The 113,244-nt window shown below is 69.0% G+C and carries 100 protein-coding genes and 2 pseudogenes (2 of these 102 only partly in view); 50 read left to right on the plus strand and 52 right to left on the minus strand.

Features of this window, described 5'->3' with window-relative positions:
* From ACIBK4_RS42170 to ACIBK4_RS42180, 3 genes are all read left to right on the plus strand, one after another.
* Nucleotides 1-863 carry the 3' portion of an FGGY family carbohydrate kinase gene (locus ACIBK4_RS42170; RefSeq protein ID WP_366434722.1) on the plus strand. Its footprint begins 595 nt before the window's first position, so only the last 863 of its 1,458 coding nucleotides appear in the window; its start codon lies beyond the left edge, outside the window; it ends in the stop codon at nt 861-863.
* A gap of 163 nt (nt 864-1,026) precedes the next feature.
* On the plus strand, nt 1,027-2,760 hold the full coding sequence (locus ACIBK4_RS42175; protein ID WP_399004006.1) for an ABC transporter ATP-binding protein: 1,734 nt from the start codon (nt 1,027-1,029) through the stop codon (nt 2,758-2,760).
* Nucleotides 2,760-4,688: an ABC transporter ATP-binding protein gene (locus tag ACIBK4_RS42180; RefSeq protein ID WP_399004008.1), complete on the plus strand. Its 1,929-nt coding sequence runs from the start codon at nt 2,760-2,762 to the stop codon at nt 4,686-4,688. Before ACIBK4_RS42175 ends, ACIBK4_RS42180 begins: the two co-directional genes overlap by 1 nt.
* A gap of 157 nt (nt 4,689-4,845) precedes the next feature.
* Here the strand turns inward: ACIBK4_RS42180 and ACIBK4_RS42185 are convergent, their stop codons facing one another.
* From ACIBK4_RS42185 to ACIBK4_RS42205, 5 genes are all read right to left on the minus strand, one after another.
* Nucleotides 4,846-6,156 (minus strand): RNA polymerase sigma factor, encoded by a 1,311-nt coding sequence (locus ACIBK4_RS42185; RefSeq protein WP_399004010.1) that lies wholly within the window; start codon nt 6,154-6,156, stop codon nt 4,846-4,848.
* Nucleotides 6,157-6,237: 81 nt separating this feature from the next.
* Nucleotides 6,238-8,142, minus strand: coding sequence for a DNA primase (gene dnaG, locus ACIBK4_RS42190; RefSeq protein WP_399004012.1), 1,905 nt, complete (start codon nt 8,140-8,142; stop codon nt 6,238-6,240).
* Between the two features lie 47 nt (nt 8,143-8,189).
* Nucleotides 8,190-9,455 (minus strand): NAD(P)/FAD-dependent oxidoreductase, encoded by a 1,266-nt coding sequence (locus tag ACIBK4_RS42195; RefSeq protein ID WP_399004014.1) that lies wholly within the window; start codon nt 9,453-9,455, stop codon nt 8,190-8,192.
* Between the two features lie 93 nt (nt 9,456-9,548).
* Complete coding sequence (locus ACIBK4_RS42200; protein WP_399004016.1) at nt 9,549-10,892, minus strand: deoxyguanosinetriphosphate triphosphohydrolase; 1,344 nt, start codon at nt 10,890-10,892, stop codon at nt 9,549-9,551.
* A gap of 148 nt (nt 10,893-11,040) precedes the next feature.
* Nucleotides 11,041-11,808, minus strand: a complete 768-nt coding sequence (locus ACIBK4_RS42205; protein WP_399004018.1) for a sirohydrochlorin chelatase — start codon at nt 11,806-11,808, stop codon at nt 11,041-11,043.
* 226 nt (nt 11,809-12,034) lie between these two features.
* Here ACIBK4_RS42205 and ACIBK4_RS42210 point away from each other — a divergent pair, with 226 nt between their 5' ends.
* On the plus strand, nt 12,035-12,658 hold the full coding sequence (locus tag ACIBK4_RS42210) for a vancomycin high temperature exclusion protein (RefSeq protein ID WP_399004020.1): 624 nt from the start codon (nt 12,035-12,037) through the stop codon (nt 12,656-12,658).
* A 7-nt stretch (nt 12,659-12,665) separates the two neighbouring features.
* Here the strand turns inward: ACIBK4_RS42210 and ACIBK4_RS42215 are convergent, their stop codons facing one another.
* Nucleotides 12,666-13,094, minus strand: coding sequence for a gamma-glutamylcyclotransferase family protein (locus tag ACIBK4_RS42215; protein ID WP_399004022.1), 429 nt, complete (start codon nt 13,092-13,094; stop codon nt 12,666-12,668).
* Between the two features lie 122 nt (nt 13,095-13,216).
* Here ACIBK4_RS42215 and ACIBK4_RS42220 point away from each other — a divergent pair, with 122 nt between their 5' ends.
* Together ACIBK4_RS42220 and ACIBK4_RS42225 are read left to right on the plus strand one after the other, a co-directional pair.
* Nucleotides 13,217-14,860, plus strand: a complete 1,644-nt coding sequence (locus tag ACIBK4_RS42220) for a M4 family metallopeptidase (RefSeq protein ID WP_399004024.1) — start codon at nt 13,217-13,219, stop codon at nt 14,858-14,860.
* Nucleotides 14,861-14,964: 104 nt separating this feature from the next.
* Nucleotides 14,965-15,885, plus strand: coding sequence for an aminoglycoside phosphotransferase family protein (locus tag ACIBK4_RS42225; protein WP_399004026.1), 921 nt, complete (start codon nt 14,965-14,967; stop codon nt 15,883-15,885).
* Nucleotides 15,886-15,894: 9 nt separating this feature from the next.
* On the opposite strand, the gene ACIBK4_RS42230 is transcribed toward ACIBK4_RS42225, so the two are convergent.
* From ACIBK4_RS42230 to ACIBK4_RS42270, 9 genes are all read right to left on the minus strand, one after another.
* Entirely contained in the window at nt 15,895-16,218 is a 324-nt protein-coding gene (locus ACIBK4_RS42230; RefSeq protein WP_399004028.1) for a hypothetical protein, read from the minus strand.
* An 8-nt stretch (nt 16,219-16,226) separates the two neighbouring features.
* On the minus strand, nt 16,227-16,412 hold the full coding sequence (locus ACIBK4_RS42235) for a hypothetical protein (RefSeq protein ID WP_399004030.1): 186 nt from the start codon (nt 16,410-16,412) through the stop codon (nt 16,227-16,229).
* A 74-nt stretch (nt 16,413-16,486) separates the two neighbouring features.
* The gene (locus tag ACIBK4_RS42240; RefSeq protein WP_399004032.1) at nt 16,487-20,911 is read right to left on the minus strand and encodes a hypothetical protein; all 4,425 of its coding nucleotides are present in this window, start codon (nt 20,909-20,911) and stop codon (nt 16,487-16,489) included.
* Nucleotides 20,912-21,244: 333 nt separating this feature from the next.
* The gene (locus ACIBK4_RS42245) at nt 21,245-21,862 is read right to left on the minus strand and encodes a hypothetical protein (RefSeq protein ID WP_399004034.1); all 618 of its coding nucleotides are present in this window, start codon (nt 21,860-21,862) and stop codon (nt 21,245-21,247) included.
* Nucleotides 21,855-22,370: a hypothetical protein gene (locus ACIBK4_RS42250; RefSeq protein WP_399004036.1), complete on the minus strand. Its 516-nt coding sequence runs from the start codon at nt 22,368-22,370 to the stop codon at nt 21,855-21,857. The genes ACIBK4_RS42245 and ACIBK4_RS42250 overlap by 8 nt, the downstream gene beginning before the upstream one ends.
* A 318-nt stretch (nt 22,371-22,688) precedes the next feature.
* Nucleotides 22,689-23,354, minus strand: coding sequence for a hypothetical protein (locus ACIBK4_RS42255; RefSeq protein WP_399004038.1), 666 nt, complete (start codon nt 23,352-23,354; stop codon nt 22,689-22,691).
* A complete protein-coding gene (locus tag ACIBK4_RS42260; RefSeq protein ID WP_399004040.1) occupies nt 23,348-24,916 on the minus strand; it encodes a hypothetical protein in 1,569 nt (522 codons plus the stop codon). The genes ACIBK4_RS42255 and ACIBK4_RS42260 overlap by 7 nt, the downstream gene beginning before the upstream one ends.
* A 14-nt stretch (nt 24,917-24,930) precedes the next feature.
* Nucleotides 24,931-26,394, minus strand: coding sequence for a hypothetical protein (locus tag ACIBK4_RS42265; protein WP_399004042.1), 1,464 nt, complete (start codon nt 26,392-26,394; stop codon nt 24,931-24,933).
* Nucleotides 26,395-26,493: 99 nt separating this feature from the next.
* A complete protein-coding gene (locus ACIBK4_RS42270) occupies nt 26,494-27,636 on the minus strand; it encodes a hemopexin repeat-containing protein (RefSeq protein ID WP_399004044.1) in 1,143 nt (380 codons plus the stop codon).
* A 185-nt stretch (nt 27,637-27,821) separates the two neighbouring features.
* Between ACIBK4_RS42270 and ACIBK4_RS42275 the strand changes: the two genes are divergently transcribed.
* A complete protein-coding gene (locus ACIBK4_RS42275) occupies nt 27,822-28,070 on the plus strand; it encodes a hypothetical protein (RefSeq protein WP_399004046.1) in 249 nt (82 codons plus the stop codon).
* A 100-nt stretch (nt 28,071-28,170) separates the two neighbouring features.
* Here ACIBK4_RS42275 and ACIBK4_RS42280 read toward each other — a convergent pair whose 3' ends face one another.
* The gene (locus ACIBK4_RS42280; RefSeq protein WP_399004048.1) at nt 28,171-28,764 is read right to left on the minus strand and encodes an NADPH-dependent FMN reductase; all 594 of its coding nucleotides are present in this window, start codon (nt 28,762-28,764) and stop codon (nt 28,171-28,173) included.
* A 297-nt stretch (nt 28,765-29,061) separates the two neighbouring features.
* Here ACIBK4_RS42280 and ACIBK4_RS42285 point away from each other — a divergent pair, with 297 nt between their 5' ends.
* Together ACIBK4_RS42285 and ACIBK4_RS42290 are read left to right on the plus strand one after the other, a co-directional pair.
* Nucleotides 29,062-29,580: a hypothetical protein gene (locus ACIBK4_RS42285; RefSeq protein WP_399004050.1), complete on the plus strand. Its 519-nt coding sequence runs from the start codon at nt 29,062-29,064 to the stop codon at nt 29,578-29,580.
* Between the two features lie 116 nt (nt 29,581-29,696).
* A complete protein-coding gene (locus ACIBK4_RS42290) occupies nt 29,697-30,314 on the plus strand; it encodes a class F sortase (protein ID WP_399004052.1) in 618 nt (205 codons plus the stop codon).
* An 81-nt stretch (nt 30,315-30,395) separates the two neighbouring features.
* On the opposite strand, the gene ACIBK4_RS42295 is transcribed toward ACIBK4_RS42290, so the two are convergent.
* The 4 genes from ACIBK4_RS42295 to ACIBK4_RS42310 all read right to left on the minus strand — a co-directional run bounded on the left by ACIBK4_RS42295 (nt 30,396) and on the right by ACIBK4_RS42310 (nt 33,826).
* The gene (locus tag ACIBK4_RS42295; RefSeq protein WP_399004054.1) at nt 30,396-31,178 is read right to left on the minus strand and encodes a sulfite exporter TauE/SafE family protein; all 783 of its coding nucleotides are present in this window, start codon (nt 31,176-31,178) and stop codon (nt 30,396-30,398) included.
* Between the two features lie 90 nt (nt 31,179-31,268).
* A complete protein-coding gene (locus ACIBK4_RS42300) occupies nt 31,269-31,916 on the minus strand; it encodes a LuxR C-terminal-related transcriptional regulator (RefSeq protein ID WP_399004056.1) in 648 nt (215 codons plus the stop codon).
* Between the two features lie 53 nt (nt 31,917-31,969).
* Nucleotides 31,970-33,319 carry a sensor histidine kinase gene (locus tag ACIBK4_RS42305; RefSeq protein WP_399004058.1) on the minus strand — a complete coding sequence of 450 codons (1,350 nt, stop codon included), beginning with the start codon at nt 33,317-33,319 and terminating at the stop codon, nt 31,970-31,972.
* Nucleotides 33,320-33,328: 9 nt separating this feature from the next.
* A complete protein-coding gene (locus ACIBK4_RS42310; RefSeq protein WP_399004060.1) occupies nt 33,329-33,826 on the minus strand; it encodes a hypothetical protein in 498 nt (165 codons plus the stop codon).
* A 277-nt stretch (nt 33,827-34,103) separates the two neighbouring features.
* On the opposite strand from ACIBK4_RS42310, the gene nirB reads away from it, so the two are divergent.
* A complete protein-coding gene (nirB, locus tag ACIBK4_RS42315) occupies nt 34,104-36,719 on the plus strand; it encodes a nitrite reductase large subunit NirB (protein WP_399004062.1) in 2,616 nt (871 codons plus the stop codon).
* On the plus strand, nt 36,716-37,066 hold the full coding sequence (gene nirD, locus ACIBK4_RS42320; protein ID WP_399004064.1) for a nitrite reductase small subunit NirD: 351 nt from the start codon (nt 36,716-36,718) through the stop codon (nt 37,064-37,066). Before nirB ends, nirD begins: the two co-directional genes overlap by 4 nt.
* A gap of 25 nt (nt 37,067-37,091) precedes the next feature.
* Here nirD and ACIBK4_RS42325 read toward each other — a convergent pair whose 3' ends face one another.
* Both ACIBK4_RS42325 and ACIBK4_RS42330 read right to left on the minus strand, forming a co-directional pair.
* Nucleotides 37,092-38,408 carry an MFS transporter gene (locus ACIBK4_RS42325; RefSeq protein ID WP_399004066.1) on the minus strand — a complete coding sequence of 439 codons (1,317 nt, stop codon included), beginning with the start codon at nt 38,406-38,408 and terminating at the stop codon, nt 37,092-37,094.
* Nucleotides 38,409-38,490: 82 nt separating this feature from the next.
* On the minus strand, nt 38,491-39,894 hold the full coding sequence (locus tag ACIBK4_RS42330) for a M20 family metallopeptidase (protein ID WP_399004068.1): 1,404 nt from the start codon (nt 39,892-39,894) through the stop codon (nt 38,491-38,493).
* Between the two features lie 152 nt (nt 39,895-40,046).
* Between ACIBK4_RS42330 and ACIBK4_RS42335 the strand changes: the two genes are divergently transcribed.
* The 4 genes from ACIBK4_RS42335 (at nt 40,047) to ACIBK4_RS42350 (ending at nt 43,807) form a co-directional block, all read left to right on the plus strand.
* Nucleotides 40,047-40,958: a LysR family transcriptional regulator gene (locus ACIBK4_RS42335; protein WP_399004070.1), complete on the plus strand. Its 912-nt coding sequence runs from the start codon at nt 40,047-40,049 to the stop codon at nt 40,956-40,958.
* Nucleotides 40,959-41,134: 176 nt separating this feature from the next.
* Nucleotides 41,135-42,274, plus strand: coding sequence for an LLM class flavin-dependent oxidoreductase (locus tag ACIBK4_RS42340; RefSeq protein WP_399004073.1), 1,140 nt, complete (start codon nt 41,135-41,137; stop codon nt 42,272-42,274).
* A gap of 71 nt (nt 42,275-42,345) precedes the next feature.
* Nucleotides 42,346-42,930: a TetR/AcrR family transcriptional regulator gene (locus tag ACIBK4_RS42345; protein WP_399004075.1), complete on the plus strand. Its 585-nt coding sequence runs from the start codon at nt 42,346-42,348 to the stop codon at nt 42,928-42,930.
* A gap of 91 nt (nt 42,931-43,021) precedes the next feature.
* Nucleotides 43,022-43,807 (plus strand): SDR family NAD(P)-dependent oxidoreductase, encoded by a 786-nt coding sequence (locus tag ACIBK4_RS42350; protein WP_399004077.1) that lies wholly within the window; start codon nt 43,022-43,024, stop codon nt 43,805-43,807.
* 33 nt (nt 43,808-43,840) lie between these two features.
* Here ACIBK4_RS42350 and ACIBK4_RS42355 read toward each other — a convergent pair whose 3' ends face one another.
* On the minus strand, nt 43,841-44,767 hold the full coding sequence (locus ACIBK4_RS42355; RefSeq protein WP_399004079.1) for an oxidoreductase: 927 nt from the start codon (nt 44,765-44,767) through the stop codon (nt 43,841-43,843).
* Nucleotides 44,768-44,962: 195 nt separating this feature from the next.
* Between ACIBK4_RS42355 and ACIBK4_RS42360 the strand changes: the two genes are divergently transcribed.
* Together ACIBK4_RS42360 and ACIBK4_RS42365 are read left to right on the plus strand one after the other, a co-directional pair.
* Nucleotides 44,963-45,472: an excalibur calcium-binding domain-containing protein gene (locus ACIBK4_RS42360; RefSeq protein ID WP_399004246.1), complete on the plus strand. Its 510-nt coding sequence runs from the start codon at nt 44,963-44,965 to the stop codon at nt 45,470-45,472.
* 275 nt (nt 45,473-45,747) lie between these two features.
* Nucleotides 45,748-46,176, plus strand: a pseudogene (locus ACIBK4_RS42365) (VOC family protein).
* Nucleotides 46,177-46,872: 696 nt separating this feature from the next.
* On the opposite strand, the gene ACIBK4_RS42370 reads toward ACIBK4_RS42365, so the two are convergent.
* The gene (locus ACIBK4_RS42370) at nt 46,873-47,262 is read right to left on the minus strand and encodes a DUF6415 family natural product biosynthesis protein (RefSeq protein WP_399004081.1); all 390 of its coding nucleotides are present in this window, start codon (nt 47,260-47,262) and stop codon (nt 46,873-46,875) included.
* A gap of 214 nt (nt 47,263-47,476) precedes the next feature.
* On the opposite strand from ACIBK4_RS42370, the gene ACIBK4_RS42375 reads away from it, so the two are divergent.
* The 3 genes from ACIBK4_RS42375 to ACIBK4_RS42385 are packed head-to-tail and all read left to right on the plus strand — an operon-like array spanning nt 47,477 to nt 49,124.
* Nucleotides 47,477-47,749, plus strand: a complete 273-nt coding sequence (locus tag ACIBK4_RS42375; protein WP_399004083.1) for a hypothetical protein — start codon at nt 47,477-47,479, stop codon at nt 47,747-47,749.
* Nucleotides 47,721-48,248, plus strand: a complete 528-nt coding sequence (locus ACIBK4_RS42380) for a DUF6879 family protein (RefSeq protein ID WP_399004085.1) — start codon at nt 47,721-47,723, stop codon at nt 48,246-48,248. The genes ACIBK4_RS42375 and ACIBK4_RS42380 overlap by 29 nt, the downstream gene beginning before the upstream one ends.
* 24 nt (nt 48,249-48,272) lie before the next feature.
* Nucleotides 48,273-49,124, plus strand: coding sequence for a helix-turn-helix domain-containing protein (locus ACIBK4_RS42385; RefSeq protein ID WP_399004087.1), 852 nt, complete (start codon nt 48,273-48,275; stop codon nt 49,122-49,124).
* A 355-nt stretch (nt 49,125-49,479) separates the two neighbouring features.
* On the opposite strand, the gene ACIBK4_RS42390 is transcribed toward ACIBK4_RS42385, so the two are convergent.
* Nucleotides 49,480-50,457, minus strand: coding sequence for a DUF5937 family protein (locus ACIBK4_RS42390; protein WP_399004089.1), 978 nt, complete (start codon nt 50,455-50,457; stop codon nt 49,480-49,482).
* A gap of 69 nt (nt 50,458-50,526) precedes the next feature.
* Here ACIBK4_RS42390 and ACIBK4_RS42395 point away from each other — a divergent pair, with 69 nt between their 5' ends.
* The 3 genes from ACIBK4_RS42395 (at nt 50,527) to ACIBK4_RS42405 (ending at nt 54,522) form a co-directional block, all read left to right on the plus strand.
* A complete protein-coding gene (locus tag ACIBK4_RS42395; protein WP_399004091.1) occupies nt 50,527-51,750 on the plus strand; it encodes an MFS transporter in 1,224 nt (407 codons plus the stop codon).
* Between the two features lie 648 nt (nt 51,751-52,398).
* Entirely contained in the window at nt 52,399-53,547 is a 1,149-nt protein-coding gene (locus ACIBK4_RS42400) for a cytochrome P450 (RefSeq protein WP_399004093.1), read from the plus strand.
* Nucleotides 53,548-53,886: 339 nt separating this feature from the next.
* Entirely contained in the window at nt 53,887-54,522 is a 636-nt protein-coding gene (locus ACIBK4_RS42405) for a methyltransferase domain-containing protein (protein WP_399004248.1), read from the plus strand.
* A gap of 978 nt (nt 54,523-55,500) precedes the next feature.
* Here the strand turns inward: ACIBK4_RS42405 and ppdK are convergent.
* Together ppdK and ACIBK4_RS42415 are read right to left on the minus strand one after the other, a co-directional pair.
* Nucleotides 55,501-58,221, minus strand: a complete 2,721-nt coding sequence (ppdK, locus tag ACIBK4_RS42410; RefSeq protein ID WP_399004095.1) for a pyruvate, phosphate dikinase — start codon at nt 58,219-58,221, stop codon at nt 55,501-55,503.
* 441 nt (nt 58,222-58,662) lie between these two features.
* Nucleotides 58,663-59,865 (minus strand): ROK family protein, encoded by a 1,203-nt coding sequence (locus tag ACIBK4_RS42415; protein WP_399004097.1) that lies wholly within the window; start codon nt 59,863-59,865, stop codon nt 58,663-58,665.
* Nucleotides 59,866-59,985: 120 nt separating this feature from the next.
* On the opposite strand from ACIBK4_RS42415, the gene ACIBK4_RS42420 reads away from it, so the two are divergent.
* From ACIBK4_RS42420 to ACIBK4_RS42430, 3 genes are all read left to right on the plus strand, one after another.
* Nucleotides 59,986-61,407, plus strand: coding sequence for an MGH1-like glycoside hydrolase domain-containing protein (locus ACIBK4_RS42420; RefSeq protein WP_399004099.1), 1,422 nt, complete (start codon nt 59,986-59,988; stop codon nt 61,405-61,407).
* 60 nt (nt 61,408-61,467) lie between these two features.
* Entirely contained in the window at nt 61,468-63,405 is a 1,938-nt protein-coding gene (locus ACIBK4_RS42425; protein ID WP_399004101.1) for a glycogen debranching N-terminal domain-containing protein, read from the plus strand.
* A gap of 1,031 nt (nt 63,406-64,436) precedes the next feature.
* Nucleotides 64,437-66,101 (plus strand): sulfatase-like hydrolase/transferase, encoded by a 1,665-nt coding sequence (locus ACIBK4_RS42430; RefSeq protein WP_399004250.1) that lies wholly within the window; start codon nt 64,437-64,439, stop codon nt 66,099-66,101.
* 34 nt (nt 66,102-66,135) lie between these two features.
* Here the strand turns inward: ACIBK4_RS42430 and dusB are convergent, their stop codons facing one another.
* Complete coding sequence (gene dusB / locus ACIBK4_RS42435) at nt 66,136-67,326, minus strand: tRNA dihydrouridine synthase DusB (RefSeq protein WP_399004103.1); 1,191 nt, start codon at nt 67,324-67,326, stop codon at nt 66,136-66,138.
* A 98-nt stretch (nt 67,327-67,424) separates the two neighbouring features.
* On the opposite strand from dusB, the gene ACIBK4_RS42440 reads away from it, so the two are divergent.
* Nucleotides 67,425-68,870, plus strand: a complete 1,446-nt coding sequence (locus ACIBK4_RS42440; protein WP_399004106.1) for an MFS transporter — start codon at nt 67,425-67,427, stop codon at nt 68,868-68,870.
* Between the two features lie 59 nt (nt 68,871-68,929).
* Here the strand turns inward: ACIBK4_RS42440 and ACIBK4_RS42445 are convergent, their stop codons facing one another.
* Nucleotides 68,930-69,826, minus strand: coding sequence for a helix-turn-helix transcriptional regulator (locus ACIBK4_RS42445; protein WP_399004108.1), 897 nt, complete (start codon nt 69,824-69,826; stop codon nt 68,930-68,932).
* Between the two features lie 101 nt (nt 69,827-69,927).
* Here ACIBK4_RS42445 and ACIBK4_RS42450 point away from each other — a divergent pair, with 101 nt between their 5' ends.
* The 3 genes from ACIBK4_RS42450 (at nt 69,928) to ACIBK4_RS42460 (ending at nt 72,918) form a co-directional block, all read left to right on the plus strand.
* Nucleotides 69,928-71,355: an MFS transporter gene (locus tag ACIBK4_RS42450; protein ID WP_399004110.1), complete on the plus strand. Its 1,428-nt coding sequence runs from the start codon at nt 69,928-69,930 to the stop codon at nt 71,353-71,355.
* A gap of 135 nt (nt 71,356-71,490) precedes the next feature.
* Entirely contained in the window at nt 71,491-71,697 is a 207-nt protein-coding gene (locus ACIBK4_RS42455) for a hypothetical protein (protein ID WP_399004112.1), read from the plus strand.
* A gap of 72 nt (nt 71,698-71,769) precedes the next feature.
* Complete coding sequence (locus ACIBK4_RS42460) at nt 71,770-72,918, plus strand: serine hydrolase domain-containing protein (protein ID WP_399004114.1); 1,149 nt, start codon at nt 71,770-71,772, stop codon at nt 72,916-72,918.
* A 355-nt stretch (nt 72,919-73,273) separates the two neighbouring features.
* On the opposite strand, the gene ACIBK4_RS42465 is transcribed toward ACIBK4_RS42460, so the two are convergent.
* Together ACIBK4_RS42465 and ACIBK4_RS42470 are read right to left on the minus strand one after the other, a co-directional pair.
* Nucleotides 73,274-73,870, minus strand: a complete 597-nt coding sequence (locus ACIBK4_RS42465; RefSeq protein ID WP_399004116.1) for a TetR family transcriptional regulator — start codon at nt 73,868-73,870, stop codon at nt 73,274-73,276.
* A gap of 26 nt (nt 73,871-73,896) precedes the next feature.
* A complete protein-coding gene (locus tag ACIBK4_RS42470; protein ID WP_399004118.1) occupies nt 73,897-74,907 on the minus strand; it encodes an aldo/keto reductase in 1,011 nt (336 codons plus the stop codon).
* Nucleotides 74,908-75,085: 178 nt separating this feature from the next.
* Between ACIBK4_RS42470 and ACIBK4_RS42475 the strand changes: the two genes are divergently transcribed.
* The gene (locus tag ACIBK4_RS42475; protein WP_399004120.1) at nt 75,086-76,132 is read left to right on the plus strand and encodes a chitinase; all 1,047 of its coding nucleotides are present in this window, start codon (nt 75,086-75,088) and stop codon (nt 76,130-76,132) included.
* A 65-nt stretch (nt 76,133-76,197) separates the two neighbouring features.
* Here the strand turns inward: ACIBK4_RS42475 and ACIBK4_RS42480 are convergent, their stop codons facing one another.
* On the minus strand, nt 76,198-77,580 hold the full coding sequence (locus ACIBK4_RS42480) for a glycine--tRNA ligase (RefSeq protein WP_399004122.1): 1,383 nt from the start codon (nt 77,578-77,580) through the stop codon (nt 76,198-76,200).
* Nucleotides 77,581-77,712: 132 nt separating this feature from the next.
* Between ACIBK4_RS42480 and ACIBK4_RS42485 the strand changes: the two genes are divergently transcribed.
* From ACIBK4_RS42485 to ACIBK4_RS42500, 4 genes are read left to right on the plus strand one after another with little or no spacing between them, the layout of a single operon-like run.
* A complete protein-coding gene (locus ACIBK4_RS42485) occupies nt 77,713-78,669 on the plus strand; it encodes a metal ABC transporter substrate-binding protein (RefSeq protein WP_399004124.1) in 957 nt (318 codons plus the stop codon).
* Between the two features lie 32 nt (nt 78,670-78,701).
* Entirely contained in the window at nt 78,702-79,466 is a 765-nt protein-coding gene (locus ACIBK4_RS42490) for a metal ABC transporter ATP-binding protein (RefSeq protein ID WP_399004252.1), read from the plus strand.
* Nucleotides 79,466-80,368 (plus strand): metal ABC transporter permease, encoded by a 903-nt coding sequence (locus ACIBK4_RS42495; RefSeq protein WP_399004126.1) that lies wholly within the window; start codon nt 79,466-79,468, stop codon nt 80,366-80,368. Before ACIBK4_RS42490 ends, ACIBK4_RS42495 begins: the two co-directional genes overlap by 1 nt.
* A gap of 59 nt (nt 80,369-80,427) precedes the next feature.
* Entirely contained in the window at nt 80,428-80,847 is a 420-nt protein-coding gene (locus ACIBK4_RS42500) for a Fur family transcriptional regulator (protein ID WP_399004128.1), read from the plus strand.
* Here ACIBK4_RS42500 and ACIBK4_RS42505 read toward each other — a convergent pair.
* The 10 genes from ACIBK4_RS42505 to ACIBK4_RS42550 form a co-directional block, all read right to left on the minus strand.
* The gene (locus tag ACIBK4_RS42505) at nt 80,844-81,383 is read right to left on the minus strand and encodes a YcxB family protein (protein ID WP_399004130.1); all 540 of its coding nucleotides are present in this window, start codon (nt 81,381-81,383) and stop codon (nt 80,844-80,846) included. The two genes, ACIBK4_RS42500 and ACIBK4_RS42505, sit on opposite strands and share 4 nt — an antisense overlap.
* Nucleotides 81,384-81,407: 24 nt before the next feature.
* Complete coding sequence (locus ACIBK4_RS42510) at nt 81,408-82,259, minus strand: isoprenyl transferase (RefSeq protein ID WP_033284651.1); 852 nt, start codon at nt 82,257-82,259, stop codon at nt 81,408-81,410.
* Nucleotides 82,260-82,310: 51 nt separating this feature from the next.
* Entirely contained in the window at nt 82,311-83,060 is a 750-nt protein-coding gene (gene recO / locus ACIBK4_RS42515) for a DNA repair protein RecO (RefSeq protein ID WP_399004132.1), read from the minus strand.
* 41 nt (nt 83,061-83,101) lie between these two features.
* Nucleotides 83,102-83,317, minus strand: coding sequence for a hypothetical protein (locus tag ACIBK4_RS42520; RefSeq protein WP_043676597.1), 216 nt, complete (start codon nt 83,315-83,317; stop codon nt 83,102-83,104).
* A gap of 592 nt (nt 83,318-83,909) precedes the next feature.
* Nucleotides 83,910-84,299, minus strand: a complete 390-nt coding sequence (locus ACIBK4_RS42525) for a VOC family protein (RefSeq protein ID WP_399004134.1) — start codon at nt 84,297-84,299, stop codon at nt 83,910-83,912.
* Nucleotides 84,300-84,588: 289 nt separating this feature from the next.
* Nucleotides 84,589-85,491 carry a hypothetical protein gene (locus ACIBK4_RS42530; protein ID WP_399004136.1) on the minus strand — a complete coding sequence of 301 codons (903 nt, stop codon included), beginning with the start codon at nt 85,489-85,491 and terminating at the stop codon, nt 84,589-84,591.
* The gene (locus ACIBK4_RS42535) at nt 85,488-86,405 is read right to left on the minus strand and encodes an SCO2523 family variant P-loop protein (protein WP_399004138.1); all 918 of its coding nucleotides are present in this window, start codon (nt 86,403-86,405) and stop codon (nt 85,488-85,490) included. The genes ACIBK4_RS42530 and ACIBK4_RS42535 overlap by 4 nt, the downstream gene beginning before the upstream one ends.
* Before the next feature lie 3 nt (nt 86,406-86,408).
* Entirely contained in the window at nt 86,409-88,250 is a 1,842-nt protein-coding gene (locus ACIBK4_RS42540) for an SCO2524 family protein (RefSeq protein ID WP_399004140.1), read from the minus strand.
* A 19-nt stretch (nt 88,251-88,269) separates the two neighbouring features.
* Entirely contained in the window at nt 88,270-89,022 is a 753-nt protein-coding gene (locus ACIBK4_RS42545; protein ID WP_399004142.1) for an SCO2525 family SAM-dependent methyltransferase, read from the minus strand.
* A gap of 64 nt (nt 89,023-89,086) precedes the next feature.
* Nucleotides 89,087-89,329 carry a hypothetical protein gene (locus ACIBK4_RS42550; protein WP_399004264.1) on the minus strand — a complete coding sequence of 81 codons (243 nt, stop codon included), beginning with the start codon at nt 89,327-89,329 and terminating at the stop codon, nt 89,087-89,089.
* On the opposite strand from ACIBK4_RS42550, the gene ACIBK4_RS42555 reads away from it, so the two are divergent.
* Nucleotides 89,252-89,656: a GNAT family N-acetyltransferase gene (locus ACIBK4_RS42555; protein WP_399004254.1), complete on the plus strand. Its 405-nt coding sequence runs from the start codon at nt 89,252-89,254 to the stop codon at nt 89,654-89,656. The two genes, ACIBK4_RS42550 and ACIBK4_RS42555, sit on opposite strands and share 78 nt — an antisense overlap.
* On the opposite strand, the gene ACIBK4_RS42560 is transcribed toward ACIBK4_RS42555, so the two are convergent.
* A complete protein-coding gene (locus ACIBK4_RS42560) occupies nt 89,608-90,807 on the minus strand; it encodes an abortive phage infection protein (protein ID WP_399004144.1) in 1,200 nt (399 codons plus the stop codon). The two genes, ACIBK4_RS42555 and ACIBK4_RS42560, sit on opposite strands and share 49 nt — an antisense overlap.
* A gap of 237 nt (nt 90,808-91,044) precedes the next feature.
* On the opposite strand from ACIBK4_RS42560, the gene bla reads away from it, so the two are divergent.
* Nucleotides 91,045-91,908, plus strand: a complete 864-nt coding sequence (bla, locus tag ACIBK4_RS42565; protein WP_399004256.1) for a class A beta-lactamase — start codon at nt 91,045-91,047, stop codon at nt 91,906-91,908.
* Between the two features lie 17 nt (nt 91,909-91,925).
* On the opposite strand, the gene ACIBK4_RS42570 is transcribed toward bla, so the two are convergent.
* Together ACIBK4_RS42570 and ACIBK4_RS42575 are read right to left on the minus strand one after the other, a co-directional pair.
* Nucleotides 91,926-92,132: a helix-turn-helix transcriptional regulator gene (locus ACIBK4_RS42570; protein ID WP_399004146.1), complete on the minus strand. Its 207-nt coding sequence runs from the start codon at nt 92,130-92,132 to the stop codon at nt 91,926-91,928.
* A 167-nt stretch (nt 92,133-92,299) separates the two neighbouring features.
* Nucleotides 92,300-92,473, minus strand: a pseudogene (locus ACIBK4_RS42575) (AraC family transcriptional regulator); the annotation flags it as partial.
* 116 nt (nt 92,474-92,589) lie between these two features.
* Here ACIBK4_RS42575 and ACIBK4_RS42580 point away from each other — a divergent pair.
* On the plus strand, nt 92,590-93,162 hold the full coding sequence (locus ACIBK4_RS42580) for a class I SAM-dependent methyltransferase (RefSeq protein WP_399004148.1): 573 nt from the start codon (nt 92,590-92,592) through the stop codon (nt 93,160-93,162).
* On the opposite strand, the gene ACIBK4_RS42585 is transcribed toward ACIBK4_RS42580, so the two are convergent.
* Nucleotides 93,136-93,609, minus strand: a complete 474-nt coding sequence (locus ACIBK4_RS42585) for a protein-tyrosine phosphatase family protein (RefSeq protein WP_399004150.1) — start codon at nt 93,607-93,609, stop codon at nt 93,136-93,138. The two genes, ACIBK4_RS42580 and ACIBK4_RS42585, sit on opposite strands and share 27 nt — an antisense overlap.
* Nucleotides 93,602-94,216 carry a TetR/AcrR family transcriptional regulator gene (locus tag ACIBK4_RS42590; protein WP_399004153.1) on the minus strand — a complete coding sequence of 205 codons (615 nt, stop codon included), beginning with the start codon at nt 94,214-94,216 and terminating at the stop codon, nt 93,602-93,604. The genes ACIBK4_RS42585 and ACIBK4_RS42590 overlap by 8 nt, the downstream gene beginning before the upstream one ends.
* Nucleotides 94,217-94,323: 107 nt before the next feature.
* On the opposite strand from ACIBK4_RS42590, the gene ACIBK4_RS42595 reads away from it, so the two are divergent.
* The gene (locus tag ACIBK4_RS42595) at nt 94,324-94,746 is read left to right on the plus strand and encodes an ester cyclase (protein WP_399004155.1); all 423 of its coding nucleotides are present in this window, start codon (nt 94,324-94,326) and stop codon (nt 94,744-94,746) included.
* A 48-nt stretch (nt 94,747-94,794) separates the two neighbouring features.
* Here the strand turns inward: ACIBK4_RS42595 and ACIBK4_RS42600 are convergent, their stop codons facing one another.
* Nucleotides 94,795-95,508: a FadR/GntR family transcriptional regulator gene (locus ACIBK4_RS42600; protein WP_399004157.1), complete on the minus strand. Its 714-nt coding sequence runs from the start codon at nt 95,506-95,508 to the stop codon at nt 94,795-94,797.
* A 212-nt stretch (nt 95,509-95,720) separates the two neighbouring features.
* Between ACIBK4_RS42600 and ACIBK4_RS42605 the strand changes: the two genes are divergently transcribed.
* The 5 genes from ACIBK4_RS42605 to ACIBK4_RS42625 all read left to right on the plus strand — a co-directional run bounded on the left by ACIBK4_RS42605 (nt 95,721) and on the right by ACIBK4_RS42625 (nt 102,526).
* Nucleotides 95,721-97,355 (plus strand): ABC transporter substrate-binding protein, encoded by a 1,635-nt coding sequence (locus ACIBK4_RS42605; protein ID WP_399004159.1) that lies wholly within the window; start codon nt 95,721-95,723, stop codon nt 97,353-97,355.
* A gap of 18 nt (nt 97,356-97,373) precedes the next feature.
* Nucleotides 97,374-98,333, plus strand: coding sequence for an ABC transporter permease (locus ACIBK4_RS42610; RefSeq protein ID WP_399004161.1), 960 nt, complete (start codon nt 97,374-97,376; stop codon nt 98,331-98,333).
* Nucleotides 98,333-100,339, plus strand: a complete 2,007-nt coding sequence (locus tag ACIBK4_RS42615) for a dipeptide/oligopeptide/nickel ABC transporter permease/ATP-binding protein (protein WP_399004163.1) — start codon at nt 98,333-98,335, stop codon at nt 100,337-100,339. The genes ACIBK4_RS42610 and ACIBK4_RS42615 overlap by 1 nt, the downstream gene beginning before the upstream one ends.
* Nucleotides 100,340-100,535: 196 nt before the next feature.
* Entirely contained in the window at nt 100,536-101,594 is a 1,059-nt protein-coding gene (locus tag ACIBK4_RS42620; protein ID WP_399004165.1) for an oligopeptide/dipeptide ABC transporter ATP-binding protein, read from the plus strand.
* Nucleotides 101,591-102,526: a dihydrodipicolinate synthase family protein gene (locus tag ACIBK4_RS42625; RefSeq protein WP_399004167.1), complete on the plus strand. Its 936-nt coding sequence runs from the start codon at nt 101,591-101,593 to the stop codon at nt 102,524-102,526. The genes ACIBK4_RS42620 and ACIBK4_RS42625 overlap by 4 nt, the downstream gene beginning before the upstream one ends.
* 70 nt (nt 102,527-102,596) lie before the next feature.
* Here ACIBK4_RS42625 and ACIBK4_RS42630 read toward each other — a convergent pair whose 3' ends face one another.
* Nucleotides 102,597-103,499: a LysR family transcriptional regulator gene (locus tag ACIBK4_RS42630; RefSeq protein WP_399004258.1), complete on the minus strand. Its 903-nt coding sequence runs from the start codon at nt 103,497-103,499 to the stop codon at nt 102,597-102,599.
* 237 nt (nt 103,500-103,736) lie between these two features.
* On the opposite strand from ACIBK4_RS42630, the gene ACIBK4_RS42635 reads away from it, so the two are divergent.
* On the plus strand, nt 103,737-104,366 hold the full coding sequence (locus ACIBK4_RS42635) for an NADPH-dependent F420 reductase (RefSeq protein ID WP_399004169.1): 630 nt from the start codon (nt 103,737-103,739) through the stop codon (nt 104,364-104,366).
* 56 nt (nt 104,367-104,422) lie between these two features.
* Nucleotides 104,423-105,358: an SDR family oxidoreductase gene (locus ACIBK4_RS42640; protein ID WP_399004171.1), complete on the plus strand. Its 936-nt coding sequence runs from the start codon at nt 104,423-104,425 to the stop codon at nt 105,356-105,358.
* A gap of 27 nt (nt 105,359-105,385) precedes the next feature.
* Here ACIBK4_RS42640 and ACIBK4_RS42645 read toward each other — a convergent pair whose 3' ends face one another.
* The 3 genes from ACIBK4_RS42645 to leuA all read right to left on the minus strand — a co-directional run bounded on the left by ACIBK4_RS42645 (nt 105,386) and on the right by leuA (nt 109,493).
* Nucleotides 105,386-106,579: an exo-alpha-sialidase gene (locus tag ACIBK4_RS42645; protein WP_399004173.1), complete on the minus strand. Its 1,194-nt coding sequence runs from the start codon at nt 106,577-106,579 to the stop codon at nt 105,386-105,388.
* A 279-nt stretch (nt 106,580-106,858) separates the two neighbouring features.
* The gene (locus tag ACIBK4_RS42650; RefSeq protein ID WP_366434811.1) at nt 106,859-107,563 is read right to left on the minus strand and encodes a TerB family tellurite resistance protein; all 705 of its coding nucleotides are present in this window, start codon (nt 107,561-107,563) and stop codon (nt 106,859-106,861) included.
* 196 nt (nt 107,564-107,759) lie between these two features.
* Entirely contained in the window at nt 107,760-109,493 is a 1,734-nt protein-coding gene (gene leuA / locus ACIBK4_RS42655; protein ID WP_399004176.1) for a 2-isopropylmalate synthase, read from the minus strand.
* 302 nt (nt 109,494-109,795) lie between these two features.
* Between leuA and ACIBK4_RS42660 the strand changes: the two genes are divergently transcribed.
* From ACIBK4_RS42660 to ACIBK4_RS42675, 4 genes are all read left to right on the plus strand, one after another.
* Nucleotides 109,796-110,863 (plus strand): M4 family metallopeptidase, encoded by a 1,068-nt coding sequence (locus ACIBK4_RS42660; RefSeq protein WP_399004178.1) that lies wholly within the window; start codon nt 109,796-109,798, stop codon nt 110,861-110,863.
* A gap of 44 nt (nt 110,864-110,907) precedes the next feature.
* The gene (locus tag ACIBK4_RS42665) at nt 110,908-111,174 is read left to right on the plus strand and encodes a protealysin inhibitor emfourin (protein ID WP_033285972.1); all 267 of its coding nucleotides are present in this window, start codon (nt 110,908-110,910) and stop codon (nt 111,172-111,174) included.
* Nucleotides 111,175-111,245: 71 nt separating this feature from the next.
* The gene (locus ACIBK4_RS42670; protein ID WP_399004180.1) at nt 111,246-112,571 is read left to right on the plus strand and encodes a GH1 family beta-glucosidase; all 1,326 of its coding nucleotides are present in this window, start codon (nt 111,246-111,248) and stop codon (nt 112,569-112,571) included.
* On the plus strand, nt 112,568-113,244 hold the 5' portion of the coding sequence (locus ACIBK4_RS42675; protein ID WP_399004182.1) for an MFS transporter. 619 nt of this gene lie beyond the right edge of the window; 677 of the gene's 1,296 nt are visible here — the first part of the coding sequence; the start codon lies at nt 112,568-112,570; its stop codon lies beyond the right edge, outside the window. The genes ACIBK4_RS42670 and ACIBK4_RS42675 overlap by 4 nt, the downstream gene beginning before the upstream one ends.

Consider the following 113,244-nt stretch of genomic DNA (forward strand, 5'->3'; position numbering starts at 1 on the left):
TCGCCCTCGGGCACCAGGCCATGCTCCCCGAGGTGATCGGTCCCTCCGACGCGGCCGGTACGACTCCGGAGGGGCTGCTGATCTCCGCCGGCACCGGCGAGACGATGGCCGCCGCGTTCGGGCTCGGAATCGGGTTCGGGGATGCGGTCGTGTCGCTCGGCGCCTCCGGGTCCGTGATGGCCGTGCACCATGAGGCGCTCGTCGATCAGAGCGGGATGATCACCTCGCTGGCCGACGCGACCGGGATGCATCTGCCGGTCGTCACCACGCTCAACGCCGTACGGACCCTGCGCGGGGCCGCCGAGTTGCTCGGGCTGCCCGATCTGGAGAGTCTGTCCGAGCTGGCGATGAAGTCGACGCCCGGGGCGCACGGGCTGGTGTTCCTGCCGTATCTGGAGGGTGAGCGGACGCCCAATCTGCCGCACACCGCCGGGACGTTGGCCGGGCTGCGGCGGGAGTCGATGAAGGCGGAGCATCTGGCGCGGGCCGCGTTCGAGGGCATGCTGTGCGGGCTCGCGGACGCGCTGGACGTGCTGCGCGGGCGGGGTGTGGCCGTACGGCGGCTCTTCCTGCTCGGGTCGGCCGCCGAGCTGCCCGCCGTGCAGGCCGCGGCGCCCGCGCTCTTCGGGACGCAGGTCGTCGTACCGCAGCCCGCCGACTACGCCGCGATCGGCGCCGCCCGGCAGGCCGCGTGGGCGCTCGGCGTCTCCCAGGGCACCCTCGACCCGCGCAACCCGCCGCCGTGGCAGGGACCGGTCGCCCAGGTCTTCGAACCGGGCGACGAACTGGCCGTAGGGCAGGCCGTTCGGCAGCAGTACGTGTCCGTACGGGAACAGACGCATCCGGGCGCGTTCCGCTCGTAGGTACGCACCAATGTCGGCGTGAATAAGGCACTGAAGGGTGCATAAGGGGACGTGGCGCACTGCTGTTGGCTTAATCGGTTGAGGTAACGCGGGTGGAGTGTCCGACGATAGGGGCGAGGGGCACACCGCCCGCCCTCCACCCGCCGACTCCGAGAGACCCAGCGTGCTCATACGACTTCTGCGGACCTATCTCAGGCCCTACAGGAAACCCATCCTCCTGCTGGTGCTGCTGCAGTTTCTGCAGACCTGCGCCACTCTCTACCTGCCCACCCTGAACGCGCACATCATCGACAACGGTGTGGTGAAGGGGGACACCGGATACATCCTGTCGTTCGGCGCCCTGATGATCGGGATCTCGCTGGTCCAGGTCGTGTGCAACACGGGTGCCGTCTACTTCGGCGCGCGCACCGCGTCGGCCGTCGGCCGGGACATCCGGGGTGCCATCTTCGACCGGGTGCAGTCGTTCTCGGCCCGCGAGGTCGGCCAGTTCGGCGCGCCCTCGCTGATCACCCGTACGACCAACGACGTCCAGCAGGTCCAGATGCTGGCCCTGATGACGTTCACCCTGCTGGTGTCGGCGCCGATCATGTGCGTCGGCGGGATCATCCTGGCGCTCGGTCTGGACGTACCGCTGTCCGGGGTGCTGATCGCGGTGGTGCCGACGCTGACCATCTGCGTGACGATCATCGTGCGGCGGCTGCGGCCGCTGTTCCGGTCGATGCAGGTGCGCCTGGACGCGGTGAACCGGGTGCTGCGCGAGCAGATCACCGGCAACCGTGTCATTCGTGCCTTCGTGCGGGACGAGTACGAGAAGGACCGGTTCCGCAAGGCCAACAGCGATCTCACCGAGATGCAGCTGAAGACCGGCAACCTGCTCGCGCTGATGTTCCCGGTGGTCATGACGACCGTGAACCTGTCGTCGATCGCCGTCGTGTGGTTCGGCGCGCACCGGATCGCGAGCGGCGGGATGCAGATCGGTGATCTGACCGCGTTCCTCGCCTATCTGATGCAGATCGTGATGTCCGTGATGATGGCCACCTTCATGTTCATGATGGTGCCGCGCGCGGAGGTCTGTGCCGAGCGCATCGAGGAGGTCCTCGACACGGAGTCCAGTGTCGTACCGCCGCTCGCGCCCGTCACCGAGCTGCGCCGGCACGGCCACCTGGAGGTCCGCGGGGTCGGCTTCTGTTACCCGGGTGCCGAGGAACCCGTACTGAAGTCCATCGACCTGGTGGCCCGCCCGGGCGAGACGACGGCCGTGATCGGCTCGACCGGCAGCGGAAAGTCCACCCTTCTGAGTCTGGTCCCGCGCCTGGTTGACGCGACCGACGGCGAGGTCCTCGTCGACGGTGTCGACGTGTCGACCATCGACCCGGTGCTGCTCGCCAAGACGGTCGGCCTGGTCCCGCAGAAGCCGTACCTCTTCGCGGGGACGGTCGCGACCAACCTTCGCTACGGCAATCCCGACGCGACGGACGAGGAGTTGTGGCACGCGCTGGAGGTGGCGCAGGCCAAGGGCTTCGTCGAGGGGCTGGAGAACGGACTGGACTCCCCCATCGCACAGGGCGGCACGAACGTCTCCGGCGGTCAGCGGCAGCGGCTCGCGATCGCCCGGACACTCGTGCAACGGCCGGAGATCTACCTCTTCGACGACTCCTTCTCCGCCCTCGACTACGCGACGGACGCGGCGCTGCGGGCGGCGCTCTCGCAGGAGACCGCCGAGGCGACCGTGGTGATCGTGGCGCAGCGGGTGGCGACGATCAGGGACGCGGACCGGATCGTCGTACTCGACGAAGGTCGGGTCGTGGGGACGGGCCGCCATCACGAACTGATGGCGGACAACGAGACGTACCGGGAGATCGTTCTCTCCCAGCTCACGGAAGCGGAGGCTGCCTGATGGCCGGGCCCATGGGGCGGATGATGGCCGGGACGGGCCCCGACGCCCGTTCGATGGACTTCAAGGTGTCCGGCAAGCGGCTGATCAGTCAGTTCAAGCCGGAGCGGCTGACCATCGGCATCCTGCTGGTGTGCGTGGTAATCAGCGTGGGGCTGAACGTGGTGGGGCCGAAGATCCTCGGCAACGCCACCGACCTGGTCTTCGCGGGCATCATCGGGCGGCAGATGCCGGCCGGGACGACCAAGGCACAGGCCCTCCAGGCGATGCGCGACCGGGGCCAGGGTTCGGTCGCGGACATGCTCAAGAGCACGGACTTCACGCCGGGCAAGGGCATCGACTTCACGTCGGTCGGGCATGTGCTGCTGCTCGCGCTGGGCACGTTCATGGTGGCCGGGCTGCTGATGGCGGTGGCGACCCGAATGGTCAACCGGGCGGTCAACCGGACCATGTTCCGGCTGCGCGAGAGCGTGCAGACGAAGATGTCGCGCCTCCCGCTGTCGTACTTCGACAAGCGCCAGCGCGGTGAAGTCCTGTCCCGCGCGACCAACGACATCGACAACATCGGCCAGACGCTGCAACAGTCGATGGGCCAGCTGATCAACTCCCTGCTCACGATCATCGGCGTCCTCGCGATGATGTTCTGGGTGTCCTGGCTGCTGGCGCTCGTCGCGCTGGTGACCGTGCCGCTGTCGTTCCTCGTCGCCACGCGCATCGGCAAGCGCTCGCAGCCGCACTTCGTGCAGCAGTGGCGCTCGACGGGCAAGCTCAACGCGCACGTCGAGGAGATGTACACCGGCCACACCCTGGTGAAGGTGTTCGGCCGCCAGGACGAGTCGGCGCAGCTCTTCGCGGAGCAGAACGACGCGCTCTACGAGGCGGGCTTCAAGGCGCAGTTCAACAGCGGGGTCATGCAGCCGCTGATGATGTTCGTGTCGAACCTCAACTACGTGCTGGTGGCGGTGGTCGGCGGCCTGCGGGTCGCGTCCGGCTCCCTCTCGATCGGTGACGTGCAGGCCTTCGTCCAGTACTCGCGCCAGTTCTCGATGCCGCTGACGCAGGTGGCGTCGATGGCGAACCTGGTCCAGTCGGGCGTCGCCTCGGCGGAACGGATCTTCGAACTCCTCGACGCCGAGGAGCAGGCGCCGGACCCCATGCCGGCCGAACGCCCCGCCGAACTGCGCGGCCTGGTCGCCCTGGAGCACGTCTCCTTCCGCTACGACCCCGACAAGCCGCTCATCGAGGACCTCTCCCTGACGGTGGAACCGGGCCACACGGTCGCGATCGTCGGCCCGACGGGTGCCGGCAAGACGACTCTCGTGAACCTCCTCATGCGGTTCTACGAGGTCTCCGGCGGGCGCATCACCCTCGACGGCGTCGACATCGCGCGGATGTCCCGGGACGAACTCCGGTCCGGGATCGGCATGGTGCTCCAGGACACGTGGCTGTTCGGCGGTTCGATCGCCGAGAACATCGCCTACGGGGCCTCGCGCGAGGTCACCCGGGGCGAGATCGAGGAGGCGGCGCGGGCGGCGCACGCCGACCGGTTCGTCCGTACGCTGCCCGACGGCTACGACACGGTGATCGACGACGAGGGTACGGGCGTCAGCGCGGGTGAGAAGCAGCTCATCACCATCGCGCGGGCGTTCCTGTCCGACCCGACGATCCTGGTCCTGGACGAGGCGACGTCCTCCGTCGACACCCGCACGGAGGTCTTGATCCAGAAGGCCATGGCCAAGCTCGCGCATGGCCGCACCTCGTTCGTGATCGCGCACCGTCTCTCGACGATCCGGGACGCGGACACGATCCTCGTCATGGAGAACGGCTCCATCGTCGAACAGGGCGCGCACGCGGACCTGTTGGCGGCGGACGGGGCGTATGCGCGGCTGTACAAGGCGCAGTTCGCGCAGGCGGTGGCCGAGGTCGACTAAAAGATCCATAGAGAGTGCCACGGGGGGCCGTCGTGTGGGTGACGGCCCGTCGTGGCTGGTCGCGCAGTTCCCCGCGCCCCTAAAAAGACCCCAGCCGAGGTGCCTTTAGGGGCGCGGGGAACTGCGCGACCAGCCCCCACCGGGCCCGCACCCGGCATCAGTCCAGGTAACCCCTCAGCTGATCCGCAAAGGCATGGTCCCGCAGCTTGTTGAGCGTCTTCGACTCGATCTGGCGTATCCGTTCACGCGTCACGCCGAAGATCCGCCCGATCTCCTCCAACGTGCGCGGACGGCCGTCCGCCAGCCCATACCTCAGCTGTACGACCTTCCGCTCCCGCTCCCCCAGCGTCGACAGCACAGCTTCCAGGTGCTGCCGCAGCAGCAGGAACGCCGCCGACTCCACAGGACTCGTCGCGTCGCCGTCCTCGATCAGGTCACCGAGCGCAACGTCGTCCTCCTCCCCCACCGGCGCGTGCAACGACACCGGCTCCTGGGCAAGGCGGAGCACCTCGCTGACCCGCTCGGGCGCGAGGTCCAGGTGGTCGGCGACTTCCTCCGGCGTCGGCTCGTAGCCGCGCTCCTGGAGCATCCGGCGCTGGACGCGGACGACCCGGTTGATGAGTTCGACGACGTGCACCGGGACGCGGATCGTGCGGGCCTGGTCGGCGAGGGCGCGGGACATGGCCTGCCGGATCCACCAGGTCGCGTACGTCGAGAACTTGTACCCGCGGGCGTAGTCGAATTTCTCAACTGCCCTGATCAGCCCGAGGTTTCCCTCCTGGACGAGGTCGAGCATGGTCAGCCCGCGCCCCACGTACCGCTTGGCGACGGACACGACCAGCCGCAGGTTCGCCTCGATCAGGCGGCGCTTGGCCATCCGGCCCATGACGACCAACTTGTCCAGGTCGAGGGCGAGTTGGCTGTCCAGATCGGTCGCGCCGCCGAGCTTCTCCTCGGCGAACAGGCCGGCCTCCACGCGGCGGGCGAGGTCTACCTCCTCGGCCGCGGTGAGGAGCGGGATGCGGCCGATCTCACGCAGGTACTGGCGGAACAGGTCCGAGGAGGGTGCGCCGTTGTCGGCGGCGACCCGGCCCCGGGGCCGTACGTCGGGCTCGGGGGCCTCGGCGGTCTCCACCGCTTCGGCCGTCGGTTCTTCGAGCTCCGGCGGGCTCTCCGGGTCCGCGGTCTCGGGGTGGTGCGCGGCACGGCTCTGCGGAGGGACGGTCGCGAGGACATCGGTCTCCGCTTCCGGTTCCGCGCCGTCCGTCGTGCTGGTCTCGGTCTGGTCGAGGGTCTGGGTCTGCACGGGGGCGACCTCCAGGATGATCGCTGCCAGGGGGTACGGCAGCGGCACTTCAGGGGCGGAGTGGGCGGCCTCGCCGCAATCCGTCCCGTACTCGATGAGCGGAACCGCGGGGGTGAAGGACCCGCTGGGGACGGATCGGCCGCGCTCCGAGGACTCAGGCACCGGAACCCAGTGTGGAGTACGACACATCGCCGCCACGAGGGGCGTGCGGTGACTTTTTGAGTCCGTTCCGTGACTACGTGCTCAGAGCGCTGTGGCGCCGTGCACCTGGAGTGCCTGGTCGTACTGCTGAAGTACCCACAACTCGTTCTGTACGGCGGCCAGTTCGGCGGAGTCGCCGTGGCTGCCGAGGCGGGTGAGCGTGCCCTGGATGTCGCCGATGCGGCGCACGACGGCTCTTCGGCGGACGGTGACCAGCTGCTCGCCCGCGTAGTTCTCGTCGACCGTGCGGCGCATGATCGCCTCGACGGCCAGCTCGGTGACCATCGCGCGGACCGCGTCGTCCGGTGCCGCCTCGCGGACCCGGACCAGATAGTCCTGCGCGTCCTGAAGCCCGTACTCGGCGCCGCCCGCCTCGATGATCGCCTCGCGTACGGCGGCGTAGGGCGGGGCGGTGAACTCGTCGACGCCGTACGCGTCGAAGGCCGGGGAGACCAAGTCGGGGCGCTGGAGGGCGAGTTTGAGGAGTTCGCGCTCGGTGGCGAAGACCGGGTTGCGGAGGGTGAGGGCGGGGCCGCCGGTGGGAGGGCGGGGGGTGGTGTCGTACTGCTGCTGGGCGGTGCCCCTCGCGGGTGCCGGGCCCTTGCCGCCCCGGTCGCGGGCCCAACGGGCCAGCTGGGCAACGCGCTTGACCACGAACTGGGTGTCGAGGATGCCGAGCATGCCGGCGAGCTGGACGGCGACCTCGTGCTGCGCGCCGCTGTTCTTGATGCGGGCGACGATCGGGGCGGCCTCGTCCAGGGCGGCGGCTCGGCCGGCGGGGGTGTCGAGGTCGTAGCGGACGACGATCTGGCGGAGCGCGAACTCGAAGAGCGGGGTGCGGGGTTCGACGAGGTCGGCGACCGCCTGGTCGCCCTTGGCGAGGCGCAGTTCGCAGGGGTCCATGTTGTCGGGGGCGATCGCGATGTACGTCTCGGCGGCGAACTTCTGGTCGTCCTCGAAGGCTCGCAGGGCCGCCTTCTGGCCGGCCGCGTCGCCGTCGAAGGTGAAGATCACGCGCGCCGATCCGTTGTCCATCAGGAGCCTGCGGAGGATCTTGATGTGGTCGCCGCCGAAGGCCGTGCCGCAGGTGGCGATCGCCGTCGTCACCCCGGCCAGGTGGCAGGCCATGACGTCCGTGTAGCCCTCGACGACGACCGCGCGGGAGGACTTGGCGATGTCCTTCTTGGCGAGGTCGATGCCGTAGAGGACCTGCGACTTCTTGTAGATCGCGGTGTCGGGCGTGTTGAGGTACTTCGGGCCGTTGTCCGACTCGTAGAGCTTTCTCGCGCCGAAGCCGACGACCTCGCCGCCGATGTCGCGGATCGGCCACATCAGGCGGCCGCGGAAGCGGTCGATGGGGCCGCGGCGGCCCTCCTGGGCGAGGCCGGAGAGGAGGATCTCCTTGTCGGTGAAGCCCTTGCCGCGCAGGAAGCGGGTGAGGTGGTCCCAGCCCTGCGGGCTGTAGCCGACGGAGAAGTGCTCGGCGGCGGACTGGTCGAAGCCGCGCTCGGCGAGGAACTTGCGGCCGGTGTCCGCCTCGGGGCTGACGGCGAGCTGCTCCACGTAGTAGTCGGCGGCGACCTTGTGGGCCTCGACCAGGCGGATGCGCTCGCCGCGCTGGTGGGCGGGGTTGTACCCGCCCTCCTCGTACCGCAGCGTGATGCCGGCCTGGGCGGCCAGGCGCTCGACCGACTCGGAGAACGTGAGGTGGTCGACCTTCATCACGAACGTGATGGTGTCGCCGCCCTCCTGGCAGCCGAAGCAGTGGAAGAGACCCTTGCTGGGGCTGACCTGGAAGGACGGCGACTTCTCGTCGTGGAAGGGGCAGAGACCCTTGAGGTTGCCTCCGCCCGCGTTCCGCAGCTGGAGGTACTCGGACACCACGGCGTCGATCGGGACCGCGTCCCGAACCGCCTTCACGTCCTCGTCGTTGATCCGTCCAGCCACGCGTGAATTCTACGGGGCCCGACTGACACCAGTGACGACGAGGACCGCTAGACGCCCAGGCTGTCCAGTGGAACGTGTGGGTCCGCGAGGGCCTCGGTGTCCACGCGCGCGCGGGAGCGGATGAGCTGCTGGATGGGCTCTGTGACGTCCCACACATTCACGTTCATCCCGGCCAGCACGCGGCCCTCCTTCAGCCAGAAGGCGATGAACTCCCGCTTGCCCGCGTCTCCCCGGATCACCACTTCGTCGTAGGAGCCCGGGGGCGCCCAGCCGGAGTACTCCATACCCAAGTCGTACTGGTCGGAGAAGAAATAGGGCACGCGGTCGTAGGTGACGTCCTTGCCGAGCATCGCGCGGGCCGCCGCCGGGCCGCCGTTGAGGGCGTTCGCCCAGTGCTCCACCCGGAGGCGGGTGTCGAACAGGGCGTGGTGGAAGGCGGCGACGTCGCCGGCCGCGTAGATGTCGGGGTCGGAGGTGCGCAGCCGTTCGTCGACCGCGATGCCGCCGCCGTGCGCGCGGTCGGCCAGCTCCAGTCCCGCCGCCTCGGCGAGCGCGGTGCGCGGGGCCGCGCCGATCGCCGCGAGGACGTCGTGCGCCGGGTGCTCCTCGCCGTCGTCGGTACGCGCGGCCAGCACCATGCCGTCCTGGCCGACGATCTCGGTGAGCTTGGCGCCGAAGTGGAAGCGCACCCCGTGCTCGGCGTGCAGGTCGGCGAAGATCTGGCCGAGTTCGGGGCCGAGAACGCCGTGCAGCGGCGTCTGGGACGGTTCCACGACGGTGACCTCGGCGCCGTACTCCCGGGCCGCCGCGGCGACTTCCAGGCCGATCCAGCCGCCGCCGGCGATCACCAGATGGCCGTTGTCCCGGCCCAGGGACGTCAGCACGTTCTTCAGGCGCTCCGCGTGGGAGAGGCGGCGCAGGTGGTGGACGCCCGCGAGGTCCGTGCCCGGGATGTCGAGGCGCCGGGGCTCGGAGCCGGTGGCGATGAGCAACTTGTCGTAGCGGACCAGAGTGCCGTCGTCTCCGAAGCGCACCGTCTTCGCCGTACGGTCGATGGCGTCGACGGTCTGGCCGAGGTGCAGCTCGATGTCGTTCTGCGCGTACCAGGCGGGTTCGTGTACGAAGACGCTGTCGCGCTCCTCCTTGCCGAGGAGGTAGCCCTTGGACAGCGGCGGCCGCTCATAAGGGTGGTCGCGTTCGTCGCAGATCAGTATCACGCGGCCGGTGAAGCCCTCCGCCCGGAGCGTCTCGGCCGCCTTGGCGCCGGCCAGGCCTCCTCCGATGATGACGAACGTCTGATCCGCGTCGACCACTTGATGCCTCCTCGTAATGGTGCCGCCATATGCGAGCGTCCCGCACGCAGTGTGATGGGGGAAGGGGGTGTGGCCCGATCAGGCCACGGAGGGTCACATTCGGGCTTGTTTCGCGTCACTGTGCCCCAGCGATGTGAGATACGCGTGAAGAGAACGCGCCGACGCGTCGGTCAGCGAGGCGATCTGATCCACGATCACCCGCTTGCGGGCGCGGTCGTCGGGCGCCTCGTCGAACTGCGCGCGGAACTGCGGCTCCAGACCGTCGGGCGCGCGCGTCGTGAGCACCTCGGCGAGTTCGGCGACCACGATCCGCTCGTCGGCGCGGATGCGCTCCTGCTCCGCGCGCTGCATCACGTACCGGTCGGCGACCGCCTTGAGGACCGCGCACTCCAGCCGTGCCTCGTGCGGTACGACGAGTTCGGCGTCGTAGCGGGTGAGGCGGCCGGTGCCGTACGCCGCGCGCGTGGCGGTCTCGGCGGCCAGGCAGAAGCGGCCGATGAGCTGGCTGGTGGCGTCCTTGAGGCGGGCCTGGGCGACGGCGGAGCCGTCGTAGCCGTGCGGCCACCAGGGCTCGTTCTGCAACCGGTCCAAGGCTTCGGCGAGTTCGGCGGGGTCGGTGTCCGCCGGGACGTAGCGGCCGATGGCCACCTTGAAGACTTCGTGGCGCTCCGGCTCCGCGTGCAGGCAGTTGGGGTCGATGTGGCCGGCGTGCAGGCCGTCCTCGACGTCGTGCACCGAGTACGCCACGTCGTCCGACCAGTCCATCACCTGGGCCTCGAAGCACGTGCGCGTGCCGGGGGCGCCCTTGCGGACCCAGTCGAAGACGGGCCTGTCGTCGTCGTAGACACCGAACTTGGGGGACGCGGGGTCGGTGGGGTGCGCTCCGCGCGGCCAGGGGTACTTGGTGGCCGCGTCGAGGGTGGCGCGGGTGAGGTTCAAGCCGACGCTCACCATCTCGCCTGTCGTGTCACTTCTTACGAAGCGCTTCGGTTCGATGCGGGTGAGGAGTCTCAGGGATTGTGCGTTGCCCTCGAAACCGCCGCAGTCGTCGGCGAATTCGTTCAGTGCCTGTTCGCCGTTGTGGCCGAAAGGGGGATGGCCCAGGTCGTGGGAGAGGCAGGACGCTTCGACCAGGTCCGGGTCACAGCCGAGGGCCGCGCCCAGCTCTCGGCCCACCTGGGCGCACTCCAGGGAGTGGGTCAGGCGGGTGCGGGGGCTGGCGTCCCAGGCCTGACTGCGGGTTCCTGGGGTGACTACCTGGGTTTTGCCCGCGAGGCGGCGTAGGGCGGCGGAGTGGAGGATGCGGGCGCGGTCGCGTTGGAAGGCGGTGCGGCCGGGGCGTTTGTCGGGCTCCGGTGCCCAGCGGGCGACTGACGTCGGGTCGTAGGGGTGGGGGGCTGCTGTGCGTGTACCTGCGGTGCCTGCTGTGCCTTCCATGCTTCGACAGTAAGCGGCGGTAGTGACAATTCGGGAGTTGCGGGGCGCCTATGGGGTTGGTGGGTGCGGTTTGGTGGGCGGGTGCGGGTGCGTGGGGGCTGGTCGCGCAGTTCCCCGCGCCCCTTGGGGGGTGACCTCGCCCCTCGTTTCAAGCCCACGCCAACTCCGGTTTCGTCGCCACCGGAGTCGCGAGTGTCTGGTCGTAGCGCTGTAGGACCAGCCTCGCCATCGCTGGGTGGGCTCCCAGAGGGGCCGATGCGATCCACGGAGCCGCCTCGGCGCATTGTGTCGCGAAGCGGCCCGGCGCTGTGAAGCAGGACGCCACCGCCACCCTGTTGTGGCCTCGGTTCGTCAGCGTGCGGATTGCCTCGGGGACCATGGGAGTCGCCGCTGAGGCGTAGGCCGGGATCACCGGGACGCCCAGGCGGGCGGACAGGAGGTCGGCCGTAGCGCGGGTGTCTCGTCGTGAGTCCGGGTCCCGGGAGCCTGCCGATGCCAGGACTACGGCGCTTGAACGGCTGGTCCCCGTGCGCCAACCCGCCTCCACCAAGCGGTCGTAGAGGGTCTCTACGAGGAGAGGGTGTGGACCCAAAGGGGGTGCCACGCGCGTGTGTGCCTGGGCCTTCGCTGCCAGGTCCGGGATGTCCTGCTTCACGTGGTAGCCGCGGGACAGGAGGAGGGGGACCAAGACCGCTTCCGGGGTGGGGAGTCGGGCGAGGGTGTCCGGGAGGCGGGGCTCGTTCAGTTCGATGTGGCCCAGGTGGACGGGGACGTCGGGGCGCAGGGCGCGGACGCGGGCCTGGAGGGCTCGTACGGTGTGCAGGGCTCTTGGGTCGCGGCTGCCGTGGGCCACGAGGACCAGGGCGGGTGTACTGCCGAGGGTGGGCTCCTCGCGGGGTGGGATCGACGCCGTCATGGAGTGATCGTGGCAGGGGGAGGTTGCCACCCCGTTGCGCTGGGGACACGGGTCTTTTCCGGGGGTTCACGGTGGGGTGCCGGGGTGTGTGAGAACCGGAGCGGGTCACGGCGCGTCTGTGACTGTCGGAACCGAACGTGGAGGGGCCCCGTTGATACGTCTGACGCACCGCCTGAGACTTCGCCGGCCGCGGCTGCCACGCACGCGTGCGGGATGGCGGCAGCTCGTGCAGGTGGTGGCTGTCGGGTGTGTCCTCGCGCTGCTACCGGCGACCTGGCTGTGGGTGTCCACGGCCCACCGGCTGCGGACCCTCCAGGACGCGCCGCGCACCGATGTCGCCGTGGTGTTCGGCGCCGGGCTGTGGGACGGCGAGCCGTCGCCGTATCTCGCGCACCGGCTGGACGCGGCGGCGACGCTGTACCGGGAGGGGCGGGTGAAGGTCGTCCTGGTGACCGGTGACAACAGCCGCAAGGACTACGACGAGCCGGACGCGATGCGCGTCTACCTGGCGAAGCACGGGGTGCCCCGCGCGCGCGTGGTGACCGATTACGCCGGGTTCGACACCTGGGACTCCTGCGTCCGCGCCAAGAAGATCTTCGGCGTCGACAAGGCCGTACTCATCAGCCAGAACTTCCACATCCGGCGGGCGGTCGCCCTCTGCGACGCGGCGGGCGTCGACTCGTACGGCGTCGGTGTCGACGACACGCACGACGCGACCTGGTACTACGGCGGCACCCGCGAGGTGTTCGCGGCGGGCAAGGCGGCGCTGGACGTCGTGTTCCACCCCGATCCGCAGTTCCTCGGGCACAAGGAGACCGGCGTCACGCGGGCGCTGGCCTCCGGCAACTGAAGCCCGTTCAGTCGAGGTTGAGCCAGTCGCCGCCCTCGATCAGCTTGCCGTGGGTGCGGAGGCGGGCGGTGACGGCGGGGGCGGCGAGGTACACCCAGGCGCGTACGGCCGTGCCGTCGGCCTCGCGGACGACTCGGCGTTCGACGCGCTCGTAGAGGTTGTGCGGGTCGCCGGGGGCGTAGTCCTCAAGTCGGTCCAGTTCCCTGAGGAGTTGGGGGTAGGCCTCGGGGCGGGCGGTGACGAGTTCACCGACGATCACCGAGCCGGGGGCCTCGACGGCGTACGGGTAGCCGGGGCCGTCGTAGAGAGCCGCGCCGTGGAGGCGACCCCGCTCCTCCGACTCCGTACGGCCGCGCAGGAACCGGTCGTGGTTGGGCTCGCCGGGGCGGAGGGTGCCGTAGACGAAGAAGGGGCGGGGCGGCGGGGGTGTCGTCATCGCTCTCCTTTGCCCCGGAAGTCTTTGCACGCGCTATGGACATGACATGTCCCGGACCCTTTAAATCTCATTCAACATCAACGCAGCCCCCACGCCCCCCACTTGCGTTCTTGAGGAGACCCATGAGTCGGACACGGCGCATCCGAGGTTCCCGTCTCGCCACAGCCGGTGTCGCCGCCGGTGCCGCGAGCCTGTTGGCCGCCACCCTCGCCCCCACCGCCCACGCGGCCGACCGGCCGACCCGGGCCGGCGCGATCGCGAACGCCGCGTCGGCGTTGGTGACCCATGCCGCGGGCTTGGGGCTGACAGCCGCTGAGGACACGTCCGTTCGTGACGTGATCGTCGACGCGGACGGCACCCAGCATGTCCGCTACGACCGGACCTACCGTCAACTGCCCGTCCTCGGCGGTGACTTCGTGGTCCACCTGACCCCGAACGGCAGTTACCGGAGCGCCGACCGCGCGACCCGGAGCTCCATATCCCTGGCGTCCGTGACGCCGAAGGTGGCCGCACCGAGAGCGGCGGACCTGGCCGTCAACGCGCTGCGGGCGGCCAACCTGGGTGAGGCCCTCAAGGGGGTAACCGCCAAGCCTCAGCTGATAGTTGACGCCCTGCACGGCGCCCCGAGGCTCGCCTGGCGGACGAACGTGGTCGCCAAGGACTCGCTCGGCAATCCGGTCGCCCGCACGGTGCTGACCGACGCCCGTACCGGCGGCCAGATCGACGCCTGGGACAGCGTGGAGACGGCGACGGGAGACGGGAAGTCGCTGTACAGCGGGACCGTGCCGTTGGAGACGACGCTGTCGGGGTCGACGTATCAGCTCAAGGACGCCACGCGCGGCGGGACTTACACCGGTGACGCGGCGAACAAGACCGATCTGTGCATCCTCGGCATCTGCATCAGCCGCGCCCCGTCCACGGTGTTCACGGACGCCGACAACCACTGGGGAACCGGGGCGAGTTCGGACCGTTCCACGGCGGCAGTGGACGCGCAGTACGGCACGGACGAGACCTGGGACTACTACAAGAACGTGCACGGCCGCAGCGGCATCGCGGGCGACGGCAAGGGCTCGTACAACCGCGTCCACTACGGCAACAGCTACAACAACGCGTTCTGGGACGACAGTTGCTTCTGCATGACGTACGGCGACGGTGACGGGACGCAGCTCGGTCCACTGGTGGCGCTGGATGTCGCCGGGCACGAGATGACGCACGGCGTGACGTCCAAGACGGCGGCGCTGACGTACTCGGGCGAGTCCGGCGGGCTCAACGAGGCGACCTCGGACATCATGGGCACGCTGGTGGAGTGGTACGCCAACAACTCGTCCGACCTGGGGGATTACCTCATCGGCGAGAAGATCGTGCGGTCGGGCTTCGGCAAGGCGGCGCTGCGGTTCATGGACCAGCCGTCCAAGGACGGGAATTCGGCGGACTGTTGGAGCTCGTCGGTCGGGAATCTCGATGTGCACTACTCGTCCGGTGTCGCCAACCACTTCGCGTATCTCCTCGCGGAGGGCAGCGGCGCGAAGACCATCAACGGTGTCAGCTACAACTCGCCCACATGCAACGGCTCTTCGGTGAGCGGCATCGGCCGGGACAAGCTCGGGGCCATCTGGTACCGGGCGTTGACGGTCTACATGACGTCCTCGACGAACTACGCGGGGGCGCGGACGGCGACGCTCAGTGCGGCCAAGGACCTGTACGGGGTGGGGAGTTCGGAGTACGCCGCGGTGGGGGCGGCGTGGAGTGCGGTGAGCGTGGGGTGAGGTGAGGCCGAGGCCCGGAGTCGGCTGTTCGGCGGAGTTATGCCGTGGCGACGGCGGGGCGGCGACGGCTAGGCTCCGGTGCCGCCTCACAGACTCGGAGCCCCATGCCGTCCAGCACCAAGATGCACGCCGACGAACTCGACATCGACGCGGAACTGGTGGGCCGACTGGTCGCCGAACAGTTCCCGGAATGGGCGCAGTTGGCCGTCACCCGGGTCGCCTCGGCCGGCACCGACAACGCGATGTACCGGCTCGGCGAGGACATGGTCGTACGCCTGCCCCGACTGCCCGGCGGGGCACGGCAGATCGAGACCGAGCAGCACTGGCTGCCGCGGCTGGCACCGCGGTTGCCGCTCACCGTTCCGGTGCCGCTGGCGATGGGTGAGCCGGGGTGGGGGTACGGGCTGCGGTGGGGTGTGTACGGCTGGCTGGACGGGGACAACGCTTACGACTCGCCGCTGACCGAACGCGAACTCGCCGACGCGGCAGTGGAGTTGGGGCGTTTCGTGGCCGCGCTGCGGCGGGTGGACGCGACGGGCGGGCCCTCTTCGTTCCGGGGCGGGCCGGCCGGTGCGCAGGACGCGGACGTCCGTAAGGCGATCGAGGACCTGGGTGCGGACGGCATCCATGACGCGGCCCTCGCGACGGCGGCCTGGGAATACGCCCTCGCCCTCCCCCAGTGGGAGGCCGCCCCCGTCTGGCTCCACGGCGACCTCCTCCCCGGCAATCTGCTCACCGCCTCCGGCCGGCTCAGCGCGGTCATCGACTTCGGCTGCCTCGGAGTCGGCGACCCGGCGGCGGACGCGCTGCCCGCGTGGGCCTTGTTCTCGTCCGGGACGCGTGAAGTCTTCCGCGAGGCGGGCGAGTTCGAGGACGCGGTGTGGGCTCGCGGGCTGGGGTGGGCGCTGCGCTTCGGGTTCGGGGCGGAGCACTACTACCGGGGCGGGCGGAACCCCGTGCTGGCCGCCGTGGGGCATCGGGCCGTGGAGGAAGCGCTGGCGGACTTCGGGGCCATGAGCTCGTAACAGGTCGCGTTACGAGCTCTGATCCGCGCTCACTTCACCGGTGCCTCGTGCTGCGTGCCGCTTCCGCCATGCGTCACGAGGTTTCTCCAACAGGCCTGCGGCTTCGGCGACCGCCCGAACGACCGAGGTGAAGACGGCCGCTTCGAAGAATGCTCCGATGTTGTAGTGCGAGAAGCCCGACCCCATCCCGAAGAACACCCCGGCGGCGCAACAATAGAGGGCCGCCCACAAGCCAAGCCACCGGTTCATCGGGTAGACGACAAGCGGAACGAACGGCCACACGTAGGCCGCGCACAGGAATGCCACGGACAGCGTGATGATGAGGATTTTCATTTATCCCCCTACAGTGCGCCAAATTCGTTCATGCCGACCAAAGTAAAGAAGCCGACCGGCAGGAAGACAAGAGCCACCGCGAACAGCAACCCCATTTTCCAGGAGTTTTTCATCGCGATTTTCACACACAGCAGCACGGCCAGCGGCACATAGAAGAACAGCGGAACGAATATGAAGGTGATGCCCGACCCCATGCGGTTTCTCCATTGCTGTACCCCAGGGGCCGACCCTGTACAGGATCGGCCCCCGGACATTCGTCGACCCGTTGTCAGGGCGTCAGATTATCAGTGAACTCGGTGTACGGCTGGTCGCAGTGAACGACGCTCGTGGGACGGTAGCCGGGGCCGTCCCCGGTGACGGGAACCGGCGGATCGACGCTCCAGGGATTCCCGCCGCTTCCTCGTTCAAAATTGTTGCACGAACCGAAGGCATGGCCCTTCGTGAGCGGGATGGGAAGGTTCGAGAAGTTTCTCCAGTCTCCCCCGCTGATTCTGGTGCTCGACGGATTGCCCAGGTTGTCGGTCATTTTGTCGTCGATGTAGAGGTACAGATCGGGCATGTAGCTCTGGAAGACGATGCCGTCGGAAGGCGTGGCGTCCCGGTCCTCCTCCAGGTGCATCGGATAGACCTTGCCGTCCGCGCAGAATTCGGCCGCGATGTCCTGCCAGATCGGCGGGGCGTTGCCGATCATGGTGCCCCACATGTTGTTGTTCCAGTCACCCGAGTTCTTGAAGAACATCGAGTAGACGTCTCCGGCGAAGTTGCGCACGGAGACGTTGGTGTCGGGGCTGTTGTCGATCTTGTCGACCCACGCCTTGACGTTGTCGTTGATGGAATGGTTGCTGATCATGGACCGGTAGCCGTGCACACCGCCGCCGACAGCCCGGAAATCCACGCACATCTGGGTCGAATCCACGCGCCCGCCGCGGAAGTTCGGGAAGTAGGCCTGTCCCGGGGTGTCCCCGTCCGTATAGGGGTGGGACGTGACGACGTTGCCGAATTCGAGAGCGTCCTGAGTGGTGTAGTCGAGGTCCGGCTTCGGAATGCCGTAGTCGGCTTCGATGCCCTCCATGATGCTGGTCACGAAGGTGGGGAGATGGGCGTTGCCGACCCGGACCTTGTAGTTCGCCCCTTCACTGCCCGGGATGATCTTTCCGCTGCCGTCGGTGATGAACGTGACGACGACATCGCTCTTGATCTTGTAGCTGTTGTCCCCCTTGAACGCCTCGCTCGCCGGCAGTGAGGGATCGGGGCGCGGGTTGGACATGCCCATCCACACCGGGATCGACATGGCCGGTGCCGAGCCGTCGGCGTTCGGTGTGTAGCCGCCCGCCTTGATGTCGTCGGCCCACTTCTTGGCCGCGTCGTACGTCTGGGGGCCGGTGCAGTCCTCGTGTCCTATGGGGTTGCACCGGCTCCACTCGGTGAGACCTGTGGTCATCACCGACGGGTCGGCGCCCCACAGGTGGCCTCCCTGGGCAAGGCCCAGGGCCCACTCGTAGAGGTCCTTCATCGAGCGCAGAGGGGTGCTGAAGTCGGTGTTGTTCTGGTTGAGCTCCTGGTTCGGGTCGAAGATCGAGGCCGCGGTCAGGGTTCGGTGGACGAACGTGCCGGAGATGGGCTGGAAGGCGATCGCGCCGAAGGCGATGTCCTTGTCGGCCGTTCCGTCGGGCGTGTAGTTCGTCAGGCTGACGCTGGGGGTGTCGGTGAACTTGTAGCCGCCCAGGGACACCCACTTGCCGCTGTTGGCGTTCTGGTCGACGTACCGGTCGTAGGGTCCGCCGACCGCTCCGCGGACCACGTAGTGCGCCCGGGTGGTCTGCGCCCCCGTGTCGGGTACGTGCACCCACACCTGGGCCAGATCCATCTTCTCGCCGAGCGTCCACGTGCCGTCGATGTCCATCAGGCCGCCCGGGCCGCCGAGATGGTCCTCGTTGCGGGTGTGGGTGTACCAGAAGTGACCGCCGTAGCCGCCGCCGACCTGGTGCAGGTCGGCCTTCGCCTCGTAGTGGGTGCCCGTCGTGGACGGGTAGAACGTGAACTGGAAACTGCCGGAGGACGTGGCCTGTCCGCAATCCCCCCATGTTTCCGTGCCGTTGGGCACGGAGGCGATCACGTGCGCGCCGGTGGGCTGGCCGGTGCAGACGGGCGTGCCGTTCTTGAGGCGGTAGCCACGTCCCGGTTCCGGGATCAGCGTCTGGTATTTGATGAGTTCGTGCCCGCACTGGGTGGAACAGTCCGTCTTCCACGAGGCGTTGGGCTTGTTGAACCAGTACTTCGCGTAGCAGGCTTCCGTGCCGCAGTCCGGCGGTGCCGCCGAGTTGCAGTTGTTGTCGGGGTTGCAGAAGGTGACGAGCGGCGGCGAGACCTGGCTGCGCGCGGCCGTGGTGTTCCACCAGGCCGGCCGGAAGCCAGCCGAGGAGAAGCCGGACTCGCCCTTCCAGTCCTGGCGGCCGCTGGTGGCGTAGGAGTATCCGGTGTCGATGGACCAGGCGGCCCAGCCCATCACCTTCTCCTCGTAGGGCCAGTCCTGCGGGTGCGCGGCGTCGTGGTTGGCTTCGCTGCCGTCCACGTCCGTGTCCATGAACGGGTGGTTCCAGCTGTTCTTGTAGATGGGGTTGGCCGGGTTGTTGTACCAGCCGAGCCCCCAGTACCCGTCGTGCTGCGAGGCGTCGGAGGGCGGGTTGAAACCGAGGTTGTAGTTCCAGACCGCGGTGAACCAGTTCTCCACGTACGAGGGGTCGTCGTTGTTGACGGTGACCTTCTGGCCGTCCTTGTGGACCTCGTTCCACTTGTCGGCGAGGATCTTCATCGAGGCGGCGATGTTGGTCGTGTAGTCGAGGGCCACGGCCTTCTGCAGGGCCGGCGACAGACTCGTCTCCCCGGCCTTCTCGTGACCGGCCAGCCGCATGCCGTCGGTGACCTGTCCGACGCCGTAGCCGCAGTCGGACTTGTCCCAGTTGATGTTCCAGTACGAGTCCGGGTTGCCCGGGTCGATCTGGTGCCCGTAGTAGCCGTCCACGGCCGCGAGGGGGCTGCCCATCTGGCCGGGGATGGAGCCGGATTCGGCCTGCCACAGGTTGGATTCCTGGGCCATGATGCCGAGCATCACGTTGGCGGGGATCCGGCCGCCGCCGGTCAGGGTGGGCGGCGGGAACAGACTCTGCGGGTCGATGGTGCTCATCCCGGTCTGGGTGCGGTAGCCGCCCTGCGTGAGGTAACTGGCGTGCAGATCACCGCGTACGGCCATGTCGACCGCCCACTCGACCTGGTTCGGCGTGGGCTGGAGCGCCTGTGCGCCGACGTCGTTCCGGGAGACGGAGCACCAGCGGTCGGGATCGGTCGGGTCGTGCGACACGACCGCCGCGGTCCGCACCAGGTTCGCGGAAGTGCCCGAGGCCGCGCCGGCCGCGGCGGTCGCCTTGGACGACGACACGAGGGCGGGAGACAGCGGGTTCTGCGTGGTCACCGAGTCGGTGGGCGTGACCTGTTGGCTGAGCTTCGTGCCGGTGCCCGTGGCGGTGGCGGTCACCGTCAGGGGCTGTACGGCGGTCAGCATGCCCGGGGCCTGGGCGGCCGGCTGCGTCGCGGGGTCGGTCTTCGTGAAGCCCTTGCCGGCGTTCTTGATCTGGTCGACGCCCGCCCGCATGCCCGGCGTGAGAACGGGGTTGACGGCGAGCCGGCCCAGGCTGGAGATGTCGGTGTCCACCGGGGCGTCGAGCCGGGTGATGCCGCTGCCCCGGGTGTGCACGGTGCCGGACGGGTGCCCGACCAGGAACACTCCGGAGGAACCGCCGCGCGCCAGGTCGAGGTCACCGAGCTTGCCGTCGGCGACGACGGCGGCCTTGCCCTGCGCGGTCCACAGCCGGGCACGCGCGCGGTCGTCGTTGTCGCGCTCGACGAAGGCGACCTTCTGTCCGTTCACCGGGTGGATGTCGAACGGCACGCCACCGGCCGTGAGCAGGTCCTTGGTCCTGCCCTTGCGGTCGAGGTGGACCAGATGGCTGCCGAGCGCGCCGATCACACCGTCCTTGACGGGGACGGCACTGGTGATCTCGCCCTTGGTGGCCGCCGTGCTCAGCGTCTTGCCGGTGGTGTCCACGGTCACGACGCGGGTGCGGGTCGCGGCCGGGTCGTTCATGTCACGGAACGCGGTGAACGCGGCCGTGTGCGTCTGGGGGTTGCAGGACGGATCGAAGTACGCGAGCGACGCCGTGAACGGCAGCTTCGTCACCACGCCGGAGCCCAGGTCCACGATCGCCGCGAACGCGCCGCCCTGCATCAGGTCCGGCTTGTTCGTGAAGCTGCGCGGTGCGTAGACGACGGCGGCGTGGTCGTGGTCGATCACGCACTGGTTGCCGACCCAGGAGTCCGCCGGCATGCCCGGCTCGCTGAGACTCGCGACCGGCTTCCACGCGTACGCCTGGGTGCTGTCGGCGACGAGGATCCTCAGTCCGTCGCTGTCCGCGGCCGCTGTCACGGCGCGGTCCTTGCTGGTCTTCCAGCCCTTGCCGAGCTTCTTGTCCGGGTCCGCGACCCGTCCCGACGGTGTCGGTGTGGCGCTGCCCGCCGGGGTGACGGCGGGCGGAGCCGCGCTGGCCGTGGTGCCGGTGGATTGCAGGAAGCCGCCGGTCAGCGCGGCGCAGGTCACCAGGGCGGCCCAGCGCGCGCGTATTCGTCTGCTGTCTCTCAAGAGAGGTTCGTCCCGCTTCTCGTCAGGGTTCCCGTGCCCTTTTGGGCACGACTCGGCCCGCCCACGGCCCACGAAGGATGTGCGGGCCTGGCGGTGGCTTTTCCGGAGTGGTGCCGGCCGGTGATGTCGGCCGGTGATGTCGAGGGCCGCGCGGACGACGGCCTCAGGGGCCGCCGACCGGGCACGAGTGGGCCCGCCCGTCCCGGCCGGATACGGCCTGAAAGGCGGGCGGGAACTGGGGAGTTGGGCCGGTGACACTACGCACGACGGCGTGCGAGGCGTGAGTGACGGCGAGAGGTGACAGGTGGGAAATGGGAGGTGGGGGGTGACAGGTCAGTTGGTGTCGGCGAACGGGTCGTTCTGGACGACCTTCAAGCTGATCCTCGTGTCGTTCGTCCCGGTCGTGGCGCCGGAGGCCGTGATGTCCGCCTGGGTCGGCCACGTGGTGTCCGGCCAGACGTCGCCGGCCTTCTCGACGACCGTGAACGGCGACTTCCGCCCGCCGCCCACGACCGTCACGGTGACGGTGTAGGCCACGCGTTCGTCACCGCTGTTGTGGAAGGTCAGCGGGACCACGACCCGTCCCGACACCAGGCGGGGCGTGTACGCGACGACCTCACCGTGCGCCGCCGTGGCCGCGGCCTTCCCGAATCCGTAGTCCTCGGGATCGGGAACAGCGGTGTTCGTCGGCCGGACGGGATCCCCGCTGGGGGCGGCCGCCGCACGCTGGGCAGCCGCGTCCTGTGCCGCCTTGTTGAGGGCGCCGACCGTGCCCGACGACGCGGGCGTGGGCGTAGCCGCGGCGGTCGCCGGGGAACGCGGAACGGAGGACGTGTCGGCCCGGTCGCTTCCCTGGCTGCCGCAGGCGGTCAGAGCGAGCGGTCCTGCGGCCATGGCCACCAACAGGAAGCGCGCGCAGGCCAGGGTTGTGCCGGGTCGGTTCTCAGTCACAGGTGAACATGTACTCGGAGGTGTAGTTGATGTACAGGCTGCTGGAGCTCGTGCCCATCTTCGCGGTGACGGGTGCGCAGACGGCGCTGGCGACGTAGACCGGGCCCGCGTATTCACTGAAGTTCCCCGAGTCCGTGGCGCAGCCGGTGCCGTCCACCTTGCACACGTGCAGGTACATGTACCGCGACACCCCGACGTTGTTGTCGAGGATGGCGCAGCCCTTGCCGTTGTTCTCGTAGGAGAACAGCGTGGCCAGCCGCAGGTTGGGGTCCGTCCCCTCCGGAAGCGGGACGGCGTGGAACAGGGTGTACCCGGTCCCGCACACGGTGGCCGCTGCCGCCGCGGCCTGCGGGTCGGCCTCGGCGATGGCCCGGGTGGTCGCGTCGGCCGCCTTCGCGAGCGGAACGGCGGGCCGGTCGACGGCCACCGCCTGCGGTCCGGCCACCACTCCCAAGGCCAGCATCCCGGCGACGGTGACGGCACGCAGACTCGTCCTGAGCTGGAACATGGTTACTGACTCCCCCTCGAAGCACGACGAATACGGATCGATGACGCTGGTCAAGCGCCTCTTGGAGGGCGGTCCCCCCGAGCCCCATGCAATCCGCACAAACGTTTGTAACGTCGCCGCAAACTTAGACAGGAAGCGGAATCACCGACAGGCACTGACGCGTACATGGCTGAAAGTTGTTGATCAAAGGAATCACCAAGGGCGTGCCAAAAGGTGGCCGGGAGCTGAAGATCATTCACCTCCGGCCGGCAAAGCGGAACGGAGCCTCCTGGAACGGAACGACTGAAACAGGAGTCCCACACATGCCCCGCTGTCACGCTAGGCCCCACCCGCCAGGTCGGCCGTCTCCAGGTACACCTCGGCCAGTACCTGCAACTCCGTCTCCCCTGTGGTGAGTTGCTCGCCCGGGCGGAGGCGGCCCGGCAGGTCGTCCGAGCGGTTCGGGATCGTCACCGTGCGCGCGGCCGTCTCCCCCTCACCGGCCAACACCACCCACTCCCCCGCGAGTTGAGCCGTCAGCACCTGGTCGAAGTCCGGAGGGCGGGTGAACACATGGGCCAAGTAGAGCTGTTCGCGGCCGAAGAGGACGTAGCGGAGGGCAGCCGGGGCCGCCGGGTCGGTCGCGGGCTCGGTCGGGCGGCCGACGTACGCCCTCTCCTCGATCTCGATCCGCACCTGCCCCAGCGACTCCCCGTCCCTCCCGAAGCGGCCGAAGTACAGGTCGGCGGAGAAGGCGGCACCCGGCTCAAGGTCCTTGAGGAGGAGGGTTCTCGGGCTGACCGTGAACAGTGCCGACGTGCCGTAGCGATTGCGGGCCGTGCGGTAGGTGTCCGTGTCCAGGGTGACGCGCAGGACGGCCTGGAAGTCGTAGGGCGCGGTGAACGTGGGCATGTGGACGGCGTAGACGGTGTCCGTGCCCAGCAACACCAGTCCGTGGACGGCCAGTTGGGCGCCTGTTTCGGGGACCGTCTCGGGGGTCACCATGACAGCGCCGGGTCGGGGTCCGGGCTCTTCGGGAGCTGTCGGCACACGAACCCCGCGAGGAACACGTCGTCCGGTGCCGTGTCGCCGCTCTGCATCGCGGAGGTCGCCTGTTGGTAGGCCACCCAGCGGAGTTGGAGGTCGTAGCCGTACTGGACCACCTGCACCTTGGCGAAGCGGCCCTCCGTCGTGCGTACGGCGAACACGTCCCCGGTGACCAGTTGGTTGCTCGCGTTCGGGTTGCCGGTGAGGGGTGTCGTGCCGTAGGTCAGGGTCGAGAGGCGGTGGCCGTCGAAGGCGTCGTAGTCGACCTGGCCGAGGTTGACGATCCCGGCGTGCGAGCTGGGCACCAACTGGGCGGTGGTCTCCGTCATCCACTCCCACCAGAGGTCGGCGGTGTTCATGTCGCCGCCCGCGATGCCGTTGTCGAGGTCCAGGGTCCAGGTGCCGTGGAGGGTGGTCTCGCCGGGGGTCTCCGTGTAGCCGACGGCCTGGCGGATGAACTCGATGTTGCGGGCCAGGGCGACCGATTCGACGTACGCCGGGCAGCGGCCGTGGGGTGGGGTGGCGCCGTCGCTCAGCGGGGCGACGCCTGACGAGAGGCGCCAGGCGCGGGAGCCGAAGAGTTCCATCGGCGGGTCCAGCCAGGGGCGGACGACCGATACGACCCGGTATTCGAAGGCCAGGGAGAAGACCGTGTCGTCGGTGGCGCGGTCGCCGAACGGTGACTTGAGGTCGGCGGGGGCCTGCGCGGCCAGCGTGCGGAGCATGTCCTGTGAGAGCACGACTCTCGACCAGGGGTCGTCCAGGACGGCGTCCGGCGAGTAGTAAGTGGGCGCGAAACGCGTGCCGTTGGGGGCGGTCGTGTACTGGTCGGGGAGGTTCGGGTTGAAGGTGTCGCGGTGCCGTTTCCAGATGCTGGAGGGGGCCTTCGAGGCGAGTTCGGAGGTCTCGCGCAGGGCGTCCTCGACCTCGGCCTTGTGGCCGGCGGTCTGCCAGGCGTCCATGGCGTCGTCCCTGGCCTGGCGGAGCCGGGGTTCGTCGACGTGGGTCCAGTGGTCGCGGACCGTCTGGTCGGTCGACATCGTCGCCGTCTGTTCCGCCTGGTGGTAGTCCGTGTCGGCCTGGAGCCAGGCCTGGCGGGCCGCGCGGTAGTCGCGCAGGGCGGGCGAGGGGACGAAGACACCGTCGGCGCCGGTGTCGTACAGATAATCAACTGCCGTGTCGTAGCGCTGGTGTTCCTCGGGGGTGAGGGTGGAGCGGGCCAGGTCGGCGCCGAGTACCTCGCCGTAGACGTCCCACAGGTGGAAGGTGGCCGGGGGTGCCCAAATGGGTTGGGTGGGGACCCTGTTGACCAGTTCGCAGAACTCGGCCCAGACCGTGGACCTGGCCGCGTCCAGGGCGCCGCCGAAGCGGAACATGCCGTCCTGGTGGACGATCGGTGTCACGGGGACGCTCACCAGGTGGTCGGGGTCGGTGAGCAGGTTCCGGAAGTACGCGCCCAGGCCGAACATGGCCGCCGCGTCCACGGGGGACGCGGCCCACACCTCTGCCGTCTCGTTCATAACTCGCCGCCGCCCTAGACGAGTTGGTCGGGGTCGAGGCCGTCGAGCAGGTTCGGTGTCTTGTCCAGCAGGTGGTTGACGAAGCCGATGATCTGCATGCCGGGGACGGTGATGGTGGCGCCGTCGTTCTCGGAGTGGAAGTGCTGGTCCGACTCGGAGTGGCTGTAGCTGCCCTTCACGGTGAACGGGCCCCAGCCGACACTCGCGTTGACCGACACGGAGCTCTGGTGGGTCTGCAACGCCTGGGCCAGCGAGGCGGAGTGAATGGTGAGGTTCCTGATGAACAGGGCCTGGAGCGGATAGCCGATGAAGCGGCCCTGGGGCGGATTGCCGCCGTCGGACGGCATCTGGTCGTAGTTCCAGCCCTGCCCCTTGCGCAGGTCCCAGCCGCGGTTCTCCAGGAACTCCGGGTAGAACCACGGCCGTACGACCTGCACCTGGGCCATCTCGAAGGACATCGAGAAGTCGTCGACCTGGTAATTCTCGCTGTAGTCCTGGGAGTTGGAGGTGACACCCGAACTCGCGCTCCACAGACCGAAGTTCAGGCCGCCGCCCGCCGACCAGGACGTCGTCTCGTAGTGGCTGTGGGAGTCCACCATCTGGTGGTACATCGAGTACGCGGTCCAGCCGTTCGAGGTCGCGAAGTCACCGGGGACGACCGTCGTGTAGTAGAAGGACTGGCCGGGGCCCAGCGCGTTGGTGTTCGCCTCCTCGTAGAAGCGCTCCAGGTTGCGCTTCCACAGGAGCATCGACTTCTCGGTGGTCTGGTCGATGTAGGCGTTGATCTCCTCGACCTCGTTGCGGTACCCGCTCGACGTCCAGTCGTCCATCGCGGCGGCGACCTGCATCGAGTACAGCTGCGCGTTGGCCGCCCAGTCCGCGACCGCCTGCTTGCCGGACTCGCCCACGGCGGCCTGTGCGGCGATGCGCTTGTTGTTGTACGACAGGGCGGCGGTGACGTACGCCTGCATGCACGCCTTGTAGGCCTTGAGCATGGGGCTGTCCTCGGTGACCTGCTTCTCCTGCTCGGTGACGATGTCCTTCACCGTGCGCGTCACCCTCAACAGGCCCCGGAACCGCTCCAGTTTGGCCTTCTGGTCGTCGGTGAGCTGGTCGTCGACGACCTTGGAGAACGTGAGGATCTGGCCGTAGATCTCGCTCAGCCGGGCACCGCTCGCGTTGCGCCACACCCCGTCCTGGCGGCCCGACGAGTACGCCGAGGTCACGTCCGGGATGAAGTCGATGAGCGAGGAGAAGTTGTACGCCTGCTGGAGCAGGAGCTTGTCCTCCGCCGCCGTGGCGCCGGTGCCGATGCCCTGCGCGGCGAACGCGAAGTCCGCCTCCTGGTAGGGCAGTCCGGGCATGCACCAGGTGATGAAGCTGGACTTGGCCGGCGGGACGCTGCCGTCGCCGCCGGTGAGCACGTTGTACATCTGGTCGCGGAACGTCCGCCCCAGATCCCCCAGTTGGTATCCCATGGACCTGTCCTGCCCGGGTCATATGACACCTATACGGCGACTTAGGTCCGTTCACCCTGATAAGTGAACCCCGCGCGAGTGGGGCGACTTCGACGCGACTCAGGCGGCTGCCTCGATGCTCCGCATCACCGACGCGAGGAAGTCGTAGTAGTTCGTGGCGGTCGCGTACCCCGCGTCCGCGACCGCCCGCGCGAAGGCGTACGGGTCGTCGGTGTGGTCGAACGCGGGCGCGTAACGGGCGTTGTTCCGCAGGTAGTTGCCGTGGGCCGTGAAGGATTCCTCGGGGGTCGCGTACACCCGGAACCAGTCGCGGACGACGTACAGGTACTTGCCGTCGGGGCGCTGTGTCACCGAGATGACCTCGGGGAACTGCGCGTCGGGGCGGTCCAACACCTCCTGGGTCCGCAGCAGTTGACGACTCTCGGGCGGGTCGGTCGCCCTCGCCTTGATGCCGAAGAAGTTGTTGCCGGGCGCGGCCGTGCCCCAGCCGGATTCCAGCGCGGCCTGGCCGAGCGTGACCAGGGCGGGGACGCCGGTCGCCGCCTCGCTGGCGGTGGCGAACTCGCCGTAGGAGAGCCGGAATTGGGTCGCCTTGCTCGAACTCGGCGATGTGCTCGGCGGTGTGGTGGCCGCGTTGGACCAGATCGCGTCGTAGGGGCCGGTGAGGCCGGGCCACTGGTCGGCGGTGGTGAGCGGGTAGCCGTCCTCCTGTTTCTTGGTGTGCCAGTCGATGGCCACGTATTCGGTGCCCTTGAAGAGGTACGCCCGGCCGTTGCCGGGGTTGAGCGCGCCGTCGATGCCGGTGCCGATCCAGTCGGCGGTGACGCCCGTCAAGCCGTCGGCGATGGGCTTGGGGTAGCCGGGGTCCTGGCGGTCGGCGGCGATGTCGTAGCGGACGTACTGCGGGCCGCTGAAGAAGTAGAGCTTTCCGTCGGACCAGTTCATGACCGCGTCGACCGTGTCGAAGGAGAGGCCGGTCCAGTTGTCGCGGATCGTGAGCGGGTAGCCGTCGTCGACGGTCTGGGTGGCGAACGGGATGCGGACGTACTCCGTGCCCCGGAAGACGTAGAGATGCGCCTGGCCGAGGTCGACCGCCGCGTCGATGCCCTCCTCCCAGCCGGACGGCAACCCGCCCCAGGCCACGCCGAGTTGCCAGTCCTGCGCCGGGTCGGCCGCGTCCGCTTCGAGGTCGTACGTGGACACGGTGGCCCCGACGGTGAAGTACGCCTTGTCCACACTCATGCCGGGATGCATGCTCCGCCGGGGTGGTTCTCATGGCGTGGGACGCGTTCCCGTTTGAGTGAATCAGGGAGTGATCCACGTGGCGTCAGCGAGGTCGCATGCCGTTTTCAGTGATCGTTTGCGAGGTTGAACCGACCGGCGTGCCTGTTTTCCGGCGCGTCTTCCAGAGATCATTGGGAGTAGTCATGCGTATGCGTTCCGCCCTGACCACGTCCGTCCTCGCCGTCGGCATCCTGCTCGGCGGCGCCGGTGCCGCCCTCGCCCACGGCGACGACAACGGGGTCGTCCAGGGCACCGGCTCGCAGGGCTCGGGGCACACCGACAACACCATGTTCGCCGGTGTCATCGACCACGTCGGCCCGGTCTACGCCTCGACCACCAAGACGGACCACGACTGGGACCGCGGCACGTTCCAGGGCATCTTCGGTTACTGACACGTCCACCCGGCGCACCAGTCCGGGTAGCGCACCGAGCCGTCCGTGACGGTGCGAAGAGGGCGGCCGACCCGTGTCGGCCGCCCTCTCCTTTTTGTCATCAGATCAACGGCCGCACCTGACGCGCGTCCTTCAACGCCCTTCCCCACCACACCAGTTGGTCCAGCATCGCCTTCGCCGCCGCGTCCGGGGCCGAGGAGTCCTTGAGGCGGCCGTCGTCGTCGAACGACGCGCCCGCGTTGTGGAAGGAGACGGTGTCGCGGACCGTCACGGCGTGGAGTTCGGCGAAGACCTGGCGCAGGTGCTCCACCGCGCGCAGGCCGCCCGCGAGGCCGCCGTAGGAAACGAGGGCGACCGGCTTGGCGCGCCACTCGGTGAAGTGCCAGTCGATGAGGTTCTTGAGGCCGGCCGGGAAGGAGTGGTTGTACTCGGGGGTGAGGACGACGAAGGCGTCCGCGCCGGCCAGTTTGGGGGTGATGTCGGCGAGTGCGGCGGTGGCCTCCGGGGTCGGGGCGAGGGTCGTGGGCAGGTGGCCGGTGTCGGCCACGTCGACGACCTGGAGGGTGAGGTCGGGGTGGTCGCGGACGTGGGCGAGGAGCCAGTCGGCGACGACCGGGCCGAAGCGGCCGTGGCGGTTGCTGCCGATGACGACGGTCACGGTCAGCGGCTGCGTGGGGGTGATGTCGGTGTCCATGCGAGCAGCGTCGTACCTCAACCATTCTTGAGGTCAAGGGCCGCCGGCCTCGGCTTCGCCGGCGGTGCCCGGTCACCCGTTCACACGCGCGGCTTGCGCCCTTCGGGTTCTTCTCCGGGACGGGTTTCGCCGTAGCCCGTCGTACCGCCATGACCTGCTGAAACAGCGGCGAGAAGGCGTGTCGGAGGCTCTTTCTGACACCCATTCACCGCAATTCTGACGCTCGCTCAGGAAGCGGGCTCGGCCCGGTGCCACTTACCTCGGAAGGGCAGCCAACCACAGCTCGGAGGAGCACCGATGCGACGTACCGCCCGTCTGCTGACCGGCACCGCGCTCGCCGTGGCCGCCGCGGGTCTCGCGACCGCGCCGGCCTACGGCGGCGAGAGGGGCAGTCTGGAGGTGTTCCCGTCGAACGCCGTGCCGGGCGGCGACGTCACGGTGAACACGGCGGCGTGCGGCGACGACGGTACGGCCGCCGGTGATGCCAGCGCGGTGGGCGCCGGCACGTTCACGCTGGCGCCGAGCGCGCACGAGGGCGACGCCATCGGGCAGTTCAAGGTGCCGCCGAGTGCGCAGCCGGGGACGTACGAGATCGTCGCGAAGTGCACGGACGGGCGGCAGGTCAGCGGCGATCTGATGGTGACGCTGGCCTCGATGCGGCAGCAGGTGCAGCCGCGCGGAAGTGTGAAGACGGGGGTCGGCGGCGCCTTGGGCCCCGACCCCGTGCAGACCGCGGCCGGCGTGGCGGCTCTCGCCGTCGCCGCCGCGGGCGGTACCTGGCTCCTGCATCGCCGGGCGAGAGGCGACAGGTTCTGACGGACACCCTCCGCTGTCCGTCCGCCGGTACCGCACGTCCCCTCCCCCTCCGGGTCCGACGCCCCTCGTGGCCCGGAGGGGGCGCGGGGCCAGTTACTGGAGAGGGGTGCTGCGTTATGCGTCTCGGCAATACCGCGATAGGGGCCGTCACCGTGGTCGCCCTGTGCACCGGCGCGTGGCTGTTGAGCAGCGGTTCCGATACGAACGCCCCGCCGCAGCCGTCCGCCGCCGAGGGGCGGCCCGATCCGGTCGCCGGGCGCACCGCGGCGCGTCCGCTGCCGCCGTCGCCACCGGACCGCATCCGGATCCCGGCCATCCGTGTGAACGCCCCGCTGATGGGCCTCAAACTGACCGGCACCGGCAGCCTGGACGTGCCCCCGGCCGCGAAGAAGAACCTCGCCGGCTGGTACGAGGCCGGCACCACCCCCGGTGAGACCGGCACGGCGGTCGTCGCGGGCCACGTCGACAACGCCGACGGGCCTGCCGTCTTCTACGACCTCGGCGCCCTGAAGAAGGGCAACACGATCGAGTTGGACCGGTTGGACGGGAGCGTCGCGCTGTTCACGGTGGACGCGGTCGAGGTGTATCAGGCGAGCCGGTTTCCGGATCAGAAGGTGTACGGGGCCGCGCGGCGGCCGGAGTTGAGGGTGATCACGTGTGGGGGCGGGTATTCGCGGGCGACGGGGTATCAGGGGAATGTTGTGGTGTTCGCGCACCTGAGTGGGAGTCGGTAGAACCAACTGGCCTTCGGCTACTGACTGTTGGCCAACTGCGCCTGGGGCGTGGGACGTTGAGCATTGACCGTCGGGGTGTTCTCATGCCAGCCACTGCTGGTACGCCAGGTTCGCCACCAGCCCGAACACCACCGTCAGCAGAACTACCCGCACGAAACCGCTGCCCTGCTTCAGTGCCGTGTGGGCGCCCAGCATGCCGCCCGCGAGGTTGAACACCGCCATCAATCCCGCGAGTTGCCACAGGACCGTGCCCTGCCAGGCGAACATCGCGAGGGCGCCCGCGTTGGTGCAGCAGTTGACGATCTTCGCGGTGGCCGAGGCGGTGACCAGGTCGAGGTGGAGTACGGCGGTGAGCGCGAGGACGAGGAACGTACCGGTGCCGGGGCCGACCAGTCCGTCGTAGAAGCCGATGCCCAGGCCCGCGAGGCCGATCGCGGCGAGGATCTGGCGGCGGGTCGCCGGGCCGGGGCTCGGGGCCGTGCCGAAGGCCGGGCGGAGGATGACGAAGGTGGCTACCGCGAGCAGGACGACCATGATCACCGGCTTGAGTACGTCGGTGCTCATGCCGGCCGCGAAGAAGGCACCGGCTGAGCTGCCGGCGAGCGCCGCGAGGCCGATGCGTACGGCGAGGCCGATGTTCACGGGTGCCTTGCGGGCGTACGTCACCGCTGCCCCGGACGTGCCGACGATCGCTACGGCCTTGTTGGTGCCGAGTGCGGTGGCGGCCGGGGTGCCTGCGGGAAGGCCGAGCAGCAGTACCGGGAGCAGGAGGAGTCCGCCGCCGCCCACCACGGCGTCGATCCAGCCGGCCGCGAGGGCGGTGAGGCAGAGGACGGCGACCATGGTCAGGGGTATGTCGGGCATGATCATGACCCTAGGGACGGGGTGCGTGTGCCGTCCATGCATTTGAGGGGGTGGTGAGCTTCGGCGGGCTTCGGCAGGATCCGGGGGGCTTCAGCGGCCGGTTTCGAGGTAGCGGAGTACTGCCAGTACGCGGCGGTTTCCCGTGTCCGAAGGCGGCAGGTCGAGCTTCGTGAAGATGTTGGCCACGTGCTTCTCCACGGCTCGTTCCGAGACCGTGAACGCCGTGGCGATGGCGTGGTTCGTGCGGCCTTCCGCCATCAGCGCGAGGACCTCGCGTTCGCGCGGGGTGAGGGTGTCGAGGGCGGTGGATCGGCGTGCGGCGCCGAAGAGTTGGGCGACCACCTCGGGGTCGAGCGCGGTGCCGCCGGACGCGACGCGTTCCAGTGCGCCGACGAACTCCCCGATGTCTACGACCCGTTCCTTGAGGAGATACCCGAACCCGGCCGGGTTGCCGAGGAGTTGGGCCGCGTGGGTTGTCTCGACGTACTGCGAGAAGAGCAGGACGCCTGTCGCCGGGTGCCGGTCGCGTAGTTGTACGGCGGCCCGTACGCCTTCGTCTGTCTGGGTGGGCGGGAGGCGGATGTCCACGACGGCTACGTCGGGGGTGTGTTCCGCGACGGCGGTCAGCAGGGACTCCGCGTCGCCCACCGCTGCGGCGACTTCTACGTCCCGTAGCTGGAGCAACTGGACCAGGCCGTCGCGCAGGAGGGCCGAGTCCTCGGCGATGACGACACGCATGCCGCTCCGTTCGGGTCCGCTCAGGTGGGTCACGTGTGGGGTTACGTGTGGGGTCACGTGTGGGGCAGTTCGACCGTGACCACCGTAGGGCCTCCGGGCGGGCTGTCGCAGGTCAGTGTGCCGTCGACCGTGCGGACCCGAGCGAGGAGGCCGGTCAGGCCGGAGCCCGCGCCGATCAGCGCGCCGCCCTGTCCGTCGTCGGTGACGCGCAGGCGGAGGACGCCGTCGCGGGCGGTGACGTCGATGGCGGCGGCGGTGGCGCGGGCGTGTTTCGTGGCGTTGGCGAGGAGTTCGGCGGCGCAGAAGTAGGCGATGGTCTCGACGGCCGGGGTGGGCCGGGTGCCGATGTCGGTGGTGAGGGTGACGGGGAGGGCGCTGTCGGCGGCGAGGGTGGTGAGGGCGGCGTGCAGACCCTCGTCGAGTACGGGCGGGTGGATGCCCTTGACCAGGTGGCGCAGGTCGGTGATGGCCTGGGTGGCGTTGCCCTGTGCCGTGTCCACGGCGGTGAGAACGCGGTCGGGTTCGGCGCCTGCGGTGACCAGTTCACGGATCAGGGTGAGGTGCATGGCGAGGGCGACGAGGCGGGCCTGGGTTCCGTCGTGCAGGTCGCGTTCGATACGGCGGAGGGTCTGCGCGGCGTCGTCGACGGCTCGGGCGCGGGTCTCCTCCAGGGTGCGGATGCGGCGGGTCGCGGCGTCGGGGCCGAGCAGCACGGTCAACAGGGCGCGCTGTGGGCCGAGGGCGTAACGGAGGAGAAGGGGTGCGACGGCCAGCAACAGCAAACCGGCTGTGAACGGAATCAACCAGCGCGGCCAGGAGTCGAGCTGGTAACCGAAGAACTCCAGTGACACGTGGCGATCCGTGGACACGGGGTGTGTGGTGCCGTCGGTGCTGTGAACCGTGTTGTAGTTCCAGCGCTTGAGCAGCGGGTGGAGTGTGAACAGGACGCCGTAGACGTATCCGATGACGACGGCGACGTACGCGAAAACGGCTGTGAACGGAGTCAACAGGGCGCAGCCGACGGCTCGCCAGCCGGTTCGGTCGAGGAGGATGCCTCGGCGCCAGCTGAGGATCGCGGTGGGGCCGACGCCGGTGCCGCCGGCTTCCCCAGCCGACCCGCCCGGCTGCTCGATCTCCAGGCCGAGCAGCCGTCGGGCGAGCCCCCGTTGCAGCGCGCCCAGCGCCAACGCGCCGCGCACGGTCGCCGCCAGCAGCCACAGGCCGAGCGTGGTCACCGACAGCGCCCCGCCGAACGCCAGCCCGACGAGCGTGACGAGGAAGCCGACGAGGGCGAGCGGGAGGGCGATCACGCCGTAGAGGACGGCGGCCAGGGCGCGGCGGCCGAAGGTGGCGATGGCGCGGGCGCGGAGGCTGGACCGGAGGCGGGAGCGGAGGCTCGGCATGGGATCAACCTAGGAGAGGAGCGACCTGGCGACACGGACCTGCACGGCGGTCAGGCCGCGCACCACCCACGGCATCAGCAGCAGGAAGCCGATGCCGCCGACCACCGCGTGGAAGACCCAGGCTCCGGCGAAGGTCGGACCGCCCCACGCGCCGGAGTAGTCGTCGCCGGCGCGGAGCGGCCAGCCGAGGTTGAGGGGGACGATCGCCCAGCCGTAGAGCGTGATGAACGCGGTGATCAGGTTGAGGGGCGTGGCGAGGAGGGCGTGGGGCAGGCCGCCGGCGCGGGGCCTGCCGGTCGGGGCGATGCTGTCGGCGCCGAGGAAGCGGTGGACGAGGCCCCGCTGCCAGCGGGCCGTGGGGGCGCCGAGGAGGGTGAGCGGGATGCAGGCGAGGCCCAGCGGGAGGGCGAGGAGTGCGTAGGCGGTGCGGCGCCAGGTGGTGGCGGTGAACGGTGCGCGGACGAGGTTCCAGGCGTGGACGGAGGTCGGGTCCGGGGCGGTGGTCATGGTGCATCCCCCTGCACATGAAACGGCGCAGCCCGTGTGAACTGCTGTGAACCGATGTCTCCAGCTTTCCGCCGCCGCCCGCTGTACACGATGGTGCCTGCACGGGACCCGGGGGTTCGGTTAACCGAACCGGCGCGCACCGGCCCGGCCTCACACCCCTCCCCCGGCGTGCACCCGGAACCCTCACACCCCCTGCGCGCTCCCGCTGAGGGCAGCGTTCCTCGCGGGAAACAGGTGGGATGCGGTCGGGAAACACCGGCGTCGCAGGCTCCTGGGCATGACCTCGAATCCGCGTGTGGTGCCCACCATCGTGCTCGTCGGCCACGGCATGGTCGGTCAGCGCTTCCTCGAAGCGCTCGCCGAGCGCGGCCTGACCGCAACGCACCGCGTGGTCGTGCTGTGCGAGGAACCCCGCCCGGCCTACGACCGCGTCCAGCTCACCTCGTACTTCTCGGGCCGCACGCCCGAGGAACTCTCCCTCACGGACGCGGAGTTCATCAGCGACCACGGGATCGAGCTGTACGTCGGCGATCCCGCGGAGACGATCGACCGGGCCGCGAAGACAGTAACCGCTCGCTCCGGACTGACAGTTGAGTACAACACGCTCGTTCTCGCCACCGGCTCGTATCCGTTCGTGCCGCCCGTTCCGGGCAAGGACTCCGACGGCTGTTTCGTCTACCGCACGATCGAGGACCTGCTCGCGATCGAGGCGTACGCCGCATCGCGGGCCACGACGGGTGCCGTGGTCGGTGGTGGGCTGCTCGGGCTGGAAGCCGCCGGTGCGCTCAAGGGGCTCGGACTCACCACGCACATCGTGGAGTTCGCGCCGCGGCTGATGCCGGTGCAGGTCGACGAGGGCGGTGGAGCCGCACTTCTGCGCACCATCGAAGGCATGGGTCTGACCGTCCACACCGGCGTGGGCACCCAGGAGATCCTCGCCGGCGCGGACGGTTCCGTCACCGGCATGAAGCTGTCGGACGGTTCCGAACTCCCCACGGACATGGTGGTGTTCAGTGCCGGTGTCCGCCCCCGCGACCAACTCGCCCGCGCCTGCGGCCTGTCGGTCGGCGAGCGCGGCGGCATCACGGTCGACGAGCAGTGCCGTACGGTCGACGACCCGCACGTGTTCGCGATCGGCGAGTGCGCGCTGGCTGCGGACGGCCGGGTGTACGGGTTGGTGGCACCCGGTTACGAGCAGGCGGAGACCGCCGCCGCGACCATCGCTCAGGACGAATCCGCCTTCACCGGCGCCGACTTGTCGACCAAGCTGAAGCTGCTCGGCGTGGACGTGGCGTCCTTCGGCGACGCGCACGGCGCCACCGCGGACTGCCTCGACGTCGTCTACTCCGACGCGCGGGCGGGGACGTACAAGAAGCTGGTCATCGGCCGGGGCGGCGAGCTGCTGGGCGGGATCCTGGTCGGCGACGCGGACGCGTACGGCACGCTGCGCGCGTTCACCGGGTCCGTACCGCCGGTCTCCCCCGAGCAGTTGGTGCTGCCGGCCGGTTCCGGGGAGGCCGTCCAGCTCGGGCCGTCCGCGCTGCCCGACGCGGCTGTCATCTGCTCGTGCCACAACGTCAGCAAGGGCGCGATCCGCGGTGCGGTCACTGAGCACTCCTGCGCGAACGTGCCCGAGGTGAAGAAGTGCACCAAGGCCGGTACGGGCTGCGGGAGTTGCGTCAAGGTGCTGAGCCAGCTCGTCACCGCCGAGCTGGAGGCGAACGGCGTCGAGGTCGACAAGGGCCTGTGCGGCTGCTTCGCGCAGACCCGCGAGGAGCTGTACGAGATCGCCCTCGCGCTGCGCGTCAACTCCTACCAGGACATGCTGGATCGCTACGGCCGTGAGGGCGCCCGGGGTGGCGACGGCTGCGAGATCTGCAAGCCGACGGTGGCGTCGATCATCGCGTCCCTCGCCCCGACGATCGGCGCGAGCGGATATGTCCTCGACGGCGAACAGGCGGCCCTCCAGGACAGCAACGACCACTTCCTCGCCAACTTGCAGAAGAACGGCTCCTATTCGGTCGTACCGCGCATCCCCGGCGGCGAGATCACCCCCGAGAAACTCATCGTGATCGGCGAGGTGGCCCGCGACTTCGGCCTCTACACGAAGATCACCGGCGGCCAGCGCATCGACCTGTTCGGCGCGCGGGTGGAACAACTCCCGCTGATCTGGGCCCGGTTGGTGGACGCCGGTTTCGAGTCGGGCCACGCGTACGGAAAGGCACTGCGCACCGTCAAGTCCTGTGTGGGGCAGACCTGGTGCCGCTACGGCGTCCAGGACTCGGTCCGGATGGCGATCGACCTGGAGCTGCGCTACCGGGGTCTGCGCTCCCCGCACAAGCTCAAGTCGGCGGTCTCCGGCTGCGCCCGCGAGTGCGCCGAGGCCCAGTCGAAGGACTTCGGGATCATCGCCACCGCCACCGGCTGGAACCTGTACGTCGGCGGCAACGGCGGCGCGACTCCGCGTCACGCGGACCTCCTCGCGAAGGACCTGTCCGATGCCGAACTGGTGCGCCTGATCGACCGGTTCCTCATGTTCTACATCCGTACGGCCGACCGGCTGGAGCGTACGAGCGTGTGGCTGGAGCGGATTCCGGGCGGCCTTGACCACGTACGGGATGTGGTCGTGGCGGACTCGCTCGGTATCTGCGGGGAGTTGGAGTCGCTGATGGCCGCGCATGTCGCCGGGTACCGCGACGAGTGGGCCACGACCATCAACGACCCCGAGAAACTGGCCCGGTTCGTGTCCTTCGTGAACGCGCCCGACACCCCGGACCCCGTCATCGGCTTCGTCCCCGAGCGCGAACAGATCAAGCCCGACCTGCCGTTGCTGACCATCGGCATGCGGCCCCAGCAGCCCGCAGACGTCCTGGAAGGAAGCGCCCAGCGATGACCCTGGCCCCCGAGACGACCGACCTGAAGGTCCAACTCCGGCTGGCGGAGGGCTGGTTCACGGTCTGCGACCTCAACCTCCTGACCCCCGGCCGCGGGGTGGCGGCCCTGCTGCCCGACGGCAACCAGGTCGCCCTGTTCCGCGACCGCTCCGGCACCCTCTACGGCATCGACAACCGCGACCCGTTCAGCGGCGCGGCGGTCCTCTCCCGCGGGCTCACCGGCACCCACCAGGGCCGCCCGTTCGTCGCGTCGCCGCTGCTCAAGCAGCGGTTCGACCTGATCTCCGGGGAGTGCCTGGACGACGCGTCGGTGCGGGTGGCGACGTACGAGGTGCGGGCGGGGTGACACACCGGACGTACGCCGCCGTTCCTCACCGGATCCGGTGTGTGCGCAGCGCGGTCGTCAGCGCGGCGGTGCTCAACACGGCCGTGGCCAACAGGTAGTAGCCCGGTGCCACCGGCGAACCGGTGGCCTCGATCAGGGCCGCGGCGATCGTCGGGGTGAAGCCGCCGAAGAGCGCGACCGTCGTGTTGTAGCTGAAGGACAGGCCCGTCGCGCGGGCCCGGGCCGGGAAGACGTCGGCCATCACCGACGGCAGCGTGCCGAAGTACACCGCCTTGAGCAGCGCGAGGACGGTGGTGCACAGCGCGAAGGTGAGGAAGGACGGCGAGGCGTTGAGCCACAGGAAGAGCGGCACGACGCTCACGCCGATCAGCACCGCGGTCGGGATCATGAACCGCAGCCTGCCGTGCCGGTCCCCCAGCAGCCCCACGAGCGGGGTGACGAAGGTCAGGACGGCCCCGGCGATGAACAGCGCGGTGAACGACAGCGAGGCGTCCAGGCCCAGTTGACCGATGCCGTACGTCGGCAGGTACTGGAGCATGAAGTTCAGCGCCGTCGAGACGATCAGCGCACCGCCGGCGATCAGCAGCCCGCCCCAGTGGTCGCGGAAGACCGACACGATCGGGGAGGGTTTCGGCGCGGCCGATTCCAACTCGCCTGCCAGCGCGGGGGATTCGTCCATGTAGCGCCGTACGAAGTAACCCACCGGTCCGATCAGCAGGCCGAAGGCGAACGGCACGCGCCAGCCCCACGACGTCATCTGCGCGTCGGACAGCACGGCCGTGAGAACCGCCGCGAAGCCCGCCGCCATGAGGGTCGACAGACCCTGACTGGCGAACTGGAAGCTGCCGAGGAAACTCTTGCGCCGCTCGTCCTGCTCGACCAGGAACGACGTCGCCGCCCCGAACTCGCCCCCGGCGGCGAACCCTTGGATCAGTCGCGCGACCACGATCCCCAGGGTCGACGCGATCCCGAGGGTCGAGTATCCGGGCATCACCGCGAGCAGCAGCGTGCCGAGCACCATGAGCCGGATCGACAACACCAGTGCCTTCTTACGGCCGTTGCGGTCCGCGTACGCACCGAGCAGCAGCCCGCCGAGCGGCCGGATCAGATACGTCACGCCGAACACGGCGTAGGCCTGCACCAGTTGGACACCGGGGTTGCCGCCCGGGAAGAACGTGCGGCCGATGTACGACGCCATCAACGCGTACAGGGCGAGGTCGAAGAATTCGAGCGCGTTGCCGATGCTCGCCACCGCGATGGCACGGCCTGCGGTGGGGCGGCTCGGCGCCCGGGTGTCGTCGGGGTGGGTGGACTGGATGGGCTGGGGGGACGGAGCGGTCATCGGGGGTCCTTCCGGCGGGTGTTGGGGAGGGGTGTGCCGGACGGGGCGCGGGTGCCGAGACTCGGGGGCTATCGGTCGACGACTATCGGTGCTGTACGGGGAGCGGCCGGTCCGCCGGTGGTCGGCCCAGCGCGTGGAACAGGCCCGCCGCCAGGACGAGGCCCTCGCGGGCGATCGGCGCCAACAGGTGTTCGTCGGGGGCGTGTTGGAGGCAGCCGGGGTAGGAGTGGGGCAGCCAGAGGGTCGGCAGGCCGAGGACGTCGGTGAAGACGGCGTTGGGCAGGGAGCCGCCGATGTTGGGCAGGACGGCGATCGGGCCGCCGGTGACCTCTTCGAGCGTGGTCCTGGTCCAGCGCACCCACGGGTCGTCGAACGGGGTACGGCTCGCCGCGAAGCTGCCGAGCACGCGGACATCGACCATCGGATACCCGTGCTCGGCCAGGTGCCGGGCGACGGCCTCGGCGGCCTTGTCGGCGTCCGTGCCTACGACGTACCGGAGTTGGAGCACCGCGCGGGCGCTGCCCGGGATCGCGTTGACCGGCCGGTCGGCGTCGGCCGCGCCGAGGGCGAGGACTTCGAGGGTGTTCCAGGCGTAGAGCCGTTCGGCGGCGGACAGTTCGGGCTCGCCCCAGCCCTCGTCCGGTACCGGGTCGCCGGGCGAGGCGGCGACGGTGACACCGGCGAGTGCCTCGCGGACCTCCTGCGGGATCGGGGGCGGCAGCAACTCCGGTACGCGGATACGGCCGTGGCCATCGACCAGGGTCGCGACGGCACCGGCCAAGGTGGTCGCGGGGTTGCGCAGCAGGCCGCCCCAGTTGCCGGAGTGGTAGGCGTCCGGCCGTAGATCGGCGGTGAGTTGGAGCCCGAGGCCGCCGCGCGCGCCGAGGAACAGCGTCGGGGTCGTGGCGTCCAGGCGGGGCCCGTCCGAGGCAACGAGCACGTCCGCCTTCAGCAACTCCCGGTGTGCGGCGGCGAATTCGGCGAGTCCCGGTGAGCCGATCTCCTCGCCGGACTCCAGCAGGAAGGTCAGGTTGAAGCCCAACGAGCCCTGTTCGGCGAGGAGTAGACGCAGGGCGGCCAGATTGACCAGGTGCTGGCCCTTGTTGTCGGCGGCACCGCGTCCGTACCAGCGGTCGCCCTCGGCGGTCAGTGTCCACGGGTCGCGGCCCTCGCTCCACCGGCCGGCCTGGCCCTCGACGACGTCCGCGTGGCCGTAGACGAGCACGGTCGGCAGCTCGGGGGACTCGACGCGGGTACCGATCAGGAAGGGGCCGGCCGTCAGATCGGGGTTGTCGTAGCGCGCGACCTCGCAGCCGAGGACGGTCAGGGCGGGGGTCAGGAACTCGTCGAGGTATGCCTCAATGGCAAGGCGGCCCTCCGGTCGGGAACTCTCCGTGGCGTATCCGACCATGGTGGCCAGCTCGGTGAAGAAGGCACCCGAGTCGACGAACTCCTCGGCTTTACGGGCCAGTTTCTCAGGGATCACGGGAAGATTTCTCCAGGAAGACGGCGGTCGGCCAGGTGGTGCGCTCTCGTCGTTCCAGCAGAGTAGGGCGGAATCGGGCGGGCGACCATTGCCGTTTGTGACGTGAAGCGTTCTAATTTCGGCAACGCAGTACATGACCATCAAGGGACCCCATGCAGCTTCTGCCGGTGAATCTCGCCTACTTCCTGGAGGTCGCCCGCACCGGATCGGTGACCGAGGCGGCCCACGCCCTGAACGTCGCGCCGTCGGCGATCAGCAGGCAGATCGCCAAGCTGGAGTCCGGCATCGGGGTCCCGCTGTTCGCCCGGCATCCGCGCGGGATGACGCTGACCGAGGCCGGCTCGCGGTTGCTGGCCCACGCCCGCCGCACCGAGACCGAATCGACCACGCTGGTCGAGGAGTTGAGGACCGGGCGGGGTGCGGAGGCGCGCAGTGTCGCCGTCGCCTGCTCGGAGGGGTTCGCGCGGCGACTGGTGCCGCGCGCGATCGCCGGCTTCCGGCGCGAACACCCCGACGTGGCCTTCCGCGTGGACGTCGTCGCCCGCCAGGAGGCGACCCGCCGCGTGGTCGAGGGGCTCGCCGACGTCGCGGTCACCTACACGATGGGCCCGCAGCACGATGTCCGCGTCGAGTGCGCGGTCGTGGTCCCGGTGGCGGCGATCGTCCCGCTCGGTCACGAACTCGCCGGCCGCGATCGCATCGGCCTCGCGGACCTGTGCGCGTATCCGCTCGCGCTGGCCTCGCCGGGTACGAGTCAGCGTGAACTCTTCGACATCGGCGCGCAGTTGGAGGGGATCACGGTTCGTCCGGCGCTGGTCTGCGACAGTCTCGCTCCGCAGTACGAGTTCGTGCGGGCGGGCGGGGGTCTCGCCCTGGTCGGAGATCTCGGCGACACAGAGCAGAGCGCCGCGACCGAGGGCGTGACGTACGTCCACGTCGACCACCCGGTGTTCCGGCAGCGCGAGGCGCAGGTGCAGACGGCGACGGGGCGGCGGCCGTCCTGGTCGGCGACACAGTTCACCGAGCTGCTGGTGGCGTCGCTGCGGCGGGACCGGACCGCCTGACACGAGGCCCGCCCGCATGACCTGCGCGGTCCGCACGACCAACTCGGCCCGAGCGACCTGCACATGAGCCTCACAGCGGAACATCACGGCCGTAACACACTTCCCTGACAATCTGATCCGGCCGCGTGGGAGCGCTTCCCATCTCAAGTCGGCCGGAGAGAAGGGCAGTTCAGTACGTGAAGCTCGACATGTTCAGCGAGATCCAGGACCCCCGGCCATGGGCGACCGAGGACCACGAACACCGGCGGATCACGGAGGCGGTCGAACAGGCCGTGCTCGCCGACGAGTTCGGGTACGACTGCTGGTGGCAGGTGGAGCACCACGGCGCCGAGGAGTTCAGCCTCAGCTCGGCGCCGGAGCTGCTGCTCGCGGCGCTGTCGCAGCGTACGTCCCGGATACGGCTCGGCCACGCGGCGGTGTTGGCGCCGACGGAGATCAACCACCCGCGCCGGGTCGCCGAACGGGCAGCCTGGCTGGACCAGTTGAGCGGCGGCCGGGTGGAGCTGGGCCTGACCCGTTCCACGGCGCCGGAGTGGCGGATGTTCGGCGTGGACCCGGCGGGCGCGCGGGCGCAGACTCAGCGGGCGTTCGAGGAGATACCCCGGCTGTGGACGGGCGCCGGGGACCGGCCGGTCGTCCCCTCCCCTCTCCAGCAGCCACACCCGCCGCTGTGGCAGGCGGCGTCCAGTCCGGCGTCGTTCGAGGAGGCGGGCCGGCGCGGGGTGGGCGTCCTGGGCACGACCCTCTGGGAGCCGTTGACGCGGGTGGCGCGGCTGGTCGAGCTGTACCGGGAGGCCGTGGCCAACTGTGAACAGCCGACCGGTGCCTTCGTCAACGACCAGATCGCGTTCTTCACGTTCGTGCACTGCGCGGAGACCGACGAGGAGGCGCTGCGGTCGGGCGCGGCCGCGGCGGCGGCCTGGTACACGGCCCGGGCGCTCACCTTCTTCGAGGCGGCGGACGCGTTCGTCGAGACGATGACGATCCAGCAGGGCATCCTCGCCGACCCGGCCGGCGGCGGTCTGACCGGCGCGTTCCTGCGCGAGGAGGTCGATACGGCCCCCAACGCGGCCCAACTCGCCATCGGCCGCATCCTCCAGGGCGAGACGGTCCCCGAGGACGAGCTGTTCGAGGCGCTGATGGCGCAGGACTCCCTGATCGTCGGCAGCCCCGACACGTGCCGCAAGAAACTGCGGGCGTACGCGGACGCGGGGATCGACCGGCTGATGTGCTTCCAGCAGGTGGGGGCGATTCCGCACGAGCGGGTGATGGACAGCATCCGGCGGGTGGGCGAGCTGATCCCGGAGTTCGCGTGACCGGGCGGGCCTCCGTGCGTCCGGGCGAGCATTGTTGACTGATCGTTCTCGATAAACCTAGGCTGTCGGGCATGGCCAGGACCAAGGAGTTCGATCCCGAGGCCGCGCTGCGGGCAGCCCTGGAGCTGTTCTGGCGGCGCGGCTACGAGGCGACGTCGATGTCCGACCTCGTCGAGCACCTCGGCATCGGGCGGGCCAGCATCTACGCGACCTTCGGCAACAAGCACGAGCTGTACATGAAGGCGCTGGAGAGCTACGACCGGGCCGGACTCACGCCGATGGTGCGGGAGTTGTCCCAGCCGGGCCCAGCGCTGCCGCCCGTGCGAGCGATCGTACGGCGGTACGCGGCCGAGGCGGCGGACGAGCAACTCCGTTCGCTGGGCTGCCTGGTGACCAACACGGCTGCCGAACTCGCCCCGCACGACGTGGCCGCGACCCGGCTGGTCGAGCGCAACTGGGACCAGTTGGAGGCGGTGTTGCGCTCGGCGTTGGTGCGGGCGCAGGCGCAGGGCGAGTTGTCCGCCGACCGGGATCCGCTCGCCCTCGCGCGCATGCTGCTGGTGCTGATGCAGGGGTTGCGGGTGGTCGGCCGGGCGTCCGGGGACCCGGCGCGGGTGCGGGACGCGGCGGAGCAGGCGTTGACGTTGCTCGACTGAAGCCCGCTCCATCCCGGGCGCCTTCTCGCACTCACCGGGGCGCCTTTTCGCACCCTCATACTGAACCGATCGGTCAAAAAAAGGGGAGATCGTGACCAACACCCGCTTCAACGGCAGGACCGCGCTCGTCACCGGGGCGGGCTCGGGCATCGGAAGGGCGATCGCCCTCGCGTTCGCGGCGGAGGGAGCCAACGTCGTCGTAGCAGGGCGGCGACGCGAACCGCTGGACGAGACCGTCGCGCTGATCGAAGCAGGGGCCGGGGCTCAGACCGGGGGCGGTAAGGCCCTCGCGGTAACTGCCGACGTATCGAGGGCAGTTGACGCCCACGCCCTGGTCCAGGCAGCCGTGGACCGATACGGCTCGCTCGACGTGGCCGTCAACAACGCGGGGATCTTCCGGGGCGGGCAGCCCCTCGCCGACCTCACCGAGGTGGACTGGCGCACGCAGCTCGACATCAACGTCACCGGAGTCTTCCTCGCCCTCCAGGCCGAGATCCGGCAGATGCGCACCCAACCCTCCGGCGGCGCGATCGTCAACGTGGCATCGACCTTCGGCGTGCACACGAGCAGCCCCGGCGCCGCCGCCTACTCCGCGTCCAAGGCCGCCGTAGCCGTACTGAGCAAGGGTGCCGCCGTGGACCACATCCGCGAGGGCGTCCGGATCAACGTGGTCAGCCCCGGCGCCACGGACACCCCGATGTCCCTGCGCACCGGCGAGACGGAGGCCGACCGCGCCGAACGGGTACGGGCCACACTCCCCCTGGGCCGTATCTCCGCCACGTCCGAAGTGGCCGCCGCCGTCCTCTACTTGGCCTCGGACGACGCGGCGTCGGTGGTGGGCACGGACCTGGTGGTGGACAGCGGCGCGACGGCATGAAGACCAGGGCGTGAGTCCCGGCAACTCAACCACTCACGGCTTGAGTTGGTCGTAGACAACTCCCGTGAGTTCCTCCGAGGCGGCCCAAAGGCGTTGCCCCATCGCGTCGTTGAGGGTCCAGGGTGCCCGCCAGGACGGCGAGGGCGCCCCGCGCCACATCGCGATACGGGGGCCGAAGAACGCATCAGGGCGTACGTCGGGGGCGGTGGCCGCGTAGAGGGAGGGCAGCGCGCCGGCCTCCGCGGACTGGGCGAAGACCCGGTTGCCGATCTCCATGAACCGCTCGGCACCCTTGCGCCCCTCCGCCTGCGGCCCGGCGGTCTGGAGGTTGGTGGCGGCGTACCCGGGGTGGGCAGCGGCCGCGACCACCCCCGAACCGGCCGCCGCGAGCCGCCGTGCCAGCTCGTGCGTGAAGAGCAGGTTGGCGGTCTTGGAACGGGAGTACGCGGTCCAACGGCTGTACCGGCGCTCGCTGTTGAGGTCGTCCATGTCGATGTTGGCGAGCGCGTGCATGAAGCTGGAGAGCGTGACGATCCGCGCGTCGGGCGCATCGAGCAGCGCCGGCAGCAGCAGCCCGGTGAGCGCGAAGTGCCCCAGGTGGTTGACCCCGAACTGCGTCTCGAACCCGTCCACGGTCGTGCCGTACGGCATCGCCATGACCCCGGCGTTGTTGACGAGCAGATCGAGGCGGTCATAGGGGAAGGTGTCCGCGAACTCCCGCACGGAGGCCAGATCCCCGAGATCCAGCCGCCCGAACTGCGCCTCGGCGCCCGGCACTTCGGCCACGATCCGGTCGGCGGCCTCACTCCCCCGCACCTCGCTCCGACAGGCGAGCACGACCCGGGCGCCCTTGCGGGCGAGCTCACGCGCGGTGACGTAACCGAGCCCGCTGTTGGCCCCGGTGACAACCGCGACCCGGCCGCGCTGGTCGGGGATGCCGTGTTCGTTCCAGCCGGACATGAGCGGACTCCCTCGGTAAGCGTGGACAAGCCGTGGACAAGCGACGGCGAGCGATGGGGATCTCAGCGTACGAGAGCGGCCCCGCCCCCGCTCCGCTCACACCGAGCGACATATCCATCACGAGATGGTCACTCTTCCCTCACCGCCCTCACCGGGGCAATACGGTCCATGTCTCACCAGACACAGGGGGACGAGATGACCCACCCGTACGCCACACCACCGATGCCCCAACCCCAGCCCCAGCCCCCGTTCCAGCCGGTCCGCCCCGCACCCCGCTGGGCCCGCAAGCGCTACGTACTCCCCGCCCTCGCCCTGGCCTTCTTCATCGGCATCGGCGCGGGCGGCTCCGGCCAGGCCAAGAAGACGGCCACAACGACCGACGCGAAGCCGGCAGCGGCCAGCCCCCAACCGACGATGACCGTCACGGCGACGACGACCGAGACGGCCACCCCGGCACCCGCGCCCACGGTCACCACGACCAAGACCGTCAAGGTCACCAAGACGGTCACCGCGGAGGCGGCCGCAGGCAACGGCTCGGGGTCCGGCTCCGGTTCGGGTTCCGACGACTCCAACTCCGGCGGCGGCAGCACCTATTACGCGAACTGCACGGCAGCCCGCGCGGCCGGCGTCACGCCTCTGCGTGTGGGCGACCCGGGGTACGACTCCCACCTGGACCGGGATGGGGACGGGGTCGCTTGCGAGTGACGGTGGCCGAGCTCGGGTGGCGGCTGGCGCCTGGTGCTGCCGCCGGGCGTCGGCGGCGCCACCCGGCGACAACGCCGTTGCCCCAGTCCGCAATTGGCCACTAGGGTCTGCAGGGTGACTGCCGGGTCGGCCGTGGGCCATTCACGAATTGGGGTCCCGGCCTCGGCGTGAGCGCGAGGCGGGCCAGAGGCCCGCCCCTTCTCCGCGTCTTTGAACCGGCGCCCGCATACGGCGCCCCGTCCCAGCAGATCCAAAGACCCGGAGACACTCCACTGATGTCGTACGACCAACAGCACCCGCACGCATCCGAACTGTCGGCGACCGCCGTCCAGTTGAACCACACCGCCGTCTACGCCAGGGACCGGCACCTGTCGGCCGAGTTCACCGCCGCGATCCTGGGGCTGAAGGTCGGTGCTCCGTTCGGGCCGTTCCTCCCCGTCGACCTCGGCAACGGTGTGACGCTCGACTACTACGAGAAGCGGGACGAGCCGATCTAGTCCCAGCACTACGCGTTCCTCGTGCCCGAGGCGCAGTTCGACGCCATGATCGCCCGTCTGGAGGCGGTGGGGGTCACCTACTACGCCGACCCCCACCACACCGAACCCGGCGGGATCAACGGCCTGTTCGGCGGTCACGGCGCGTACTTCGAGGACCCGGACGGCCGCAACATGGAGATCATGACCGGGCCCTACATCCGCCCCTAGCGGACCGTCCGACGGCAGTCCGCCGAGCCCTCCTCGCGACCGGTGGGTCAAGGGGTAGGCGGGCGGGGCGAGTTGAAGGGCCGCGCGTAACTGAGCACCTGGTGGCCGAGGCCTACGACGATGAGCGCCTCGGCCACGGACCCCACTGGACGCCGGTGGCCGCGGTACAAGTCCGGGGATGATGCCGCAGTGGCCTTCTGCCAATGGTGACTTGACCAGCGAAAAGCGCATGACGTTCTGACATCAATGACTGATGTGGACGATCACGAATGGCGTGACCGTTGACAGAGTCGTGTCATCGGGGTTGTTCTGCATCAGGACCTCCTCCGCTCCGCGATCAGTACGCGAGCCAGGATGCGCACCAGCGCGGTGTCCGGCTCGACGAGGCCGGCGTGCTCGCGGTGTGCCCACACGTCCCGCCCCGGTCCGCTCATGCTCTCCTCGTGCCAAAAGTGAACTGCGTCGTCAGGATCGGTGATCGGCTCGTCGCAATAGCGGCAGAAGCGCAGGGTCATGACGCACCCGCCATACGCGTGTGGCAGGGACAGGTGCAGCGTCGTACCAGGACCAGGCCGCCCCCGTAGGGTAGTGGGATGTCCTTGGTCTGACGGCATTCATGGTGCAGTTCCTGGTATCCGTCCAGGGCGGCCACCGCGCACTCGGCGGAGCGCGTCGAAGGGTCGTCGACGGGCGCGGTCACGAGCGCGCACCGAGGTTCTCGTAGTGGTCGCACAAAGCGTTCAAGGTGCGCGCCAGGCGTCGGGCATAGCCGACTTCTACGCCGAATCTGCGGATCGGCTCGGCACGGAGTTTTCCCCGCGCCTCGCCTACACAGGCGAGCGCGCAGTACCGGGGGATGCTGTCCTTCTTTAACCGCCTGACGGACTGCTCGACCTCAGGGATGAGCAACTCCAGATGGCCCCGAATCATCCGCGTCAGCGTCTCTAGTTCATCAGCGGTTGGGGGCAGCTCCACGGCGTCTGGGTCCAGCAGAATTCCCACGGTCTCGCGCATGACGGTGATGTCAGGGCGATCGACTTGCCGGCGCTCAGTACCTTCGGATGCTGCGGTGGTGCGGTTCGCCATGTCGACCCCTGCCCAGTCGGCCACGCCCGGGGCCGTTCGCATGGTCGCCGGGTCTCGTCGTGCCTCTCGAAGCTAGAAGCGCGATGGACGCCAAAGCCAGCAATGTGCAGATCCTTGCATTCATGCCAACCAGCCTTGTTCCGCGGCTAGTTCATCCTCTTGACCAGCTACGCCATCTGCCGGAGCGTGTCGCAAAGAACTGCACATCGAATGGATGGAGACAGTCACGTCGCTACGGTTCATCGGGATCGACCCCGACACCAAGACCGGGGACTCACCGACCGTATGGGTCGACCAGGAGAAGGGCGAACTCGTCTTCCAAGGATGGAAGCCCGACCCCCAACTCGAAGCAGAGTGTGCCGCGTTCGAAGTGCCAGGTCATGCCGTCGGTATTCCGGTGGACGAGGCCGTGATCCGCGTCCCTGCCAGGATGGTGCACATGATCAGGGAGGCGTGCGATGCCCTCGATCGTTCCGACGATCGCTGAACTCATGGACGAGTGCACACGCTCCGCTGTGCACCTTGAGATGCGAGATCACTACGGGGTGGCCTCAGAGGCTGATGACTTCCGGACATGGCTGGAGACCGGCAGTCTCGACACAGACCCCGGATCGCCGGACTGGGCACCCTGGGTGGACCTGGTCTCTCGTGCCGTGGCGCGCGGCGTCGCGGTGCGGCGCGCCCGGATCGTGTCCGAACCCGTCACGGACTACATCCGCTACGAACACGCCTCCACCGGCGTCAACGTGCACGCCGGGGAACAGGTGCGCTGGTTGCCCCGCCGCCGCGCCTCGGACATCGCCCTACCGGGCAACGACTTCTGGCTCTTCGACGACCAGGTAATCCGGTGGGGTTACTTCTCCGGCGACGGAGCCATGATCGGCCACGAGGTCTCCGAGGGCCCAGCCGCCGCGAAGCTGTGCGCTGAGTCCTTCGAGGCCGTATGGGCGCGCGCGATCCCGCACGACCAGTACCAGATCCACTGACCAGAAAGCACCGGCAGCCAACCCATGCCCGCCTCGCCCTCTTCCTCTGCCCAGGCCGCACGTGAAGCCGTCGCCCACCGGCTGCGCGACCTCCGCAAGGAAGCCGGCCTGACGGTCGTGCAGTTGGCTGCCGCGTGCGGCTGGCACTACTCCAAGACGTCACGCATCGAGAACGCCCTCACCGGCCCGTCAGCGAACGACATCCGACGCTGGTGCACCGCAACCGGGTCGGACGGACAAGCGCAGGGTCTCGTCGTGCAGTCCATCAACGCCGAGTCGATGTACCGGGAATGGCGCGACCAGGTCCGCGCCGGCCTACGTCACATCCAGGACAGCAGGATGCAGGCGTCCCGCGAAACCCAGAACTTCCGGATCTACTCCTCCAGCATCGTCCCCGGACTGTTGCAGACAGAGGGCTACGCGCTCGCTGTCCTCGGCATCGCCGCAGGCATCCACGACCTGGACATCGACGACAGCGCGGAGGCCTCACGCGCTCGGCTCGAACGCTCCCGCATCATTCACGAGCAGGGACACCGCTTCGTCGTGGTCGTCGAGGAGGCCGTCCTTCACTCCCAAGTGGCCGACACCGGCGCGATGGCAGCACAACTCGGCTACCTCCTCACCGCCGGCGCCCTGCCGGCCGTCTCCCTCGGCGTCATCCCCATGACCATCCGTCGGACGCACTGGCCCGAGGAGACCTTTCATCTCTACGACGACAAGCACGTCTCCGTCGAGTTGGTGTCCGCCGAGGTGAACGTCACCCAGCCCTCCGAGATCGCCCTGTACATAAGGGCATTTGAGCGGTTGCGCAGCATGGCCGTGTACGGTGCGGACGCTCGCGCTCTGATCGTGAAAGCCATCGAAGCCCTGCGCTGACCCCAGACTTTGACCAATCGGCGGTCGATCTACATCCACCCTTCGGTTGCCACTCGCCGTCGTCACCACACCTGTAGACCTTGCCGTTCCTTGAGCCGCATCCCCGGGTCTGTCCCGGGGGCAGCTTGAGATCTGGGTCATGACAGATATTTTAGATTAATTAACCAAGCTGGAACGTTCCTCCGAAAACGCCCGTCGACAGCTCACCGGTCTTGAGGGTGGGGAGTACGAGGCGCAGTGGAAGGCGTGGCGCACGGCGGCCGAGGACTTCCAGGCCGCGGTAGCCACATATGCGACGCGCGAGGACGTGACCATGCGGTGTGGCCCGCCGGGCGGTCGGAACTGTGCCGGCTGATCAGCTTCCCAGCGCCAGCCCCAGGGCGGTGCGGTGATGAACGAGGAAGCGGCCCGTTCGAGTCGTCGACACCAGCCCGCTCGCGCGCAGAACGCTCAAGTGCTCGCTCACGCTACTGACAGGTATCCCGGTGCGAGCCGCCAGGCCGGTGGTCGAGGCCGGCTCCGCGAGGGCCGTCAGCAAGATCGCCCTTGTCCGACCGATGAGCCGGACCAGAGCTTCGTCGGAACGCCGGCCCTGCTGCCAGAGCCCATGGATCCCTCGTGCCGGGTAGTTCACAGCGGGCGGATCGAAGCCCACCGCCGCGCCCGGCCAGACGAACACGCTCGGGATCAGCACGAGGTCGGCGCCGGACACGTCGATCTCCCGCGAGTCGGATGTGCCGAACCTGACCGCGCCGTCCTTCCACGACACCTTCGGGTCCAACTCGCCGAGTACGACAGAGGCTCCGGCGTCGGCGAGTCGACGGGCGCGGTAGGTGATATCGGCGTCGAGCACGTCGCGCAGCCGGGGCCACCAAGGCTCGATGAGCGCCGACCACGCTCGTCCCAGCATGTCCACGAGCACGTCGCGCACCGCTGAGGGGTCGCCGGTCTCTTGCCGGTGGAACGCCTGCCCGCCAACCAGCAGACGATGAGTGTCCCAGCCGGGGCCGAGGCACTCCTCCAATTCCGCCGCGACCTTCTCCGGCGGGGTCCTACGAACTCTGTCGAGTTCGGCACCGATCTCAGTGAACGGGCTATCCGGTGCCGGGTTGATGAAGTCAGGTTGATACCCCTGCACCGCCAGGAGCGCCAGCAGCGGTTCGATGTCCAGGCCGGGGACCAGTTCGCGGGCTTGGCGGTGCCAGGGCAGATGGTAGGCCGCCGCACCGGACCGGGACAGCGACCTCAATGCGCCGGCTGTCTCGTGCAGCGGCGAGATCGCGAACCGGCACTGCAGCAGTTCCTCCGAGCGGAACCTCAGGAGCAAGGTCACGGAATGCCTTTCGTTTCGGCTGAAGCCGAAATTAGTGTCTCCTCCTGGTCCTGTCTTCACCATGAACCGGTGACTCTTCTGCGCGACCTGCCCCTCTTCCGCTACCTGTGGCTGAGCAAGGCCATCTCCTCGACTGGAACCGGCATAGGCCTGATCGCCCTCGTGCTGTTCGCGGCCTCATCCGGCCCCGGCGCAGTGAGCCTGGTGCTGGCGTGTACGGCTTTGCCGCTCTTGGCCAGTCCACTGGCGGGAGCAGTCGCCGACCGGGTCGACCAGCGCCGCCTGCTGGCCGGTTGCGAGGCCGGGCAAGGAATCGTGTACGGGGTCATGGCCCTGGCCAAGCCATCTCTTCCGGCGCTGTTGCCACTGGTGATCCTCGCCTCGCTGCTGGCGACCTTCGGATCGCCGGCGGGGAAGAGCGCGGTGAGCCGCCTGGTTCCTGCGGAGCACCGCAGCAGGGCCAACGCGTTGCTCGGCCTGGCGGTGAACCTGCAAATCGTCGCCGGTCCGGCGATCGGCGGTTTCCTGGCAGGACTCACCAGGACATCCGGCGCGTTCGGCGTGAACGCCGCGTCGTTCGCAATTTCCGCACTGCTCCTGACCCGTCTCGGTCCGCTTCCACCCCTGGAGCGACAAGCCCCGAAAGCCAAGGTCGGCCTCCTCGCCGATACCACTTCAGGCTTGCGGTCCGCACGCGAGAATCTGGTCGTACGACGGCTGTTTCTGGGGCTGCTCGTCTTCGTGACGTTCGCCGCCGTGGACAACGTTGCACTGGTCTTCCTCGTGCAGCGAGCGCTGCACGGGCCGACCGCCGAGTACGGCATCATCTCGGCCATGTTCGGGGCAGGAATGGTCGCCGCGTCACTGGCGCTGACCGTCAAAGCGAACCGGATGCCGGCGGCCTTCTGGCTGACAGGCGGCGTCGCCACAGGGGCCGTCGGCATGATCCTGACAGGGATATCACCCTCGGTGGCAGTGGCCTGCGCCGGCCAGGCGATGGCCGGGGCAGGCAACACCGCAGCCCTCGTAGGCATCGACACCCTGATCCAGGAACGCGTGCCGACGCGCATGCTCGGACGCGCGTTCGGCACGGTGTACGGCGGAGCGCAACTGGCATCGGCCCTCTCATACATCACCGCCGGCCCACTCGTGGCCCTCACCGGGCCCCGCGCGACCCTTGTCATCGGAGGCACCGGAGCCCTGGCTGCCGGCTTCGTCCTACGATTCCGGCCCGCACCCGCAGGCGCCAAGCAACCGGGCCTGAACGACGAGATCCATGGTCCAGGTTGTTGACCGCCAGCGCCTGAGAGGCCGTTGCGGGTGAGCGAGGGACGCACCCGGCCTGTCACACCGCGCGGAAAATGTTGCTCCCGGTCGAGATGGCAAGCACGCGAAGCCGTCGCCTGAAACAGCCTCGGCCGAAAGTCCATCCACCAGGAGCTTCACCCGCACACCATCGACCGACACGCCCCCTCACCCACTGATGCGTACCGTGCAACCTAAGGTGAACCCTGACGCAGACATGCCACCGCCAAGCATTCCGATCAGCGGTTCCACATGATCAGTAAATCTTTCAATTAATTCAACCTTCTCTCGATGCATCAGGCACCCTTGTCGCGACCTTACGAACGGCGTTAGCTTGATTTTCGGGCGAAGCGATCATCGAGGAATTCTGGCGAGAGAGCCTGAATGCGCTCACATACATGAGCCCTTAATGGTGCACGAGGAGTAAATTATTCTCCGCGCTTCGTCCAATCGGAAAATCGGGGAGGTGTCTGCGATGCGCTACGCCCACTAATGTTCCAGTGAAAAGCAAGACCACAGGGGCGAGGGCGGCCTTGCAGCGCAATTGCTCGTCCGCCCTTCGCCTTGAAGCCGGTTTAAAAGTAACGCACTTGCCGTTTCCATAATTTGACCTGACTGCTGGACAGGGAGAGTCTTGTGGAGATCTTCACGCCGTTAGCCCCGGAATTTCTCGCCGATCCATATTCGAGATACGCGGAGTTACGTCAGACCGATCCGGTGCACTGGCATGAAGGGCTAGGCGCCTACGTAATGACGCGTCACAGTGACTGCGAGCGAATACTGCGAGACCCGTCGACCTTCATCTCCGACTTTCGGACGGTAGGTGACGACGCACCTCCAGCGTTCCTCAGTCTCCAAACGCTCGATCCGCCTGAACACACAACGGTCCGTCGTATGGTCCTGTCGGCGATGAGGAAAGTGGAATTCGACGCTTGGGTCAAGGCCGTGCGCGAGGAGGCAGCCACACTGCTGCGGTCGCTCGGCACTGAATTCGACTTCGTCACCGATTTCGCCGAGCCGTTGGGCACAAGGAGCATGCTCCTGCTCTTCGGGATGCCGTCAATCCAGGCCGATGAAACGGCTTACCGCAGCGCATTGCGCAAGCTCGTCCTGAGCATGGATGCAGGGCTAGCACCCGAGCACGGCCCACTTGGCATGGAAGCCAGGGCGTATCTTTCCGAGCTCATCGAGCCTTGGGTGGTTTCACCTCCGACTACCGGCCTTCTGAGCCATGTTGGCTTCGACGCAGTGGAGGCGGAAGACCATCGTCTGTTTCTGCTGAACTCGCTACGAGCTCTGTTCGTTGCGGGTTACTCTTCGTCGAGCAGCATGCTAGGAAATGCCGTACGGACCCTGACCGAGCATGGCTATTTCAACAGCCCTGAACCGCGAGATTTCACCGCGGGCATGGCGCACGAACTTGTCCGATTCGTCGGGCCCGTGCAGGCCGAAACCCGTGCCGTCGCCAAGGACACTGAGGTGGGCAGCCAGTCCCTTACGTACGGGGACTTCGTGGTCATCATCGTCGCCTCAGCGAACCGCGACGAGGCCATATTCGAGGCGGCTAACAAACTGGACCTAAGCCGCGATGCATCCAAGCACCTCGGATTCGGCAGCGGCATTCACTCGTGCGTGGGCGCCCGGCTCGCGATTTCGGTATTGTGTGAGGTGATCTCCGACCTCTCAAAGAACTTCCCCATCGATCTGGCCGGCGATCCCATACAGCGACCGACAGCAACACAGCGCGGTCTCGACAATTTGCCCGTGCACCTCAATACCCGGTAATAATTCTACAGGGAAACCATGGGATCCCATGGGCCGGTTGCATTACTGTCGAACCACCTGTTCCGAGGCACCCAAGACACCTGCCCGAAGCAGTCCCGTCTGCCGGCTCCTTAGTATGTGGACCGCTTCGGGTTGCACAACTCGACGCCACCGGCAGCCAGGGAGCTTGGGAGCTTGGGAATGATGGACGCAAACTTTCTCTGAGAGGCCTGCGAAGTGACTGACAATCGGCCCGTTGGTTCCGGTCTTAATCTAGAGAATCGAAGCGGCAGCGGAACTGGCGGCAGCGGACCAGGGGTGATAGCTCCCGACGGAAGCCCTGTGGAATTCTTCGCGCGGATGCCCGTAGGCGATGAACCGGATATCATTAACTCCGCAATACCCCCTGCGGTAACCATCCTAGAGCTGGGAGCTGGCGCGGGCCGACTCACCCATCCACTCGTCGAACTCGGTCATCGATTGGTGGCTGTGGACGAATGCGCTGAGATGCTAACCCGAATCCATCGAGCTGAGACCAAATGCGCCAGGATCGAGGAGCTTAATCTGACGGAACGCTTCGATGTGGTGCTGCTCGCATCCTATTTTGTCAACGCTCCTTCCCTGGACGTGCTGCATAGGTTGTTAAGCAGTTGCCGACGCCACGTTGCGGAATCCGGCCGCGTCATAATTCAGCAAGAACCGCCGGGATGGGACTGCACCCCTATGGAACGTACGCTCCCTAATGGGATGCTGATCCGCATGCGAGATGTATCCGTGCACAAGGAGGATGCGGACCTGCATTCCGCCACGATGGACTACGCCATCGGTGACCAGCTCTGGACTCAAAGTTTTACCTCTCGGAAGCTGAGCGAGTCTCAACTCCAAGCTGCGCTCCGAGCTGCAAACTTGACTCTTGATCGATACCTAACCGATGATCGCGGATGGTTCTCAGCGAGCCCCGTCCCGAGTCATACCGAGGCCAATACTCCGGCCTAGCGGCGCCGGCACAGGCATCCGTGCCGGCATTCGCAGCCCTTGTGTGGGATGGCAACGGCGGCACACACAGTCCCACGATCACGGCTGCCAGCGATCAAGGCGGGCGAGGGAGTGCTCCCTTCCCAACGGCCCCCGATCCTACGGATCAGAAGGTGCGCAGGGTGAGGCGACCCAACCTATTGTGGACCGTCTCGCCCTGCCCTCGATTTCGCCGGCCTGTCAGCGGCAGGGCTTCTGCACTGCGGCGTTAGAAGTCGAATTCTGCGTCTGCGTCCAAGTCGCCCGCATGACGCTGTCCGCGACTCGCGATCACGCGCAACACATCCCGCAAGGCACCAACCAAATACGCGGGGAGAAGGCTCAACTCCTCCCGGTTCGTGCGTGCCGCGCTGCCTCACGAGCACCCCGACAACGGCACGCCGTCCGGAACAGGGACCATCCAACCCCACCCCCGACACCCGACCGCGCACCGTTCGACTTCGCACCACAATCGCACCAGATCCAGCGGGGAACCACGGCGAAAACAACCGAGCCCGACACGGTTGGCACCCGTCTGTTCGCCAAGGTCAGCGCCACAACCAGCCCCAAATGCCCCCAGCTTCCCAAGCTGATGTCCGGCGACGCGCCGGGCATTGCTTCGGCGGCTTCGCTGGGCCGCCCGTGGGCCGTCCGAGGCCGGCCAACGACGACCAGCAACGACCAATGGCGACCGCAACCGTGCAGCTCGTCATGTCCTCTTGCCCGCACAAGCCAACAGGGTCCACCAACCTGAGGGCACAACGGCTTCGCACGGGCTCAACGCCAGCAAACGCCGTTTCGCCTGGGTCAACGACTTGGCTTGACAGACCCCACAGGCAACGCAGAGAGGGGCGACACCCCCGCACAGGGTGCCGCCCCTCCCCTCGTGATCCGGAACCGCCGCCCATCGGTTGAGGGTCGGGGACGGGTAGCGGCTCCGGGGTCCAGATGGCCGTAGGCCTACCGGTGATCGCTCCCCTGCCCCGCCGAAGCCGCCCGCCCCGCCTCAAGCCGGGCCACCGGAATCCGGAACGGGGAGCAGGACACGTAGTCCAGCCCCACCTCGTGGAAGAAGTGGACCGACTCCGGGTCGCCGCCGTGTTCGCCGCAGACGCCGAGCTTCAAGTCCGGGCGGGTCTCTCGGCCCGCCTTCGCCGCGAGCTTTACCAGCGAACCCACGCCGTCCCGGTCGATCGTTTCGAAGGGGCTGACTCCGAAGATGCCCTTCTCCAGGTAGGCCGTGAAGAACGACGCCTCTACGTCGTCCCGGCTGAAGCCCCACACCGTCTGGGTGAGGTCGTTCGTGCCGAAGCTGAAGAACTCCGCCGCCTCCGCGATCTGGCCCGCCGTCAGGGCCGCGCGCGGGAGTTCGATCATCGTGCCGATCGAGAGCTTCAGGGACGTGCCCGTTGCCGCCTCGACCTCCGCCACGACCTGGTCGGCCTCCTCGCGGACGATCTCCAGCTCCTGGACCGTGCCGACGAGCGGGATCATGATCTCCGCGCGCGGGTCGCCCTTCGCGGCCTTGCGTTCGGCCGCCGCCTCCGCGATCGCCCTTACCTGCATCGTGAAGAGGCCGGGGATCACCAGGCCCAAGCGCACACCCCGCAGCCCCAGCATCGGGTTCTGCTCGTGCAGGCGGTGGACCGCCTGGAGGAGGCGGAGGTCGTTCTCGTGGGACTCCTGGCGGGACTCTGCCAGGGCCACTCGGACCGACAACTCCGTGATGTCCGGGAGGAATTCGTGCAGCGGCGGGTCCAACAGGCGGACGGTGACCGGGAGTCCGTCCATCGCCTTGAACAGCTCGACGAAGTCGGCCTTCTGGAGCGGGAGCAGACCCTTCAGGGACTCCTCGCGCTCCGCCTCCGTGTCGGCCAGGATCAGGCGTTCCACCAGCTCGCGGCGGTCGCCGAGGAACATGTGCTCCGTACGGCAGAGGCCGATGCCCTGCGCCCCGAAGCGGCGGGCGCGCAGCGCGTCCTCGGCGTTGTCCGCGTTGGCGCGCACCCTCAACCGCCGTACGCGGTCGGCGTATCCGATGATCCGGTGGACCGCCTCGACCAACTCGTCGGCGTCGTCGGCGCCCGCGTGCATCCGGCCCTCGAAGTACTCCACGACCGGGGACGGGACGACCGGGACCTCGCCCAAGTACACCTTGCCGCTGGAGCCGTCGATCGAGATCACGTCGCCCTCCTCGACCACGTGACCACCCGGCACCGTCATCCGGCGCCGCTTGGTGTCGACCTCAAGCTCTTCCGCGCCGCAGACGCACGTCTTGCCCATGCCCCGCGCCACCACCGCCGCGTGGGACGTCTTGCCGCCGCGCGACGTGAGGATGCCCTCCGCCGCGATCATGCCGTCGAGGTCGTCCGGGTTCGTCTCCCGGCGGACCAGGATCACCTTCTCGCCCGAACGCGACCACTTCACCGCCGTGTACGAGTCGAAGACCGCCTTGCCGACCGCCGCACCCGGCGACGCCGCGATGCCCCGCCCGACCTGCTGGACCTTCGCCTCGTCGTCGAAGCGCGGGAACATCAGCTGCGCCAACTGCGCCCCGGTGACCCGCTGGAGGGCCTCGGCCTCGTCGATCAGCCCCTGGTCGACGAGTTGGGTCGCGATACGGAAGGCCGCACCCGCCGTCCGCTTCCCCACCCGCGTCTGGAGCATCCACAACTGCCCGCGCTCGATGGTGAATTCGATGTCGCAGAGGTCCTTGTAGTGGTTCTCCAGGGTCTTCATGATCTGCATGAGCTGGTCGTACGACTTCTTGTCGATCTGCTCAAGTTCCGCCAGGGGAACGGTGTTTCGGATGCCGGCGACGACGTCCTCGCCCTGCGCGTTCTGCAAGTAGTCGCCGTAGACGCCCTGGTGGCCGCTGGCCGGGTCGCGGGTGAAGGCGACGCCCGTGCCCGAGTCGGGGCCGAGGTTGCCGAAGACCATCGAGCAGACGTTGACGGCCGTGCCGAGGTCGTGCGGGATGCGTTCCTGGCGGCGGTACAGCTTCGCGCGGTCGGTGTTCCAGGAGTCGAAGACCGCGTGGATGGCGAGGTCCATCTGCTCGCGCGGGTCCTGCGGGAAGTCGCGGCCCGCCTCGGTCTTGACGATCCGCTTGAACCGGGTGACCAGCTTCTTCAGGTCGGCCGCGTCCAACTCGGTGTCGACGGCGACCTTCTTGACCTCCTTGGCCTTGTCGAGCGCCTCCTCGAAGAGGTCGCCGTCGACGCCGAGGACGGTCTTGCCGAACATCTGGATCAGCCGACGGTACGAGTCCCACGCGAAGCGCTCGTCGCCGGCCTGCTTCGCCAGGCCCTGCACGGACTTGTCGGAGAGCCCGATATTCAGAACCGTGTCCATCATGCCGGGCATCGAGAACTTCGCCCCGGAACGGACTGATACGAGGAGGGGGTCGTCGGCCTGCCCCAGCTTCTTGCCCATCGTCGACTCAAGCGCGTCGAGGTGTGCACTCACCTCGTCACGCAGTGCCGCGGGTTCGTCCCCACTGTCGAGGTACGTCTTGCACGCCTCGGTGGTGATGGTGAAGCCGGGAGGGACGGGAAGGCCCAGGTTCGTCATCTCGGCGAGGTTGGCACCCTTGCCGCCGAGGAGGTCCTTGAGGTCCTTGTTTCCCTCGGTGAAGTCGTAGACGAACTTCACTACGTGGGGTTCTTTGTTTTCCGACACGGGTCTCGACTCCTCGGGACGCGGGTGGCTGCCCTGACGGCCAGGAACATACCCAGATCGAAGGCGCCTGGGTACGTCCACTTGCATGTCATGCGTCTGTAACCGGCAGTCCGCCAGCGGATCGAAAGTCAAAGCTCGGCAAGCGAACACCGGCGGATGTTTTCACTTCTTGAACGCGGTGCGGCCCATCGGCGCACTTTTGCGCTCACCTGAGCGGTTCGCGGCTCGCCTGTTTTCGATCGATGAACGATCAAGGGGTGGCACGGAGTGCCACCCCTTGGAGAAGTGCAGCCGCGCAAGATCCGCTCACCTGAGCGCCACCCCTATCAAAGGTGGCGAGAATCACGCTTCCACAACCGACCGGATTTCACCATCCGGACGAGTCTCGAGACGGAAACCCGGACGTCACATGCCCCTGGACCTCACGCACCCGCCGCGCCCTCACATGCCCAGCGCGAGCAACCGCTCCTCCACCCGCTCCGGCGCGTACAGATGCTCCACGACCAGCGCCCCCGCCCCCACCAGCCCGGCCCGCTCACCCAGCCGTGAGGTCAGTACGTGCAGATGAGCGGTGGAGCGCGGCAGCGCCCGCTGATACAGCAGCTCCCGTACGCCCGTGAGGAACGACGTGCCGGCCAGGTCTCCCGCGATCATCAGCACCCCGGGGTTCAGCAGCGTCACGACGGTCGCCAGCACGTCCCCGACCTGCCGCCCCGCCTCGCGGGCGAACGCCGCCGCTCCCGGGTGCCCCGACGCGAGCAGGTCCCGCACATCCGAGCCGGACGCCGCCGGCACACCGGTCTCCGCCAGCCGTCGCGCCACGGCACCACCACTCGCCACGGCGGCGAGACAGCCGTAGGACCCGCAACGGCACAGCGCCTGCGCGCCCGCTGGGACGCGGATGTGGCCGATGTCGCCGGCGCCGCCGTCGATCCCCCGGAAGATGGAACCGCCGACGACGACTCCCGCCCCGATACCCGTCGAGACCTTGACCAGGACGAAGGCCGCGCAGTCGGGGTGGCCGGTGCGCTGTTCGCCGTAGGCCATGAGGTTGGCGTCGTTGTCGACCAGGACCGGGACCCGGGGGGCGCCGGTGTGTTCGGTGAAGGCGCGGGCCAGGCGGCCCCTTATGTCGTAACCGTCCCAGCCGGGCATCATCGGCGGCTGGACGACGCGGCCGGTGCCGGTGTCGACCGGGCCGGGGACCGCGAGGCCGATGCCACAGACCTCGGACGCCCGATGTCCCGCCTTCTCCAACAACTCGGCGAACCAGCGGCCGAGTTCGCCCAGTACGGCGTCCGGGCCGTCCTCGATGACGAGCGTGCCGCCGTGCTCGGCGAGGATCTCGCCGGTGAGCGAGAGGACGCACGCGCGCGCGTGGCGGGTGTCCAGGTCCGCCGCGAGGACTACGGCATGGGAGTCGTCGAATTCCAGCGTGATCGAGGGTCTGCCGCCCAGCGGGGAGTCCACCGGGCCGCCCGCGCCCTCGCGCAGCCAGCCCGCGCGGAAGAGCCGGTCCAGGCGCTGGCCGACGGTCGCGCGTGAGAGTCCGGTCACCTGTTGGAGGGCGCCGCGGGTCGTGGCGCGCCCGGTGCGTACCAGTTCGAGCAGATCGCCGGCGCTCGCTTGACCTCGTCCAGTCATGCGCACCCCCTTGTGTTTCTCAACCCTGCATTACATATTGAGTTTTGCGTGTTAAATAGACGTAACCCTACGGTAGCCATGACCGAACCGGTCGGCACGATGTGTTTCGTGGAGTCCCGAGTGGATCGCACTGCCCAGCTCACAGCCCTCCCCGTGGAACGCACCTTCGTATACGATCCGCCACCCTTGTCAGGTTCGCTGCACCTCAGGGCGGCTGCCGTACTGGAAGGGAACTGGACGGGTACCTCAACCGTCCCCTCCCGCGGTCTGTATCCGCACCAGTGGTCCTGGGACTCCGCGTTCATCGCGATCGGTCTACGGCACCTCTCGCCGCTGCGGGCGCAGACGGAGCTGGAGACGCTGCTCGCCGCCCAGTGGGGCGACGGCCGTATCCCGCACATCGTCTTCAACCCCTCCGTACCGCTCGACGCGTACTTCCCGAGCCCCGACTTCTGGCGCTCCTCGACCGCGGGGCGCACCGCGGGCGCCCCGCGCACCGTACAGACCTCGGGCATCGTGCAGCCACCGGTCCACGCGCTCGCCGCGTGGCTGGTCCACTGCGCCGACCCGGGCCTGTCCCGCGCGCGTGGCTTCCTCGCCGGTGTCTACCCCCGGCTGGCCGCCTGGCACCGCTATCTGCTGCACCGGCGGGACCTGGGCGGGGGCGGGCTCGCGTCCGTCGTGCACCCCTGGGAACAGGGTATGGACAACAGCCCTTGCTGGGACGCCCCGTTGAGCCGGATCACGCCGGCCCCGGCCCGCTCCTTCCGCCGCGCCGACCTCGACCACGGAGCGGCCGAGGACCGGCCCACGGACCTCGACTACGGCCGTTACGTGCGCCTCGCGACGGACTACCGGGACGGCGAATACGCCGACGGGGCAAGCGAGTTCGCGGTGGAGGACCCGTCCTTCAACGCGCTGCTCATCGCCTCCGAGCACGCACTGGCCCGTATCGCACGGGAGTTGGGCGCGACGGGCACGGCCCGGCACGCGCGCGCGGAGCGGCTCACCGGCGTACTGATCGACCGGCTGTGGGACCCGGCGGAGGGCATGTTCTTCTGCCGGGACGTAAGGGGGGAAGGCCTGATCCCCGAGCGCAGCGTCTCCGGGCTCATCCCGCTCCTCCTCCCCGACCTGCCCCGGGACATCACGGCGGCCCTCGTCCGTACGGCGTCCGGCCCGCACTTCGGGCTCGGGGACACCACCCAACTACCGCCCAGCTACGACCTGTTGGGTGAGGCGTTCGATCCGCACCGGTACTGGCGCGGGCCGGCCTGGTTCAACACGAGCTGGCTGCTGGAGCGCGGCCTGCGGCTGCACGGCGAGCGGGCACGGGCGGAGGCGCTGCGCACTGCGGTGCTGGAGACCGCCGCCGCCACCGACTTCGCCGAGTACGTCGACCCGTACGACGGCGAGGCGTGCGGCGCGACCGGCTTCAGCTGGACCGCCGCGCTGACCCTCGATCTGCTTCACGAGCCCCCCGGGCACGGCGTGTCCGCCGCGGGACTCGGCACGTTCGACATGAGTGACACACGTGACTGACGCCGACGTCAGTGACACAGAAGTCAAGGTCGCCAAGAGAGTCAAGGGAGGGGACCGGGGATGACGGACCGGCATCATCTGCTCGTGCACGGCGGGACGTTCGCAGCCGTGGGCGACGGCGGGGACATCAGCGGCGTACGGGGCGGCAGTTCCCCGGACGGGTTATTCGTACGGGACGCCCGGCATCTGAGCCGCTGGCAGTTGACGGTCGACGGCGCGGTGCCGGAGGCGCTGACGCCGGTGGCCGACGGGGACATGGCGCGCTGTGTCCTCGTCCCGCGCGGCGGCCGCCAGGAGCCGCCCGCACACACGCTCTTCCGTGAACAGGCCGTGGGCGACGGCGCGTTCGTCGAATCGCTCAAGGTGACGAGCAACCGCCCAGTGCCGACGACGGTCCGGCTCGCGGTCACCGCCGACGCCGACTTCACCGACCAGTTCGAACTCCGCTCCGACTACCGCACCTACGCGAAGATCGGCGCCACCCGCTCCCGCCAAGTCCTGGAGGACGGCGTGGAGTTCGCGTACCAGCGCGGCGAATGGCGTTCCCTTACGACGGTCACGGCCGAGCCCGCTCCCGACGGCGTCGAGGAGACCGGCACCGGCGCCCGCCGCATGGTGTGGACGCTGGACCTCGAACCGCACGGCACCGCCGAGTTGGCGCTCCGCGTGATGGCCCGCCCGCACGGCGACAAGCGCGCCCTGCGGGTACCGCGCTCCCCGTCCGCCCTGAACGACCAACTCATCGCGCTGGAGGGCGAGTACGTCCAGGGCGTCTCCTTCCCCACCGGCTGGCCGGAGTTGGCGGCGGCCTGCGCCCGGGGCCTGTCGGACCTGGCCTCGCTCCAGGTACCGGCGACGGGCCCGGACGGCGAGGAACTGCGCGTACCGGCGGCAGGGGCACCCTGGTTCCTGACCCTGCTGGGCAGGGACGCCCTCCTGACCTCCCTCTTCGCGCTCCCCTACCGCCCCCAGCTCGCCGCCGCCACACTGCCGGCGCTGGCCGCGACACAGGCGACGGCGGTGGGCCCCGAGTCGGTCTCCCAGCCCGGCAAGATCGTGCACGAGGTGCGGCACGGCGAGTTGGCGCACTTCGGACAGGTGCCGTACGGGCGTTACTACGGCTCGGTCGACGCGACCCCGCTGTTCCTGGTGCTGCTCGGCGCGTACGTGGAGCAGACCGGCGACACGGCACTGGCCCGGCGCCTGGAGCCCAACGCCCGTGCCGCGATCGGCTGGATGCTGGACCACGGCGGCCTGACGTCACGCGGTTACCTGGTCTACCGCGCGGACCAGGGCGGCCTCGCCAACCAGAACTGGAAGGACTCCCCCGGCGCGATCTGCGGCGCCGACGGCACGCGGGCGAGCGGTCCGGTGATGGCGGCGGGGGCGCAGGGGTACGCGTACGACGCGCTGCGCCGCACGGCGTGGGTGGCGCGGACGGTGTGGGAGGACGAGACGTACGCGGCCCTCCTGGAACAGGCCGCGGCCGACCTACGGGACCGTTTCCAGCGGGACTTCTGGATGCGGGAGCACTCGTTCCCGGCGCTGGCGCTGGACGGCGAGGGCAGGCAGGTGGACGCGCTGGCGTCGGACGCCGGCCACCTGCTGTGGTCCGGCCTCCTGGACAAGGAGTACGGCGAACTGGTGGGCCGCAGGCTCCTGGCGCCGGACTTCTTCTCGGGCTGGGGCGTCCGCACCCTGGCCTCGGGCCAAGCGGCGTACCACCCGCTCTCCTACCACCGGGGTTCGGTCTGGCCGCACGACAACGCGCTGATCACGCTGGGCCTGGCCCGCTACGGCCTGCACGACGAGGCCCGCACGGTCGCGCACGCGCTGGTCGACGCGGCGACGGCGACCGGCCACCGCCTCCCGGAGGTCCTCGCGGGCTACGGCCGCGACACCCACCCGGAGCCGGTTCCGTACCCACACGCGTGTGTACGGGAGTCCCGTTCGGCGGCGGCTCCGTTGGCGCTGCTCACGGCGGTCGGGGGCGCGTGACACAACGGTGATAAGGCGTTTGCCGGGTGTTTGCCCAGTTCCGTGAACAGGGGCCCGAGGCAACTCGTACGGAAGAGCGGCGGTCCTGCCTCCCCAGTCGGACCGCCCCTCTACTCCGATCACGGGCCTCGCACGGAAGGACCTTCGGGTTGCCTCAGCACACGAGCACACGCCAGACACCGAATACGGCCGGGGCAGCCGATGGCGAGGTACTGCCGCCGGACACGAACGACGAACCGACACCGGACGACGCGATAGCAACGCCGGAGGCCTCCGACCTCGCGGGCGATACCGGGTCCAAGTCCGAGGCGGACGGGGGGAGTTCTGCGGCCGGTGAGGTTGAGGCCGAGGCCAAGACCGGCTCTTCCGCAGTCGCCGCGAGCGGGGGCAAGACGCGAACCGACGCTTCAGCGGGCACCGGCAACAAGACCAACGCCGGAACCTCCCCCACCGCCGGGACCAAGACGCAGCGTCCTGCGGGCGCGGACACAGAGGCCGACCTTTCGACGAACGCCGGCGGCAAGACCGAGGCCAGAGCCTCCACGGCTGCCGAGACGAAAGCCAACCGCCCCGCAAGCGCCATGAGCAAGGCCAAGCCTTCTGTCGACGCCGCGACCGAGGCCGACGCTTCCGGCACCGCCAAGACCGAGGCCGGTTCCGCTGCCTCTGCCGCGACCGAGCCCGGTTCCCCTGCAAGCGCCGCGCCCGAAGCCGACGCCTCTCCCGCTGCCGAACCCGAGCAAGCCGACGCCTCCGCGCCCGAACGGGCCGTAGAAACGCCGTCCGAGGCTACGGCGGAAGCGGCACCCGACACCGCGTCCAGCGCCGTGAAGTCCGGGACAGCCAAGGACGCCGAAGCACCTGGCTCCGAGGTCGCCGCGACCACCCCGGATACGGAAGCCGAGCCCGAAGCCGCCGTAGACACCGCCTCCGACGCCCCGGAGACCCCCGACCCCACCGAAGCCACCACCCCCCGCCCCAAACGCCCAGGCCTACGCACCTGGAGCAGCCGTCTAGGCCTCCGGCGTCGTATGCACGCCTGGCGCGAGAGGCACCCCGTCGCCGCGCTCACGTTCTCCTGGGTCGTCACCTTCCTCGCTGCCGTGCTCGTCTACATCTGCCTCGAAATGCCCAACACGCTGGGCCAGTTGAGGCTCATGGAGTTCGCGCGGCTGCCCGCCGAGGCGATCATGGCGGCCGTCATTCTGCTGAGTCTGCCGCGGCGGGCTCGGGTCATCGTGGCCGCGGGGTTCGGCGCGCTCGTCGGGGCCATCGCCGTGCTGAACATGTTCGACATGGGGTTCAACGAATACCTGGGCCGGCACTTCAACATCATCCTGGACTGGAGCCTGTTCGGGGATGCCCGCGGGTATCTGAAGGACACCTTCGGCGGGACGGCCACCCAGATCATCACGGTCGCCCTCATCGCCCTCATCGTCGCGCTGATCGTCCTCGTCGCGCTGGCGATGGTCCGGCTCAGCAACGTCCTGGTGACCTACAAGGCCATCGCGACCAAGGGCACCCTGATCGCCGGCACGGTGTGGATCACCCTCACCGCGTTCGCGCTGGAGTTCCACGGCATCCCGCTCGCCGCCGACCACACCGCGGGCGTCATCAAGTACCAGGTGCGCGCGATGCAGGAAACCCTGCGCGACGAGGCCGAGTTCAAGAAGGTCGCGAAGGTCGACGCGTTCGGCAACACCCCCGGCAGCCAGCTCGTCCCGGACCTGCGCGGCAAGGACATGATCTTCACCTTCATCGAGAGCTACGGCCGGAGCGCAATCGAGGACCCGATCATGGCGCCGGGTGTCGACGACACCCTCGCCGCCGACACCAAGGCCCTCTCGAAGGCGGGCTTCGCCGCGAAGAGCGGCTGGCTGACCTCGGCGACCTACGGCGGCAGCAGCTGGCTCGGCCACTCCACCACCATGTCCGGCCTGTGGGTCAGCAATCAGCAGCGCTACCGCACGGTGATGGCCAGCGACCACCTCAGCCTCACCGACGCCTTCAAGAAGACCGGCGACTACGACACCGTCGGCGTGATGCCGGGTATCCAGAAGGGCTGGCCGGAGCAGAGCTTCTACGGCCTCGACAAGGTCTACAACGCCTTCCAACTCGGCTACAAGGGACCGAAGTTCAGCTGGTCGACGATGCCGGACCAGTACGCGCTGGAGCAGTTCCAGAAGCAGGTGCACAGCAAGCCGCGCGCCGACGGCAAGTCGCTGATGTCGATGATCATCCTGACCTCCAGCCACCAGCCGTGGGCGCCGATCCCGAAGCTCGTCCCGTGGGACCAGCTGGGCAACGGTTCGATCTTCGACTCGATCGAGAAGGCCGGCAACAAGGCGTCCAGCGTCATCGCCGACACCACCAAGTCCCGCCAGGAGTACGGCAAGTCGATCCAGTACTCGGTGAACTCCCTCACCCAGTGGCTGGAGCGCTACGGCAACGACAACACCGTGCTCGTCTTCCTCGGCGACCACCAGCCGATCGCCCGCGTCAGCGGCAACCACGCCAGCCGTGACGTCCCGATCTCGATCGTCGCCAAGGACCCCAAGATCCTTGAGAAGATCGACAGTTGGAACTGGTCCGACGGTCTGCGCCCCGCCCACAACGCCCCGGTGTGGAAGATGAGCGACTTCCGCGACAAGTTCCTGACGGCGTACGGCTCGACGCCCCACCCGAAGAAGAGCTGACCGGCCGCCCAACTGACCAGCCGTCCAAGGGAGTTCAGCCGCCGGACGTGTCCAGTTCCGCGTCCTCGCTGATCCCCGCGCAGTCGTACGGGTCCTTCAGCCAACCGTCCGGCAACACCACCCTGTTGTTGCCGGACGTACGGCCGCGGGGCCCGTCCGCGCCCACCGGCCACGGCTGGTCGAGGTCCAACTCGTCCAGCCCGGCCCGGAGTTCCTCCAGCGACGACGTGATCGCGAGCCGCTTGCGCATCTCGCTGCCGACCGCGAAGCCCTTCAGGTACCAGGCGACGTGCTTACGGAAGTCGATGACGCCCCGCGCCTCGTCCCCGATCCACTCCCCCAACAGCGTCGCGTGCCGCACCATGACATCGGCGACCTCGCGCAACGACGGCTCCAGGACGTCTTGTTGACGCCCCTCGAAAGCGGCCACGAGATCCGCGAACAGCCACGGCCGGCCAAGACACCCGCGCCCGACCACCACCCCATCGCACCCGGTCTCCCGCACCATCCGCAGCGCGTCCTGCGCCGACCAGATGTCACCGTTGCCGAGCACGGGGATCTCCGGCACATGCTCCTTCAGACGCGCGATCGCGTCCCAGTCCGCCGTACCGCCGTAGTGCTGGGCGGCCGTGCGGCCGTGCAGCGCGATGGACGTGACGCCCTCCTCGACAGCGATGCGGCCGGCGTCGAGGAACGTGATGTGGTCGTCGTCGATGCCCTTGCGCATCTTCATCGTGACGGGCAGGTCACCGGCCCCGCTGACGGCCTCCTTCAGGATCGCCCGCAGCAGGTTCCGCTTGTACGGCAGCGCGGAGCCGCCGCCCTTGCGGGTGACCTTCGGCACGGGGCAGCCGAAGTTGAGGTCGATGTGGTCGGCGAGCCCCTCCTCCGCGATCATGCGGACGGCCTTGCCGACGGTCGCCGGGTCGACGCCGTACAGCTGGATCGAACGCGGCTTCTCGGTCGCGTCGAAACGGATCAGCTGCATGGTCTTGTCGTTGCGCTCGACCAGCGCCCGCGTCGTGATCATCTCGCTCACGAACAGGCCCTTGCCGCCGCTGAACTCCCTGCACAGGGTGCGGAAGGGCGCGTTCGTGATCCCGGCCATGGGAGCCAGGACGACGGGCGGCGAGACGGTGTGCGGACCGATCTGCAACGGCGTCACAGCCGGGGACGCGGACGGCGAGGCAGAGGGGGCGGCAGACAGGGACACGGGCGTGGACATTGCTCCATTGTCCCGTACGACGCCGGGTGCCCGGGTCCGAAGATCGTGTATCGGTAATTAGTTAGCCGCACTATCGAGTTTGGCGTACGATGGTTCGCATGCCCGAGCTCAGCCACCGCCGCCGACAGCTGGTGCTCGCGATCTGCTGCATGAGTCTGCTGATCGTGAGCCTGGACGTGACCATCCTGAACGTCGCCCTGCCCGCGATGCAGACCGATCTGCACGCGTCGACCTCCGGTCTGCAGTGGACGATCGACGCGTACACCCTGGTCCTGGCCTCCCTGCTGATGCTGGCGGGCTCCACGGCCGACCGCATCGGCCGCAAGCGGGTCTTCATCACCGGCCTGGTGGTCTTCAGCCTCGGCTCGCTGCTCTGCTCCCTGGCGCCGAATCTGGACGCGCTGATCTGGTTCCGCATGATCCAGGCGGTCGGCGGTTCGATGCTCAACCCGGTCGCCATGTCGATCATCACCAACACCTTCACCGAGCCGCGTGAGCGGGCCCGGGCGATCGGGGTGTGGGGCGCGGTCGTCGGCATATCGATGGCCGCGGGGCCGCTGATCGGCGGGCTGCTCGTGGACTCCGTCGGCTGGCGCTCGATCTTCTGGATCAACCTGCCGGTGGGGCTGGCCGCGCTGCTGCTCACGCTGAAGTTCATCCCCGAGTCCCGCGCGCCCAAGGCCCGCCGTGCCGACCCGGTCGGTCAGCTCCTGGTGATCGCGCTGTTCGGCTCCCTGACGTACGCGATCATCGAGGCGCCGAGCTCCGGGTTCACCTCGATCCTGCCGTTCGCGGTGCTGGCGCTGGCGGCCCTTGTCGCCCTGCTCTGGTACGAGCCTCGGCGCGATGAGCCGCTCATCGATCTGCGGTTCTTCCGGTCGGCTCCGTTCAGTGGGGCGACGGTGATCGCGATCAGCGCGTTCTCGGCGCTGGGGGGCTTCCTGTTCCTGTCCACGCTGTATCTGCAGAACGTGGTCGGGCTGGACGCGCTGCACGCCGGGCTGTGGATGTTGCCGATGGCAGTGCCTACGTTCCTGTGCGCGCCGATCTCCGGGCGGCTGGTCGGTAGTCATGGGCCGCGAATATCCCTGTTGATCGCGGGGACGGCGATGACGGCGAGTGCGGTGATGTTCGCGGGGTTCGAGGCGGAGACGTCGGGCGTCTCGCGGTTCATCGGGTACGCGTTGTTCGGGATCGGGTTCGGGTTTGTGAACGCGCCGATCACCAACACGGCGGTGTCCGGGATGCCGCGGGCTCAGGCGGGGGTTGCGGCGGCTGTTGCTTCCACGAGTCGGCAGTTGGGGCAGACGTTGGGGGTTGCCGTGGTGGGGGCGGTGTTGGCTTCCGGGGTGTCGGCGTCCTCGTACAAGGACACGTTTGTTTCTGCGGCTCGGCCCGGGTGGTGGATTCTCGTGGTGTGTGGGCTCGCGGTGCTGGTGCTGGGGGCGGTTACCAGTGGGGCTTGGGCTCGGCGGACTGCTGAGCGTACGGCTGAGAAGTTGGCGTCTGTTGAAGTACGCGAAGCGGCTGGGATCAACGCCTAGTTTTGCGGGTGCGGGTCCGCTGTGGCTGGTCGCGCAGTTCCCCGCGCCCCTGGGGTGACTTACCTTGCCTGTGCTAGTGCGTACAGGCGCTCCAGCCGCTCTCTCGACTCGCCGTCCGCCGGCGCATACGTGACCATCCTCGGGCCCCTCGCCGGGCCCAGCCACAGGTCTGTGTGGTCGACGGTGATGCGGCCCACGTGGGTGTTGCGGAACTCCTTGCGGCGGGGGCTGGCGCCCATGACCTCGTGGCGGTCCCAGACCTCGCGGAACTCGGGGGACGTGCGGAGGCGCTTGAGGAGGGTCTTCCAGGTGGGGTCGGCCAGGTGGTCGGCCATCGAGCCGCGGAAGCGGGCGGCCATGAGGCGCTGGGTCTTCTCCAGGTGCACGATCGACGACCGCCACTCCTCGTGCGTGTAGGAGAGGATCATGCAGTTGCGGTCCTCGGGCGGTACCGCGTCCAGGTCGCAGAGCAGCATCCCGTAGGTGCGGTTGTAGGCGAGGATGTCGTACCTGCTGTTCTGGAGGCAGGCCGGGATCGGGTCCAGCTGGTCCAGCATCAGCTTCAGGGCGGGCGTGACGACCGCGCAGGTCGTGGCCGGCTGCGGGTCGATCGCACCGGCCAGCTGGAAGAGGTGGGCGCGTTCGCTGCTGTCCAGGAACAGGGTGCGGGCCAGCGCGTCCAGTACTTGGACCGAGACCTGGATGTCCCTCGCCTGTTCGAGCCACGTGTACCAGGTGACCCCGACCGCGGCGAGCTGCGCGACCTCCTCGCGGCGCAGGCCGGGGGTGCGGCGCCGGGTGCCGCGCGGGAGGCCGACCTGCTCGGGGGCGATGTGCTCACGGCGGTGGCGCAGGAACGCGGCGAGTTCATGGCGCCGGACCGTCGACGCCGTCTGCGAAGCGACCGGCACACCAGCCGTCGGCTCGGTCACCGTTTCCTGTGCCATGGTCGTCATCTCTCCAGTCTGCCGCCGCCCGGAGCCTGTTTCCAGGTAGTCCTGCTACCAGGATAAGGACACTCTGGTACCAGTCTCCCGAGAGGCGCACGCTCGTCTACGTGACCGAAACCATCGCTTCCCGCACCGTGAAATCCCCGGCGGCGGCACCCGTGCTCAGCGGCCTCGGACTGTTCACGGTGCTGCTGGCCGCGGCGCTGCCCCTCATCGACTTCTTCATCGTGAACGTGGCCCTGCCGACCATCGGCAAGGACCTCTCGGCGAGCGAGGCCGTCCTCGAACTCGTCGTCGCCGGCTACGGAGTCTCGTACGCCGTGCTGCTCGTCCTCGGTGGCAGGCTCGGCGACCTGTTCGGGCGCCGGCGGCTGTTCCTGGGCGGGATGGCCGCGTTCGGCGTCACCTCGCTCGCGTGCGGGCTCGCGCCCACCGCGTGGACGCTCGTCGCCGCGCGGATCGCGCAGGGCGCCGCCTCCGCCGCGATGCTCCCGCAGGTTCTCGCCACCATCCAGGCCGCGACCCAGGGCCCGCGCCGCGCCAAGGCCATGGGCCTGTACGGCGCCACCGCCGGCCTCGCCATGGTCGCGGGCCAGATCCTCGGCGGGGTCCTGGTGGCCGCCGACATCGCCGGTACCGGCTGGCGCGCGGTGTTCCTGGTGAACGTGCCGGTCGTCATCGTCGGCCTGGTCCTGGCCGCCAAGGTCGTACCGGAGACGCGTTCGCAGCACCCCGAGCCGGTGGACGTCCCCGGCACCTTCCTGCTCGGCGCGTCCCTGCTGGCGCTGCTCGTGCCGCTGACCGAGGGCCGGGCGGCGGGCTGGCCGCTGTGGACGTGGCTGGCGTTGGCCGCGTTCCCGGGGCTCGCGTCGGCGTTCTACGCGGTGGAGCGCAGGGCGGACCGACAGGGCCGTACGCCGCTGGTGCCGCCGAGTCTGCTGGCGCTGACCTCGCTGCGGCGCGGGCTGGTGATGATCGTGCCGTTCGCGATCGGGTTCAGCGGGTTCATGTTCGTGATCGCGGTGGCGTTGCAGAGTGGGGCTGGTCTCGGCCCGGTCGCGGCGGGCCTCGCGCTCGTCCCGCTGGCGGTGACCTTCTTCCTCGCCTCGCTCGCCGGGCCGCGGCTGGTGAACCGGTACGGCACGCGGGTCGTGACCGCCGGTTCGGTCATCCAGGCGGTGGGCCTCGGGCTGATCGTGCTGGCCGTGTGGCGCTCCTGGCCGCACCTCGGGTTCGTCGAACTGCTCCCCGGCGCGGCCGTCGCCGGAGCCGGTCAGGCGCTCCAACTCCCCATCATCTTCCGGATCATCCTGTCCGAGGTGCCGACCGCCCGTGCCGGTGTGGGCGCCGGCGTCATGGTCACCACCCAGCAGTCCGCACTGGCACTGGGCGTGGCCACGCTCGGCACCCTGTTCCTCTCCCTGGTCCCGGGGATGGGCATGCAAGACGCCCTGGCGACAACGCTGTTGGCGCAGTTGGCCGGGGTCGTGCTCACCGGGCTGCTCAGCCTGCGGCTGCCGCGCACCATCGGCTGACATACCGGACGTCACGCCAGTCGTCACTCCGGATGACATGTTCACAGCTTGGACAACTCGGCGTGAATTGAGCCCTGTTGATGTTGGTCTTGCTGCACACTCCTTGCCGGAGACTCCTGAACGGAGGCGAGGCGCATGTTGCAGATCAATACGAGCAAAGTGAGCCGCTGGGACCAGCACGGGCGGGAACATGTCGTCCGCGTGCAGCGCAAGGGCGCGCAGCGCACGATCGTGTGCGACACCTGCGGCTGGAAGAAGAGCGCGCAGTTCCTGCCCTGGCTGAAGGCGGAGGAGCATCTGGCGGAGGAGCACCAGGCGACGAAGGACCCGTCCGCCGACTGACCGGGGAGCGATGAGTTCGCGAGGCGAGGAGAGTCGTATCCGATACGACTCCCCGGACCGGAAGGCCGACCGATGAGCTCTCTCCACGACACCCTGCGGCGACGCGTCGACGACGGCACCGTGCCGGGGGCGGTGGGCCTGGTGGCCCGCGGCGACGACGTCGAGGTGGCCGCCGTCGGCTCCGTCGACGTCGAAGGCACCGCCCCGATGACCCGCGACGCGATCTTCCGGATCGCCTCGGTCAGCAAGCCGGTCACGGCGGCGGCGGTGCTGGCGCTGGTGGAGGACGGGCGGCTCGCGCTGGACGCGCCGGTGGCGGAGTGGCTGCCGGAGCTGGCGAAGCCGACGGTGGTCCGCACTCCGTCCTCGCCGGTCGAGGACGTGGTCCCGGCGGAGCGTCCGGTCACCGTCGAGGACCTGCTGAGCTTCCGGGCCGGCTGGGGCTTCCCGGACGACTTCTCCCTGCCGGCCGTCCAGGCGCTGCTCGCGTTCCAGCAGGACGGCCGCGCGCCCTACCTCCAGCCCGGACCCGACGAGTGGCTCGCCGCGCTGTCCCGGATCCCGATGGTGCGCCAGCCGGGTGCCGCGTGGCTCTACAACACCTGCTCGGACCTCCAGGGCGTCCTGGTCGCCCGCGCCTCGGGCTCGTCGTTCCCGCACTTCCTGGCGGAGCGGTTCTTCGGGCCGCTGGGCATGACGGACACGGCGTTCACGGTGCCGGAGTCGAAACGGGCCCGGTTCACCACCGCCTACATGCCGGGCGAGAAGGGCACCCTGGAACAGACCGACGCCCCGGACGGCGGCTTCAGCCGCCCGCCCGCCTTCCCCTCGGGCGCGGGCGGCCTGGTCTCGACGGCCGACGACCTGCTGGCCTTCGGCCGCATGCTCGCGAACGCCGGCGCGGCACCGGACGGCGCCCCGGTCCTCTCCCCCACCTCAGTGAGCCGCATGACCACCAACCACCTCACCGCCGCCCAGCGCGACGCCTCGGCCCTCTTCCTGGAGGGCCAGGGCTGGGGCTACGGCGGCCAGGTCGACGTCGCTCCGATCGACCCGTGGAACGTCCCCGGCCGCTACGGCTGGGTCGGCGGCACCGGCACGACGGCCCACGTGATCCCGCCCACCGGCACGGTGACGGTCCTGCTGACCCAGGTGGCGATGACCAACCCGACGCCGACGGCGCTGATGCGGGAGTTCTGGGGGTGCGCGGCAATCGGTTAGGTCGGCGACCGAGCGGAGGGCAACGGACGGACGAGCGGCCCGAGGGCCATACGGCCGACCCGACGACGGCACATGAGCCGGTCCTGGTCCGAACTGCGGGCATCACGCGGGGTGTTGCGTGGCTTCTTCTCCGGCGCTCCCGGTAGCCCGCGCCTCGGCCTCGCGGCCGTGATCGTCGCCGGTGCGCTCGTGGGCTCCGTCGCGAGCCCCGTCGCCGGGACGCCGGTCGGCGGGGCCTTCACCGCACCGTCCCTGGCCGCGCCGACGGCCGGCCACCTCCGCCCCGGCGACATCCGGGGCGCCGAGCCCGGCGCCGGGTGGGCGGATGTGTTCGCGGTCGGCCCGGGGCGGCGGTTCAACCGCGGGGCCGGCTCCGCAGTCCGCGCACCAACAGCTCCACCAGTGCCTCGAACTCCGCGTCCGCGCCCGGCTTCCGCCACTCCCGCGCGTAGGACGGATCGTGGAAGCAGGCGGCGGCCTGGAAGACGGTGCGGGCGGCGACGGCCGGGGCGGGGGTCGTGAAGACGCCGCTCTCGACGCCGGCGCCGATGATCGCGGTGAGCTGGCCGATGAGTTCGTCGAGGTGTTCGTCGACCACGTCGCCCGCCTCCTGGGCGAGAACCATGTACGTGGCGAACATCTCGGGATCGTCGCCCGCCTTGCGCCGCTTGGCGTCGAAGAGGCCCGCCAGCCAGTCGCGGAGGCGGGTCTCGGGGTCGCGGTCCCCGGCCGTGAAGCGGGAGAGGTTCTCCGAAGTGCGGTCCAGCCAGCGCTTGGTGACCGCCGCGCGCAGGTCCGCCTTCGTACGGAAGTGCCGGTAGACGGTGCCATGGCTGACGCCGAGCGCGCGGGCCACGTCCACCACGGTGGCCTTGGCCGGGCCGTGGCGGCGCAGCACCTCCTCGGTCGCTTCGAGGATGCGCTCGGCGGTCAGGGTCTCGCTCGGTGCCATGACGAAGACCGTACCCGCAGGCGGGATCAGTGCTCGCTGTCGAGGTGCTGCATCATCGCCGACGGGTAGCGGTCGCCCACCGCCGAGTCCGCCGGTACGGCCGCCTCGATCGCCGCCAGATCGGCCGCGTCCAGTACGACGTCCAGCGCGCCCAGCGACTCCACGAGCCGCTCCCGGGTGCGCGCGCCGACGAGCGGCACGATGTCCTCGCCCCTCGACAGCACCCAGGCGATGGCGAGTTGGGCGACGGAGACGCCCTTCTGCTCGGCGAGCTTCCGCAACTGCTCGACCAGGGTCAGGTTGTGCTGGAGGTTCTCGCCCTGGAAGCGCGGCGAGTGTGCCCGGAAGTCGGTCGCGCCGAGCTGCCGGTCGGGCGTGAAGTGCCCGGAGATCAGCCCCCGGGACAGCACGCCGTACGCCGTGACGGAGATGCCCAACTCGCGGGTGACCGGCAGGATCCGGTCCTCGATGCCGCGCGTGATCAGCGCGTACTCCAGTTGCACGTCCGCGATCGGCGCGGTGGCCGCGGCCCGGCGGATCGTGTCGGCGCCGACCTCGCTGAGGCCGATGTGCCGGACGTAGCCCTGCTCGACCAGTTCGGCGATCGCGCCGACCGTCTCCTCGATCGGTACGCCGGGGTCGACCCGGGCGATGCGGTACACGTCGATGTGGTCGACGCCGAGGCGCTGGAGGGAGTACGCGGCGAAGTTCTTCACGGCGGCGGGCCTGCCGTCGTAGCCGGACCAGCTGCCGTCCGGGCCGCGCAGGGCCCCGAACTTCACGCTGGTGAGCGCCTGTTCGCGGCGGGCGGCGGGGGCGGTGCGCAGGGCCTCGCCGATCAGCATCTCGTTGTGGCCCATGGCGTAGAAGTCGCCGGTGTCGAGGAGCGTCACGCCCGCTTCGAGGGCCGCGTGGACGGTGGCGATGGACTCGCCGCGGTCCGCGTCGCCGTACAGCGCGGACATGCCCATGCAGCCGAGGCCGAGGGCGGAGACCTGGGGGCCGGTGGTTCCGAGAGTGCGCGTGGGGATCGTCATGCGTTCCACCTTGGCATGACAGCTGACAGATTTCAATATCTGTCATTCCATACTTGTCAGCCTGCCCGGCGCCCGCGCGATCGAGTGGTACAGACCTCTTGACGAAAGGTCTGGACCACGAGCACTGTCATGTCTACGACGCACGACACCTCACCGCACCCCCACCGGGAGGCCTCGCATGCTCCGTCGCCTTGTCACCGCCGCCCTCACCGCGGCCACCCTCCTCGTCCCCCTCTCGATAGCCGCCGCCCCCACGGCATCCGCCGCCGACACCTGCGCCGTGAAGTCCCGCCCGGCCGGCAAGGTCCTCCAGGGCTACTGGGAGAACTGGGACGGCTCCGCCAACGGCGTTCATCCGCCCTTCGGTTGGACCCCGATCACCAACTCCGCGATCGCCGCCCACGGCTACAACGTGATCAACGCGGCCTTCCCGGTGATCCGTTCAGACGGCACTGCCCTCTGGGAGGACGGCATGGACGCGGGCGTGAAGGTGGCCACGCCCGCCGAGATGTGCGCGGCGAAGGCCTCCGGCCAGACGATCCTGATGTCGATCGGCGGCGCGGCCGCGGGCATCGACCTCAGCTCGTCCACGGTGGCCGACAAGTTCGTCTCGACGATCGTGCCGATCCTGAAGAAGTACAACTTCGACGGCATCGACATCGACATCGAGACGGGCCTGGTCGGCAGCGGAAACATCGGCCAACTCTCCACGTCCCAGGCCAACTTGATCCGCATCATCGACGGCATCCTCGCCCAGATGCCGTCCAACTTCGGCCTGACGATGGCCCCGGAGACGGCGTACGTCACCGGCGGCAGCATCACGTACGGCTCGATCTGGGGCGCTTTTCTCCCGATCGTGAAGAAGTACGCGGACAACGGCCGCCTGTGGTGGCTCAACATGCAGTACTACAACGGCAGCATGTACGGCTGCTCCGGCGACTCGTACTCGGCCGGCACGGTCGCGGGCTTCACCGCCCAGACCGACTGCCTCAACAAGGGCCTGGTCGTGCAGGGTACGACGATCAAGGTCCCGTACGACAAGCAAGTCCCGGGCCTGCCCGCCCAGTCGGGCGCGGGCGGCGGCTACATGTCACCGTCCCTGGTCTCCCAGGCGTGGAAGCACTACGGCACGAGCCTCAAGGGCCTGATGACCTGGTCGATCAACTGGGACGGCTCGAAGAACTGGACGTTCGGCGACAACGTGAAGGCGCTGCAGGGCCGTTGAGACCCCACGCGAAAGGCCGGACGGGCATTCTGCCCGTCCGGCCTTTCGTTTAAGGCGAGTTGACCCTAAGCGCCGACGAGACGCCCCGCCAGATAGCCCTCGATCTGGTCGAGAGACACCCGCTCCTGCTTCATCGAGTCGCGCTCGCGCACCGTCACCGCGTTGTCCTCAAGCGTGTCGAAGTCGACCGTCACGCAGTACGGCGTACCGATCTCGTCCTGACGCCGGTAACGACGGCCGATCGCACCCGCGTCGTCGAACTCGATGTTCCAGTTCTGACGCAGCGCGGCGGCAAGGCCCTTGGCCTTCGGGGACAGCTCGGGGTTGCGGGACAGCGGGAGCACCGCGACCTTCACCGGGGCGAGGCGGTGGTCCAGGCGCAGCACCGTCCGCTTCTCCAACTTGCCCTTGGCGTTGGGCGCTTCGTCCTCGACGTACGCGTCGAGCAGGAACGCCAGCATCGCGCGGCCGACACCGGCCGCGGGCTCGATGACGTACGGCGTCCAGCGCTCCTGGGCCTCCTGGTCGAAGAAGAAGAGGTCCTGGCCGGAGGCCTTGGAGTGGGCGTTCAGGTCGTAGTCGGTGCGGTTGGCGACGCCTTCCAGCTCGCCCCACTCGTTGCCGCCGAACTGGAAGCGGTACTCGATGTCAGCGGTGCGCTTGGAGTAGTGGGAGAGCTTCTCCTTGGGGTGGTCGTACCACCGCATGTTCTCCTCGCGCAGGCCCAGGCCGGTGTACCAGTTCCAGCGCTGCTCCATCCAGTACTCCTGCCACTTCTCGTCCTCGCCCGGCTTGACGAAGAACTCCATCTCCATCTGCTCGAACTCGCGGGTCCGGAAGATGAAGTTGCCGGGCGTGATCTCGTTGCGGAAGGACTTGCCCATCTGCGCGATGCCGAACGGCGGCTTCTTGCGCGAAGTGGTCTGCACCTGGCCGAAGTTGGTGAAGATGCCCTGGGCGGTCTCGGGGCGCAGGTAGGCGACGGAGCCGGTGTCCTGCGTCGGGCCCAGGTGGGTGGAGAGCAGGCCGGAGAACTCCTTGGGCTCGGTGAACTGGCCCTTGTTGCCGCAGTTGGGGCAGTTGATGTCGGCGAGGCCCTTCTCCGGGGGACGGCCGTGCTTGGCCTCGTACGCCTCCTCCAGGTGATCCGCGCGGAACCGCTTGTGGCACGCGGTGCACTCGGTCAGCGGGTCCGAGAAAGTGGCGACATGGCCGGAGGCGACCCACACCTCGGGGGCCAGGATCACGGACGAGTCGATACCGACCACGTCCTCGCGCGACGTCACCATGTAGCGCCACCACTGGCGCTTCAGGTTCTCCTTGAGCTCGACACCCAGGGGCCCGTAGTCCCAGGCGGCGCGCTGGCCGCCGTAGATCTCACTACTGGGGAATACGAAGCCACGGCGCTTGCTCAGGCTGACGATGGTGTCGATCTTGTCGGCGGCCACGGTGCTCTCTTCATGACGAATGGACAGGCAGCGAATGCCTCAGGTTACCGGCGCCTCCCGCCCCTGTATCAAATCGGTTCCACACCCAGGGCTTGTTGACAACGGTTTCCATGTCAGTTGAAAATGACTGTCATGAACGTACGACGACGCCACATATCCGGGATCGCCATCGCCGCGGCCACCGCCCTCGGCCTCGGGACCCTCTCCGCCTGCTCCGACACCGCGTCCGCGGCCAACACGGACAAGTTCGACGTCGTCGCGGCGTTCTACCCGCTGCAGTACCTCGCCGAGCAGATCGGCGGCAGCCACGTCCATGTGACCAGCCTGACCAAGCCCGGCCAGGAGCCGCACGACCTGGAGATCAGCGCGCAGCAGACCGCCGCCCTCGGGGAGTCCGACGCGGTGCTCTACCTCAAGAACCTCCAGCCCGCCGTCGACGACGCGGTGAGCCAGTCCGAGGTCAAGACGAAGATCGACGCCGCCTCCCTGACCACGCTGGAGAAGCACGGCAACGAGGTCGGCGGCCACGCGGCCTCGCACGACACCTCGAAGAACGACGAGCTGGCCGGCCTCGACCCGCACATCTGGCTCGACCCGGTGCGCTACGCCCAGGTCGCCGAGGGCGTCGGCAAGGCCTTCGAGAAGGCCGACCCGAAGAACGCGGCCGACTACAAGACCCGCACCGCGGCCCTGGTCAAGAGGCTGGACGCGCTCAACACCGAGTTCAAGACGGGCCTCGCGAACACCAAGACCAAGGTGTTCATCACCACCCACGCCGCCTTCGGTTACCTCGCCGAGCGCTACGGCCTCACCGAGGAGGCCATCAACGGCCTCGACCCCGAGTCGGAGCCGAGTGCCAAGCGCGTCAAGGACCTTGAGAAGATGGCCAAGGCCGACGGCGTCACCACCGTGTTCTACGAGACGCTCGTCAGCGACAAGACCGCGAAGACCATCGCCGCCGACGCGCACCTGAAGACGGACGTCCTCGACCCGATCGAGGGCATCACCAAGAAGTCCCGCGGCACGGACTACTTCTCGGTCCAGCAGGCCAACCTCAAGGCGCTGCAGAAGGCCCTGGGAAGTAAATGACCAGCACGGAGGACGAGTTGATGAGCGACTTGATGAGCGAGCCCGTCATATCGCTGCGCGGAGTCCGCGCCGAGCTGGGCTCGCGCCCCGTCCTGCGCGGCATCGACCTCACCGTGCGCCGCGGTGAGGTGGTCGCGCTGCTCGGCGCCAACGGCTCCGGGAAGTCGACCGCGATCCGCACGATCATCGGCCAAGTCCCGCTCAGCGGGGGCGAGATCGAGCTCTTCGGCACCCCGCGCCGCGCCTTCCGCGACTGGCGGCGCGTGGGCTACGTACCGCAGCGCACGACAGCTGCCGGCGGCGTCCCGGCCACGGTCACCGAGATCGTCGCGTCCGGCCGCCTCTCCCGCGCCCGCTTCGGCCTGCTGCGCAAGGCGGACCACGAGGCCGTACGGCACGCCCTGGAGCTGGTCGGGATGGCGGACCGCGCCAAGGACTCCGTCAACGCGCTCTCCGGCGGCCAGCACCAGCGCGTGCTGATCGCCCGCGCGCTCGCCGCCGAACCCGAACTCCTCATCATGGACGAGCCGATGGCGGGCGTGGACCTCGCCAGCCAGAAGGTGCTCGCGGACACCCTGACCCGCCAAGTCGCCGAAGGCACAACGGTGTTGCTCGTCCTGCACGAACTCGGCCCGCTGGAACCGCTGATCGACCGCGCGGTCGTCCTGCGCGACGGCTGCGTCCAGCACGACGGCCCGCCCCCGCGCGCGCTGGGCCAGCACGCGCTGCCCGGCCACGACCACGTACACCCGCACTCGGCGGACGCCGAACCGATCCGCACGGGACTGCTGAGCTGATGGACATCCTCAACTACCCCTTCATGGAGCGGGCGCTCATCGCCGCCGTCCTCGTCGGCATCACCGCCCCCGCGATCGGCATCTACCTGGTCCAGCGCCGCCAGCCCCTCATGGGCGACGGCATCGGCCACGTCGCGATGACCGGCGTGGGCCTCGGCTTCCTACTGAACGCCTCCCCGGTCTGGATGGCCACCGCCGTCTCCGCCCTCGGCTCGGTCCTCATGGAACTGATCCGCTGGTACGGCAAGACCCGCGGCGACATCGCCCTCGCGATGCTCTTCTACGGCGGTATGGCGGGCGGCGTGATGTTCGTGAACCTCGCGCCGGGCGGCTCGAACGCCAACCTGAGCTCGTACCTCTTCGGCTCCCTCTCGACCGTCTCGCCGTCCGACGTGACGGCGATCGGCATCCTGGCCGGCTTCGTGATCGTGGTCACCCTCGGCCTGCGGCGACAGCTGTTCGCCGTGAACCACGACGAGGAGTTCGCCCGGGTCACCGGCCTGCCCGTGCGCGCCCTGAACCTGCTGACGGCGGTCACCGCGGCCGTCACGGTCACCGTCGCGATGCGGGTCGTGGGCCTGATCCTGGTCTCCGCGCTGATGGTGGTGCCGGTCGCCGCCGCGCAGCAGCTCACCCGCAGTTTCGGGGCGACGCTGGCGATCGCGGGCGTGATCGGCGTGACCGTGACGGTCAGCGGCACCGTCACCTCGTACTACCAGAACGTCCCGCCCGGTGCGACGATTGTGCTCCTGACGATCGCCGCGTTCATCGCCCTCACCGCGCTGGCGGCTCCGCTGGCGAGGCGCCGGGCCCGGGCGGCGGCCGCGGCGCGGCCTGCCGGGGACCCGGTGGAGTGCGCGATTCCAGCCACACGGGGGGCCGCCGACGAGGTCGGCGTCTGACCACGCACAGCCCGGGCTGGCACAATGGCTCGGCAAAGTGCAGACGTGAGGAGGCAACGGTGACGACGGCCGGCCCGCCCGTAAAGGGACGCTCCACCCGCCAGCGCGCCGCCGTGTCGGCGGCGCTCAACGAGGTCGACGAGTTCCGCAGCGCCCAGGAACTCCACGACATGCTCAAGCACAAGGGGGACTCGGTCGGCCTGACCACCGTCTACCGCACCCTCCAGAACCTCGCCGACGCCGGCGAGGTCGACGTCCTGCGCACCGACGAGGGCGAGTCGGTGTACCGCCGCTGCTCCACGGGCGACCACCATCACCACCTGGTGTGCCGGGTCTGCGGCAAGGCGGTGGAGGTGGAGGGGCCTGCGGTCGAGAAGTGGGCGGAGGCTATCGCGGCGGAGCACGGGTACGTGAATGTGGCGCACACGGTGGAGATCTTCGGGACCTGTGCGGAGTGCGCGGCGGCCGCGAAGAGCTAGACCCGGAGCGCGTGCGCGTCGAGGATCGCGCGCAGTCGGTCGGCGTCGGTCGGGTCGGCCAGGCCGCGCTTCGGGAGGAGGGTGACACCGACGGCGTTCTTGTCGGAGCTGAACAGGAAGAACGCGTCCGGCGTCTCCCGGTAGCGGGGCTGCACGGTCCAGTTGATCGAGGTCGACGAGTCGTCGGTGACCACCGACACCCCGACGTCCGTGACCGTCGCGCGGAACACCCCCCGGCGCTCCGTGTGGCGATGGAACTGACGGGCCATGAGCCAGGGTTGGAACATCAGCAGCAGCACGGCCATGATCAGACCGGCGATCAGCGGAAGCGGCACCGACTCACCACCGGCCAGTGACACCGCCACCGCCACGAGGGCGAAGAAGACCGCGCCGCCGAACATCCACAGCTGTCTTCGACCCGACCGGCTGACCCGCCTGCGCGCTTTCAGCGCCGCCGTGAAGTCCTCGACGGTCAGCTGATACACCAGCTCGACCGATTCCCCCGTCAGGTCCCGCGGATCCCGCCCCATGTCCATGAGGCGGGATCGTAGCCGCCGTTCCTAGCCCTCCTCGGGCCGCCCCCGCATCGCCGCTTCCATCGCGAGCAGCTTCTCGTTCGGCACCGCGCCGCCGAACCGCCGGTCCCGCTGGGCGAATTCGACGCACGCGCGCCACAGGTCGCGGCGGTCGAAGTCCGGCCAGAGGACGTCCTGGAAGACCATCTCGGCGTAAGCGCTCTGCCAGATCAGGTAGTTGGAGGTGCGCTGTTCCCCGCTGGGGCGCAGGAAGAGGTCGACCTCGGGCATGTCCGGGTAGTACATGTACTTGGCGAAGGTCTTCTCGTCGACCTTGGCCGGGTCGAGCCGCCCCGCCGCCACGTCCTCGGCCAACGCCCGTGCCGCGTCGGCGATTTCGGCCCGGCCGCCGTAGTTCATGCAGAAGTACAGAGTCAGCGCGTCATTGTTCTTGGTCTGCTCCTGCGCGATCTGGAGCTCCTTGGCGACCGACCGCCACAGCTTGGGCATACGGCCCACCCACCGCACCCGGATGCCGAGTTCGTCGAGGGTGTCGCGGGTCTTGCGGATGAAGTCGCGGTTGAAGTTCATGAGGAAGCGCACCTCGTCGGGCGAGCGCTTCCAGTTCTCGGTGGAGAAGGCGTAGAGGGAGATCGCGCCGACGCCCATCTCGACGCCGCCCTGCAGCACGTCCAACACCCGCTCGGCGCCGACCTTGTGGCCCTCGGTGCGCGGCAGCCCCCGCTCCTTCGCCCACCGTCCGTTGCCGTCCATGACGATCGCCACGTGCTTCGGGATCAGCTCACCGGGCAGCTTCGGCGCGGTGGCCCCGGACGGGTGCGGCTCCGGCGCCGTGTACTCGCGCCGCTGGCGCCCCAGGATCCCGCGTACGGCCATGTGCTTCTCGCTCCTCTTGCCTCTGGCTGTCTCTTACAACTGCTACGACTGCTACGTCTTCTCCACGTACCGCAGCGAACGGAGTCCGCGCTCCAGATGCCAGTGCAGATAGGCGGACACCAGCCCGCTGCCCTCCCGCACATGCCGCGCCTCGCACGCGTCCGCCGTCTCCCAGTCTCCCGTAAGCAGCGCACCGAGGAGTTCCAGGGCCTGCGGTGAGGGTACGACGCTCCCGGCCACCCGGCAGTCGGCGCAGACGACCCCGCCCGACGCCACGGAGAAGAACCGGTTCGGCCCCGGCATCCCGCACTTCGCGCAGTCCCCGAAGCTTGGCGCGTACCCGTTGACGGCGAGCGACCGCAGCAGAAACGCATCAAGAATCAGATGCGGAGCATGCTCCCCGCCCGCCAGCGTCCGCAGCCCGCCCACCAGCAGCAGATACTGCTGTACGGCGGGCTCGCCCTCGTGATCGGTGAACCGCTCGGCCGTCTCCAGCATCGCCGTACCGGCGGTGTACCGGGCGTAGTCGGCGACGATCCCGCCACCGTACGGAGCGATGGTCTCACTCTGGGTGCACAACGGCAGCCCGCGGCCGATCAGTTCACTGCCCCGCGCGAAGAACTGGACGTCCACATGCGAGAAGGGCTCCAGCCGCGCCCCGAACTTCGACTTGGTCCGCCGCACCCCACGCGCCACCGCGCGCACCCGCCCGTGCCCCCGGGTGAGCAGCGTGATGATCCGGTCCGCCTCACCCAGCTTCTGGGTGCGCAGCACGATGCCGTCGTCGCGGAACAGACTCATGCCGCCCATTGTCCCCTACGGCTCCGTGGCGCCACGACGCCTCAAGGCACCTCACCGCGACTGCGGGCGTTCGCATACGCGGTGGCCGCGCTCAGCCGCTCGGCCGGGGTCGCGTCCCGCACGGCGGCCGGTTCGACGTCCCACTCCCGCCCGCCGCCGTACGGGCGCAGCTGAACATAAGGCCCCTCATGCCCCATGACGATGCCCACTCGTCCGGTACGGGTATCCATGGCGACCGATCCGACCGGCGGTTTCATCGCTCTCCTCGCACCCGAACCCGCAATTCCATCAAGGTGTCCTTCGCCTCCGATCAGTGTGCCCACACCTGGCTCCCCTCCCTTTTCGAGTTTCACGCTTCTCCACTTCACGGCGCGCTTCCGCCCCTACACTCGGCAGGAGTCTGTCGACGGCACGCAACGACAAGTGCGGGGCGGGACAAGGGTGTTGGCCTTGGCCAATGGTTCACGGCCGACGGCTCGGGAGTTTTATCGGCCGATTCGAACAGGCCATTCGGAAATCACGGAGGGGGCCGCTCAACCGGTTTGACGGGATTCCGAAAACCGCCGCCGATTTTCGAGTGACGGCGGGCGGTACGGTCCGAACTTCCCGGCTCCGGAGGCGGGGACAGGGGCGCTGCTCTCCGCCCCGCGCCGGCGGCTCTGGCACGAACTACCACGAACTCTCGCGCACGGGGCGGCGGTTGCCGTGCTGGGCCCCGTCGCCGGCCGAGGGCGACCGGGAGGCCGTAGCGCATCTCGCCCAGGACCTGCCTGAAGGACCCCGCCCTCCCGGTCGTCGTCACGGGAGGGTCAGGCGGTCCTGCGCACGCTCAGGCCGCTGGGGCCGGCCCTACTGGCCGGGGAGCGGGTTGATACGGGCCTTGAGCAGGCAGAACTCATTGCCCTCGGGGTCGGCCAGCACATGCCACTGTTCCTCCCCCGTCTGACCGATCTCGGCCCGGCGCGCGCCGAGCGCCAGCAGGCGTTCGAGCTCGGCGTCCTGGTCGCGGTCGGTGGGGTTGACGTCGATGTGCAGCCGGGACTTCCCCGGCTCGGGCTCGTCCCGGCGGCTGAAGAAGATCGTCGGATGCGGGCCGCCGAACCCTTCGGGCGTCCCGATCTCCGCCCACTGGCCCTCCTCGCTTTCGAGCACGACGAAGCCCAGGACCTCGCACCAGAACCGCGCCAGCAGCTCGGGATCACGGCAACCGAGCACAAGTTCACCGATACGACACGCCACAACAGCCTCCCAGCAGTGAGAACAACCTCGCGACCGTACTGGACGATTCGAGCACGGTCGAAGAGTTTTCCGTCCCTGTACGGCGGTGGAGAGCCTGACGGCATGCTGACCGCGCGTGACCTAACCGTCCGGATGTGCGGCTCGGCCGCGATCTCCGTGTTGGACAGCCCCGAGCCGACCAGTGTCAGCACTTCGCGTCCCCGGCGGCCACCACCCGTACCGCGCCGATGGTGTCGTCCAGGGCCATGTCCCGGCACCTACGCCCGCACCGTACGAACGCCCGCGGTGGTCAAGGCTGTTGGTGTTCCTTCGACTCCCACAGCACGTTGAAGCGGTTGATCCGCTCCTCCACGTGCTCGCGTGTCATCTTCAGCGTCGTCTTGGCCGGCATCACCCGAATATCCGGCTCGGTCTCGTAGCAGAGTTCGCCGTCGAAAACGACGAAGTCGTTCAACGAGGCCGTCTGGGCGGCCGGTTCGAGCAAGGCCCTGACTGCGATACGCGCGTCGATCCCGAACTGCCGCTGTCGTTCGCAGAGTTGACGGAGGCTAGCGGTGACGTCCGCCTCCTCGTCGACCAGGAACACACGCCGGATCTGCACCCCGCGTGACTTGATGGCCGCCTCCTGTGCGGCGAGGTAGCGCCGGGCAGGCTCGCTCGACCAGAAGTCGCGGTCGACGGAGGTGCTGGTGGCGTAGAGCGTCCGTTGGGCGCACTTGGTGAGGTCGATCAGCCACTCGTGGTTCTCACCGGCACAGTCGGCCGTGTCGTTGCCAAGGTGGTCCATGAGCAGCGCCAGGCGGCCCAACTCCTCCTCGGCGAAGGCTCTTACGATGTCCGCACCCTGCTCCCCGACTCTTGCGTGTCCCAGCACCAGCCGGGTCACCTCGTCGGAGTGCGGCACCGCGCCGTCGACCTTGCCGTACAGCTCCCGGATACGCCGATTCTGGCTCTCCTGAACGGCCTCCAACCGCTCGCCGAAGCCCACGAGCAGCTGCACGATCAGGGTCGCGCAGCCGAGGACGACGGCCATCGTCCACTGCCACCGGCCGCCGCCGCCCTCGTCCAGTGTGCCGATCACGAGGAAGGCGACGACTCCTGTCAGGATCGCGAAGAGCGTCTTGCGGAACAGCTGCGGCCTGTACTGGATCCGATGCGGCTGCGGTACGGACTCCGCCTCTCGCGCCGTCATGCCTCCTCCCAATACTTGCCGTCGGTCAGCCGCGCCGCCAGATCGCTGAATGCCTGCCAGGTCTCCATGGTGGCGATCCGACTGTCCAACACGTCCTCGTCCGTGATGAGTTGCTCCCGCCACTGCAGCACCGGCTCCAGCGGGATCGAGCCGAGCACCTGGCTGTAGCCGATGCCGTGGTGTGAGGCGAGGTGCTTCAGATCGGTGTCGCACCGGTCCATCCATGCCGACTGGGTGGGTGTGGCCTGGGACCACAGGGGCGAGTCGGGGTCGGGTACGGCGGTTCGTACGAAGCGGATGGCGGTGCGCAGGGTGTGCTCGTCGTGGCCTCGGGCGACGCCGCCGGCGACAATGCCGCGCCTGCCGTGGACCAGGTTCGCCGCGGCCTCGACGTGCTGGCGGGTCCAGCGGTGGAAGATCAGCCAGCGGGCCCGGACGCCGTTCATTGCCCGCTGCGCGGTGGCCTCCAGGACCATGTCGACGGCGTAGCTGCGGCCGGCGCTGAGGTCGACGATGGTCAGGTCGAACTCGCTGTTGAGGCGCAGGAGGAGATCCACGCAGCGGTGCAGGTTGTCGCCGGAGGTGGCGAACTCGCCGCCGCTGAGGTCGCCCGGCATGAGGATCAACCGGCCCGCTCCGGGCGGCTGGTTGCGCAGGACGCGGTGTTCGGTGTCGGCCCAGACGTCGATGCGGACGGGTTCGCTGACCTCGCCTATCAGGTACGAGTGCAGGCCGCGGTCCTCGGCGGCCTGGCGGGCGTCGGGCACGTCGAAGACGGCGGAGGCGGTGGGCGAACCGAAGTCGAAGTCCAGGTAGCAGACGTCGTCTCCGGTCAGCGCGCGCTGGTAGGCGAGGTTGGCGCTGGTCACCGAGCGGCCCGCGCCTCCCTTGTCGGAGGCCGCGAAGATCAGCACGGCTCACCCTCCCTGGTTCGTGGCTGCTTCGCGGGCCCGGGCGAGTGCGTCGAGCTGACCCAGGACGTTGAGGGTCAACGCGTAGGTGGTGCCCGGCTGTTCGTCGACCAGGGCGCGGGCGCGGCGCAACGTGACCTCGATTTCCCTGAGTTGCGTGCCGCGTCTTCCGTCGGCGTTGGGCGCGGGCGCCGTCTGCTCGTTGCCCAGGAGGTGCGTGGACTCGCTGAGCAACGCCCGTGCCAGTTCGGTGAGTTCGAGGGTGCGGACCGGTGGCTGCGCGTACATGTTGTGGACCTGGACCATCGCCTCGGTGACGCGCTCGGTGATATTCCAGGACACCGGGCCCTCGGTGAGGGCGGTCTCGGGGTAGACGGCGTGCACGTTGTCCCACAGGCCGACGCCCTCTCCGTCGCCGATACGGCGCCGCCACACATGGCCGAAGGTGTCCTCGGCCAGCCTCAGCAGCCGGTCGTGCGCGGAGAGGTTGCGGGAGAGCGTGCACAACTGCACCGTGCGCTTGAGGAGTTGGGCCGAGAAGTCGGTCATCGTCCAGTCCATCGGCGGGCCGATGGTGCCGCCGCCCCAGAGGGGCAGGGTGACGCCCGGGTTGTGCAGCTGGATCATCGGGTCGTCGCGTGTCATCCGGCTGGTGATACGGCCGCGTTCGGCGAGCCGCTCCATGACGTGGACGGTGCGGGTCAGGTCGTTGTCGGTGGCCCGGCGCCGCATCAGGTCGTGCACGAGGATCGCGGCGACGGAGAGCGAGAAGTACTCCGACTCCAGCCGCTGTCCCGTCGTACGCCAGGGGATGTCCTCCAAGGGCCAACGGTCGCCGTCGAAGCGGGCGATGCGCGACCAGTACTGCTGGGTGATCTCCCAGCGCAGTCGCAACGCCTCGGCGAGCTTCTGCTGTTCGGCGTTGAGCAGGCCGAGGGTCAGGGTGCGGTCCGAGAACAGGTCCTGGATGCCGTCGAGCGCGACGACGGTGAAGTACAGGTACGGCACCGGGTTGGCTACACCGGCGGGCTGCGCTCCGATGGGCTCATCGGTCTCCACCTCGGGCGCGTCCCGCACCAGACTCCAGGCCCAGCCGCATTCGAAGAGCTGGCTCTCGTCCTTGAGGGCTTCCTGGACGTCGAGGCCGAGGATGAAGCTCTCGATGATGGCGGCACGCAGCGGCCGGAACCGCCGCTGGAACTTCTCCAGTACCTGACGCTGCGACAACTGCCCCTGGCCGAGGAGTTCGCAGAGCGTCTGGCCCTGGGAGGAGTCGGTGTCGTAGACGTCGACCGTGAACGACCGCAGCAGGCTCACCATGGCGGCGGTGAGCCGGTTGCTGGTCGCGATCCGTAACTCCCGGATCGTGTCCTGCATGTCGCCGCGGCGGGTCTTGGTCTCGTAGACCTTGAGGAAGCCGAGCAGGGCGAGGCAGAGGGTGATCGACATGGAGAACGAGTCGGTGACGCCGAGTTGGCGCTGCTCCTCGGTGAGGTCCTGCTCCTTGTCCCGGGACTGGAAGTAGTAACCGCCCGCGAACGTGGGCCTCTTGTCGTCGGTGTGGGTGCGCATGAACTCCGCCGCGGCCGTGACGAGAGCGGCCGGAATCTCCAGCGGTCCGCCGGCCCGCTTCAGCGTCTGCTGTACGTCGGTCAGTGTGGTGTCGGGGTCGTCCAGCCGGAACGACGGCAGCTCGGTCGCCGGGTACAGCAGGCAGAGCAGGCGCTCGGCGTCGGCGACGCTGCTCTGGCCGCCCCATGGGCCCCACGTCCACCGACCGCCGTCGAAGGACTGGCGGGCGACCGCCTGCCAGATGTCCAGCAGGTGCTGGCGCGGCTTGATCTCCATTTCATGCCCCCCGTGCAGGTCACTCTGCCGTCATTCCGCCGCGCCAGCCATAGGAGAGAATCATTCCGGAATAGCCTTCCCTCACCGCGGCCTCGTATTTCAGTCGCTGCACCTTGAACTCGTCGGCGAATGGTTCGATACTCTCCCGCACCTCGTCCTCTCCCACGTCACACGCGGGGAAGAACTGCTCTCCCGCGCGATACCCCTTGGAGTGTTCCATGAAAGCGGCGACGAAGGGGGCCCCGGGGGCCAGAGCGCACATAAAGCGCTCCACACCCAGGGCGAACTCGTCGCAGGAGGAGGTCATCGACTCGGCGACGAAGAACATCGTCCCCACGGACCACCGGCCGGCGAACCGATCAAGGTCGAAGATGTTGCCCTGCTCGACCCGGACGACCTCGCGGAACCGCTGACGCGGATCGGCGGCGAAGGAGCCATACGTCTCGTTCCCTGTCAGGACGTCCCAGAACTGGTCCCAGTTCCGGGAGTAGGAATGGAGCTGCGCCCGGAGGTACGCCACGTTCGATGCCGACCGCTCCAAGAGCGTGATCCCGTCACACCAGGGCAGCATGGAGAGCGCGGGATAGAGGTTGGCGCCGGCGCCCACGTCAATACCGTGAATCGGACCAACGCCCTGCGTCCGGAAATGATCGGCGAAATGATCCCGAACAATGTGCAGGATTTCTTCGTCCTCCGCCTGCAGGTCCCGATAGTTGTGATCAACATAGGCGATCGAGTCGAACGAATCCCAGGCGACATCCGAATTCTTCACCCGCGTACCCCCTGAAGAACTTGCGGTCACACCACCCACGATAGCAACTTCAGAGTCACGACAATCACCTGGCTGGATAATTGATCCAGATTCCACGGGAGGTGGAATGATCATTTTCCCCGAGCAGCGTTTCCCATCCGCCGGCAGCCGCACTGACCAGAAATTCTTCGCTGACCGCGGCGACCGGCCACTGACCTTGAGGGTTGCCACCGAGGCCGACCTGCCCGAGTTGCTGCGAGTCGACAAGGATGCCTTCCCCGAGGATCCGTATCCCCCGTTCATCCTGCGACAGTTGATCGAGATACACGTCGACCGCACCCTCGTCCTCGACGACGGCGAGGGCCTCCTCGGCTACGTCTTCTTCGTCAACACCTCTGACGGCTACGTGAGTTGGATCATGAGCCTCGCCATCATCCCCCACCAGCGGGGACACGGTCTGGGCCGACGCCTGATGGTCGAGGTCCTACGCCGACTGCGCACCGAGGGCGTTCGCCAGGTCCGGCTGACGGTGGAACCGGCGAATACCGCCGCGATCACGCTGTACCGCACGCTGGGGTTCTCGTCCGAGGACGGAGTGGCCAAGGACTACTTCGGGCCGGGCGAGCACCGGCTTCTCATGACACTCGCCCTGTGACCGTAGTGCCGGGCCAGCGCGTGGAACGCCTCCTTCGGTTCCCAGTGCCACGGTGAACTCGGGTCGTAGGGGCGGTCCTTGATGGTCTTGGTGATCGAGTAGCTCGCCATGTCGAGGTCGTGGCGCGGGTCGTGGGCGCGGTGCGGTGCGTCCGGGGTGACGAACTCGAAGGCCATCGCGCCGTAGAGGTTCATCGACTCGAAGATCTCCAACAGGGCGACCATGTACGCCGCTTGGGTGTGTTCGCTGCGGATCAGGTGGCCCTTGATCTCCTCCGGGTCCTTGTCGTAGTCGACGACGTTCCAGCCCATGCCGGCCGTCTTCTCGGCGCCCTTGTACGCGCAGGTGCCGAACTCGGTGATGGTCACGGGCTTGCCCCAGCGTTGGTAGGTCTTCAACTCCCGCACATAGTCGGCCGGTTGGCTGAAGTAGGAGTAGTAGTCGATGCCCACGATGTCGAAAAGGGTCCAGTCGACCTCGTCGTCCTGGGCCGCTGCGTAGCTGAGGTTGCCGTGGAAGACGGAACGGCCCAGCGTTGCCGCCTTCTTGGTGAACGCGTTTAGCCTGCGCTGCATCTTCACCGGGTCGAACGTGCCGTTCAGAATGTTCTGGACGCGGTCCAGGACCGTCGCGCCGGGCACGATTCCGGGGACGAACAGCCAGAACTCGCAGCCCACGCTGAAGTCGACGCTCGCGCCCTGGCGCCGGAGGCGTTCCGCGAACCGGCCGGTCTCCGCGAGGTGTTCGAGGATGTCCCGCTCCGGGACGTCGGCGAGGGTGGGCTGGAGCCAGATGTGCAGGCCGAGTTCGGCGGCCCCGGCGGCCGTCGCGGTGAGGCGGTCGACGCCGTCGCCGGTGACATCGACCGTGTCGGCGTGCAACTCGTCGCGGATCGCGCGGAGATCGGCGCGCATGCGGTGCGGGTTCCAGGCGGTGGCGGGGGTCTCGCCCTCGCCGACCGTGTAGACGACACCGTGTCGGCGCAGGCCGCGTCGCCCGTACGCCGCCTGTGCCCGCGCCGTCGTCTGTGCCCGTGCCTTTGCCTGTGTCCGTGCCGTCGCCTGTCCCGACGGCAGCAGCGCCCCCGCCGCCCCGAACGCCAGCGCCCCCGTCAGGAACTGCCCCCGCGTGATCCCCTGTGTGTTCACCATGCGCCCACTGTGCCGATCCGGCGCCCGCCCCAGGGTCGCCCGATGGTCTACGGCGACGCAACCAAGGTATGAGCTCTCGCGTCGGTCACTGGAGAGATCGTTGACGGAAATCGACCGGACGTCGACGCGGACCGAACAAAGGAGAGCGCGATCACAGGCTCCGAACAGTCCCCTACGACCCCTACACCCCCTGCAACCCCTACGACCTCCGCAAGCCCTACCACCACCCGCCGCACCCTGCTCACCGCAGGTGCCGCCACCGCCACGGCCCTCCTCGCCGGCGCCCCCTCCGCGCAGGCGTCGGACAGCACAGGCACCACGGCCCAGTTGCGTGCCCTTGAGGATCAACACAGCGCCCGCGTCGGTGTGTTCGCGCACCACCTCGGCACGAAGAAGACCGTCGTGCACCGCGCCGACGAACTCTTCCCGATGTGCTCGGTGTTCAAGACGCTCGCCGCCGCGGCCGTCCTGCGGGACCTGGACCGGCACGGCGAGGTGCTCTACAAGGTCGTGCACTACACGGAGGCCGATCTGGTCGACGGTTCCGACCAGACCCGGGCGCACCTGGCCACCGGCATGACGGTCGAGCAACTCGCGGACGTGGCCATCCGCTACAGCGACAACGGCGCCGGCAACCTGATCCTGCGCGAACTCGGCGGCCCCACCGCCGTCACCCGCTTCGCCCGTTCCCTCGGCGACCGGGTCACCCGGCTCGACCGCTGGGAGACCGAGCTGAACTCGGCCGAGCCGGACCGGATCACGGACACCACCAGCCCGCGCGCGATCGCCGGCCTGTACGGCAGGCTCGTCCTCGGCGACGCCCTGCGCCGCCCCGACCGCGACCGGCTCACCGCGTGGCTGCTCAACAACACGACGAGCGCCGCCCGTTTCCGCGCCGGGCTCCCCGCGACCTGGACGATCGCCGACAAGACCGGCAGCGGCGACTACGGCACCGCCAACGACGTAGGCATCGCCTGGACGGAGTCCGGTGACCCGGTCGTCCTCGCGGTCCTGACGACGAAGCCGACCCTGCCCGACGCGCCGTACGACAACCAACTGGTCGCGAATACCGCCGAGTTGGTGGCGGCAGCCGTCAGCTAACACGCCCCCCATGACCGCTAGCGCGGGAAGTACTGCCTCGGCGTCACCCCGACCACCCGGTGGAACGCCGCCGTGAAGGAACTCGCCGAGGCGTACCCCACGCGTCGCGCCACCGCCTCGATCGGCAGCCCCTCGGCGAGGAACGGCAACGCGGCCTGCATCCGCAGCCGTTCCCGCCACTGCCCGAACCCGAGACCCGTCTCGGCGACGAAGACGCGGGCCAACGTCCGTGCGCTTGCGCCGACTTGGCGGCCGTACTCCGCCAGGGCCCGCCCGTCCGCCGGGTGGGCCCGCAGATCCCCGTAGGGTCCCGCCAGTCGACGTGCGGGCAGCGCGCCGGGTCGACGTACGCACTGCGCATGACGGCGTCGCCCTCGGACTCCGCGGCGTGCCGGACGTTCGCCGGGATCCACAGGGCCAGGGACGGTGGCAGCAGCCACGTTCCGTGCTCGCTGCGGATTCGCAGCAACCCCCGCTCGGAACTGGCGAGTTGGAGGAGGGGATGCCAGTGCGTGCCGGAGGCCGTCCCGCGCGGCTTGGGGAACTGGCCGACGAGGATGGCCATGTCGAACCGGTGACCCCCACGGCTCCCGTTCCCCCGGTGCCAACCGTGCTGTCCGTTCCACGACACGACAGCCCAGCCCGTGGCGGACAACCACCCGCCCCGCCTAGCGTCGACGTATGCCGATGAACCGAGCCCACCGCAAGCTGTGCAGCTCCGAGGGATGGGCGCAGACGACGAAGGACCGCATCCTGCCCTGGGCCCTTGAACACGTCGAACTCGGCGCGGACGTCCTGGAGATCGGCCCCGGCTACGGCGCCAACCTCCGTGTCCTCGTCGACCAGGTCGACCACCTCACCGCCGCCGAGATCGACGCCGACAGCGCCCGCACGCTCCAGTCCCAGTGGGGCGACCGGGCCACCGTGCTCCACGCGGACGGGGCCGAACTGCCGCTGCCCGACGCCTCGTTCGACTCCGTCGTCTGCTTCACGATGCTGCACCACGTGCCCACGACCACCCACCAGGACCGCATCTTCGCCGAGGCGTTCCGTGTGCTGCGCCCCGGCGGCACGTTCGCGGGCAGCGACAGCCAATCCAGCCTCCGATTCCGGGTGTTGCACTTCCAGGACACGATGAACACCCTCGATCCGGCGACGCTTCCGGCCCGGCTGGAGCGGGCCGGCTTCACGGACGTGGTGGTGGACCTGGACCAGGAGAGCCGCCGTCTACGCTTCCGGGCCCGCCGAACCTGAGGGCGCCCCGAACCGCCGTACGTACCGCCGCTGCCACGGCGTCTCCACCGCGTGCCGGTCGTAGTGCGCGCGGACATACGCGACCGCCTCCCCCGGCGGCACCCCGTCGAGGACCGCGAGGCAGGCGAGTGCCGTGCCGGTGCGGCCCCGACCGCCGAGGCAGGCGATCTCGACGCGCTCGGTACGGGCCCGCCGCCAGGCCTCGGTGAGGATCGTGCGGGCCTCGGCGCGGTCGGCGGGCAGCCGGAAGTCCGGCCAGCGCAACCACCTTGCCTGCCAAGGGACTTGGGGCGGTGGGCTGCCCAGCAGATACACGCCGTACGTCGGGACCGGGCCGTCGGCCGGGAGTGGTCGGCGCAGGGCGCGGCCTCGGATCAGGCGGCCGGAGGGGAGTCGTAGGACACCCGTGTTCCGCTCGTCCCACATGTTGTCCTGTGTCTCACTCATCCGGTGCCTCGCGTATCGCCTTCTCCAGGAGTGCGCTCGCCGCCCATCGCATCACGTCCTGCGCTTCCTCGGGGTCGAGTCCGCAGGCGTCGCGGGTCGCGATCAGCGCCTCGACGCCGTAGACGAGGGTGACGGCCATGGTCAGGCGGCGGTGGAGTTCGGGCGGGAGGGTGTCGGCGAGGGGTTCGAGCGCGGTGCGGGTGTGGCCGAGGCGGGTCTGGTTGCGGGTGGGAATCTCCGGTTCACCGTGCTCGTGGACGTGCTCGCGCTGGGCGAACCAGCGTTCCAGGCCGGCCCGCACCAGCGCCCGCCATACGGCCTCGTCACCGAACTGGAGCTCGGCGACGCGCGTGATCAACGTGTCGAGGCGCTCGGCAGGGTCGGCGGGCAGATCGGCGGTGACGTCGGGGATGCGGACGAGGAGTTGGGTCTCCTGGAGCAGTTCCTGCGGGCTGGAGAAGTAGCGGTACGCGGTGGCCAGGGAGACCTCGGCCGTCTCCGCCGCTTCGGCGATCGTGACTGCCCTGCCCTCGCGAATCAGGGCGCCCGCAGCCTCGATCAGCGCGCGGCGCGTGCGCAACTTCTGTCTGCTGCGGCCCTCGGGCATGCGAATTCCTTCTTGTCGTGAGAAAATTTTCTTATTACAGTATATCCGTCTCACCAACGGGGGTCGCGGGCTGGACCGGCACGCGGCGCGACGAGAGGAGGAGCTCGATGGGCTCCATCACACCGGCGGAAATGGAAGTACTGATCGGCACGCACATGCTCGCCGAGGAACACGGGGACCCGGCGGCGGCGGTGTCCGTCTACACCGACGACATCGAGCATGACGCCGTCGGCTGGCCCGGCGGCCCGGCGGTCGGCATCCCGGCCGCGCAGGAGCGCTACGAGCAGCTGGTGAAGGATCTGCGCACCGAGAAGTCCGAGCGCACCCACACCTACTACTCGGAGAACGCGGCGACCGTCGAGGACCTGATCACCTGCACGGTCCCCGGCTCACTGCTGGGCGTCCCCGGCAACAACCGCCGGATCACCTTCCGGATGCTGCACGTCTTCGAGTTCACGGACGGCAAGATCTCGCGCGAGAACGTCTGGCTGGACGGGGCGTCGATCGTGGCCCAACTCACCGCTCCCTGAGCACAGTTCAGGGACCCGACAGAGAGTCGGACGCCGTCCGGCCGAAGGTCAGCCCACTCCCCGTGACTCCTGCGCCGCGCGCGCCTCGATGCCGCGGAAGTGGTCCGCCATCGCGCGCTGCGCGCCCTCGACATCGCGGGCGCGCAGCGCGGTCACGATGTCGCGGTGGCGGCGGACGGTGAGTTCGGGGGCCGGGTCGTCGGTCCAGCCGCGGGCGCCGGCGACCCGGCGGAACACCGTCCAGAAGGCGCCGAGGAGTTGGGGGACGAGTTCATTGCCGAGCGAGGCGTAGAGCAACTCGTGGAATTCCCGGTCGAGTTCGGGGAAGGGCCGGCCGGCGCGGCCCGCGTCCTCCATCCGGGTCACCACCGCTTCGAGTCTGTCCAGTTCCGGCTCGGTGACGGTGGCAACGACCCGATGAATCAGGCCTTCCTCCAGCACCTCGCGCACCTGGAGGACCTCGGCCAGCGCGTCCGCGTCGTCCTCGTGCCGGGTGAGTGTACGGAATGTGAGCCCGTCGACGAGCGGCGTCAGCGAGGCGCGGCCGACGTAGGTGCCGTAGCCGTGTCTGATCTCGACGATGTCGAGGGCCTGGAGCGCCTTGAGGGCCTCGCGGACGGAGTTTCTGCTGATGCCGAGGTCGTCCATCAGCTCGGCCTCGGTGGGCAGGGGCGCACCGGGCTGGAGCTTGCGGTCGAGGATCAGCTGGACGATCTCGCGCTGAATCCGACTGTTCCTTGGCTCCCCGGACATGCGCCGCATCGTAGCCGCATCAGACGTCCCACGTCCCATGTCTGACCTCGGCGCACCCCGGCGGGGTGTCAACTTGCGCCATTCCCACGCGTTTTCAAACCGCCATTGGTCCGACCTCTGACGGCTACGCCATTCGTGTGCGATGCCTTGACCGCCCCCACGGCCGCTCTTATGGTCGCGCTGACCGCAGGACGTAGGACGTCGTACCTCCTGGAGTAACCATGCGCGAAGACGTGACCCAGAACGTGCCCGCGCTGCACCGCCGGGCGTTCCTGAAGTACTCCGGCGCGCTGGGCGCCGCGGCCGCGATCTCCTCGTCCCTGACGGCCTGTTCGTCGGGGCCGCAGTCGACGAACGACACCGGCGGCGGGGGCACCGGCAAGAACCGGACGCTGACCGCGGTGATCGGCTACGGCAACGACGGCAGCTGGGATCCGACGCAGACGGCGTCGGCGTTCGCCATGGCCGGCAACAACCACATCTACGAGGGGCTGATCGACACCGATCCGATCACCCGCGCGCCCTACCCGGCGCTGGCGACCGCCGTGCCGAAGGACACCAGCGGCACCTCGTGGAAGTTCACGCTGCGCGCGGGCGCGAAGTTCCACGACGGGCAGCCGGTCACCGCCGACGACGTCGTGTTCGTCTTCGACCGCATCCTCGACCCGAAGACGGCGACCCTCGCGCAGGGCTTCTTCGCCGGCTGGCTGAAGGAGGTCCGGAAGATCGACGCGCAGAACGTCGAGCTGGTCCTCAAGTTCCCCTTCCCGGAAGGGGTTTCACGGCTCACGCTCGCGAAGATCATGCCGAAGCACGTCTTCTCCCAGCCCGGCGCCTGGGACGACGCGATCAAGGGCAAGGCGGTCGGCTCGGGGCCGTACAAGCAGACCGCGCACCACCCCAAGTCCAATACGACCTTCGCCGCGTTCGCCGACTACAACGGCCCGCGCCCGCCCGCCTTCAAGACGATGAACTGGCTGACGATCGTCGACGCGGCACCGCGCGTCGCCAAGATCTCCGGGTCGAGCGCGGGCGCGCAGATCGCCGACAACATCCCCTACGCCAACATCCAGCGGCTGCGGAGCGGCGGGATGACGGTCGCGGGCGGGGCCGGGATGAACAACCTGTTTCTGATGTTCAACACCCAGCACAAACCCTTCGACGACGTACGGGTCCGCCAGGCGCTGCACTACGCGATCGACACCGGAAAGATGGTCCAAGTCGCCCTGCGCGGACACGGAAAGCCGTCCTCGTCGTTCCTCAACGAGGGCAACCCGGCCTACCGGCGCGCGAAGACGGTCTACGACTACGACCCCGACAAGGCGAAGGCGCTGCTGAAGGCGGCCGGGGTCAGCGGGCTGAAGATCAACATCCTTGCGGTGAACGTGAGTTGGATCGTCGACTGCCTGCCGACCATCAAGGCGTCCTGGGACGCGATCGGCGTGAAGACGACGCTGGCCCCGCAGGAGACCACGGCCGTCTTCACCAAGATGGACCAGAAGCAGGACTACCAAGTGGTCGCCGCCGCTTCCAACCCCAACCAGTTCGGCCTCGACGCGGACCTGATCATGCACTACAACTACGGCCCGCAGAACCTCTGGATGGGCTACGCCCGTTGGGCCGGGAACCCCGTCGCCAAGCAGCTCTTCAGGGACATGGACCAGGCCACCCGGGAACCGGACGCGGCGAAGAAGAAGACGATGATCCAGGACTACATCGACACCGTCGCCGAACAGGCCGTGCTCTACCCGGTCGTCCACAACGAGCTGATGACCGCCTGGGATCCGAAGAAGCTGGCGGGGATAAGGGCGCAGCCCTACCCCGGCATCAACGTCCTCCAGGCCAAGTGGGTCTGACCGTACGGGAGTTGGACCATGGTCACCGTCCTCAGGATTCTGGCCCGCCGTATCGTCCTGCTCGTTCCGCTGATGCTCGGCATCGTGCTGTTCGTGTTCGTGGTGATGCGCTTCTCGGACGTCGACCCGGCGTCCGCGTTCTTCCAGGGCGCCAACCCGACCCCGCAGCAACTGCACGACTTCCGCATGCGCAACGGCCTGCTCGATCCGCTGCCCGTGCGCTACGTCCATTTCGTGGGCGCACTCCTCCACGGTGACATGGGCACCAGCGCGCTGACCCGGGCACCGGTCGTCCAGCAGGTCACCACCGCACTGCCGCTCACCCTTCAACTCACCTTCCTGGGGCTGGCGATCGCGATGGTGCTGTCGCTGCTCGGCGGGGTGACGGCGGCGATCTACCGGGACCGGCTGCCCGACCAGATCATCCGGGTCGTGTCGCTGACCGGGGTCGCCGCGCCCGGCTTCTGGCTGGCGCTGCTGATGATCCAGTATCTGGCGGTGGACCGGGGCTGGTTCCCGACCGGCGGCTACATCAACCCGGCGGACTCCCTCACCGGCTGGCTCAAGACGATGGCCCTCCCGGCGCTGGCCCTCTCCCTTCCGGTGGCGGCCCAACTCACGCGCATCGTAAGGACATCCGTCGTCGAGGAACTGGACAAGGACTACGTCCGGACGGCGATCGGCAGCGGTCTGCCACCCCGGGTGGTGGTCGGCCGGAACGTGCTCCGCAACGCGCTGATGAACCCACTCACCGTGCTGGGCCTGCGCGTTGGATACCTGCTCGGCGGTGCGGTCGTCATCGAGACCATCTTCTCCCTCCCCGGGATGGGCAAGTTGATGATCGACGCCGTGCAGAACGGCGACCCGGCCGTCGTCCAGGGCGTGGTGCTCACGACGGCGACCGGGTTCGTCGTCGTGAACCTCGTCATCGACATCCTCTACCTGCTGGTCAACCCCCGCCTGAGGGAAGCCTCCTGATGCCCACTCAGTTCCCCCAGTTCCCCCAGTTCTCCCGCAAGGGCCTCGCCGAGACCCTGTCCCGGCCCGGCATCCGGCTGCGCGGCTGGCGCCGGCTGCCGGTCCTGTCGAAGGTCGCGGTGGGCTTCCTGGCGGTCGTGGTGCTGGTCGCGTTGTTCGCGCCCCTCATCGCCCCGCACGACCCGCTGGACCAGCAACTCCCCGTCGACGGCACCGGACACCCCTCCGCCGGCCACTGGATGGGCCAGGACAGCCTGGGCCGGGACATCCTCAGCAGGCTGATGTACGGCGCCCGTTGGTCCCTCGCGATCGGGCTCGGGGCGACCGCGCTGGCCCTGGTCGTCGGCGCGCTGATCGGCGCGGTCGCGGCGACCTCCCGCAAGGGCGTGGACGAGACGCTGATGCGCTGCCTGGACGTGGTGATGGCGTTCCCCGGCATCGCGCTGGCGGCGGTCTTGGTCGCGGTGTTCGGCGGCGGGATCACCGTACTGATCTGCGCGATCGCGTTCCTGTTCACCCCGCCGGTCGCAAGGGTCGTACGGGCCAACGTACTTGACCAGTACGGAGAGGACTACGTCACCGCGGAACGGGTGATCGGCGCCCGCACCCCGCACATCGTGATCCGGCACGTGGCCGTCAACTGCGCTGCTCCGATCCTGGTGTTCTGCACGGTGCAGGTGGCGGAGGCGATCGTCTTCGAGGCGTCGCTGTCGTTCATCGGCGCGGGCGTACGGCCCCCGGACCCGTCGTGGGGCAGTGTCATCGCGGACGGCAAGAACATGGTGCTGACCGGGGGTTGGTGGGCGACGGTCTTCCCCGGTCTGCTGATGCTGATCACGGTCCTCTCGCTGAACATACTGTCCGAGGGCGTCTCGGACGCGTGGGCGGCGCCGGCCGCGCGCGAGGTGGACGTACGGCCCGACGAGGACCCGCTCGACGCGCCGGAGCCGGGCAGCGGCGAGGTGCTCCCGCTTCCCGGTCTGACGGAGGCGGCGCTCCGACTCCGTTCGCGTGCACGGCCGTTGCCCGACCCGGATGGCCAACCGGTCCTGGCCGTCGAGAACTTGGCGATCGGCTTCGAGGGCCGGCACCACGGGGTGGACATCGTCGACGGCATCAGTTTCGAGGTGCGGCCGGGTGAAGTCCTGGGCCTGGTGGGCGAGTCGGGCTGCGGGAAGTCGCTGACGGCGCTCGCGGTGATGGGGCTGGAGCCGAAGGGGGCGCGGGTTCGGGGCCATGTCCGGTTCGACCAGCGGCAGTTGGTGGGCGAGCCGATGCGGGTGCGGCGCAGGTTGCTGGGTCACGAGATGGCGATGGTGTATCAGGACGCGCTGTCGTCCCTGAACCCGGCGATGACGATCCGTGCGCAGCTCAAGCAGGTGATACGGCGTGGTGGGCACCGTGGGGCGGGCGAGTTGCTGACGATGGTCGGGCTCGATCCGGAGCGCACCCTGCGCAGTTACCCGCACGAGCTCTCCGGCGGTCAGCGCCAACGTGTGCTGATCGCCATGGCGTTGTCCCGCGACCCGAAGCTGATCGTCGCCGACGAGCCGACGACTGCGCTGGACGTCACCGTGCAGGCTCAGGTCATAGAGCTGCTGCTGCGGCTGCGTGCGGAGTTGGGGTTCGCGTTGATCCTCGTGTCGCACGATCTCGCGTTGATCGCCGACGTCACCGATCGGGTGGTGGTGATGTACGGCGGGCAGATCGTGGAGACGGGGGTGACCGCCGATCTGGTGGAGTCGCCGGCTCATCACTACACGCGGGGTCTGCTCGGCAGCGTGCTGTCTCTGGAGTCGGCGGCCGAGCGGATGACCCAGATCAAGGGGGTCGTGCCCTCCCCCGCGGACTTCCCGGCGGGGTGCCGGTTTGCGGACCGGTGTCCGTTGGCGAGCGACGTTTGCCGTACGACGGCGCCGGATCTGGTCGGGCCGCGTACGCATACGGCGGCGTGTCATCACCCGGCGATCGATCTGGTGACTACGGAGAGCGGGGCGGTTACGTGAGCGGGTTGGGGGTGGGTGGTTTGGGTTGTGTGCGGGGTGCGGGCGCGTGGGGGCTGGTCGCGCAGTTCCCCGCGCCCCTTAAGGCGTGGGGGTGGGGCGGGGTGAACAGTGCGCGTTGGCGGAGCTGGTCGCGCCCGCGCGGCAGAGCCGCATATCGATACAGCCCCGCGCCCCTGAAGGCAGGGGGGTGGGCCGTATGAAAGGTGCGGGTGTTGAGGTGGAAGGTGGTCAAGTGGGCGGTGGGCTCGTCGAGTTGGTCGGTGCTCATGTTGTGCACAAGGCGCGCAGTGGGGGGTTGTTCAGCCGGGATCGGGTGTTCGCCCTGACTGACGCCGATCTCGTCATCGCGGCCGGTGAGACGGTCGGTGTGGTCGGTGAGTCCGGGTGTGGGAAGTCCACGTTGGCCAAGGTGTTGGTGGGGGTGCAGCGGCCGACGGCCGGGACGGTGTCGTTGCGGGGGCGGGATCTGTGGTCGATGCCGGACGGTGAACGGCGGGCCGCGGTGGGTACCGGGATCGGCATGATCTTCCAGGATCCGTCTACCGCGTTGAACCGGCGGCTGACGATCCGGCAGATACTGCGGGATCCGCTGGACGTGCACAGTCGCGGGACGAAGGCCGAACGGGAGGACCGGGTACGGGAGTTGATGTCACTGGTCGGCCTTCCGCGTGCGCTGGCGGACGGTCTGCCGGGGCAGCTCTCCGGCGGGCAGCGCCAACGCGTCGCGATCGCACGGGCGTTGGCGCTCGACCCCGACCTCGTCGTGGCCGACGAACCGACCAGCGCGCTGGACGTCTCGGTCCGGGCCCAGATCCTCAACCTCCTCCTCGACCTGAAGGAACGGCTGGGCCTGGCCCTGGTGTTCGTGTCGCACGACATCCAGACGGTACGGCGGATGAGCGACCGGGTGATCACCATGTACCTGGGCCGGATCGTCGAGGAGACCCCGGCCGACCAGGTCACCGACCGGGCCCGGCACCCGTACACCCGCGCCCTGTTCTCGGCGACCCCCGGGCTGCTCCACCCCATCGACCCGATCCCGCTGATCGGTCCGGTGCCGTCGGCCACGCATCCGCCGAGCGGGTGTCCGTTCCGTACGCGGTGCTGGAAGGCGGACGATGTGTGTGCCGCCACCATGCCGGATTTCTCGGCCGCGTCGACACCGGGACATCTCTACCGTTGCCACCATCCTGTGGAGGAGGACCTGTCCACCCGCGACCTCGTTCGCCAAAGCCGCCCCATGGAGCCTTCATGACCCTCCCCGCCCCGCTGACCGGTGTCGTACCGCCCGTCTGCACGCCCCTGACACCGGAACGCGAGGTGGACGTCCGTTCGCTTCTCAGGCTTGTCGATTACCTGGTCGAGGCGGGGGTGCACGGACTGTTCCTGCTCGGGTCAACGTCGGAGGCCGCGTATCTGACGGACCGGCAGCGCAGGTGTGTGGTGGAGGCGGTGGTCGCTCATGTGGGGGGTCAACTGCCGGTGCTCGCAGGGGCGATCGACATGACGACGCCCCGGGTTCTGGACCATGTGGCCGCCGTGACGGACGCGGGTGCGGACGCGGTCGTAGTGACCGCGCCCTTCTACACACGCACCCATCCCGCGGAGATCGCCCGCCACTATCGGTTGGTCGCCGCCGCGTCACCGGTTCCCGTGGTGGCCTACGACCTCCCCGCCTCCGTCCATACGAAGTTGCCGTCCGACCTCGTCCTCGAACTCGCCGCCGAGGGCGTTCTGGCCGGCCTCAAGGACTCCAGCGGGGACCTCGCCGGATTCCGTACGGTCGTCACCGGCGCGCGTGTCCATCCGGGCATCACCGGGTTCAGCGTGCTCACCGGGTCCGAACTGTTCGTCGACTCCGCACTGGCGTTGGGCGCGGACGGGGCGGTGCCGGGTCTCGCCAACGTCGATCCGCACGGGTACGTCCGCCTCGACGCGCTGTGCCGGGCCGGCGACTGGGACCGGGCCCGTGCCGAACAGGAGCGGTTGTGCGCGCTGTTCGGGCTGGTGAGCGTGGGGGACCCGGCGCGGATGGGGGGCAGTTCGTCGGCGCTCGGGGCGTTCAAGGCCGCGCTGCATCTGCGGGGGGTTATCGAGTGTGCGGCGACCGCGGAGCCTCAGGTGTCGTTGTCGGCGGATGAGGTGGAGCGGGTCGGGAAGTTTTTGGCGGGGGCGGGGTTGCTGTAACCACATTTCCCACCCACCCACCCGTTTAATGCCTCACGGAATTCGTCGCCAACCGGACCGCTGACCCGCACTATGAAACGGCATCGATTCCAAGCCGCCACATTTCATAATTCCCGCATTCCGCCGTGATCTCCGCCGCCTCCTGAGCCGCGGTGAAGAAGTCGTCGATCATGGGCGAGGTGTGCGACGCCGCCACCGCGAGGCACACCTGGTCGGGCGCCAGATCCGGGATGGGCACATAGATGACGTCCGGGTGTGAGGAGAACACGGTCGCCGAACGGGCCAGGAACGAGATGCCCCGGCCGGCCGCGACATGTTCGAGCGTCTCGTCCACCCCGCGCACCACGTACCCGGCGTTGGGGTGCGGGCGCCTGGTGGGCTGCGTGCTCGGGTCGGCATGCCAGAGCAGCGGTTCGCCGGCCAGGTCGGCCTCGGTGACCTCCTCCTTGCCGGCCAACCGGTGACCGGCGGGCAGCACCGCCACCCGCGGCTCGGTGTAGAGCGGGGTGACGCGCAGGCCGGTCTCGTCGATGGGCAGCCGGACATAGGCGACGTCGATGCGGCCGTCGAGCAGCATCGGAGCCTGATCGTCCCCTTCGATCCGCTGCACGTCCACGACCACGTCCGGGTGCCGGGCCTCGAACGCACGGGCCGCCGGGGTGACGGCAACGCCGGCCCGGAAACCGACCATCAGCCGCCGCTTGCCTCCGGCGGCCGCGGACACCCGGCGGCGGACCGCGTGCGTGGAGGCGAGCAGCGGACCGGCGTCCGCCAGCAGTTGCCGACCCGCGTCGGTCAGCTCCACGCCGTGGCGGTCCCTGGTGAACAGCGAGACGCCCAGATCCTGCTCCAGCGCGCGGATCTGCCGGCTGAGCACCGGCTGCGCGATATGCAGCTCATCGGCGGCGCGGCCGAAGTGCAACCGCTCGGCCACGGCGACGAAATAACGCAGTTTGCGCAGGTCCAGATCCAGATCCATAGCGCCTCCCGGCACGGTGATGCATTCAGGGTATCACCACGACTAAAACAAGTCTTGGACACCAACTCAGGTCAATGGCAACCTGAATGAGTACCTGGTGAGGCCGAAACCAATTCGGCGCCAGAATTCGACGCACGAATTCGGTACCACACTTCGGTACCAGAATTCGGTACCAGAATTCGGTACCAGAATTCGACGGCGTCGACGACACAACCGAAAGCAGGCACACCCATGAGCAGCATCAGCATTGTCGGCCTGGGGAACATGGCCGGCGCCCTGGCCGGCCGGGCGCTCGCCGGCGGCAACGCCGTCGAGATCATCGGCCGCGACCCGGCCAAGGCCAAGGAATTGGCCGGCACGCTCGACGGCGCCACGGTCGGGGCGCCCGGTGCCGTCCCGGCCGGGGACATCGTTGTCCTCGCCGTGCCGTACGCCGGTGCGGCGGCGGTGGTGAGCGGGTACGGGGACGCACTGCGCGGCAAGGTCATCATCGACATCACCAACCCGGTCGCCCCCGACCTTCAGGGGTTCGTTGTTCCCGACGACAGTTCCGGCGCGCAGGAGATCGCCAAGGCGGCCCCCGCCGACGCGCAGGTCGTCAAGGCGTTCAACACCCTGTTCTCCCATGTGCTGGCGGCCGGCCCGGCCGAGGGTCGCACCTTGGACGTGTTCATCGCCGGCGACGTACAGGCAAAGGCACGCGTGTCGGCGTTCATCGAGAGCCTGGGACTGCGCCCGATGGACGCCGGGGAGCTGCCGATGGCGCGGGCACTGGAGAACGTCGCCCTGTTGCAACTCGGCCTCGTCGCCCACTCCGTCAAGCACACCGACTTCTTCCTCGGCGTCAGCGTTCTCGGCTGAGCGCAGCGCACCCGCACCACCACTTCTCGCCCACATCATTCACAAGGAGCAGCAGCATGCGCGTTTTCGTCACCGGCGGGACCGGCCATTCCGGTTCGTACATCGTCCCCGAGCTCATCGCCGCCGGGCACGAGGTCACCGGCCTGGCCCGGTCGGACACCGCCGCGGCGGCGCTGTCCGCGCTCGGCGCGAAGCTGCGTCGCGGCGACATCCAGGATCTCGACGGGCTCAAGGAGGCGGCCGCGGACTCCGACGGCGTCGTCCACGTCGCGCACCGGCAGGACCTGCTTCCCTCCGGCGGGCTCGACGCCGTGGCCGCCGCGGAGGTCCCGATCATGCTCGCGTACGGCGAGGCACTCGCGGGAACCGGAAAGCCGCTGGTCGCGGCGGGCAGCATAGGCTCGCCGGGGAACCTGGGCCGGCCGGCCACCGAAGAGGACCCGGCCCTTCCCGGCGGCGACGCGTACAAGGGCACCCTGCGGGTCCGCAACGTCGTGGAAACCACCGTGATCGGCCTCGCCGAGCAGAACGTGCGCTCTTCGGTCGTGCGGATCGCCAACATCGCGCACAGCACGACCGATCGGGCCGGCTTCCTCACCGTGCTGATCGCGCTCGCGAAGGAGAAGGGTTTCGTCGGCTACCCCGGAGACGGCGCGAACCTGTGGAACGCCGTGCACATCCGCGACGTCGCCTCCTTGTTCCGCCTGGCGCTGGAGAAGGGGCCGGCCGGCACGTACTGGCACGCGGTCGGGGACGGGGGCATCCCGTTCCGCGAGATCGCCGAGGCCATCGGCAGCCGTCTGGGCCTGCCCGCCGTCAGCATTCCCGTGGACGAGCTGATGGTGCCGGGATACTTCGGGTTCCTCGCCAACATCGTCACGCAGAGCTACCCGGCGTCCAACCTCGTCACCCGCCGGACCCTCGGCTGGGAACCCGCGCAGCCCGGTCTGCTCGCCGGTTTGGACAACGGCCATTACTTCCCCGCCAGTTGACGGCAGGGACCCGCGTCCCCAGGGCCGTCAGCCGCCGCTCAGGGCGGTCGTCGGCAAGCGCCGGAACTCGATCGTGTCGTACGCGCCGGCCGCCCCGGTCTCATAGAGCACCCCCACAGTGCCCCCACCCACGTCCACCAGATCGGAGTACCCCGCCCACTCCCCCGACAAGGTCACCGCCTTCACGAAGCTCCCCCCACCGTCCGAACTCCGCCAAACAGCCATCCCCTGCCGCACGTTGGGAACGGACGGCGCCGAGAACAGCAACGGGGCCCCCTCGCCCGGCAGTTGGAGCACACTTCCCTCCACCACCGGCACGTCGTCCAACGTGTGCTGGACGGAGTAGGGCCGGTCGAGACTCGCACCCCCGTCACCGGAGTACGTGTCGAGCCGGTTGCCCGTACTCGTGCCCAGCTGATCCCGGGAGCTGAAGTACAGCCGCCCGTCGGGGAGTTCGGCCGCGGAGGACTCGTTCGCGTTGTCGATCCCGTCGTACGTGGAGTCCACGAACCCCACCCGCCACGTCTCGCCCCCGTCGTCGCTGTACAGGTCGTGGCCGCCGTAGTACTTCGCCTCCTGCCCGGTGTCGGAGGAACCGGCCGGCGGGGCCGCGGAGTGATTGGCCGGGATCACCAGGCGCCCCGCGTGCGGCCCCCGCGTCAGCGCGACCGCATGCCCGGGCCCCGTCGCGTACCAGCGCCAGCTCGACGGCTTCACCTCCGCCGTGATGTCGCGCGGAGCGGTGAAGTTCCGGCCGTCGTCCCAGCTGCGCTGCACGAAGACGCGGCGGCTCTGTTCCGCCGTGACCTCGCCCCGCATGATCTGGCCCTCGGTCACCACCCCGCTGTTGTAGGAGGTGACCAGCACGATCGCGCCGGTGCGGGGGTCGACGACGGGGGCCGGGTTGCCCCGGGTGTCCCCGTCGCCGGCGGCCACCACCGACATCGGGCCCCAGGTACAGCCGCCGTCGGTGGAGCGTCTGAGGACGACGTCGATGTTGCCGGTGTCGCCCGCGCTGTTGTGCCGTCCCTCGGCGAAGGCGAGGACGGTGCCCTGGCCGGTGACGACGGCCGCCGGGATGCGGTAGGTGTCGTAGCCGCCGTCCCCGGAGACGTAGGGCACGGACGAGGTGCACCCGGAGCGCGCGGAGGCGTTCCCGGCGAAGGTGATCGGAGCAACCAGTACTGCTGCTACGAGAAGCGTGCGGCTCAGGATGGTCATCGCTCTCCCCTGCGGAGGTCGCCCTCGCGGGACGACGCCGACCTGTCCGTCACAGCCTCCCCGGAGTCACCGGCCCGGACGCGTGCCCCACGACGCGCACGCCACCGGCACCACCTGTCCCGGCCACCGCGCCCCAACTCGCCCATGACACGCCTGACGTGCGTCTTTCACGACGATCACCCGACGTTCGCGCGCGGCGAGGCACACGGCGGACCGCATCGAGGAGTTCGGCCGGACGAGTGTCCGTGCCGAGGGAGGAGGGCCGGGGAGCGGGTCCGCCTACGACGGCGTACGCGCCGCCGCCAGCAGCCGTGTCACGTCGTCCGAGCAGATGGTGAGAGCCGCGCCGACCGTCGCCAAGGCGTCGCGTTCCGCCGGTGTGTAGGGGCCGTCGGCGAGGGCGATGCGGGCGCCCTGGAGGAGGATCGATTCGCGGCCTGCGGGGGCGAGGTGCGGGGCCAGGGGATCCAGCGCCTCGTGGAGTTCTATGGCGAGGCCCGCTCCGCTGGGTTCGCCGAAGACGCGGCCCGTGTCGGCGGCCAGGGCCTCGACGAGCGCGCCGAGCTGTTCCTCCGTGCAGTCCTGGAAGCCGGCGGCCCGCACGGTGCCCGCGGCGGCCTCCAGGGACGTACGGGCGCAGCTGCCGCCCGCCGCGAGGACCGCGAGGGCGACCGTGTGCACGGCGTCGCGGAGCATCGCGGAGAAGCGGCTGGTGGTGGGGTGGTCGAGGACGTCGGTGCCGTAGTGGCCCTGGCAGGCGGCGCACTCGACGACCGGGCCGGTGTCACCGCGCGGCAGCACCGGCATGCCGAGCAGGGTGAAGCGGCGGCGCCCGGTGAGCCGCTGGTAGTTGCGGTCGCCCCCGCATCCGGGGCAGAAGAACTCGCCGTCTCCGACGCTGGTCCACGCGGTACGGATGCCCAGCACGCGTGCCGCACGGCCCTCATGGACAGCCCGGCCGTTTCGTCCCCGTTCAGGCAGCACGTCGCACCTCCGTAACGCCGCGGCAACATCGCCGCGCTGGCGTGATGTTAGCCACATTGTCGAGCCGGAGTCAGTACCCCTGACGAGACCTCTCCGTGACCTGCACACGGATTGGCCGGGAAACGACGGGGCCCCGCCCGCCGGAGACCGGCGCGCGGGGCCCTTCGACGACGAGTAAACCGCCGGTCAGGATGGTTCAGCGGGTAGCGCGGTTGACGGCCGAGACGACCGCCTTCAGGGACGCACGTGTCGTATTCGCGTCAATGCCGATTCCCCACAGGATCTTGTCGTCGATCGCGCATTCGATGTACGAGGCGGCCTGCGCGGAGGCTCCCTCGCTCATCGTGTGCTCCTGGTAGTCCAGGAGCCGTACGTCGATGCCGACGGAGCCCAGGGCGTCGAAGAACGCGGAGATCGGGCCGTTGCCGGAGCCGGTCAGGACGGTGTCGACGCCGTCGACCGTGGCCTCCACCTTGAGCGTGTCCACGCCGTCGGTGTCGGTGGTCGACTGGCCGTTCTTGACCTGGATACGGCCCCAGGCGTTGTCCGGGTTCGGCAGGTACTCGTCCTCGAAGGTCGCCCAGATCTGCTTCGGGGTGACCTCGCCGCCCTCGGCGTCCGTCTTGGCCTGAATGAGCTTGGAGAACTCGATCTGCATCCGGCGCGGCAGGTCCAGCTTGTGGTCGTTCTTCAGGACGTACGCGATTCCGCCCTTGCCCGACTGCGAGTTGACCCGGATGACGGCCTCGTAGGAGCGGCCGACGTCCTTCGGGTCGATCGGCAGGTACGGGACGGCCCACTCGATGTCGTCGACGGTGACGCCCTTGGCGGCCGCGTCGGCCTCCATCGCGTCGAAGCCCTTCTTGATGGCGTCCTGGTGGGAGCCGGAGAAGGACGTGTAGACCAGGTCGCCCACGTACGGGTGGCGCGGGTGGACCTCCATCTGGTTGCAGTACTCCCACGTACGACGGATCTCGTCGATGTTGGAGAAGTCGATCTGCGGGTCGACGCCCTGCGAGAACAGGTTCATGCCCAGGGTGACCAGGTCGACGTTGCCGGTGCGCTCGCCCTGACCGAACAGGCAGCCCTCGACGCGGTCGGCGCCGGCCATCAGCGCCAGTTCGGCGGCGGCGACGGCCGTACCGCGGTCGTTGTGCGGGTGGATCGACAGCACCACGTGCTCGCGGCGGGACAGGTGACGGCCCATCCACTCGAAGCGGTCCGCGTGCGTGGACGGGGTCGAACGCTCAACGGTGGCAGGCAGGTTGAGGATGATCTCGCGGTCCGGGCCGGGCTGCCAGACGTCCATGACGGCCTCGCAGACCTCCAGCGCGAAGTCCAGCTCGGTGTCGGTGAAGATCTCCGGCGAGTACTGGTACCCGAACTCGGTCTCGGGGCCCAGCAGCTTCTCGGCGTACTCCATCACCAGACGCGTGCCGTCGACGGCGATCTGCTTGATGTCGTCCTTGGAGCCGCGGAAGACCACGCGGCGGAAGACGGGCGCGGTCGCGTTGTACAGGTGCAGGGTGGCGCGCCTGGCGCCCTTCAGGGACTCCACGGTCCGCTCGATCAGGTCCTCGCGGGCCTGCGTCAGCACGGAGATGGTGACGTCGTCCGGGATCGCGCCCTCTTCTTCGATGATCGAGCGCACGAAGTCGAAGTCGGTCTGGCCGGAGGCCGGGAAGCCGACCTCGATCTCCTTGTAGCCCATCTTGACCAGCAGGTCGAACATCGCGCGCTTGCGCGCCGGTGACATGGGGTCGATCAGGGCCTGGTTGCCGTCACGCAGGTCGGTGGAGAGCCAGCGGGGGGCTACGGTGATCCGCTGCTGGGGCCAGGTGCGGTCGGGGATGTCGACCTGCTCGTACTGGCCGTACTTGTGGATCGGCATGGAACTGGGCTGCTGGCGATTGACGCGGCTGCTTGCCATGATGCGGGGGCTCCTCGTGGTGTCCTGAAGGACGGCCGACGGCGCAACGCCAGACTCCGCGGGGAGGGGGTCGGCCTACGACTACAGGCCCTCGCCGCGGCAGCTAAGGAGAAGCAGCCCGATACGCATGATGCTCAGCAGAGTAGCCGAGTCGTACGCCGTGCGGGGGGCCGTATCACTATGCGGGATATTCGCCGTCGTATACCACTCTCCGCTACGAGACTGTGATGAATGTCCGCGTTTTCCACCAATCATGGTTGCCGGTAGTGACATCCGCGTCACTCGGTGCCAGGGTGCCGACCATGACGACTCACGGGGGCTTCGAGCCCGTCTTCTGCACGATCGTCCCGCCGCATGTCCTCGACAAGCTCGCCCAGCACGAGGACCCCGCGCTCTCCGGTCCCGCCCGCGAGACCCTGGAGCGCGACGCCTACGAGCGCACCCACCGTCGGCTGACCACCGTCATCGGCGCCCCGTCGATCGCCGCGCCGGTCGCGTCCGACAAGCCGCAGCGCACGATCTACGACGCGAAGCACAAGCAGGACCTGCCGGGGAAGAAGGTGCGCGCCGAGAGCGACGACCCCGGCAAGGACGCCACCGTCAACCGCGCCTTCGCCGGGCTCGGCGCCACCTTCGAGCTGTACCTCAACGCCTTCAACCGCCACTCCATCGACGGCCAGGGCCTGCCGCTCAACGCGTCCGTCCACTACGACGTGAAGTACGACAACGCGTTCTGGAACGGCGAGCAAATGGTGTTCGGCGACGGCGACGGCGAGCTGTTCCTCGACTTCACCATCCCGGTCGACGTCATCGGCCACGAACTCACCCACGGCGTCACGCAGTACACCGCGAACCTGACCTACTTCGGCCAGTCCGGCGCCCTGAACGAGTCGATCTCCGACGTCTTCGGCTCGCTCATCAAGCAGTACACGCTCGGCCAGACCGCCGCCGACGCCGACTGGCTGATCGGCGCCGGGCTCCTCGCCCCGCGCGTCTCGGGCGTCGCCCTGCGCTCCATGAAGGCCCCGGGCACGGCCTACGACGACGACGCCCTCGGCAAGGACCCGCAGCCCGCGACGATGGACGACTTCGTCAACACCGGCAGCGACAACGGCGGCGTGCACATCAACTCCGGCATCCCCAACCACGCCTTCTACCTGGTCGCCGACGCGATCGGCGGGCACGCCTGGGAGAAGGCGGGCCAGATCTGGTACGACGTCCTCACCGGCGGCGAGCTCAAGAAGGACGCCCTGTTCGCGGACTTCGCCAAGCTCACGGTGGCCGCCGCGAAGACCCGGTTCGGGGACGGCGGCGAGGAACTGCAGGCCGTGACGAAGGCATGGGAGCAGGTCGGAGTCCCGACCTCGTAGTCGCGACGGTCGCGCCGGACCCGTATCCGTACTAGACAGGGCCCATGCGTATTCAGGTACGACGCACGGGCGGGTTCGGCGGTATCCAGCGCCGCGGCGAGGTCGACACCTCGACGCGGCCCGACGCCCACGAGTGGCACGCGCTGGCCGAACGGGCGGTCGCCGCCGGGCACAGCGCTCCCACGACGGGAGTCCCGGACGGCTTCCACTACGAGATCACGGTGGACGGGAAGACGGTGCACACGGCCGACCCCCGGCTCACCGACGATCAACGGGAGCTGATCTCAAGGGTGTTGAAGGAAGGCGCCTGAACGGGTGTCGACGGGTGGGGCGTAACTGCTTGTTCACGCCCGCCCGTTGACACCCGTTACCGCCGGTACCGATGATCCGGCGCATGGCGATTGATGCAGGCAACCCGATCCCTCGGTTCCCGGCCGACTTCCTCTGGGGCGTCTCGACTTCGGCCCATCAGATCGAGGGCGCGGCGGACGAACGCGAACCGTCCGTGTGGGACCGGTTCGAGGCCGAGCCGGGCCGGATCAAGGACGGCTCGACGGCGGCGGTGGCCTGCGACCACTACCACCGCCACCGCGAGGACGTGACCCTCCTGGCCGACCTGGGCGTGGACGCGTACCGCTTCTCGATCTCCTGGCCGCGCGTGAACTCCCCCGGCGGCCTCGACTTCTACGACCGCCTCGTCGACGACCTGTGCGCGGCGGGCGTACGCCCGGTCCCGACCCTGTTCCACTGGGATCTCCCGGTGACGCGGGACTGGTTGCAGCGGGACACGGCGTCCCACTTCGCGGAGTACGTGTCGGTCGTCGCCGACCGGCTGGGCGACCGGGTGAAGAAGTGGATCACCCTCAACGAGCCCGCGGAACACACCCTGTTGGGCCACGCACTGGGCGCCCACGCACCGGGCAAGACGCTCCTCTTCGACGCGCTGCCGGTCGCCCACCACCAACTCCTGGCCCACGGCCTGGCGGTACGGGCCCTGCGCGCGGCCGGTGCCACCGACATCGGGATCGCCAACTCCCACGGCCCGACCTGGCCGGCGTCACAGGAGCCGGAGGACATAGAGGCGGCGAACTTCTACGATCTGCTCCTCAACCGCCTGTTCGCGGACCCCCTCCTGCTCGGCGAATACCCGTCCGGGCTGGGTGAGTTGATGCCGGGGGACGTCGAGTCCGACCTGAAGGTGATCGCCGAGCCGATCGACTGGTACGGGATCAACTACTACGCGCCGAGCAAGGTCGGGGCACCCCAGGGCGCGGAGATCGAGTTCGGCGGCCTGACGCTCCCGGCCGAACTCCCCTTCTCGGTACGGGAGATCGAGGGTGTCCCGGTGACGGACTTCGGCTGGCCGGTGGTCCCCGAGGGCCTCACCGAACTCCTCACCACCTTCCGCGACCGCTACGGCGACCGCCTCCCGCCCGTCGTCATCACCGAGAACGGCTGCTCCTACGACGGCATCGACGACCAGGACCGGATCGCCTACCTCGACGGCCATGTCCGGGCGCTGCACGGGGCGTTGGAGGCGGGCGTGGACGTACGCGGCTACTTCGTGTGGTCGCTCCTCGACAACTTCGAGTGGGCGGAGGGCTACGAGCGCCGCTTCGGCCTCGTACACGTGGACTACGCGACACAGGCACGCACTCCGAAGGCGTCGTACGGCTGGTTCCAGGGCATGCTGCGGGCGCAGAGATGACGACGACGGGGAGTTCAGTGGACGACGGCAACCCGGCTCCCTCCACGGCCACTTCGGCGCTCGCCCTGGCCGAACCCGTCGAACGCGTGGGCCGGGGCTGGACGTCCGCGCTGTCGCTCGCCAACGGGGCGATCTGGGTGGGCTGGTACGGCCCGCTGCAGATCCTGCTCGCCTCGCAGGCCAAGGACTTCGCGCCCGGCACCGGCATGTCCAAGGAGTCGATGCTGGCGTGGGTGACGGGCGCGGGCGCGCTGGTGTCGCTGGTCGCCAATCCGCTCTTCGGCGCGCTGTCCGACCGGACGACGGCGCGGTGGGGCCGCCGTACGCCGTGGATCGTGGGCGGGGCGGCGGGCGGGGCGCTGTCGTTGCTGCTGCTCGCCGGTGCGGGCGGGGTGTGGACGATGGCGCTGGGCTGGTGCCTGGTCCAGCTCACCCTGAACGCGGCCTTCGCGGCGGTCACGGCGGCCGTCCCCGACCGCGTCCCGCGCCTCCAACGGGGCTCGGTGGGCGGCTGGTTGGGCGCCGCGCAGATCCTGGGCGTGGTGGGCGGTACGGGGCTGGCGACGGCGGCCGGGGGCATCGGGGCGGGCTATGTGGCGTGCGCGGTGTTCACGGCGGTGGGCGTGCTGCCGTACGTACTCCGCTACAAGGATCTCCAACTCCCGCCCACGGA

Origin of the sequence: Streptomyces sp. NPDC050528 (assembly GCF_044457795.1) — a bacterium.
In the GTDB taxonomy this organism is placed as follows: domain Bacteria; phylum Actinomycetota; class Actinomycetes; order Streptomycetales; family Streptomycetaceae; genus Streptomyces.

What these genes read in the sequence shown, in the direction of transcription:
- ACIBK4_RS42180 (WP_399004008.1), top strand. Translation starts at nt 2,760, where the DNA reads ATGGCCGGGCCCATGGGGCGGATGATGGCCGGGACGGGCCCCGACGCC.
- ACIBK4_RS42200 (WP_399004016.1), bottom strand. Translation starts at nt 10,892, where the DNA reads ATGGAAGGCACAGCAGGCACCGCAGGTACACGCACAGCAGCCCCCCAC.
- ACIBK4_RS42205 (WP_399004018.1), bottom strand. Translation starts at nt 11,808, where the DNA reads ATGACGGCGTCGATCCCACCCCGCGAGGAGCCCACCCTCGGCAGTACA.
- ACIBK4_RS42215 (WP_399004022.1), bottom strand. Translation starts at nt 13,094, where the DNA reads ATGACGACACCCCCGCCGCCCCGCCCCTTCTTCGTCTACGGCACCCTC.
- ACIBK4_RS42220 (WP_399004024.1), top strand. Translation starts at nt 13,217, where the DNA reads ATGAGTCGGACACGGCGCATCCGAGGTTCCCGTCTCGCCACAGCCGGT.
- ACIBK4_RS42225 (WP_399004026.1), top strand. Translation starts at nt 14,965, where the DNA reads ATGCCGTCCAGCACCAAGATGCACGCCGACGAACTCGACATCGACGCG.
- ACIBK4_RS42230 (WP_399004028.1), bottom strand. Translation starts at nt 16,218, where the DNA reads ATGAAAATCCTCATCATCACGCTGTCCGTGGCATTCCTGTGCGCGGCC.
- ACIBK4_RS42235 (WP_399004030.1), bottom strand. Translation starts at nt 16,412, where the DNA reads ATGGGGTCGGGCATCACCTTCATATTCGTTCCGCTGTTCTTCTATGTG.
- ACIBK4_RS42250 (WP_399004036.1), bottom strand. Translation starts at nt 22,370, where the DNA reads ATGTTCCAGCTCAGGACGAGTCTGCGTGCCGTCACCGTCGCCGGGATG.
- ACIBK4_RS42255 (WP_399004038.1), bottom strand. Translation starts at nt 23,354, where the DNA reads ATGGTGACCCCCGAGACGGTCCCCGAAACAGGCGCCCAACTGGCCGTC.
- ACIBK4_RS42260 (WP_399004040.1), bottom strand. Translation starts at nt 24,916, where the DNA reads ATGAACGAGACGGCAGAGGTGTGGGCCGCGTCCCCCGTGGACGCGGCG.
- ACIBK4_RS42265 (WP_399004042.1), bottom strand. Translation starts at nt 26,394, where the DNA reads ATGGGATACCAACTGGGGGATCTGGGGCGGACGTTCCGCGACCAGATG.
- ACIBK4_RS42270 (WP_399004044.1), bottom strand. Translation starts at nt 27,636, where the DNA reads ATGAGTGTGGACAAGGCGTACTTCACCGTCGGGGCCACCGTGTCCACG.
- ACIBK4_RS42275 (WP_399004046.1), top strand. Translation starts at nt 27,822, where the DNA reads ATGCGTATGCGTTCCGCCCTGACCACGTCCGTCCTCGCCGTCGGCATC.
- ACIBK4_RS42280 (WP_399004048.1), bottom strand. Translation starts at nt 28,764, where the DNA reads ATGGACACCGACATCACCCCCACGCAGCCGCTGACCGTGACCGTCGTC.
- ACIBK4_RS42285 (WP_399004050.1), top strand. Translation starts at nt 29,062, where the DNA reads ATGCGACGTACCGCCCGTCTGCTGACCGGCACCGCGCTCGCCGTGGCC.
- ACIBK4_RS42290 (WP_399004052.1), top strand. Translation starts at nt 29,697, where the DNA reads ATGCGTCTCGGCAATACCGCGATAGGGGCCGTCACCGTGGTCGCCCTG.
- ACIBK4_RS42295 (WP_399004054.1), bottom strand. Translation starts at nt 31,178, where the DNA reads ATGCCCGACATACCCCTGACCATGGTCGCCGTCCTCTGCCTCACCGCC.
- ACIBK4_RS42300 (WP_399004056.1), bottom strand. Translation starts at nt 31,916, where the DNA reads ATGCGTGTCGTCATCGCCGAGGACTCGGCCCTCCTGCGCGACGGCCTG.
- ACIBK4_RS42305 (WP_399004058.1), bottom strand. Translation starts at nt 33,319, where the DNA reads ATGCCGAGCCTCCGCTCCCGCCTCCGGTCCAGCCTCCGCGCCCGCGCC.
- ACIBK4_RS42310 (WP_399004060.1), bottom strand. Translation starts at nt 33,826, where the DNA reads ATGACCACCGCCCCGGACCCGACCTCCGTCCACGCCTGGAACCTCGTC.
- nirB (WP_399004062.1), top strand. Translation starts at nt 34,104, where the DNA reads ATGACCTCGAATCCGCGTGTGGTGCCCACCATCGTGCTCGTCGGCCAC.
- nirD (WP_399004064.1), top strand. Translation starts at nt 36,716, where the DNA reads ATGACCCTGGCCCCCGAGACGACCGACCTGAAGGTCCAACTCCGGCTG.
- ACIBK4_RS42325 (WP_399004066.1), bottom strand. Translation starts at nt 38,408, where the DNA reads ATGACCGCTCCGTCCCCCCAGCCCATCCAGTCCACCCACCCCGACGAC.
- ACIBK4_RS42335 (WP_399004070.1), top strand. Translation starts at nt 40,047, where the DNA reads ATGCAGCTTCTGCCGGTGAATCTCGCCTACTTCCTGGAGGTCGCCCGC.
- ACIBK4_RS42345 (WP_399004075.1), top strand. Translation starts at nt 42,346, where the DNA reads ATGGCCAGGACCAAGGAGTTCGATCCCGAGGCCGCGCTGCGGGCAGCC.
- ACIBK4_RS42355 (WP_399004079.1), bottom strand. Translation starts at nt 44,767, where the DNA reads ATGTCCGGCTGGAACGAACACGGCATCCCCGACCAGCGCGGCCGGGTC.
- ACIBK4_RS42360 (WP_399004246.1), top strand. Translation starts at nt 44,963, where the DNA reads ATGACCCACCCGTACGCCACACCACCGATGCCCCAACCCCAGCCCCAG.
- ACIBK4_RS42370 (WP_399004081.1), bottom strand. Translation starts at nt 47,262, where the DNA reads ATGGCGAACCGCACCACCGCAGCATCCGAAGGTACTGAGCGCCGGCAA.
- ACIBK4_RS42375 (WP_399004083.1), top strand. Translation starts at nt 47,477, where the DNA reads ATGGAGACAGTCACGTCGCTACGGTTCATCGGGATCGACCCCGACACC.
- ACIBK4_RS42380 (WP_399004085.1), top strand. Translation starts at nt 47,721, where the DNA reads ATGCCCTCGATCGTTCCGACGATCGCTGAACTCATGGACGAGTGCACA.
- ACIBK4_RS42385 (WP_399004087.1), top strand. Translation starts at nt 48,273, where the DNA reads ATGCCCGCCTCGCCCTCTTCCTCTGCCCAGGCCGCACGTGAAGCCGTC.
- ACIBK4_RS42405 (WP_399004248.1), top strand. Translation starts at nt 53,887, where the DNA reads ATGCCCGTAGGCGATGAACCGGATATCATTAACTCCGCAATACCCCCT.
- ACIBK4_RS42415 (WP_399004097.1), bottom strand. Translation starts at nt 59,865, where the DNA reads ATGACTGGACGAGGTCAAGCGAGCGCCGGCGATCTGCTCGAACTGGTA.
- ACIBK4_RS42425 (WP_399004101.1), top strand. Translation starts at nt 61,468, where the DNA reads ATGACGGACCGGCATCATCTGCTCGTGCACGGCGGGACGTTCGCAGCC.
- ACIBK4_RS42430 (WP_399004250.1), top strand. Translation starts at nt 64,437, where the DNA reads ATGCACGCCTGGCGCGAGAGGCACCCCGTCGCCGCGCTCACGTTCTCC.
- dusB (WP_399004103.1), bottom strand. Translation starts at nt 67,326, where the DNA reads ATGTCCACGCCCGTGTCCCTGTCTGCCGCCCCCTCTGCCTCGCCGTCC.
- ACIBK4_RS42440 (WP_399004106.1), top strand. Translation starts at nt 67,425, where the DNA reads ATGCCCGAGCTCAGCCACCGCCGCCGACAGCTGGTGCTCGCGATCTGC.
- ACIBK4_RS42445 (WP_399004108.1), bottom strand. Translation starts at nt 69,826, where the DNA reads ATGACGACCATGGCACAGGAAACGGTGACCGAGCCGACGGCTGGTGTG.
- ACIBK4_RS42455 (WP_399004112.1), top strand. Translation starts at nt 71,491, where the DNA reads ATGTTGCAGATCAATACGAGCAAAGTGAGCCGCTGGGACCAGCACGGG.
- ACIBK4_RS42460 (WP_399004114.1), top strand. Translation starts at nt 71,770, where the DNA reads ATGAGCTCTCTCCACGACACCCTGCGGCGACGCGTCGACGACGGCACC.
- ACIBK4_RS42465 (WP_399004116.1), bottom strand. Translation starts at nt 73,870, where the DNA reads ATGGCACCGAGCGAGACCCTGACCGCCGAGCGCATCCTCGAAGCGACC.
- ACIBK4_RS42470 (WP_399004118.1), bottom strand. Translation starts at nt 74,907, where the DNA reads ATGACGATCCCCACGCGCACTCTCGGAACCACCGGCCCCCAGGTCTCC.
- ACIBK4_RS42475 (WP_399004120.1), top strand. Translation starts at nt 75,086, where the DNA reads ATGCTCCGTCGCCTTGTCACCGCCGCCCTCACCGCGGCCACCCTCCTC.
- ACIBK4_RS42485 (WP_399004124.1), top strand. Translation starts at nt 77,713, where the DNA reads ATGAACGTACGACGACGCCACATATCCGGGATCGCCATCGCCGCGGCC.
- ACIBK4_RS42490 (WP_399004252.1), top strand. Translation starts at nt 78,702, where the DNA reads ATGAGCGAGCCCGTCATATCGCTGCGCGGAGTCCGCGCCGAGCTGGGC.
- ACIBK4_RS42495 (WP_399004126.1), top strand. Translation starts at nt 79,466, where the DNA reads ATGGACATCCTCAACTACCCCTTCATGGAGCGGGCGCTCATCGCCGCC.
- ACIBK4_RS42505 (WP_399004130.1), bottom strand. Translation starts at nt 81,383, where the DNA reads ATGGACATGGGGCGGGATCCGCGGGACCTGACGGGGGAATCGGTCGAG.
- ACIBK4_RS42510 (WP_033284651.1), bottom strand. Translation starts at nt 82,259, where the DNA reads ATGGCCGTACGCGGGATCCTGGGGCGCCAGCGGCGCGAGTACACGGCG.
- recO (WP_399004132.1), bottom strand. Translation starts at nt 83,060, where the DNA reads ATGAGTCTGTTCCGCGACGACGGCATCGTGCTGCGCACCCAGAAGCTG.
- ACIBK4_RS42520 (WP_043676597.1), bottom strand. Translation starts at nt 83,317, where the DNA reads ATGAAACCGCCGGTCGGATCGGTCGCCATGGATACCCGTACCGGACGA.
- ACIBK4_RS42530 (WP_399004136.1), bottom strand. Translation starts at nt 85,491, where the DNA reads ATGACGGCGCGAGAGGCGGAGTCCGTACCGCAGCCGCATCGGATCCAG.
- ACIBK4_RS42540 (WP_399004140.1), bottom strand. Translation starts at nt 88,250, where the DNA reads ATGGAGATCAAGCCGCGCCAGCACCTGCTGGACATCTGGCAGGCGGTC.
- ACIBK4_RS42560 (WP_399004144.1), bottom strand. Translation starts at nt 90,807, where the DNA reads ATGGTGAACACACAGGGGATCACGCGGGGGCAGTTCCTGACGGGGGCG.
- ACIBK4_RS42580 (WP_399004148.1), top strand. Translation starts at nt 92,590, where the DNA reads ATGCCGATGAACCGAGCCCACCGCAAGCTGTGCAGCTCCGAGGGATGG.
- ACIBK4_RS42585 (WP_399004150.1), bottom strand. Translation starts at nt 93,609, where the DNA reads ATGAGTGAGACACAGGACAACATGTGGGACGAGCGGAACACGGGTGTC.
- ACIBK4_RS42590 (WP_399004153.1), bottom strand. Translation starts at nt 94,216, where the DNA reads ATGCCCGAGGGCCGCAGCAGACAGAAGTTGCGCACGCGCCGCGCGCTG.
- ACIBK4_RS42595 (WP_399004155.1), top strand. Translation starts at nt 94,324, where the DNA reads ATGGGCTCCATCACACCGGCGGAAATGGAAGTACTGATCGGCACGCAC.
- ACIBK4_RS42600 (WP_399004157.1), bottom strand. Translation starts at nt 95,508, where the DNA reads ATGCGGCGCATGTCCGGGGAGCCAAGGAACAGTCGGATTCAGCGCGAG.
- ACIBK4_RS42605 (WP_399004159.1), top strand. Translation starts at nt 95,721, where the DNA reads ATGCGCGAAGACGTGACCCAGAACGTGCCCGCGCTGCACCGCCGGGCG.
- ACIBK4_RS42610 (WP_399004161.1), top strand. Translation starts at nt 97,374, where the DNA reads ATGGTCACCGTCCTCAGGATTCTGGCCCGCCGTATCGTCCTGCTCGTT.
- ACIBK4_RS42615 (WP_399004163.1), top strand. Translation starts at nt 98,333, where the DNA reads ATGCCCACTCAGTTCCCCCAGTTCCCCCAGTTCTCCCGCAAGGGCCTC.
- ACIBK4_RS42620 (WP_399004165.1), top strand. Translation starts at nt 100,536, where the DNA reads ATGAAAGGTGCGGGTGTTGAGGTGGAAGGTGGTCAAGTGGGCGGTGGG.
- ACIBK4_RS42625 (WP_399004167.1), top strand. Translation starts at nt 101,591, where the DNA reads ATGACCCTCCCCGCCCCGCTGACCGGTGTCGTACCGCCCGTCTGCACG.
- ACIBK4_RS42635 (WP_399004169.1), top strand. Translation starts at nt 103,737, where the DNA reads ATGAGCAGCATCAGCATTGTCGGCCTGGGGAACATGGCCGGCGCCCTG.
- ACIBK4_RS42640 (WP_399004171.1), top strand. Translation starts at nt 104,423, where the DNA reads ATGCGCGTTTTCGTCACCGGCGGGACCGGCCATTCCGGTTCGTACATC.
- ACIBK4_RS42645 (WP_399004173.1), bottom strand. Translation starts at nt 106,579, where the DNA reads ATGACCATCCTGAGCCGCACGCTTCTCGTAGCAGCAGTACTGGTTGCT.
- leuA (WP_399004176.1), bottom strand. Translation starts at nt 109,493, where the DNA reads ATGGCAAGCAGCCGCGTCAATCGCCAGCAGCCCAGTTCCATGCCGATC.
- ACIBK4_RS42660 (WP_399004178.1), top strand. Translation starts at nt 109,796, where the DNA reads ATGACGACTCACGGGGGCTTCGAGCCCGTCTTCTGCACGATCGTCCCG.
- ACIBK4_RS42665 (WP_033285972.1), top strand. Translation starts at nt 110,908, where the DNA reads ATGCGTATTCAGGTACGACGCACGGGCGGGTTCGGCGGTATCCAGCGC.
- ACIBK4_RS42670 (WP_399004180.1), top strand. Translation starts at nt 111,246, where the DNA reads ATGATCCGGCGCATGGCGATTGATGCAGGCAACCCGATCCCTCGGTTC.